This window comes from Achromobacter sp. K91 (assembly GCF_003576205.1).
Taxonomy (GTDB): domain Bacteria; phylum Pseudomonadota; class Gammaproteobacteria; order Burkholderiales; family Burkholderiaceae_B; genus Achromobacter; species Achromobacter aegrifaciens.
Genome location: NZ_QWFB01000037.1, coordinates 113,286 through 227,585, shown reverse-complemented (window position 1 = coordinate 227,585; position 114,300 = coordinate 113,286). Strand labels below are relative to the sequence as shown.

101 protein-coding genes (2 of these 101 running past the window's edge) are annotated in these 114,300 nt (G+C 66.1%); 62 read left to right on the top strand and 39 right to left on the bottom strand.

All coding sequences use genetic code 11. The features are described from left to right. The 4 genes in view from DXK93_RS20105 to DXK93_RS20090 are tightly spaced (at most 7 nt apart) and all read left to right on the top strand, a layout consistent with a single transcriptional unit that may run on beyond the window. On the top strand, positions 1-305 hold the end of the coding sequence (locus DXK93_RS20105) for an ABC transporter substrate-binding protein (protein WP_054450680.1). 1,267 nt of this gene lie to the left of the window's left edge; 305 of the gene's 1,572 nt are visible here — the last part of the coding sequence; the start codon falls outside the window, past its left edge; its stop codon occupies positions 303-305. 6 nt (positions 306-311) lie between these two features. Then, positions 312-1,256, top strand: a complete 945-nt coding sequence (locus DXK93_RS20100) for an ABC transporter permease (protein WP_013392266.1) — start codon at positions 312-314, stop codon at positions 1,254-1,256. A gap of 7 nt (positions 1,257-1,263) precedes the next feature. Then, positions 1,264-2,085: an ABC transporter permease gene (locus DXK93_RS20095; protein ID WP_054450682.1), complete on the top strand. Its 822-nt coding sequence runs from the start codon at positions 1,264-1,266 to the stop codon at positions 2,083-2,085. Next, on the top strand, positions 2,082-3,857 hold the full coding sequence (locus tag DXK93_RS20090) for an ABC transporter ATP-binding protein (protein WP_119450960.1): 1,776 nt from the start codon (positions 2,082-2,084) through the stop codon (positions 3,855-3,857). The genes DXK93_RS20095 and DXK93_RS20090 overlap by 4 nt, the downstream gene beginning before the upstream one ends. 10 nt (positions 3,858-3,867) lie before the next feature. Here the strand turns inward: DXK93_RS20090 and DXK93_RS20085 are convergent, their stop codons facing one another. The 4 genes from DXK93_RS20085 to DXK93_RS20070 form a co-directional block, all read right to left on the bottom strand. Then, positions 3,868-4,212: an antibiotic biosynthesis monooxygenase gene (locus DXK93_RS20085; protein WP_054450685.1), complete on the bottom strand. Its 345-nt coding sequence runs from the start codon at positions 4,210-4,212 to the stop codon at positions 3,868-3,870. Beyond that, a complete protein-coding gene (locus tag DXK93_RS20080; protein ID WP_119450959.1) occupies positions 4,209-5,312 on the bottom strand; it encodes a cytochrome in 1,104 nt (367 codons plus the stop codon). Before DXK93_RS20080 ends, DXK93_RS20085 begins: the two co-directional genes overlap by 4 nt. A 72-nt stretch (positions 5,313-5,384) precedes the next feature. Further along, complete coding sequence (locus tag DXK93_RS20075) at positions 5,385-6,245, bottom strand: NAD-dependent epimerase/dehydratase family protein (RefSeq protein ID WP_119450958.1); 861 nt, start codon at positions 6,243-6,245, stop codon at positions 5,385-5,387. 74 nt (positions 6,246-6,319) lie between these two features. After that, the gene (locus DXK93_RS20070; protein ID WP_054450691.1) at positions 6,320-7,966 is read right to left on the bottom strand and encodes an electron transfer flavoprotein-ubiquinone oxidoreductase; all 1,647 of its coding nucleotides are present in this window, start codon (positions 7,964-7,966) and stop codon (positions 6,320-6,322) included. Between the two features lie 112 nt (positions 7,967-8,078). On the opposite strand from DXK93_RS20070, the gene DXK93_RS20065 reads away from it, so the two are divergent. From DXK93_RS20065 to DXK93_RS20055, 3 genes are all read left to right on the top strand, one after another. Further along, on the top strand, positions 8,079-8,528 hold the full coding sequence (locus DXK93_RS20065; RefSeq protein ID WP_119450957.1) for a thioesterase family protein: 450 nt from the start codon (positions 8,079-8,081) through the stop codon (positions 8,526-8,528). A 185-nt stretch (positions 8,529-8,713) separates the two neighbouring features. Beyond that, positions 8,714-9,412, top strand: a complete 699-nt coding sequence (locus DXK93_RS20060; protein ID WP_025137174.1) for a CoA transferase subunit A — start codon at positions 8,714-8,716, stop codon at positions 9,410-9,412. A gap of 11 nt (positions 9,413-9,423) precedes the next feature. Continuing rightward, positions 9,424-10,077 carry a CoA transferase subunit B gene (locus tag DXK93_RS20055; RefSeq protein WP_054450695.1) on the top strand — a complete coding sequence of 218 codons (654 nt, stop codon included), beginning with the start codon at positions 9,424-9,426 and terminating at the stop codon, positions 10,075-10,077. A gap of 43 nt (positions 10,078-10,120) precedes the next feature. Here the strand turns inward: DXK93_RS20055 and DXK93_RS20050 are convergent, their stop codons facing one another. Further along, positions 10,121-10,579 (bottom strand): GNAT family N-acetyltransferase, encoded by a 459-nt coding sequence (locus tag DXK93_RS20050; RefSeq protein WP_054450697.1) that lies wholly within the window; start codon positions 10,577-10,579, stop codon positions 10,121-10,123. Between the two features lie 189 nt (positions 10,580-10,768). Between DXK93_RS20050 and DXK93_RS20045 the strand changes: the two genes are divergently transcribed. The 9 genes from DXK93_RS20045 (at position 10,769) to DXK93_RS20005 (ending at position 21,936) form a co-directional block, all read left to right on the top strand. Continuing rightward, entirely contained in the window at positions 10,769-11,644 is an 876-nt protein-coding gene (locus DXK93_RS20045; protein ID WP_054450699.1) for a MurR/RpiR family transcriptional regulator, read from the top strand. Then, a complete protein-coding gene (locus DXK93_RS20040) occupies positions 11,641-12,621 on the top strand; it encodes an isoaspartyl peptidase/L-asparaginase family protein (protein ID WP_054450701.1) in 981 nt (326 codons plus the stop codon). Before DXK93_RS20045 ends, DXK93_RS20040 begins: the two co-directional genes overlap by 4 nt. Before the next feature lie 44 nt (positions 12,622-12,665). Beyond that, a complete protein-coding gene (locus DXK93_RS20035) occupies positions 12,666-14,546 on the top strand; it encodes a dipeptide ABC transporter ATP-binding protein (protein WP_054450703.1) in 1,881 nt (626 codons plus the stop codon). 66 nt (positions 14,547-14,612) lie between these two features. Then, a complete protein-coding gene (gene gsiB / locus DXK93_RS20030) occupies positions 14,613-16,166 on the top strand; it encodes a glutathione ABC transporter substrate-binding protein GsiB (protein WP_119450956.1) in 1,554 nt (517 codons plus the stop codon). A gap of 89 nt (positions 16,167-16,255) precedes the next feature. Beyond that, entirely contained in the window at positions 16,256-17,176 is a 921-nt protein-coding gene (gene gsiC / locus DXK93_RS20025; protein WP_013392281.1) for a glutathione ABC transporter permease GsiC, read from the top strand. Between the two features lie 7 nt (positions 17,177-17,183). Next, entirely contained in the window at positions 17,184-18,083 is a 900-nt protein-coding gene (gene gsiD / locus DXK93_RS20020; protein ID WP_054450707.1) for a glutathione ABC transporter permease GsiD, read from the top strand. A gap of 108 nt (positions 18,084-18,191) precedes the next feature. Then, a complete protein-coding gene (locus tag DXK93_RS20015; protein ID WP_119450955.1) occupies positions 18,192-19,286 on the top strand; it encodes a P1 family peptidase in 1,095 nt (364 codons plus the stop codon). Positions 19,287-19,306: 20 nt separating this feature from the next. After that, positions 19,307-20,131 carry a M55 family metallopeptidase gene (locus DXK93_RS20010; protein WP_119450954.1) on the top strand — a complete coding sequence of 275 codons (825 nt, stop codon included), beginning with the start codon at positions 19,307-19,309 and terminating at the stop codon, positions 20,129-20,131. Positions 20,132-20,145: 14 nt separating this feature from the next. Then, positions 20,146-21,936: an aminopeptidase P family protein gene (locus DXK93_RS20005; RefSeq protein WP_119450953.1), complete on the top strand. Its 1,791-nt coding sequence runs from the start codon at positions 20,146-20,148 to the stop codon at positions 21,934-21,936. Positions 21,937-22,008: 72 nt separating this feature from the next. Here DXK93_RS20005 and DXK93_RS20000 read toward each other — a convergent pair whose 3' ends face one another. Then, positions 22,009-22,962 (bottom strand): hypothetical protein, encoded by a 954-nt coding sequence (locus DXK93_RS20000; protein WP_233564577.1) that lies wholly within the window; start codon positions 22,960-22,962, stop codon positions 22,009-22,011. A gap of 268 nt (positions 22,963-23,230) precedes the next feature. On the opposite strand from DXK93_RS20000, the gene DXK93_RS19995 reads away from it, so the two are divergent. From DXK93_RS19995 to ftsB, 4 genes are all read left to right on the top strand, one after another. Then, on the top strand, positions 23,231-24,883 hold the full coding sequence (locus DXK93_RS19995) for a CTP synthase (RefSeq protein WP_054450715.1): 1,653 nt from the start codon (positions 23,231-23,233) through the stop codon (positions 24,881-24,883). A gap of 203 nt (positions 24,884-25,086) precedes the next feature. After that, positions 25,087-25,371, top strand: coding sequence for a DUF1330 domain-containing protein (locus DXK93_RS19985; protein WP_013392289.1), 285 nt, complete (start codon positions 25,087-25,089; stop codon positions 25,369-25,371). A gap of 4 nt (positions 25,372-25,375) precedes the next feature. Beyond that, positions 25,376-26,662, top strand: a complete 1,287-nt coding sequence (gene eno / locus DXK93_RS19980; protein WP_054450719.1) for a phosphopyruvate hydratase — start codon at positions 25,376-25,378, stop codon at positions 26,660-26,662. 68 nt (positions 26,663-26,730) lie between these two features. Then, positions 26,731-27,144, top strand: a complete 414-nt coding sequence (gene ftsB, locus DXK93_RS19975) for a cell division protein FtsB (protein WP_119450951.1) — start codon at positions 26,731-26,733, stop codon at positions 27,142-27,144. A 36-nt stretch (positions 27,145-27,180) separates the two neighbouring features. On the opposite strand, the gene DXK93_RS19970 is transcribed toward ftsB, so the two are convergent. From DXK93_RS19970 to DXK93_RS19905, 14 genes are all read right to left on the bottom strand, one after another. Continuing rightward, positions 27,181-27,915 carry a pilus assembly protein gene (locus tag DXK93_RS19970; protein ID WP_233564576.1) on the bottom strand — a complete coding sequence of 245 codons (735 nt, stop codon included), beginning with the start codon at positions 27,913-27,915 and terminating at the stop codon, positions 27,181-27,183. Between the two features lie 91 nt (positions 27,916-28,006). Next, positions 28,007-28,936, bottom strand: coding sequence for an Hsp33 family molecular chaperone HslO (gene hslO, locus DXK93_RS19965; RefSeq protein WP_054450725.1), 930 nt, complete (start codon positions 28,934-28,936; stop codon positions 28,007-28,009). A gap of 73 nt (positions 28,937-29,009) precedes the next feature. Continuing rightward, positions 29,010-29,531 carry a gamma carbonic anhydrase family protein gene (locus tag DXK93_RS19960; RefSeq protein WP_054450727.1) on the bottom strand — a complete coding sequence of 174 codons (522 nt, stop codon included), beginning with the start codon at positions 29,529-29,531 and terminating at the stop codon, positions 29,010-29,012. A gap of 22 nt (positions 29,532-29,553) precedes the next feature. Then, on the bottom strand, positions 29,554-31,248 hold the full coding sequence (locus tag DXK93_RS19955; protein ID WP_119450949.1) for an acyl-CoA synthetase: 1,695 nt from the start codon (positions 31,246-31,248) through the stop codon (positions 29,554-29,556). A gap of 127 nt (positions 31,249-31,375) precedes the next feature. Then, positions 31,376-32,248 carry a UDP-2,3-diacylglucosamine diphosphatase gene (locus DXK93_RS19950; protein WP_119450948.1) on the bottom strand — a complete coding sequence of 291 codons (873 nt, stop codon included), beginning with the start codon at positions 32,246-32,248 and terminating at the stop codon, positions 31,376-31,378. Between the two features lie 145 nt (positions 32,249-32,393). Next, positions 32,394-33,302, bottom strand: coding sequence for a DUF2167 domain-containing protein (locus DXK93_RS19945; RefSeq protein WP_119450947.1), 909 nt, complete (start codon positions 33,300-33,302; stop codon positions 32,394-32,396). Positions 33,303-33,449: 147 nt separating this feature from the next. Next, entirely contained in the window at positions 33,450-33,968 is a 519-nt protein-coding gene (locus tag DXK93_RS19940) for an RDD family protein (RefSeq protein WP_054450734.1), read from the bottom strand. A gap of 129 nt (positions 33,969-34,097) precedes the next feature. After that, positions 34,098-34,286, bottom strand: a complete 189-nt coding sequence (locus DXK93_RS19935; RefSeq protein WP_006389355.1) for a hypothetical protein — start codon at positions 34,284-34,286, stop codon at positions 34,098-34,100. A 245-nt stretch (positions 34,287-34,531) separates the two neighbouring features. Then, positions 34,532-36,268, bottom strand: a complete 1,737-nt coding sequence (locus DXK93_RS19930; protein ID WP_119450946.1) for a class I SAM-dependent RNA methyltransferase — start codon at positions 36,266-36,268, stop codon at positions 34,532-34,534. Between the two features lie 33 nt (positions 36,269-36,301). After that, a complete protein-coding gene (locus tag DXK93_RS19925; protein WP_199728317.1) occupies positions 36,302-36,730 on the bottom strand; it encodes a CopD family protein in 429 nt (142 codons plus the stop codon). 99 nt (positions 36,731-36,829) lie between these two features. After that, positions 36,830-38,281: a bifunctional 2-methylcitrate dehydratase/aconitate hydratase gene (locus DXK93_RS19920; RefSeq protein ID WP_054450738.1), complete on the bottom strand. Its 1,452-nt coding sequence runs from the start codon at positions 38,279-38,281 to the stop codon at positions 36,830-36,832. Positions 38,282-38,351: 70 nt separating this feature from the next. Further along, positions 38,352-39,545 carry a 2-methylcitrate synthase gene (gene prpC, locus DXK93_RS19915; protein WP_042792448.1) on the bottom strand — a complete coding sequence of 398 codons (1,194 nt, stop codon included), beginning with the start codon at positions 39,543-39,545 and terminating at the stop codon, positions 38,352-38,354. A gap of 95 nt (positions 39,546-39,640) precedes the next feature. Continuing rightward, positions 39,641-40,531 carry a methylisocitrate lyase gene (gene prpB, locus DXK93_RS19910; protein WP_054450739.1) on the bottom strand — a complete coding sequence of 297 codons (891 nt, stop codon included), beginning with the start codon at positions 40,529-40,531 and terminating at the stop codon, positions 39,641-39,643. A gap of 252 nt (positions 40,532-40,783) precedes the next feature. Then, entirely contained in the window at positions 40,784-41,773 is a 990-nt protein-coding gene (locus DXK93_RS19905) for a malate dehydrogenase (protein ID WP_013392305.1), read from the bottom strand. 451 nt (positions 41,774-42,224) lie between these two features. Between DXK93_RS19905 and DXK93_RS19895 the strand changes: the two genes are divergently transcribed. The 8 genes from DXK93_RS19895 to DXK93_RS19855 all read left to right on the top strand — a co-directional run bounded on the left by DXK93_RS19895 (position 42,225) and on the right by DXK93_RS19855 (position 49,377). Next, complete coding sequence (locus DXK93_RS19895; protein WP_042792450.1) at positions 42,225-43,004, top strand: GntR family transcriptional regulator; 780 nt, start codon at positions 42,225-42,227, stop codon at positions 43,002-43,004. Between the two features lie 121 nt (positions 43,005-43,125). Continuing rightward, on the top strand, positions 43,126-43,539 hold the full coding sequence (gene sdhC, locus DXK93_RS19890) for a succinate dehydrogenase, cytochrome b556 subunit (protein WP_013392307.1): 414 nt from the start codon (positions 43,126-43,128) through the stop codon (positions 43,537-43,539). After that, complete coding sequence (gene sdhD / locus DXK93_RS19885) at positions 43,539-43,922, top strand: succinate dehydrogenase, hydrophobic membrane anchor protein (RefSeq protein ID WP_119450945.1); 384 nt, start codon at positions 43,539-43,541, stop codon at positions 43,920-43,922. Before sdhC ends, sdhD begins: the two co-directional genes overlap by 1 nt. A gap of 15 nt (positions 43,923-43,937) precedes the next feature. Then, entirely contained in the window at positions 43,938-45,704 is a 1,767-nt protein-coding gene (gene sdhA / locus DXK93_RS19880) for a succinate dehydrogenase flavoprotein subunit (RefSeq protein ID WP_225589297.1), read from the top strand. A gap of 18 nt (positions 45,705-45,722) precedes the next feature. Further along, entirely contained in the window at positions 45,723-46,439 is a 717-nt protein-coding gene (locus DXK93_RS19875) for a succinate dehydrogenase iron-sulfur subunit (protein WP_054450743.1), read from the top strand. Positions 46,440-46,572: 133 nt separating this feature from the next. Then, positions 46,573-46,833 (top strand): succinate dehydrogenase assembly factor 2, encoded by a 261-nt coding sequence (locus tag DXK93_RS19865; RefSeq protein WP_013392311.1) that lies wholly within the window; start codon positions 46,573-46,575, stop codon positions 46,831-46,833. Between the two features lie 19 nt (positions 46,834-46,852). After that, positions 46,853-48,163, top strand: a complete 1,311-nt coding sequence (locus DXK93_RS19860) for a citrate synthase (protein ID WP_013392312.1) — start codon at positions 46,853-46,855, stop codon at positions 48,161-48,163. A gap of 101 nt (positions 48,164-48,264) precedes the next feature. Further along, positions 48,265-49,377 (top strand): hypothetical protein, encoded by a 1,113-nt coding sequence (locus DXK93_RS19855; RefSeq protein ID WP_119450944.1) that lies wholly within the window; start codon positions 48,265-48,267, stop codon positions 49,375-49,377. Positions 49,378-49,401: 24 nt separating this feature from the next. Here DXK93_RS19855 and DXK93_RS19850 read toward each other — a convergent pair whose 3' ends face one another. Beyond that, a complete protein-coding gene (locus DXK93_RS19850) occupies positions 49,402-49,854 on the bottom strand; it encodes a DUF2214 family protein (RefSeq protein ID WP_119450943.1) in 453 nt (150 codons plus the stop codon). Between DXK93_RS19850 and DXK93_RS32500 the strand changes: the two genes are divergently transcribed. After that, positions 49,853-49,981, top strand: coding sequence for a hypothetical protein (locus tag DXK93_RS32500; protein ID WP_255423521.1), 129 nt, complete (start codon positions 49,853-49,855; stop codon positions 49,979-49,981). The genes DXK93_RS19850 and DXK93_RS32500 overlap by 2 nt on opposite strands. A gap of 6 nt (positions 49,982-49,987) precedes the next feature. On the opposite strand, the gene DXK93_RS19845 is transcribed toward DXK93_RS32500, so the two are convergent. Together DXK93_RS19845 and mdeB are read right to left on the bottom strand one after the other, a co-directional pair. Beyond that, a complete protein-coding gene (locus tag DXK93_RS19845; protein ID WP_054450748.1) occupies positions 49,988-52,285 on the bottom strand; it encodes an NADP-dependent malic enzyme in 2,298 nt (765 codons plus the stop codon). Positions 52,286-52,475: 190 nt separating this feature from the next. Beyond that, on the bottom strand, positions 52,476-55,157 hold the full coding sequence (gene mdeB, locus DXK93_RS19840; RefSeq protein ID WP_119450942.1) for an alpha-ketoglutarate dehydrogenase: 2,682 nt from the start codon (positions 55,155-55,157) through the stop codon (positions 52,476-52,478). Between the two features lie 224 nt (positions 55,158-55,381). Here mdeB and DXK93_RS19835 point away from each other — a divergent pair, with 224 nt between their 5' ends. Then, entirely contained in the window at positions 55,382-57,430 is a 2,049-nt protein-coding gene (locus DXK93_RS19835; protein ID WP_119450941.1) for an OPT family oligopeptide transporter, read from the top strand. A 31-nt stretch (positions 57,431-57,461) separates the two neighbouring features. On the opposite strand, the gene DXK93_RS19830 is transcribed toward DXK93_RS19835, so the two are convergent. From DXK93_RS19830 to DXK93_RS19815, 4 genes are all read right to left on the bottom strand, one after another. Then, on the bottom strand, positions 57,462-58,694 hold the full coding sequence (locus tag DXK93_RS19830) for a M20/M25/M40 family metallo-hydrolase (protein WP_119450940.1): 1,233 nt from the start codon (positions 58,692-58,694) through the stop codon (positions 57,462-57,464). A 6-nt stretch (positions 58,695-58,700) separates the two neighbouring features. Then, a complete protein-coding gene (gene uraD / locus DXK93_RS19825) occupies positions 58,701-60,464 on the bottom strand; it encodes a 2-oxo-4-hydroxy-4-carboxy-5-ureidoimidazoline decarboxylase (protein WP_119450939.1) in 1,764 nt (587 codons plus the stop codon). Positions 60,465-60,475: 11 nt separating this feature from the next. Next, positions 60,476-61,420, bottom strand: coding sequence for an allantoinase PuuE (gene puuE, locus DXK93_RS19820; protein WP_054450757.1), 945 nt, complete (start codon positions 61,418-61,420; stop codon positions 60,476-60,478). A gap of 303 nt (positions 61,421-61,723) precedes the next feature. After that, entirely contained in the window at positions 61,724-62,740 is a 1,017-nt protein-coding gene (locus DXK93_RS19815; protein WP_119450938.1) for a 1-aminocyclopropane-1-carboxylate deaminase, read from the bottom strand. 181 nt (positions 62,741-62,921) lie between these two features. On the opposite strand from DXK93_RS19815, the gene DXK93_RS19810 reads away from it, so the two are divergent. From DXK93_RS19810 to DXK93_RS19750, 13 genes are all read left to right on the top strand, one after another. Continuing rightward, positions 62,922-63,392, top strand: coding sequence for an Lrp/AsnC family transcriptional regulator (locus tag DXK93_RS19810; RefSeq protein ID WP_119450937.1), 471 nt, complete (start codon positions 62,922-62,924; stop codon positions 63,390-63,392). A gap of 328 nt (positions 63,393-63,720) precedes the next feature. After that, positions 63,721-66,588 carry a 2-oxoglutarate dehydrogenase E1 component gene (locus DXK93_RS19805; RefSeq protein WP_054450764.1) on the top strand — a complete coding sequence of 956 codons (2,868 nt, stop codon included), beginning with the start codon at positions 63,721-63,723 and terminating at the stop codon, positions 66,586-66,588. Between the two features lie 101 nt (positions 66,589-66,689). Beyond that, positions 66,690-67,919, top strand: a complete 1,230-nt coding sequence (odhB, locus tag DXK93_RS19800) for a 2-oxoglutarate dehydrogenase complex dihydrolipoyllysine-residue succinyltransferase (RefSeq protein WP_054450766.1) — start codon at positions 66,690-66,692, stop codon at positions 67,917-67,919. A 117-nt stretch (positions 67,920-68,036) separates the two neighbouring features. Continuing rightward, positions 68,037-69,464, top strand: a complete 1,428-nt coding sequence (gene lpdA / locus DXK93_RS19795) for a dihydrolipoyl dehydrogenase (protein WP_119450936.1) — start codon at positions 68,037-68,039, stop codon at positions 69,462-69,464. A 76-nt stretch (positions 69,465-69,540) separates the two neighbouring features. Continuing rightward, on the top strand, positions 69,541-70,632 hold the full coding sequence (gene zapE / locus DXK93_RS19790) for a cell division protein ZapE (RefSeq protein WP_054450771.1): 1,092 nt from the start codon (positions 69,541-69,543) through the stop codon (positions 70,630-70,632). Positions 70,633-70,742: 110 nt separating this feature from the next. Continuing rightward, the gene (locus tag DXK93_RS19785; protein ID WP_082400675.1) at positions 70,743-71,276 is read left to right on the top strand and encodes a sigma-70 family RNA polymerase sigma factor; all 534 of its coding nucleotides are present in this window, start codon (positions 70,743-70,745) and stop codon (positions 71,274-71,276) included. Further along, the gene (locus tag DXK93_RS19780; protein WP_119450935.1) at positions 71,269-72,228 is read left to right on the top strand and encodes a FecR domain-containing protein; all 960 of its coding nucleotides are present in this window, start codon (positions 71,269-71,271) and stop codon (positions 72,226-72,228) included. Before DXK93_RS19785 ends, DXK93_RS19780 begins: the two co-directional genes overlap by 8 nt. Positions 72,229-72,367: 139 nt before the next feature. Further along, positions 72,368-74,821 carry a TonB-dependent siderophore receptor gene (locus DXK93_RS19775; protein WP_370127222.1) on the top strand — a complete coding sequence of 818 codons (2,454 nt, stop codon included), beginning with the start codon at positions 72,368-72,370 and terminating at the stop codon, positions 74,819-74,821. A 104-nt stretch (positions 74,822-74,925) separates the two neighbouring features. Then, entirely contained in the window at positions 74,926-75,558 is a 633-nt protein-coding gene (locus DXK93_RS19770) for a DUF4198 domain-containing protein (protein WP_119450933.1), read from the top strand. Positions 75,559-75,581: 23 nt separating this feature from the next. Next, positions 75,582-75,863, top strand: coding sequence for a DUF3649 domain-containing protein (locus DXK93_RS19765; protein ID WP_054450781.1), 282 nt, complete (start codon positions 75,582-75,584; stop codon positions 75,861-75,863). Then, positions 75,860-77,488: a PepSY domain-containing protein gene (locus tag DXK93_RS19760; RefSeq protein ID WP_054450783.1), complete on the top strand. Its 1,629-nt coding sequence runs from the start codon at positions 75,860-75,862 to the stop codon at positions 77,486-77,488. Before DXK93_RS19765 ends, DXK93_RS19760 begins: the two co-directional genes overlap by 4 nt. Next, positions 77,485-77,808 carry a DUF3325 domain-containing protein gene (locus tag DXK93_RS19755; protein ID WP_054450784.1) on the top strand — a complete coding sequence of 108 codons (324 nt, stop codon included), beginning with the start codon at positions 77,485-77,487 and terminating at the stop codon, positions 77,806-77,808. Before DXK93_RS19760 ends, DXK93_RS19755 begins: the two co-directional genes overlap by 4 nt. A 56-nt stretch (positions 77,809-77,864) precedes the next feature. Further along, on the top strand, positions 77,865-79,217 hold the full coding sequence (locus tag DXK93_RS19750; RefSeq protein ID WP_054450785.1) for a tryptophan--tRNA ligase: 1,353 nt from the start codon (positions 77,865-77,867) through the stop codon (positions 79,215-79,217). 34 nt (positions 79,218-79,251) lie between these two features. Here the strand turns inward: DXK93_RS19750 and DXK93_RS19745 are convergent, their stop codons facing one another. Continuing rightward, a complete protein-coding gene (locus tag DXK93_RS19745) occupies positions 79,252-79,758 on the bottom strand; it encodes a hypothetical protein (protein WP_054450787.1) in 507 nt (168 codons plus the stop codon). Between the two features lie 278 nt (positions 79,759-80,036). Further along, on the bottom strand, positions 80,037-82,412 hold the full coding sequence (gene tex / locus DXK93_RS19740; protein ID WP_054450789.1) for an RNA-binding transcriptional accessory protein Tex: 2,376 nt from the start codon (positions 82,410-82,412) through the stop codon (positions 80,037-80,039). Positions 82,413-82,617: 205 nt separating this feature from the next. On the opposite strand from tex, the gene DXK93_RS19735 reads away from it, so the two are divergent. Further along, positions 82,618-84,714, top strand: a complete 2,097-nt coding sequence (locus tag DXK93_RS19735; RefSeq protein ID WP_119450932.1) for an ATP-dependent DNA helicase — start codon at positions 82,618-82,620, stop codon at positions 84,712-84,714. Between the two features lie 68 nt (positions 84,715-84,782). Here the strand turns inward: DXK93_RS19735 and DXK93_RS19730 are convergent, their stop codons facing one another. Beyond that, positions 84,783-85,994 carry an MFS transporter gene (locus DXK93_RS19730; RefSeq protein WP_119450931.1) on the bottom strand — a complete coding sequence of 404 codons (1,212 nt, stop codon included), beginning with the start codon at positions 85,992-85,994 and terminating at the stop codon, positions 84,783-84,785. 85 nt (positions 85,995-86,079) lie between these two features. Between DXK93_RS19730 and DXK93_RS19725 the strand changes: the two genes are divergently transcribed. Further along, complete coding sequence (locus DXK93_RS19725) at positions 86,080-87,021, top strand: GlxA family transcriptional regulator (protein WP_054450795.1); 942 nt, start codon at positions 86,080-86,082, stop codon at positions 87,019-87,021. Positions 87,022-87,069: 48 nt separating this feature from the next. On the opposite strand, the gene DXK93_RS19720 is transcribed toward DXK93_RS19725, so the two are convergent. Beyond that, positions 87,070-87,828, bottom strand: a complete 759-nt coding sequence (locus DXK93_RS19720) for an outer membrane protein assembly factor BamD (protein ID WP_233564578.1) — start codon at positions 87,826-87,828, stop codon at positions 87,070-87,072. Between the two features lie 137 nt (positions 87,829-87,965). On the opposite strand from DXK93_RS19720, the gene DXK93_RS19715 reads away from it, so the two are divergent. The 11 genes from DXK93_RS19715 (at position 87,966) to DXK93_RS19665 (ending at position 98,497) form a co-directional block, all read left to right on the top strand. Next, the gene (locus DXK93_RS19715; RefSeq protein ID WP_119450930.1) at positions 87,966-88,964 is read left to right on the top strand and encodes an RluA family pseudouridine synthase; all 999 of its coding nucleotides are present in this window, start codon (positions 87,966-87,968) and stop codon (positions 88,962-88,964) included. After that, entirely contained in the window at positions 88,952-89,716 is a 765-nt protein-coding gene (gene pgeF / locus DXK93_RS19710; protein WP_054450801.1) for a peptidoglycan editing factor PgeF, read from the top strand. Before DXK93_RS19715 ends, pgeF begins: the two co-directional genes overlap by 13 nt. A 124-nt stretch (positions 89,717-89,840) precedes the next feature. Further along, positions 89,841-91,475: a class I poly(R)-hydroxyalkanoic acid synthase gene (gene phaC, locus DXK93_RS19705; RefSeq protein ID WP_054450803.1), complete on the top strand. Its 1,635-nt coding sequence runs from the start codon at positions 89,841-89,843 to the stop codon at positions 91,473-91,475. A 77-nt stretch (positions 91,476-91,552) separates the two neighbouring features. Further along, positions 91,553-92,290: an acetoacetyl-CoA reductase gene (phbB, locus tag DXK93_RS19700; RefSeq protein WP_054450805.1), complete on the top strand. Its 738-nt coding sequence runs from the start codon at positions 91,553-91,555 to the stop codon at positions 92,288-92,290. A gap of 117 nt (positions 92,291-92,407) precedes the next feature. Further along, entirely contained in the window at positions 92,408-92,974 is a 567-nt protein-coding gene (gene phaR, locus DXK93_RS19695; RefSeq protein ID WP_042792481.1) for a polyhydroxyalkanoate synthesis repressor PhaR, read from the top strand. A gap of 201 nt (positions 92,975-93,175) precedes the next feature. Beyond that, entirely contained in the window at positions 93,176-94,186 is a 1,011-nt protein-coding gene (locus DXK93_RS19690) for a linear amide C-N hydrolase (protein WP_370127220.1), read from the top strand. A gap of 165 nt (positions 94,187-94,351) precedes the next feature. Then, the gene (locus DXK93_RS19685; RefSeq protein ID WP_013392347.1) at positions 94,352-94,888 is read left to right on the top strand and encodes an iron transporter; all 537 of its coding nucleotides are present in this window, start codon (positions 94,352-94,354) and stop codon (positions 94,886-94,888) included. A 2-nt stretch (positions 94,889-94,890) separates the two neighbouring features. Beyond that, positions 94,891-95,244 (top strand): cupredoxin domain-containing protein, encoded by a 354-nt coding sequence (locus tag DXK93_RS19680; protein ID WP_054450809.1) that lies wholly within the window; start codon positions 94,891-94,893, stop codon positions 95,242-95,244. A 13-nt stretch (positions 95,245-95,257) separates the two neighbouring features. Next, complete coding sequence (locus tag DXK93_RS19675; protein ID WP_054450811.1) at positions 95,258-96,109, top strand: FTR1 family protein; 852 nt, start codon at positions 95,258-95,260, stop codon at positions 96,107-96,109. A gap of 39 nt (positions 96,110-96,148) precedes the next feature. Beyond that, the gene (locus DXK93_RS19670) at positions 96,149-97,546 is read left to right on the top strand and encodes a 4Fe-4S binding protein (protein WP_119450928.1); all 1,398 of its coding nucleotides are present in this window, start codon (positions 96,149-96,151) and stop codon (positions 97,544-97,546) included. A 78-nt stretch (positions 97,547-97,624) separates the two neighbouring features. Then, the gene (locus DXK93_RS19665) at positions 97,625-98,497 is read left to right on the top strand and encodes a PhzF family phenazine biosynthesis protein (RefSeq protein ID WP_119450927.1); all 873 of its coding nucleotides are present in this window, start codon (positions 97,625-97,627) and stop codon (positions 98,495-98,497) included. Positions 98,498-98,601: 104 nt separating this feature from the next. Here the strand turns inward: DXK93_RS19665 and DXK93_RS19660 are convergent, their stop codons facing one another. The 5 genes from DXK93_RS19660 to cphA (DXK93_RS19640) all read right to left on the bottom strand — a co-directional run bounded on the left by DXK93_RS19660 (position 98,602) and on the right by cphA (DXK93_RS19640) (position 105,245). After that, complete coding sequence (locus DXK93_RS19660; RefSeq protein ID WP_013392352.1) at positions 98,602-98,940, bottom strand: BON domain-containing protein; 339 nt, start codon at positions 98,938-98,940, stop codon at positions 98,602-98,604. Positions 98,941-99,009: 69 nt separating this feature from the next. Next, the gene (locus tag DXK93_RS19655; protein ID WP_006389411.1) at positions 99,010-99,174 is read right to left on the bottom strand and encodes a DUF1328 domain-containing protein; all 165 of its coding nucleotides are present in this window, start codon (positions 99,172-99,174) and stop codon (positions 99,010-99,012) included. Between the two features lie 27 nt (positions 99,175-99,201). Then, positions 99,202-99,402: a CsbD family protein gene (locus DXK93_RS19650; protein WP_006389412.1), complete on the bottom strand. Its 201-nt coding sequence runs from the start codon at positions 99,400-99,402 to the stop codon at positions 99,202-99,204. 595 nt (positions 99,403-99,997) lie between these two features. Further along, on the bottom strand, positions 99,998-102,568 hold the full coding sequence (gene cphA / locus DXK93_RS19645; RefSeq protein ID WP_119450926.1) for a cyanophycin synthetase: 2,571 nt from the start codon (positions 102,566-102,568) through the stop codon (positions 99,998-100,000). A 61-nt stretch (positions 102,569-102,629) separates the two neighbouring features. Then, positions 102,630-105,245 (bottom strand): cyanophycin synthetase, encoded by a 2,616-nt coding sequence (gene cphA / locus DXK93_RS19640; protein ID WP_054450818.1) that lies wholly within the window; start codon positions 105,243-105,245, stop codon positions 102,630-102,632. Positions 105,246-105,507: 262 nt separating this feature from the next. Between cphA (DXK93_RS19640) and DXK93_RS19635 the strand changes: the two genes are divergently transcribed. Next, a complete protein-coding gene (locus DXK93_RS19635) occupies positions 105,508-107,793 on the top strand; it encodes an ABC transporter ATP-binding protein (protein ID WP_054450820.1) in 2,286 nt (761 codons plus the stop codon). A 21-nt stretch (positions 107,794-107,814) separates the two neighbouring features. Next, on the top strand, positions 107,815-108,285 hold the full coding sequence (locus DXK93_RS19630; RefSeq protein WP_054450822.1) for a DUF1854 domain-containing protein: 471 nt from the start codon (positions 107,815-107,817) through the stop codon (positions 108,283-108,285). 3 nt (positions 108,286-108,288) lie between these two features. On the opposite strand, the gene DXK93_RS19625 is transcribed toward DXK93_RS19630, so the two are convergent. Further along, the gene (locus DXK93_RS19625) at positions 108,289-109,425 is read right to left on the bottom strand and encodes a GNAT family N-acetyltransferase (protein ID WP_119450925.1); all 1,137 of its coding nucleotides are present in this window, start codon (positions 109,423-109,425) and stop codon (positions 108,289-108,291) included. Between the two features lie 99 nt (positions 109,426-109,524). Here DXK93_RS19625 and DXK93_RS19620 point away from each other — a divergent pair, with 99 nt between their 5' ends. The 4 genes from DXK93_RS19620 to DXK93_RS19605 all read left to right on the top strand — a co-directional run bounded on the left by DXK93_RS19620 (position 109,525) and on the right by DXK93_RS19605 (position 113,129). Beyond that, entirely contained in the window at positions 109,525-110,346 is an 822-nt protein-coding gene (locus tag DXK93_RS19620) for a ferritin-like domain-containing protein (protein ID WP_119450924.1), read from the top strand. A gap of 9 nt (positions 110,347-110,355) precedes the next feature. Next, positions 110,356-111,600, top strand: coding sequence for a lytic murein transglycosylase (locus DXK93_RS19615; protein WP_119450923.1), 1,245 nt, complete (start codon positions 110,356-110,358; stop codon positions 111,598-111,600). A gap of 81 nt (positions 111,601-111,681) precedes the next feature. Then, entirely contained in the window at positions 111,682-112,128 is a 447-nt protein-coding gene (locus tag DXK93_RS19610) for a YidB family protein (RefSeq protein WP_225589308.1), read from the top strand. Positions 112,129-112,148: 20 nt separating this feature from the next. Then, the gene (locus tag DXK93_RS19605) at positions 112,149-113,129 is read left to right on the top strand and encodes a DUF4434 domain-containing protein (RefSeq protein ID WP_119450922.1); all 981 of its coding nucleotides are present in this window, start codon (positions 112,149-112,151) and stop codon (positions 113,127-113,129) included. Positions 113,130-113,159: 30 nt separating this feature from the next. Here the strand turns inward: DXK93_RS19605 and DXK93_RS19600 are convergent, their stop codons facing one another. Together DXK93_RS19600 and DXK93_RS19595 are read right to left on the bottom strand one after the other, a co-directional pair. Next, a complete protein-coding gene (locus tag DXK93_RS19600; RefSeq protein ID WP_054450831.1) occupies positions 113,160-113,510 on the bottom strand; it encodes a hypothetical protein in 351 nt (116 codons plus the stop codon). A gap of 135 nt (positions 113,511-113,645) precedes the next feature. Continuing rightward, positions 113,646-114,300, bottom strand: the 3' portion of a protein-coding gene (locus DXK93_RS19595; protein WP_119450921.1) for a hypothetical protein. 1,676 nt of this gene lie beyond the right edge of the window; 655 of the gene's 2,331 nt are visible here — the last part of the coding sequence; its start codon lies beyond the right edge, outside the window; its stop codon occupies positions 113,646-113,648.

Genomic DNA, 114,300 nt, shown 5'->3' with positions numbered 1-114,300 from the left:
TCGCGTATTCCGCGCGCACGGAGCCGGCGCTGATGTTCCGCGACGTGATCGGCGATAAGTCCAAAACGCCCATGGCCCAGTGGGAAAGTCCGGAGGCCGCGGCCATCCTGGAAGGCATAGAAGCCGAATCCGATCCTGCCGTGCGTAAGCAGGCCTTCGACAAGCTGCATGCCCTGATGCTGCGCGACACGCCGCTGCTGATGTACTACAACAAGCCCGGCTATGTGGTCGTTTCCAGCAAGCTGCAGGGCTTTACCGGCTGGCCGCTGCGCAAGCCGCGTTTCTTCAACGTGACCAAGAACTGAGGCGCCGTGCTGGGCTATCTACTCAAGCGCATCGCGGCGTCGGTGCCCACCGTGATCGTCGTCACGGTGCTCGTGTTCGCGCTGATACGCGCGATCCCCGGGGATCCTGCGTCGCTGATGCTGGGCGATATCGACAACCCGGCGCTGCTGGCGGAAATGCGCCACGCGCTGGGACTGGACCGTCCTGTAGGCGAGCAGTTCCTGATCTGGGTGGGCAACGCGCTGCAGGGCGACCTGGGCATGTCCATCGCGCGGCGCGAACCCGTGATGCATCTGGTGCTGACGCATTTTGCGGTGACGGCCCAGGTGGTGCTGACCGCCACGCTGCTGGCCTGCCTGGTGGCGGTGCCCGCCGGCATGGTGGCCGCCTGGCGCCAGAACCGCCGCGCCGACACCGCCATCGTGTCGACCTCGATCCTGTTCGTGTCCATGCCCAGCTTCTGGGTCGGCATCCTGCTGATCTGGCTGTTTGGCGTGAAGCTGAACTGGCTGCCGGTGTATGGCTTCGAATCCATCGCCCAGGGCGGACTGGGCGCGGCGCGGTATCTGGTGCTGCCGGTCTGCGCCATCGTGCTGACGGAAATCGCGGCCATCACGCGCATGATGCGCGCCAGCACCATCGAGACGCTGCGGCTGGAATACGTGGCGCATGCGCGCGCCAAGGGCCTGCCGGAAAAGCGCGTCATGCTGCGCCATGTGCTGCCCAATTCGTTCGGCCCCACCTTGACGGTGATCGGCCTGATGCTGGGCCATCTGCTGTCGGGCGCCGCGGTGATCGAGACCGTGTTCACGCTGCCGGGCATCGGGCGGCTGCTGGTGGAAAGCATCTATGCGCGGGACTACCCCGTGGTGCAGGGCTGCCTGCTGTTCATCGCGCTCTTGTACGTGGCGGTCAACCTGGTGGTGGATCTGCTGTATCCGCTGTTCGACCCGCGCGTGAAGCTTCAATAGGATCATCATGGGCTTTAAACATACCAATGCCGTCCTGGGCGGCGCGCTGGTCGGGGGCGTCGTGCTGCTGGCCCTGGTCGGGCTGGTGTACACGCCGCACGATCCGCTGGAAGGCGATCTGCTGGCGCGCTTTTCGCCGCCGTCGGCGGAGTACTGGCTGGGCACCGATGAATTCGGCCGCGACGTGCTGTCGCGGCTGATGGCGGGCGCCGGGGTCAGCGTGGCGGTCAGCGTGTTTTCCGTGCTGCTGGCGCTGCTCTTGGGCACGACGATAGGCGTCACGGCCGGCTATGCGGGCGGCTGGGTCGATCGCGGCATCACCGTGCTGGTGGAATCGCTGATGGCGTTTCCGGGCCTCCTGCTCGCGCTCGGGATCATGACCGTGCTGGGGCCGTCCAAATGGGGCGTGGTGCTGGCGCTGGGCCTGGCGTATTCGCCGTCGGTGTCGCGCATCGCGCGCGGCGCGGCGCTGTCCCTGCGCCAGCGCGATTTCGTCATTGCCTCGCGCGCCACCGGCCATGGGGGCCTATGGACCGTGTTCCGCCACGTACTGCCCAACTGCCTGCCGCCGTTGCTGATCTTCGCGACCTCGATCTTCGGTTCCGCCCTGCTGGCGGAAAGCGCGCTGAGCTTCCTGGGCCTGGGCGTGCCGCCGCCGCTGGCCACCTGGGGCGGCATGCTGTCCGAAAGCCGCAACGCCATGGACCAGGCCATCTGGCTGGCGGTGTTTCCGGGCGCCATGATTTCGTTGAGCCTGCTGGGCATCAATCTGCTGGGCGATGCGGTGCGCGATCTGCTGGATCCGCGCATGCGGGGGGTGATGGCATGAGCGCTGCACAACCCTTGCTGTCCGTGCGCGACCTGGAGATCCGCTTTCCGGGCAAGCGCGACGCCGCGCCGGTGGTGAACCGGGTGTCATTCGATCTGCACGCAGGCGAATCGCTGTCCATCGTCGGTGAGTCCGGCAGCGGCAAGACGCTGATCGGCAAGACGCTGCTGGGCCTGTTGCCCGATTCGGCGCGCATCACCGGCGGACAGGCGCTGTTCGAAGGCCAGGACCTGTTGCAGCAGGCGCCGCGCGACTGGCTGGCGAAGCGCGGCACCGGCATCGGCATGGTGTTCCAGGAGCCGATGGTGTCGCTCAACCCGGCGTTCCGCGTGGGCGAACAACTGATCGAGGCGCTGGTTCTGCGCCGTGGCATGGCGCGCCGCGAGGCCTGGGACGAAGCCGTCCGGATGCTGGAGCGGGTGCGCGTGCGCGACGCGCAGGATTGCATGAAGCGCTATCCGCATGAATTCTCCGGCGGCATGCGCCAGCGCATTCTGCTGGCGGGCGTGATGCTGCTCAAGCCGCGCCTCCTGATCGCGGACGAACCCACCACCGCGCTGGACTGCGTGGTGCAGAAGGAAGTGCTGGACCTGATGTGCGAACTGACGCGCGAGCAGGGCACGGCGCTGATCTTCATCAGCCACAACCTGGCGCTGGTGGCCGCGTACACGCAGCGCGTGCTGGTGATGTGCCGCGGCCGGGCGGTCGAGACCGGGCCGGTGGCCGAGGTGCTGTCGCGGCCGGCGGATCCGTACACGCTCAGCCTGCTGGACGCGTTGCCCAAGCGCGGTCCGGCCCGGCCTGCCGTCGAAGCGGCGCCCATCCTGCAGGTGGACGGATTGGCGATCGACTACTCGGTCCGCGAGGGCTGGTTCCGCAAGCGCGCGGTGCGCGCCGTGCACCGCGCGACGTTCGCGGTGGCGCCGGGGGAAACGCTGGCCATCGTCGGCGAATCGGGCAGCGGCAAGACCACGGTCATGATGTCCATCCTGGGACTGGTGCCGCAGGCCCAGGGGCGCATCGAACTGGACGGCCAGGCCTTGCCCGCGGGCGGTTCGGGGCAGTCGTGGCAGGCGGCGCGCCGGCGGGTGCAGATGGTGTTCCAGGATCCCTATTCATCGCTGGATCCGCGCATGACCATCGGCGACCTGGTGGGGGAGGGCCTGCGGCTGGAAGCCGGCATGACGGCGGACATCCGCCGCAAGCGCGTGGCCGACGCGTTGCGGGACGTGGGCCTGGGCGAGGACTACGCCGAGCGCTATGCGCACGAGCTGTCCGGCGGCCAGCGCCAACGCGTGGCCATCGCGCGGGCGCTGGTGCTGCGGCCCGAGGTCATCATCGCGGACGAGCCAGTGTCGGCGCTGGACGTCACCGTGCAGAAGCAGGTGCTGGAGATTCTGATGTCGCTGCAGCGTTCACACGGCTTTGCCTGCCTGCTGATCTCGCATGACCTGGGCGTGGTCGAGCAGATCGCCGACCGCGTGGTGGTGATGCTGCGCGGCCATATCGTCGAAGAAGGCACGCGCGACGAAGTGTTCGACCGGCCCACGCATCCCTACACGCGCCGCCTGTTGCAGGCGGTGCCGGAACTGCGCGGCAACCGGACCGAGGGCTTTCGCGTGGAAGTGCGCGACCTGCCGGCGGGCCCGGGGCGCGACGAGGCCGATTACTTCGATCCCTCGTCCGCGCCGGGCCTGCCCGCAATGACGGCGGTACTCGAATCAGGCGCGACCCACCGGGTGGCGCTGGCGGCAGCCGCGGCCGGGGCCTGAGGCGGGGGCCTCAGCCGTGCCGCTCGCGACTGTCGACGGGCGCCGCGTCGCGCTGGTTCATGCCGTAGTCGCGCAGCACCTGTGCCACGCGCAGGCGGTAATTGGCGAAGACGCCGCCGCGCCCGGCTTCCTGGGCCCGGCGGTGCGACTCCAGCGTGCGCCAGCGCTGGACCGCCGCTTCATCGCGCCAGAACGACAGCGACAGCAGCTTGCCCGGATCGCTCAGGCTCTGGAAGCGTTCGACCGAGATGAAGCCATCAATGGCCTTCAGCTCGTCGATCAGGCTGGCGGCGATGTGCAGATAGGGATCGGGGTTGCCGTGGGCGGGTTCGACTTCGAATATCACTGCGATCATGGTGCTTGTTCCTCGGAAAAATCAAACTGCGGCACGCGCGCGTTGGGCAGCGGCCGGTAACGGAAACGGGCCGCCAGCGCGGCGGCATCCAGGCCTGCGCGCAGCAGGCGCGTGAGCGCGCCCGCCGCATGCAGGCGGGCCGGAAGGCGGCCCGGGCAGGCATGCCCGAAAGCGCCGAAAGTCCAGTGCGCCTCGGGTTGCACCGTGGCGGCCGCGGCCAGCACCAGCAGCACGGTCTGGCCGGCTTCGATGCGCAAGCCGCCGACGTCTATGCCCGCGGCGAGAAAGCGCCGCGTGTTGTGCAACGGCGGGTCGCTGCGTTCCACGTCGTCCACCAGGGCCAGCGCCGCAGCGTCCGTGAGATCCGCGCGCAGGCCGCGCCGTCCGGCCAGGACGATGGCGTTGCCCAGCAGGCCGGCGCCCGCCTCGCAGGACTGGAACAGCAGGCCGGCCAGGTTGGCGGCCAGCACCGCGGGCGCTATCTCCGCCCGCGCGCCGTCTTCGCGCAGCCGGCGCAGGGCCGGCGCGGCGTCTGGGGCTTGCAGATGCGATTCCAGGCGTGTCTGCAGGCGCTGCGCTGCGGCGTGTCCCGCTTCGATGCGATCCGCCGCTGCGGCGGCGGGCAGCGCGGACAGGAACGCCGCAATATCGGCGGCGCAATCCGCATACAGGTCAGGCGGCAGCCCCAGGAAGGCGGCTTGCGCATGCACTGGCGCGGCGCTCAGGTAACGGTCGACGGCGGCGGCGTCCAGGGGGCCGGGATCGGGCCACGCGGGCGTACAGGGCCGCGCCGATTGTTCGCGGAGGTAGGCGCTCAGCAGGGCCTTCACCTGCGTGTGCGTTGCGCTGTCGTTCATGCGCACGAAGCGGCCGAAGAGTTCGCCCGCCGGGCCTGGACACAGCGCCTTGGGCACGGGCTCCGCGGCCGGGCGCACGCGCGCGGCCGGATGCTGCATGATGGCCGCTATCGCGTCCGGATGGCTGGCCACCCACAGGTCCAGCGCCGCCTCGCGATACAGCGGCCGCTCGCGCGCCAGCGCGGCGTAGTACGGGTAGGGGTCGGGGTGAGTGACCGCCTGCAGAGGATGGGCAGGATGCATGGCGATGGCCGGTAATGGATACGGCCGCCAGTATCCGCCAGCCTTGACGGCCACGATTCGATGCGCGGCGAACTATGCCTGCGGCGCGTCCGGGTTGCCTGCCGCCGCCAGCAGCGCGGCATAGCCGAGCCGCGAGTCCGGCCATTGCAGGGTGAAGCCGCTGGCGCGCAGGCGGGCGTTGCTCAGCTTCTTGCTGCCGACGTTGGCCGGTGCCGGCGCCTCGCGCGGCGCGGGGGCGCCGATCAGCCTGGCAAGGTCGGCATAGAGCTCGTGCAGGGGCAGCGGCGTATCGTCGCAGCCTATGTAGACAGGCGCGACGTCGGGCAGCAGCGCCAGATGGACCACTGCCCCCGCCGCGTCGTCGATGTGGATGCGGTTGGCCCAGTGTTCGGGAGCGGTCGGCGCGCCTGCCGCGCCTTGGCGCAGGCGTTCGATCAAGTGCAGGCGTCCGGGGCCGTAGAGGCCCGCCAGGCGCAAGGCGGTCGAGGGCAGGCCGCGGGCCGCCAGCGCGGCTTCGGCCTCGAGCAGGATGCGGCCATTGACGCCCAGCGGCGCGGGCGGCGTGTCTTCGTCGACCCAGCCGCCTTCGTGTTCGCCGTAGACCGCGCTGGACGAGATGAACACGACGCGCTTGAGCTGTGTGGCGTCCAGCGCGTCTAGCACGTGTTTCAGGCCATCGACGAACACCGCGCGGTAGGCGGCGGCTTCGCGCGCGCCGGGCGCGGGCAGGTGGATGAGCCGCGTGACACCCGGGGGCAGGGCGGGCAGCCCGTCGGCGCGGGAGATGTCGCCCCGCAGCCAGCGGATGCCGTCCGCATCCCCGACCGGTGGATTGCGGCGCAGCGCGTAGACTTCGTCGCCGCGCGCCAGGAAACGCCGGGCCGCGCGCTGACCCAGGTCGCCGCAGCCGATAAGGAGTACGCGTTCGGTCATGGAGAGTTCTGCCTGTCGAAAAAAAAGCGCCCCGCGGGGCGCCTTCGGTGGCCGGGCGCGGGCGTCCGGTAGCGTTACATGCCGCTGTACACGGGCCCTTCGCCGCCTTGCGGGGCCACCCAGACGATGTTCTGGGTCGGGTCCTTGATGTCGCAGGTCTTGCAGTGCACGCAGTTCTGCGCGTTGATCTGCAGGCGGTCCTCGCCGTGGTCGTCCTTGACGAATTCGTACACGCCCGCCGGGCAGTAGCGCGATTCCGGGCCGCCATACTTGGCCAGGTTGACCTGCACTGGCACGGACGGATCCTTCAGCGTCAGGTGGACGGGTTCGTTCTCGTCATGGTTGGTGTTCGAGATGAACACCGAGCTGAGCTTGTCGAAGGTCAGTTTGCCGTCGGGCTTGGGGTAGTCGATGCGCGCGCATTGCGATGCGGGTTGCAGACAGGCGTGGTCGGGCTTGTTGTGGCGCAGGGTCCAGGGCATCTTGCCCTTGAGCAGCAGCTGTTCGACGCCGGTCATCACGGTGGCGATGGTGCGGCCCTTCTTGAACCACTGCTTGAAGTTGCGCGCCTTGTTCAGTTCCGCATGCAGCCAGGAAGACTCGAAGGCCGCGGGGTAGGCGGCCAACTCGTCCTGGCGGCGGTCAGCGACCAGCGCGTCGAACGCGGCTTCGGCGGCCAGCTTGCCGGACTTGATGGCGGCGTGGCTGCCCTTGATGCGCGAGGCGTTGAGGAAACCGGCTTCGCAGCCGACCAGCACGCCGCCCGGGAAAGTCAGCTTGGGCAGGGCCAGCAGGCCGCCCGCGGTGATGGCGCGCGCGCCGTAGGCGATGCGCTTGCCGCCTTCAAAGGTGCCGCGGATGGCGGGGTGCGTCTTGTAGCGCTGGAATTCGTCGAATGGCGACAACCAGGGGTTGGCGTAGTCCAGGCCCACGATCATGCCCACCGCCACCAGGTTGTTGTCCAGGTGATAGAGGAAGGAGCCGCCGTAGGTGTCGGCGTCCAGCGGCCAGCCGGCGGTGTGGATCACCAGGCCGGGCTTGGATTGGGCCGGATCGACTTCCCACATTTCCTTGATGCCGATGCCGTAGGACTGAGGATTGCGGCCGTCGTCCAGCTTATAGCGTTCGATCAGCTGGCGGCCCAACTGGCCGCGCGCGCCTTCGGCGAACACGGTGTAGCGGGCGTGCAGCTCCATGCCGGGCTGGTAATGGTCGGTGTGCGAACCGTCGCGGGCCACGCCCATGTCGCCGGTGGCCACGCCGCGGACCGCGCCGTTTTCGTCGTACAGCACTTCCACGGCTGCGAAGCCCGGGAAGATGTCCACGCCCAGGGCCTCGGCCTGCTCGCCCATCCACTTCACGACATCGCCCAGACGGACGATGTAGTTGCCTTCGTTGTGGAAACAGGGCGGCAGCAGCCAGTTGGGCGTGGTGCGCGCGCCGGTCTCGGACAGGAACATGAACTTGTCATGCGTGACGGGCACGTTCAGGGGCGCGCCTTTTTCCTTCCAGTCGGGGATGAGCTCGGTCAGCGCCAGCGGGTCCATGACGGCGCCGGACAGGATGTGTGCACCCAGTTCCGCGCCCTTTTCAAGTACGCAGACGCCGATTTCCTGATTCTTCTCAGCGGCCAACTGCTTAAGACGGATAGCAGTGGCCAGGCCGGCGGGTCCACCGCCAACCACGACCACGTCATATTCCATCGACTCGCGTTCAGACATTGCAAAGCTCCCCGTATGTATTCCATATATGGCTGGAAGTATTATCGGCGATTGTATTGCAGGCGGAGGCCATGGTTGCCTTCGTATTTCTTTTAGCCATCAGGAGTAATTGGTGAACGCGGACAAAACCTCAGCGCGGATCCTGGCCGTGGGAGATACCCATCAAGTCGAACTGCCTTTGCGGTGGGGCGACTCGGACGCTCTGAATCATCTGAACAATGCGATGTATTTCCGCCTCATGGAAGAGGCCCGGATACAGATACTTTATGGCGCGGGTTTCGCGCTCCCCGCAGATCAGGGGCTCATCCTGGCGCATGCGTCCTGCGATTTTCTGCGGCCGCTGACCTATCCCGCCAATGTGCTCGTGACGCACAAGCTCATGCGCATAGGCCGGTCCAGCGCCGAATTCGAATTGCTGCTGGAGAAGGCGGGCGACGAAGGCGGTCCGTATGCCCGCGCGCGCAACGTGCTAGTCTGGATGGACTATGTGGTCAATGCGTCCGCCCCGTGGCCGCAAGAGGTGCTGTCCAAGCTGGGCGCCATGTTCAAGCCCGGGGCTTGAATCGGCGCCGGCCAAAATAGCGCGTGCGTTGGCCGGCCATGCCGGTAAAATCAGCGCAAAATCAAAAAAGCAATAAGGGCGCGCCACCCTAGGCGCCAGCCGCACAGGACTCCGTACGGTGTTGCTGGGACCGGCGCCGGCAGCCGCGCCCTCTTCAAGTTCGACCTTAACTAGGAGTTGGAGCGATGGACAAGGTTTTTGCAAGCGCCCAGGAGGCGCTGGCAGGCATCGTCAAGGACGGCCAGATGATTGCCGTGGGCGGTTTCGGCCTTTGCGGCATTCCCGAGGCACTGATTGCCGCGCTGCGCGATTCGGGCGTGAAGGATCTCACTTGCATCAGCAATAACGCGGGCGTCGACGGCTTTGGCCTGGGCCAGCTGCTCAATACGCGCCAGGTCCGCAAGATGATTGCGTCCTACGTGGGCGAGAACAAGGAATTCGAGCGCCAGTACCTGTCCGGCGAACTCGAGCTGGAGTTCACTCCCCAGGGCACGCTGGCCGAGAAGCTGCGCGCCGGCGGCGCCGGCATCCCGGCCTTCTTCACCCGCACCGGCGTGGGCACCATCGTCGCCGACGGCAAGGAAATCCGCGAGTTCGACGGCCAGCAGTACGTGATGGAGCGTTCGCTGGTGCCGGACGTGTCGCTGGTCAAGGCGCACATCGCCGACCGCAGCGGCAACCTGGTGTTCCGCAAGACCGCCCGCAACTTCAATCCGAACGTCGCCATGGCGGGCAAGTTCACGGTGGTCGAAGTCGAGGAAATCGTTGACACCGGCAGCCTGGATCCCGATCAGATCCATCTGCCCGGCATCTATGTGCATCGGATCGTGCTGAATGCAACGCCCGAAAAGCGCATCGAACAACGCACCACTCGCCCGGCCTAAGGAGAACAGACATGGCATGGTCCCGCGATGAAATGGCGGCACGCGCCGCGCGCGAGCTGCAAGACGGCTTTTATGTGAACCTGGGCATCGGCTTGCCGACCCTGGTGGCCAACCACGTGCCCAAGGGCATGGAAGTGTGGCTGCAATCCGAGAACGGCCTGCTGGGCATCGGCCCGTTCCCCACCGACGATGAAGTCGACGCCGACCTCATCAACGCAGGCAAGCAGACGGTCACGACCTTGCCCGGCTCCTCGATCTTCTCGTCGGCGGATTCGTTCGCGATGATCCGCGGCGGCAAGATCAACCTGGCCATTCTTGGCGCCATGCAGGTGTCCGAAAAGGGCGACCTGGCCAACTGGATGATTCCGGGCAAGATGGTCAAGGGCATGGGCGGCGCCATGGATCTGGTGGCGGGCGTGGGCCGCGTCGTGGTCCTGATGGAGCACGTGGCCAAGAAAAAGGACGGCACCGAGGACATCAAGCTGCTGTCCGAATGCAACCTGCCGCTGACGGGCGTGGGGGTGGTCGACCTGATCATCACCGACCTGGGCGTGATGGAAGTCACCGAAAACGGCCTCAAGCTGCTGGAAACGGCGCCGGGCGTGACGGTGGACGAGATCAAGTCCAAGACCCAGGCCAAGCTGGACGTGTCGGCAGTCAAGTAATCCTTGCGCCGCACCCATGAAAACGCCCCTCCGGGGCGTTTTTTCATGCCGTTTCGTCGAGCCGCATCCCCACATGCGGGATGCCGTCCTCGATGTACTCCTCGGTGACCTGCACGAAGCCGTGGCCGCCGTAGTAGTTGCGCAGTCGGGCCTGCGCGCCCAGGTACATGGCGCGGCCGGGCCAGCGCAGGCGTACTTCCTGCATCGCGTGGCGGATCAGCTCGTGGCCCAGGCCCTGGCCGCGGGTCCAGGGGGCGGTGATGACGCGTCCGATCTCGATCTGGCCGTCCTTCAGCGACGGATCCAGGATGCGGCAATAGGCGGCGAGCTTGCCGTCCTGCCAGGCCATCAGGTGCGAGGTCTGCCCGATCAGATCCTTGCCATCCATGTCCTGGAAGATGCAATTCTGTTCAATGACAAAGACTTCCGTGCGCAACCGCAGGATCGCGTAGATCTCGGTCACGGTCAGTTCCTGGTGCGGCTTGCAGATCCAATCGGGCATAGCGTCAATCCGGTGTGGCGGGGTGGGGGCCATTAGGGCGGGCCTTAGCGTACCTCAAACCGACCCCGTTTTATTCGATGCACTGTTACATGTTTTCACGGGTATACCCTTAGTATGAAAATCTATTTTCTTCTCTAAAATTTGTTTGTAAACAGATTTACATAAACTCCCGCTACATCTCCCCCCTCGATGACCAAGGCCGCACTCACGATTGCTGACCGGATCGCCCGGGCCCAGCCCGCGCTGAGCCGTACTCAGCACAAGATGGCCGAGTACGTGCTGGCGCACCAGTTCCGCGCCGCCACCATGACCATCGATGAGTTCGCCGCGGCGGTGGGAGTGTCGGTGGCGACGGCCAACCGCTTCGCGCGCGCCCTGGACCTGCCGGGCTATCCGCAGTTCCGCGCCGAACTCGCGCGCGGCTTCGAGGCGGCGCTGGAGCCGGTGGAAAAGCTGCGCACAGAGCTGGCGCATTCCGCCAGCGCCGTGCAGATCTTCGCCGCCACGCTGGAAGAAGACATCCGCAATGCCCAGCGCAACCTGCAGTCGCTGGACGCCGCCGCCTGCGAGCAGGCAGTGGAGGCCATCCTGGCCGCCGACCGCGTTTTCATCATCGGTTTCGGCGCCAGCGGCTTCCTGGCCGGCCTCCTGCAGCGCGGCCTGTGCATGCATCTGCATTCCGTCGAATCGCTGGCCGGTCCCGGCGGCGTGTCGCACGCGGCGCGCCAGATGGCGCGCATGACGTCCAAGGACCTGGTGATCGCCATCGGCTTTCCCCGCTACCTGGCCGACACGGTGACGTTGGCCGGCGCCGCCAAGCAGGCCGGCGTGCCGGTGCTGGTGCTGACCGACAAGCCCACCTCGCCGCTGGCGCCCACGGCTTCCGTGTTGCTGTATGCGTATTCCGCGCGCCAGCTGATTCCCAATTCCGAAACCGCTGCGCTGGGGCTGATCGAAGCCCTGTCGGCCGCGGTGGCCTATCGGGCCAAGAATTCCGTCGCGGCCGCCGCTGGGGTGACCCAGTCCGTGATGCCGTGGCTCATCCATGGAGTAGGTAAACGATGATTCAACCCGTGATTGCGATTCACGGTGGCGCCGGCGCGATGTCCCGCGCGGCCATGTCGCCCGAGAAAGAACAGGAGTACCTGAGCGCGCTGGAATCCATCCTGACCGCCGGCCAGGCCGTGCTGGCCCGTGGCGGCAGCGCCCTGGACGCCGTGACCGAAGCCGTCCGCCTGCTGGAAGACTGTCCGCTGTTCAACGCCGGCCATGGCGCCGTGTTCACCAGCGCCGCCACCCACGAACTGGACGCCGCCATCATGGACGGCGCCACGCTGCGCTCGGGCGCGATCGCCGGCGTGCACCGCGTGCGCAACCCGATCTTCGCCGCGCGCAAGGTCATGGAAAACAGCAAGCACGTGTTCTTCGTGGGCGAGGGCGCCGAAGCCTTCGCCAAGGAAGAAGGCGTGGAACTGGTCGATCCCTCCTACTTCTCCACCGAAGCCCGCCGCGAACAGCTGCTGCGCGTGCAGCGCGAAACGCCGGAAGCGGCGGTGCTGGACCATGACGGCCAGGCGCTGGTCGCGCGCGGCCAGCCCGCACCGGCCGATCCGCTGGACTCGGACAAGAAGTTCGGCACCGTGGGCGCGGTGGCGGTGGACGCCCAGGGCAACCTGGCCGCGGCCACTTCGACCGGCGGCATCACCAACAAGCAGGTCGGCCGCGTGGGCGACGCGCCGCTGATCGGCGCCGGCACCTATGCCAGCAACAAGACCTGCGCGGTGTCCACCACGGGCACCGGCGAAATGTTCATCCGCATGGTCGCCGCCTATGACGTGGCGGCGCAGATGGAATATTGCGGCGCGTCGCTGGAAGCGGCCGCCGACCGCGTCGTGCATGAAAAGCTGCCCACCATCGATGGCAAGGGCGGCCTGGTGGCCGTCGACGCCCAGGGCAATGTGGCCTTGCCGTTCAACACGGAAGGCATGTATCGGGGTTACGCCCGCGTCGGCGAGAAGCCGGTCACCGCTATCTACCGATAAGCGGCGGTGGGTTCGTTTTTTCAGTATTTGGGGAATCAAAAGAGATGGTTGATCGCGCAAACAGCCTGGCGCTGCCGGAAAACCGCGTGGTCCAGGTCGACGACCTGACGGTGCGCTTCGTGGGATCGGAGCGCACGGTCGAAGCCGTGCGCAATCTGTCGTTCCATGTGGACCGGGGCGAGACCCTGGCCATCGTGGGCGAATCGGGTTCGGGCAAATCGGTGACGTCCCTGGCGCTCATGCGTCTGGTGGAGCACGGCGGGGGGCGCATCGCCCAGGGCAGCATGGCCCTGCGGCGGCGCAACGGTTCCGTGATCGACCTGGTCGGATCCAGCCAACGCGAAATGCGCAGTGTGCGCGGCGCGGACATGGCCATGATCTTCCAGGAGCCGATGACCTCCCTGAATCCGGTCTTCACCGCCGGCGACCAGATCGCCGAATCGATCCGCCAGCACCAGGGCAAGGACGCCGCGGCCGCGCGCGCCGAGGCGCTGCGCATGCTGGAGCAGGTCCGTATTCCGGAAGCCAAGTCGGTGCTGGACCGCTACCCGCACCAACTGTCGGGCGGCATGCGCCAGCGCGTGATGATCGCCATGGCGCTGGCCTGCAAGCCGGCGCTGCTGATCGCCGACGAACCCACCACCGCGCTGGACGTCACCATCCAGGCGCAGATCCTGCAACTGATCCGCCAGCTGCAGGAAGAAATGCACATGGGCGTGGTGTTCATCACCCACGACATGGGCGTGGTCGCGGAAGTGGCCGACCGCGTGCTGGTCATGTACCGCGGCGACAAGGTCGAGGAAGGCCCGTCCGAGCAGGTATTCGCCTCGCCGCAGCACCGCTACACCAAGGCGCTGCTGTCGGCCGTGCCGAAGCTGGGCGCCATGCAGGGCACGGACCTGCCCGCGCGTTTCCCGCTGCTGCAGGCCGAAGGCCAGGCTCAGCCCGAGGCCGCTCCGGTCAGCGCGCCCGCCGCGCCGGACGCCAAGCGCGAGCCTATCCTGAGCGTGCGCAAGCTAGTCACCCGCTTCGATCTGCGCGGCGGCATCATGAGCCGCGTGCAGCGCCGCGTGCATGCGGTGGAGCAGGTCAGCTTCGACCTGTTCCCCGGCGAAACGCTGTCGCTGGTGGGCGAGTCCGGTTGCGGCAAGTCCACCACCGGCCGCTCGCTGTTGCGCCTGGTCGACAGCCAGGGCGGCGAGATCCGCTTCGGCGGCCGCGACATCGTGCGCCTGAAGAACACCGAACTGCAATCCCTGCGCCGCGACATCCAGTTCGTGTTCCAGGACCCGTTCGCCTCGCTGGATCCGCGCGTGACGGTCGGCTTTTCCATCATGGAGCCGCTGCTGGTGCACGGCGTGGCCCGTGGCCGCGATGCCGAGCGCCGCGTGGCCGAACTGCTGGAACGCGTGGGCCTGCCGGCGGAAATGGCGCAGCGCTATCCGCACGAATTTTCGGGCGGCCAGCGCCAGCGCATCTGCATTGCGCGCGCCCTGGCTTTGAACCCCAAGGTCGTGATCGCGGACGAATCCGTGTCGGCGCTGGACGTGTCGATCCAGGCGCAGATCGTGAACCTGCTGATCGACCTGCAGCGCGACATGGGCATTTCCTTCCTGTTCATTTCGCATGACATGGCCGTGGTCGAGCGCGTCAGCCACCGCGTTGCCGTGATGTACCTGGGCCAGATCGTGGAGATCGGGCCGCGCCGCGCCATTTTCGAGAATCCGCAGCACCCTTACACCAAGAAGCTGATGTCCGCCGTGCCGATCGCCGATCCGGCCCGCCGCCACATGAAGCGCACGCTGTTGTCCGACGAAATCCCCAGCCCCATCCGCAAGCTCGGCGACGAGCCCGTGGTGCAGCCGCTGGTGCAGGTCGGAACGGATCACTTCGTCGCCCGGCATCCGGTCGGCGGAGCGTATTGAGTCAGTTGTCGTACTTGTTTTTCTTCCACCAAACCCCCTAATTCCTTTTTGGAACCAGGAGTTGCAATGATGAAAGTTCTGCGCCCCACCAAACTGATGGCCGCCGCTGCGCTGGCCTTCGGCGTGATCGCGTCGCCGCTGGCGCATGCCGCCAAGGACGTGACGTTCGCCGTCTCCATCGCGCTGGAAACGCTCGATCCGTACAACACCAACAGCACGCTGAACCAGGCGGCCGGCAAGGCCTACTATGAAGGCCTGTTCGAGTTCGACAAGGACCTGAAGGTCCAGAAGGTCCTGGCCACCGACTACACCGTCAGCGAAGACGGCCTGGTCTACACCTTCAAGCTGCGTCCCGGCGTGAAGTTCCATGACGGCACCGATTTCAACGCCGAAGCCGTCAAGATCAACTTCGACCGTCCGGCCAATCCGGACAACCGCCTGTCGCGCTACATCCAGTTCAGCGTCATCGACAAGACCGAAGTGGTCGACCCGATGACCATCAAGATCACGCTGAAGAAGCCGTTCTCGGCCTTCATCAACGCGCTGGCCCACCCGGCCGCCATGATGATCTCGCCCGCCGCGCTGGCCAAGTACGGCAAGGAAATCGGCTTCCACCCCGTGGGCACCGGTCCCTTCGAATTCGTCGAATGGAAGCCGGCCGAATACCTGAAGGTCAAGAAGTTCGACGGCTACTGGAAGAAGGGCTACCCCAAGGTCGACACCCTGACCTTCCGTACCGTGACGGACAACAACACCCGCGCCGCCGTGGTGCAGACGGGTGAAGCGCAGTTCGCCTTCCCGGTGCCGTTCGAGCAGGCCGCCGTGCTGAAGAAGAACGACAAGCTGGACGTGGTCGATCACCACAACTCGATCATGGCGCGCTACCTGTCGATGAACACGCAGCAAAAGCCGTTCGACAACGTCAAGGTGCGTGAAGCCATCAACTACGCCATCAACAAGGAAGCCCTGGCCAAGGTCGCTTTCTCGGGCTATGCCACCATCGTCGACGGCGTCGTGCCGCAAGGCGTGGACTACGCGCACAAGACCGGCCCGTGGCCGTACGACATCAAGAAGGCCAAGGCCCTGCTGGCCGAAGCCGGCTACCCCAACGGCTTCGAAAGCCAGCTGTGGTCCGCCTATAACGACGGCACCTCGGTGAAGGTGGTGCAGTTCCTGCAGCAGCAACTGGCGCAAGTCGGCATCAAGGTGTCGGTCGAAGTGCTGGAATCGGGCCAGCGTGTGCAGCGCGTCCAACAGGTGCAGAAGCCTGAAGACGCCAAGGTCCGCATGTACTACGCCGGCTGGTCGTCCTCGACCGGCGAAGCCGACTGGGGCCTGCGTCCGCTGCTGACCACCGCCGCGTTCCCGCCGGTGCTCAACAACGTGTCGTACTACTCGAACAAGTCGGTGGACGATGGCATCCAGCAAGCCCTGGCCACGACCGACCGCGCCAAGAAGACCGAAATCTACAAGAACGTTCAGGAAACCATCTGGAAGGACGCCCCGTGGGCCTTCCTGGTGACCCAGAACAACCTGTACGTGAAGTCGAAGAACCTGTCGGGCGTGTACGTTGAGCCGGACACCTCGTTCTGGTTCGGCGACATCGATCTGAAGCAGTAAATCTGGCAGTAACTCTCGGGGCCTAGTCGCCCCTGTAAGGCCACATACGGCGGGGGCGCGGTGTCCCCGCCGATGTTGCAGGAATTTCAATGCTGACCTACATCGTCAAACGTCTTTTGGGCATGATCCCCACGCTGCTGCTGGTAGCCGTGGTCGTGTTCCTGTTTGTGCACATGCTTCCGGGCGACCCGGCGCGACTGGCCGCGGGCCAGGAGGCCGACCAGCAGACCGTCGAGCTCGTGCGCAAGGAACTGGGACTGGATCTGCCGCTGCCGCAGCAGTTCGTGCGCTATTTCAGCCACATGCTGCAAGGCGACCTGGGTACCTCCTTGCGTACCAAGCGCCCCGTCTCGACCGAAATCGCCGACCGTTTCATGCCTACCCTGTGGCTCACGCTCGCCAGCATGGTGTGGTCAGTGACCTTCGGCATGATCATCGGGATCGTGTCGGCGGTATGGCGCAATCGCTGGCCCGACCGTCTCGGCATGACGCTGGCGGTGTCCGGCATCTCGTTCCCCGCGTTCGCGCTGGGCATGATGCTGATGCAGGTCTTCTCCGTGAATCTGGGTTGGCTGCCTACCGTGGGCGCCTCGACCTGGCAACACTACATACTTCCGTCCATCACGCTGGGCGCCGCCGTGGCGGCCGTGATGGCGCGCTTTACCCGGGCTTCCTTCGTGGAAGTCATCCAGGAAGACTTCGTGCGGACCGCCCGCGCCAAGGGCCTGACCGAGCGCCGCGTCGTGATCAAGCATGCGCTGCGCAATGCGCTGATTCCCGTCGTCACGATGATGGGCCTGCAGTTCGGCTTCCTGCTGGGCGGCTCCATCGTGGTCGAGACCGTGTTCAACTGGCCCGGCCTCGGCCGCCTGCTGGTGGACGCCGTGACCCAGCGCGACTATCCGGTGATCCAGGGCCTGGTGCTGCTGTTCTCGCTGGAATTCATCCTGATCAACCTGATTGTCGACGTGCTCTATGGCGTCATCAATCCCAGCATCCGTTACAAGTGAGGCGGCCATGAGCAATACGACACCCGCCACGACCATCGCCGCCGCTCCCAAGAACGACGTGCGCACCCCCGCCACCGAGTTCTGGCGCAAATTCAAGAAGCAGAAGCTCGCCGTCGGCGCGGGCATCTTCGTCCTGCTGCTCGTCGTCGTCGCGGTCTTCGCGCCGTGGATCGTGCCGTTCGACCCGGAGAACTTCTTCGACTACGACGCCCTGAACGCCGGACCTTCCACCACCCACTGGCTGGGCGTGGACTCGCTGGGCCGCGACATCTTCAGCCGCATCATCATGGGCGCGCGCATCTCCTTGGCCGCAGGCTTCCTGTCCGTCGCCATGGGCGCCGTCGTCGGCACTTTCATGGGCCTGATGGCGGGCTACTACGAAGGCTGGTGGGAACGCATCACGATGCGCATCTCCGACGTGCTGCTGGCGTTCCCCGGCATGCTGCTGGCCATCGGCGTGGTCGCCATCCTGGGTTCCAGCATGGTCAACGTGATCGTGGCCGTGGCCGTGTTCAGCGTGCCGGCGTTTGCCCGCCTGGTGCGCGGCAACACGCTGTCGATCAAGCAGATGACCTACGTCGAAGCGGTCAAGAGCGTGGGCGCGTCCGACTGGACCATCATCATGCGCCACATCCTGCCCGGCACGATCTCGCCGATCGTGGTCTACGGCACGATGCGCATCGGCACCTCGATCATCACCGCGGCCAGCCTGTCGTTCCTGGGCATGGGCGCTTCGCCCCCCACGCCGGAGTGGGGCGCGATGCTGAACGAAGCGCGCGCCGACATGGTGATCGCGCCGCACGTGGCAATCTTCCCGGCGCTGGCGATCTTCTTCACGGTGCTCGCGTTCAACCTGCTGGGCGACGGCCTGCGCGACGCGCTCGATCCCAAGATCGACCGCAAGTAATCCTGCCGCCGGCCCTCCCCGGAGGGCCGGCGTGGAGGGCGAATCTTTGCGCCGTCGCCCCAGGGCGGCGGCGTTTTACATTCAGGAGCGTGGCGACACGCAGCGAACATGGACAAACAAGCGCTGGACATCCCCCGCATCGGCGTACTGCCATCGGGACCGCTGGATTCGATCTGCGACGTGGGCGAGGTCGCCGTCGGCCACCGTACGCTGGCCGAAGGCCCGCTGCAGACCGGCGTAACCGTGGTGCGTCCGCATGCCGGCGATCCCTATCTGGATAAGGTGCCGGCTGCCGCCACCGTGCTGAACGGCTTCGGCAAGAGCACCGGCCTGGTTCAGGTGCAGGAGCTGGGCGTGCTGGAAACGCCCATTGCGCTGACCAATACGTTTGGCGTGGGTACGGTGGCCAATGCGCAGATCCGCGCCGCGGTCGCCGCGAACCCTGGCATTGGTCGCGGCATGGCAACCGTCAATCCGCTGGTCTTCGAATGCAACGATGGCTATCTGAACGATATCCAGGCGCTGGCGGTGCAGGAATCGCACTACGCCGAGGCGCTGGCCGCCGCGGGCAAGCCGTTCGAGCAGGGCGCCGTCGGCGCGGGCCGGGGCATGTCCTGCTTCTCGTTCAAGGGCGGCATCGGCTCGGCCTCGCGCCTGGCATCCATTCAGGCCGGACCGCAATACACGGTTGGCGCGTTGGTGCTGGCGAACTTCGGCCGCCTGCCCAACCTGACCGTGGCGGGCAGGCCCTTCGGCCGCCGGCTGGCGCAGCAACTGGACAGCAGCCTCGCCCAGGCGGGCGAGAACGCCGCCATCGTGCCCGAGAAGGGTTCCATCATCCTGCTGCTGGCGACCGATGCGCCGCTGGACTCGCGCCAGTTGCGCCGCCTGTCGCTGCGGGCCGGGGCGGGGCTGGCCCGCACCGGTTCGGTGTATGGCCATGGCAGCGGCGACATCGCGCTGGCGTTTTCCACCGCCTATACGGTGCCGCAACTACCCGAGCAGCCCATGCCGGCGGTGGCGATGCTGCACGAGGCCCGCATCGATCCCTTGTTCGAAGCCGCCGCCGAAGCCTGCGAACAGGCCATCATTTCCGCGCTATGGCATGCCGAAGGCGTGACGGGGCGCGACGGCAACCACCGCGCCGCGATCCGCGACGCGGCGCCGCAGTGGCGCCAGTGGCTGTCCGAAACCGAATTCTGAAATCCTCCGAGGCTGATCCCATGAAGATCCTGATTTCCACCGATATCGAAGGCGTCGCCGGCGTCTTTCATTCCGAACAAGTCCGCGCCGGCAACGGCGAATACGAGCGCGCCCGCGCCTGGATGACCGCCGAGGCCAACGCGGCCGTGCAAGGCGCGATCGCTGGCGGCGCCGAAGAGATCCTGGTCAACGATTCGCACGGCGGCTTTCGCAACCTGCTGCCTGACGGCCTGGACGAGCGCGCCCGCCTGGTGCTGGGCAAGCCGCGCTACCTCGGCATGATGGGCGGCCTGGAAGAGGGCTGCGACGCCGTCTTCATGATCGGCTACCACTCGCGTTCGCAGGGCCGCGGCATCCTGGCCCACACCATCAACAGCTTCGCCTTCGCCCGCGTGCTCATCAACGGCATGGAGCTGGGCGAGGCCGGCCTGTACGGCGCGCTGGCGGGCGAGTTGGGCGTGCCCGTCATCCTGGGCACCGGCGACGATGCCTTCATCGAGGAGACCCGCGATACCTTCCCGGGCGCCGAATGGGTGCAGACCAAGGTGGCCCATGGGCAGGGCAGCGGCGTGACCCTGTCGCCGGCCGCGTCGCGCCGCGCGATCGCCGCCGCTGCGGAAACCGCCGTGCGCAATCTGAAGAAAGGCGCGGCAGTTCCTTTCCGCATTCCCGCCCCTATAGAATGCCGGTTGCAGACGCAGAGCTCGGCCCTGGCCGACCTGTTCTGCATGTGGCCCACGCTGGAACGCGTGGACGGCGTGACCTTGCGATTCACCACGGATAGCATGCAGTCCGCCGTCCGCACGCTGAACAGCCTGGCCGCCATGTCTTTCATGTTGCGCTAAGGATCCCATCCCCCATGTCTAGCACCGACGCCCGTATTGCCCAATTGCGGCAGGCCATGAGCCGCCGCGGCCTGTCCGCCTATGTCGTTCCGTCCTCGGACCCGCACCTGTCCGAATACCTGCCCGCGCGCTGGCAGGGACGGCGCTGGTTGTCCGGCTTCACGGGCTCGGTCGGCACGCTGGTGGTCACGGCCGATTTCGCCGGCCTGTGGGTGGACAGCCGCTACTGGGTGCAGGCCGAAGCCCAGTTGGCCGGCACCTGCGTGCAGTTGATGAAGATCGCGCTGGCCACGACGCCGGGCCATGTGGACTGGCTGGCGGCCAATGCCAAGGCGGGCGAGGTCATCGGGGTGGACGGACAGGTGCTGGGCCTGGGCGCTTTCCGCGCCCTGTCGGCGGCTGCGGCCTCGGCCGGCGCCGTCCTGGAAATCCGCGAGGATCTGCTGGAAGACATTTGGCAGGAGCGCGCCGGGCTGCCTGGCGCCGCCATCTATGAACACGTGGCGCCTGAAGCCTGCGTGACCCGTGCCGACAAGCTGGCGCAGGTGCGCGCCGCCATGCGCACGCATGGCGCCGACGTGCATTTCATCAGCACGCTGGACGATATCGCCTGGCTCTTCAATCTGCGCGGCGCGGACGTGGACTACAACCCGGTGTTCGTCGGCCACGCGCTGATCGGACTGGACCATGCCACGTTGTTCGTGGCTGACGGCAAGATCGACGACGCCCTGCGCGCCGTGCTGGCGGCCGACGGCGTGGAAGTGGCCGCTTATGCCCAGGCCGCCGATGCGCTGGCCTCGCTGGAACTCGATCAGAAGCTGTTGATCGATCCGGCGCGCGTGACCTGCGGCGTGTTCCATGCGATGGACCCGGCCGTGCCGCGCATCGAAGCCATCAATCCGTCCACGCTGCTGAAGTCGCGCAAGACCGATGCCGAGCTGGCGAACGTGCGTCAGGCCATGGCGCAGGACGGCGCCGCGCTCTGTGAGTTCTTCGCCTGGTTCGAAGGCGCGCTGGGCCATGAAACCATCACCGAACTGACCATCGACGAGCAGATCACCGCTGCTCGTGCGCGCCGGCCGGCCTATGTCTGCCCCAGCTTTGCCACCATCGCCGGCTTCAACGCCAACGGCGCGATGCCGCACTACCGCGCCACCCCGGAATCGCACGCCACCATCGAAGGCGACGGCCTGCTGTTGATCGACTCCGGCGGCCAGTACTTGGGCGGCACGACCGACATCACCCGCGTGGTCGCAGTGGGCTCGCCCAGCGCCGACCAGAAGGTGGACTTCACGCTGGTGCTCAAAGGCATGATCGCGCTGTCGCGCGCCTCGTTCCCGCGCGGCACGCCTTCGCCCATGCTGGACGCCATTGCGCGCGCCCCTATCTGGGAAGGCGGCGCGGAATACGGCCATGGCACGGGCCACGGCGTGGGTTACTTCCTGAACGTGCATGAGGGCCCGCAGGTCATTTCCTACCGCGCCGTGCCGGGTCCGCACACGGCGATGGAGCCAGGCATGATCACCTCCAACGAGCCGGGCATCTACCGCCCGGGCCGCTGGGGCGTGCGCATCGAGAACCTGGTCGCCAACCGCGCCTGGCTGACCTCGGAACTCGGCGAATTCCTGTGCTTCGAAACGCTGACGCTGTGCCCGATCGACACGCGCTGCATCGAGCCGTCGCTGATGCGCGCCGACGAAATCGCCTGGCTCAACGACTATCACAAGACGGTGTACGAACGCCTGTCGCCGCTGGTCGAAGGCGAGGCGCTGGCCTGGCTGGAGCGCCGCACCGCCGCGATCTGAACCGCTGCGTGAGTGCATGAAAAAAGGCCGCGGGCGCAATGCCCGCGGCCTTTTGCTTCGCGCGAAGTCGGGTCAGCTTGCCGGCGTGGCCGTCTTGGCGCGGGGATACAGTGCGAGCCTGCCGATCAGGCAGCCCAAGGCCAGCAGCGCGCCATAGGCCAGCAGCGTCAGGCCGGCGGCCGCATGGGACTCCGCCGCGCGCATCAGTTGTCCCCAGGTCATCGCCCGGACGGCCAGGAATCCCAAACCTATGCCCAGCGCCTGCGCCAGCCAGAAGGCGATGGTGCCGTGGGCGACGGCCCGTCCGAACCGGGCCGCGCCGATCGGGCGCGGCAGGATGTTCAGGCAGACCAGGGTGCATAGCCCCAGCAGGGCCGCAGGCAGGACCAGGTAGCCCAGCGCGTACGCCGTCCAGCCAGCGCCCTGAGCCTGCATCTGCAGGAAACCGCCCAACCAGATCGAAACAGTCAGTTGCCAGACCAGCACGGTCAGCGCGGTAGTCCAGGCGGCATGGCGCCGTTCATAGGCGGGGCCGCCAGCCGGGCCCGCAGGCTGCACGGTCCAGGCGGCAATGCGCACGATGACGCAGATGCCGATGATCTCAAGCACGATGGCCACGAGCTTGGTGATGATGTTCAGGGCCAGAAACTGCCCGATCATGCCGAAGCCGAGCCGTTCCTGCAGCACGTCGCGGTGGTCCATGACGAAGCGCATCAGCGTGTTCTGCAGGAAGGCGATGCCTGCCGCCACGGCCAGGGTGTAAAGCAGAAACAGCGCGATGAAGGTGCCGAACAGCTTGCGGGGCTCGGTCACCGCCTGGGTGTCATGGCGCGCCAGCCAGCCTCGCATGGCTCCCCAGGCGGTCAATCCGGCGATCACCGCGCCCGCGACGATATGGACCAGCAGCGGCGCCAGGAATTGCGGCTGGGTGTACATCTCCTGCATTTGCTCGAACTGGGGCAGGGCCAGCAGGCTGTACGACTGGACCAGCGCCGAGTAAGCCAGCCGCAGGAAAACTGCGGTCAACGCAAGGCGCCAGGCGAGCGAGTAGGAGGATCGGGCGGGATCGGTCATCGGCGGAAGCGGGAGTGTTGAGAAAAAACAGCAAGCAAAAAAATAGGGATCGAACATAGCACGGCGCTGCGCCGCGCCACACAAGGCGATGCCCCTTTCGGCGATTCGAGTGCTGCCAAATGTTACGCCCCGGAGCTAGGGGAAAACCCAAATAAGCTCCGCCTCCCGGCTATAATCCAAATTTCCCGCACGCGCCCGCTCGTCCCGGGTGCTCATTACGATGACCAAATACGTATTTGTCACCGGCGGTGTGGTGTCTTCCCTGGGCAAAGGCATCGCCGCTGCGTCGCTCGCCGCCATCCTCGAGTCGCGTGGCCTGCAAGTCACCATGCTGAAGCTCGACCCGTACATCAACGTCGATCCGGGCACCATGAGCCCGTTCCAGCATGGCGAGGTGTTCGTCACGGAAGACGGCGCCGAAACCGACCTGGACCTTGGCCACTACGAGCGTTTCATTTCGGCTCGCATGCACAAGGTGAACAACTTCACCACCGGCCAGATCTACGAATCCGTGCTCCGCAAGGAGCGCCGCGGCGACTACCTGGGCAAGACCGTCCAGGTCATTCCGCACATCACCAACGAAATCCAGGACTTCATCGCCCGCGGCGCCGAAGCCGCCTGGAACGGCAACACGGACGTCGCGATCGTCGAGATCGGCGGCACCGTGGGTGACATCGAGTCCCTGCCGTTCCTGGAAGCCGCCCGCCAGATGAGCCTGCGCATGGGCCGCAACAACGCCGCCTTCGTGCACCTGACGCTGGTGCCCTTCATCGCGTCGGCCGGCGAACTCAAGACCAAGCCGACCCAGCACTCGGTGCAGAAGCTGCGCGAAATCGGCATCTACCCGAACGCGCTGCTGTGCCGCGCCGACCGCCGCATCCCGGACGACGAGCGCGCCAAGATCTCGATGTTCTCCAACGTGCCCCTGGACGCGGTCATCTCCGTCTGGGACGCCGATTCGATCTACAAGATCCCGGCGATGCTGCATGCGCAGGGCGTGGACAACATCGTCTGCGAAGCGCTGGGCCTGACCCCGCCGCCGGCCGACCTGTCCATGTGGGACAACCTGGTCGAGGCGCTGGAGCACCCGCAGCACCAGCTCACCATCGGCATGGTCGGCAAGTACGTCGACCTGACCGAGTCGTACAAGTCGCTGACGGAAGCCCTGGTCCACGCCGGCATCCACACGCGCTCGAAGATCAACATCGAGTACATCGACTCCGAAGACATCGAAACCCGCGGCACCGACCAGCTCAAGCACCTGGACGCCATCCTGGTTCCGGGCGGCTTCGGCAAGCGCGGCACCGAAGGCAAGATTGCCGCAATCCGCTACGCCCGTGAAAACGGCGTGCCGTACCTGGGCATCTGCCTGGGCATGCAGCTGGCCGTGATCGAGTTCGCGCGCCACGTCGCCGGCCTGGGCGGCGCCAACAGCACGGAATTCGATCCCTCGGCGCCGCACCCCGTGGTGGCCCTGATCACCGAATGGATGGACCGCGAAGGCAAGGTCGAAAAGCGCAACCAGTCGTCCGACCTGGGCGGCACCATGCGCAAGGGCGCGCAGCGCGTGCCGATCAAGCCGGGCACCCGCGCGCAGTCGATCTACGGCGACGAAGTGAACGAGCGTCACCGCCATCGCTACGAGGTCAACAACGTCTACGTGCCGCGCCTGGAAGAAGCCGGCATGGTGATCAGCGCCCGCACGCCGACCGAGAACCTGCCGGAAATGATGGAATTGCCCGACCACCCGTGGTTCGTGGGCGTGCAGTTCCACCCGGAGTTCACGTCGACCCCGCGTGACGGCCACCCGTTGTTCGCCAGCTATATCCGCGCCGCCATCGAGCAGAAGGCTCGCCGCGGTCAGGAGGCGTAATGCGCGTCTGCGGTCTGGAGTTCCGTAAGCGGATCTTCGGGACCGCGGGCCGCCGCCTCAGCGCCGCCCTATACGGCGGCGCTTCTTTCGGATACAACCAATTAGCATCGGATATGCGTCGCCCGGCCGCCTTGCGCGACACTGGCGGCGTCGCCGTATCCGGCGTCAGACCAAAACCAACGCAACTGCTCTGAAGGAATCCCATGAGTGCCTACCTCATCGCCGACGTCTCAGTGACCAAGCCCGCGCAGTACGAGGACTACAAGCGTCTGTCCACGCTCGCAATGCGCGCGTACGATGCGAAGATCCTGGTGCGCGGCGGCGATTCCAGGCACCTCGAGGGCCGTGAGCCTGGCCGTACCGTCGTCATGGAATTCCCCTCCATGACCGCGGCCCAGGCTTTCTACGACTCCTGGCAGTACCGCCGCGCCCGCAATGCCCGCGAAGGCGCGGCTGTCATGAATATGTTTATCGTTCAGGGAATGTAAAGTCATGAGTGCTATCGTCGATATCATCGGCCGCGAGATTCTGGATTCGCGCGGCAACCCCACCGTCGAATGCGATGTGCTGCTGGAGTCCGGCGCCATGGGCCGCGCGGCCGTGCCGTCGGGCGCGTCCACCGGCGCGCGCGAAGCCATCGAGCTGCGCGACGGCGACAAGAGCCGTTATCTGGGCAAGGGCGTGCTGCGCGCCGTCGAGAACCTGAATACGGAAATCTCGGAAGCCCTGATGGGCCTGGACGCCCAGGAACAGACCTTCGTCGATCGCACCCTGATCGAGCTGGACGGCACCGAATCCAAGGAACGCCTGGGCGCCAACGCGATCCTGGCCGCCTCCATGGCCGTGGCCCGCGCCGCCGCCGACGAATCGGGCCTGTCCCTGTACCGCTATTTCGGCGGCAGCGGCCCCATGAGCATGCCCGTGCCGATGATGAACGTCATCAACGGCGGCGCGCACGCCAACAACACGCTGGACCTGCAGGAACTGATGATTCTGCCGGTGGGCGCAGGCAGCTTCCGCGAAGCCCTGCGCTGGGGCGCCGAAGTCTTCCACATGCTCAAGAAGCTGATCCACGGCCAGGGCATGTCCACGGCAGTGGGCGACGAGGGCGGTTTCGCGCCCAACGTGGCCAGCCATGAAGCCGCCATCCAGCTGATCCTGAAGGCCATCACCGAAGCCGGCTACGAGCCGGGCACGCAGATCGCCCTGGGCCTGGATTGCGCCAGCTCCGAGTTCTACCGCGACGGCAAGTACACGCTGGCCGGCGAAGGCGGCATCTCGCTGTCCTCGCAGGAGTTCACCAATCTGCTGGCCACCTGGTGCGACAAGTACCCGATCATCTCGATCGAAGACGGCATGGCCGAAAACGACTGGGAAGGCTGGAAGCTCCTGACCGACCAGTTGGGCAAGAAGGTGCAGCTGGTGGGCGACGACCTGTTCGTCACCAACACCAAGATCCTGCGCGAAGGCATCCAGAAGGGCGTCGCCAACTCGATCCTCATCAAGATCAACCAGATCGGCACCCTGACCGAGACCTTCGCCGCCATCGAAATGGCCAAGCGAGCCGGCTACACCGCCGTCGTGTCGCACCGTTCGGGCGAAACCGAAGACTCCACCATCGCCGATATCGCCGTGGCGACCAACGCCATGCAGATCAAGACGGGTTCGCTGTCGCGTTCGGACCGCATGGCCAAGTACAACCAGCTCCTGCGCATCGAGGAAGAGCTGGCTGAAGTCGCGTCGTATCCCGGCTTGGAAGCTTTTTACAACCTGCGTTGATGAGAAGCGCGGCCCCAGGCGCAATCCCGGGGCCGCATCCACGCCACGACTGCTGAGGGTTCCCGCGTATGCGCCTGTTGTTCCTGGTGCTGTTCGTGCTGCTAGGCCTGATCCAATACCCGCTGTGGCTGGGTAAGGGCGGGTGGTTCAAGGTCTGGGATCTGCAACGCCAGGTGGCGGAGCAACGCGAGACCAACGAAGGCCTGCGCGCGCGCAATGCCGCATTGGAAGCGGAAGTGCGCGACCTCGAAGGCGGCTCCGGCGCCATCGAGGAACGCGCCCGCGGCGAACTGGGCATGATGCGCGACGGCGAGGTGTTCGTGCACATCCTGCCGCAGAACACCCCGGCCCCGGCTGGCGGCGCCTCTTTGGCTGCCGACGCCGCGGCCAAGCCGGCCACCCCCGCGCGCGCCAGCGCGCCGGCGGTCCGCCCTGCGGCTACGCCTCCCAAGCCCGCCAATCAGGCCAACGCCCGGCACTGAGCGCCGGCTGCCGTTCCTGTTCATTCCCCGTTCCGTTCAACCGCAGCGCACGCTGCGGCACTCTCCGTACACGATGCCGGCGGGTTGCGGCGTCCTGCGCGCCCAATCCACCGGGTGCGAATGCATCTCCGTTTCCAGTTCCATGCGCAGGGGCAACAGGCCCCGGGTCTGCGCGTTTCCGGCAAAGCTGCCGCGATCGGAGCCCAGCGCGGCCAGCAGCGCCCGCAAGGGTGGCAGCAACGGCTTGTGCAGATAGGTCAGCCGCAGCTTCAAGGTGTTGGCCTGGAATATGGTCTGGCCGCCCGGCTGCGGCGGCCGGCGCGCATGCTGCAGGTCCTGGTAGCCGTTGTCGATGGCGCGCAGGCCTGACGCCGCGGGCACCTTGAGATCCGGGCGGGCGTGTTCGCGGAACGATTGCTCGTCGGGCAGCAGGACTTCGATGCGCCAGGGGTGGGTACCCGAAATGGCAGCCAGCTCGGCTTGCTCGTCTTCCTGGCGGCGGCGTGCGCCGGCCTGGCCCTGCGCATCGGCGTACCGCGGCAGCAGGACCTGCAGAAAGGCCATGCGCATGCGCGCTGGATCGCCGTGCCCGGTGGCGCCGGCGCGTCCCGCCTCCATCAGCGCCAGATAGGCCATCTGGCGCACGCCCTGCCAGCGGGCCGTTTCGATCGCCAGCAGGCCCAGCAGCAGCACCACGGCGCCCGCCACCGCGAATTCGATGGCGGCGGCGCCGCGTTGCCGGCAGGAGGGAGCATGAAAAAAGGCGGTCATGGCTGCGCAGTCTGGCGCAGGCATGGCCGCCTGTCGATGAGGATAAGCCGGCGTGATCGAAACGTCCCGGCGGCCAGGCCGCCGGTGTGGATCAGTGCACCGTGGGAGGTTCGTCCGCGGCCGGAGCTGCGCCGGACGAGAACAAGGTGGCGCAGTCGACGGAGTCGAACTTATACGGTTTGCCGCAGAAGTCGCAGGCCACGTCGACCTGGCCGCGTTCGGCCAGGATGCTGTTGATCTCTTCCTGGCCCAGCGTGCGCAGCATACTGGCCACGCGTTCGCGGGTGCAGGGGCAGTGCCAGCGCACCGCCAGCGGATCGAACGCCACCAGGGTTTCTTCCCAGAACAGGCGATGGATCAGCGTGTCGATGTCGGTGGCCAGCAGTTCGTCGCGCTTGATGGTGCCGGCCAGGGCGCAGGCACGGTCCCAGGTTTCGGCGGCGTTCTGCTCGGTAAGAGCGGGCGCGTCCGAGCCACCGTGGTAGGGCAGGCGCTGGATCAGCATGCCCGTGGCATGGTCGGCGTCGGCCGCCAGCCACAGCCGGGTATCCAGCTGTTCGGAGGCTTTCATGTAGTGCTGCAGGGCTTCGGCCACGGTGTCGCCCTGCAGGGGCACGATACCCTGATAGGCCTGCTGGCCCGGCAGCTTGCGCTGCGGATCCAGCACCACGATGAAACGGCCGTTGCCGCCCGGGTTCAGCAGGCTTTGCATGTTGCCGTCGCTGGGCACGTCGTGGCCTTCGCGCATCTTGACGGTGGCGCGCAGGCTCAGGTCGTTGCGGCATTCCACCACCAGCAGCGCAATGGGGCCGTCGCCCTGGATCTGCAGCACCAGCGAGCCGTCGAACTTGATGTTGGCGGCCAGCAGCGTGGACGCCGCCACCAGTTCGCCCAGCAGGTGGGTGATGGCGGGAGGGTAGTCGTGATTGGCCTGCACGGCCTTCCAGGTCGCGTCCAGGCGCACGGCCTGGATGCGGACGCTGCGGTCTTCGGTAAGGTATTTCTTGAGCTGATCGGTCATGGAGGAATGTTAGCCGATCAGGCCCGTCTATTCCCCCTGCCGCCAGCAGGGTCGAAGCGCCGCCCCGGGGCGCTCAGCCGATCCGTTTCAGCGCGGTCTTGTAGTGTTGGCCGCGCGCCACGTAATGGGCGGTGTTCTTGTGCAGATTGGCGATTTCCTCGTCCGAGAGCTCGCGGACGATCTTGCCGATGCCGATGACCAGGGAGTTGTCGGGAATGATGCGGTCTTCCGGAATGATGGCGCCGGCGCCGATCAGGCAGTTGCGGCCGATGACGGCATTGTTCAGCACGATGGCCTGCATGCCCACGAGGGCGCCTTCATGGATGGTACAGCCGTGCAGCATGGCCTGATGGCCTACCGTGACGTTGGGGCCGATGGTCATGGGACAGCCGTCGTCCACGTGCAGCACGCTGCCTTCCTGGATATTGGTGCCGCTCTTGATCAGGATGGCGTCGTTGTCGCCGCGGATCGACACGTTGGACCAGATGCTGACGCCTGCCTCCAGCGTTACGTTGCCGATGATGTCGGCGCTGTCGGCCACATAGGCCGCCGGGTCGATGCGGGGAATCAGGTCGTCGAGCTGGTAAATGGGCATGCCTAGGTCTCCGGTTGCGGCGTCACGCCTTGGGGGCGTGCGGCGCGTCTGTAATGGCTGCGGTCATCCGCGAGCGCTCTTCTTCGCGCAGGCGCAGGATGCGGCGCTGGATTTTACCGGTGGTGGTCATGGGCAGCTCGTCGACGAATTCGATCTCCTTTGGGTACTCATACGGGGCCAGGCGCTCGCGCACATGTTCCTGCAGGTTCTCGATGATGTCGTTGCGGTCGCGCTGCGCGAACTCCGGCGTCAGCACCACGTAGGCCTTGACCAGGGCGCCGCGCTCGGCGTCCGGCTTGGGCACGACGGCGGCGTTGGCCACGGCCGGATGCCCGATCAGGCAGCTTTCGATTTCGCCCGGCCCGATGCGGTAGCCGGCGGACTTGAATACGTCGTCGGCGCGGCCTGCGTACCAGAGGTAGCCGTCGGCGTCGATCTTGGCCAGGTCGCCAGTCAGGCACCAGTCGCCCTTGAACTTGGCCTGGGTGGCGGTTTCATTGCGCCAGTAGCCCAGGAACATCACGGGATCCGGGTAGCCATGGATGTCGAGCCGGTTTACGGCGATCTCGCCGGTGGCGCCGGGCGCGACCGGCTTGCCGTCCTCGTCCAGCACCGCGACGTTATGGCCCGGGTAGGGGCGGCCCATGCTGCCTGGTTTGGCGGGCCAGCGCTTCTGGCTGTTGCCCACCACGTAGTTCATTTCCGTCTGGCCGAACATTTCGTTGGGCGTTACGCCCAGCGCCGATTGGCACCATTCGAAGACGGTCTCGCCCACGCTTTCGCCGGCGCTCATGATGGAACGCAGGGCCAGCTGGTAGCGGCCGCGCGGCTCCGGCACCGCTTTCATCATCATCTTGAGCGCGGTGGGGAAGAGGAAGGTGTTGGTGACCTGGTAGCGTTCCAGGAGCTCGAATGCGCGCTCGACCGAGAAGCGGCCGCGCGTGCCGACGATGGGGTGGCCGAAGTAAAGGGTGGGCAGAAGGGCGTCCATCATGCCGCCGGTCCAGGCCCAGTCGGCCGGCGACCAGAACACGTCGGCGGGCTTGGGGAACCAGTCCTGCGAGGCCACGAAGCCCGGCAGGTTGCCGATCAGCACGCTGTGCGGCAGCAGCGCGCCCTTGGGGGCGCCGGTGGTGCCGGAGGTATAGAGCAGGATGGCCGGATCCGAGGAACGGGTCTGGACCATCTTGAATTCGCTGGGTTGGCGCGCCAGCAGGCTGCGCCAGGGCAATACGCGTTCGTCGGCGAAGCCGATGCCGATGATCTGCTGCAGGTTGGGACAGTTGTCGCTTACGGCCAGCAGGTTGGCGCTGGAGGCGTAATCCACGATCGCGACCCGGGTTTCGGAGTCGCGCAGGCGGCTTTCCAGGGCCTCGGGGCCGAACAGGGCGGACAGCGGCAGCACTACCGCGCCGACGCTGTAGATGGCCATATGGGCCACCACGGTCTCGGGCCGTTGCCCCAGCACCACACCCACGCGGTCGCCGCGCCCAACGCCCATTTTCACCAGGCCGTTGGCCAGCTGATTGGCCGCTTCCGCCAGGCGGGCATAGGTCCAGACCTCGCGGTTGCCAGATTCATCTTCGTAGTAGATGGCAATGCGCCGCGCATCCGGACTGCTGGATGCCCAGCGGTGGCAGCACGCTTCCGCGATGTTGAACTGGGTGGGTACCAGCCAGCGGAATGTTTGGTAGAGCGCCTGATATTGGTCGTTCATGGCCCTATGTTGTGAGCATGTTGCAGCGTGAACGGGTCAAGTTGGCCCGTTGCCCCAGATGCAAGCATGACCTAGAGGGCCGTGAACTGCAACATCCCCGTTGCGTAACGGGGACGCATACGGGTTATCACGGGTGTTTGCCTTGGCGGCGCAGTGCGGAGGGCAGGGCCGGCAGCGTCAGCGAGCGGGGCGGCCGGGCGGCGGGATCGGCTTCGCGATCCGCCATGACAGTGGCCCAGTCCAGCAACTGGAGCTGGCCGTCGTGCGTCTCCGCCAGGGCGGACAGGCTCTCCACCCAGTCGCCGTCGTTGCAGTAGAGGATCTCGCCCACGTAGCGCAGTTCGGCCTTGTGGATATGGCCGCAGACCACGCCGTCCAGGCCCCGTCGCCGGGCTTCGCCCGCCAGCGCCTCTTCGAAGTCCGTGATGAAGGACACGGCGTTCTTGACCTTGTGCTTCAGGTATTGCGACAGGGACCAGTAATGCAGTCCCAGGCGGTGGCGCAGCCGGTTGAAATGATGGTTGATCCACAGCGCCAGTTGGTAGAGCCCGTCGCCCAGGTGGGCCAGCCAGCGGCTGTGCTGGATCACGCCGTCGAACTGGTCGCCATGCAGCACCAGCAGGCGCTGCCCCTTGGCGGTGGTGTGCACGTCCTCGTCCAGGATCTCGATGTCGCCGAAGGCATAGCCAGCGAACTCGCGCGCGAATTCGTCATGGTTGCCCGGGATGAATACGACCCGGGTGCCGTTGCGCGCCTTGCGCAGGATGCGCTGGATGACGTCGTTGTGCGCCCGGGGCCAGTGCCAGTGCTTGCGCAGCTGCCAGCCGTCGACGATGTCCCCCACCAGGTAGAGCGTGTCGGAATCGTTGTGGTCCAGGAAGTCGAGGAGGAATTCCGCCTTGCACCCGGCGGTGCCCAGGTGAATATCGGAAATCCAGAGGGCGCGCCAGTGCGCGGGGCGGATTTCGTTCACGGTCGCTTTCCCAGGGGCTGTGCTCATGCCTGGGAATGAAACCATCCGGCGATGACCGGAACGTGAACGCTGCGTGACGCTGTTGTGACGGCGGGCGAGGCTCTGCGATGCACGGCGGACCGCCGTGCATCGGGTTCATGGGTTCGGGGGGGGCCGCGACCGGAGTCGGCAGTCAGGGCTGCTGCGGGTTGGCCTTCTTGGCCCGCAGGCGCTTCCAGATGCCGCCGCCCAGCGCGGCCGCGGCCAGCAGGCCGACCTTGGCGAACTTGGCCAGGAAGGCGGCGATCACGGCGAACAGGCCCAGTTTCTTGGCCGCTACGCCAGCCACCAGGGCGGCCAGGCCGTACTCGGCCACCTTGTCGGTCGAGGAGTTGAAGTCGGCGTAGCGCTTGCCTTCGACGTAGTTCAGGTTGTCCAGCAGGGTCAGCACGGCCGTCTTATCCTTGGGCACCATGCTCTTCTGCGTGATCAGGTCCAGCGTGATGTAGCCGTCGCGGCCCAGCGCGTAGGTGTTGTAGTTGACGGTGGGGTTCTCGGTGGCGCTTTCGCCCTTGTGCTTGACCGCGACCGACCAGACCAGGCGCTGCGAGTTGCTGTCGTACTTCGGCGCCTCGACCCAGCCGTCCATGATCAGTTCGGGGAAGCCACGCTTCTTGCGCTCTTCGTTGGACTGCTCGGTGCCTTCGCGCAGGCTGTCCAGCAATTCGTTGACGTTCCAGTTCTTGGCGTCGTCGTCCTTGATGTAGCCGGCCTTGTCGAAATTGACGGTGATGACCCAATCGTCATCGTCGCTCTTGGGCATCACCACGCCCAGCAGGGAAGGATCCTTGCCGTTGCCGTAGGCCGCCATCAGCCGGTCCGCCTGCAGGCGCGGCACGAAGAACATGGATTCGGGCAGATGCACGACCGCCTGCTCGCCCAGTTTGACGTCGGCGGGCCCTTCCTGGGCAGCGGCGAAGGCGGCCTTGGTGGCCGCTTCGATTTCCTGTTGGGCGGCGGCGTTCTGCGCCAGGGCGTCGGCGGGCAGCAGGAACAGGGCGCTGGCGGCGGCCAGCGCAACACGGGAAAGGAAAGCGCGCATGATGGTTCTAGGGCGTCTGAAAAAAGGGGCCCCATTGTCTTTGCGGTCGACTTTCAACTTTCTGAAAGCAAAAGGCTAATTCGGCGCACGATGTTGCCGTTTGTCGCAGAATGTATACGGCGGGTCGGCTGACGCTGCCGGCGCAGGCTAGCGGGCCTTCTTGTGGCGCGGCGCGTTGCGCAGCCGCGTGCCCAGGATGCGATCGTGCAGGAACTGGCCGTCGGGATCGAACCAGGACCAGACGAAGATGGTGAAGGGCGCGGCGACGATGAACATGTCCATCGAAGGCCAGCCGGTGGCGCTGGCGGCCGCCCACACGACCGCCGCGCCGGCCAGCACCAGAGGCCAGACCAGGACGTAGCGCAACATCAGGCGGGTCGTGGACGGGGTGTTGCCGTCGCGGTCGACCAAGCGGATGTTCCAGGTTTTCATGGGCAGGGTCTGGCCGCGGCGTCGCCAGCACAGCACGAAATACGCTCCGATGGCGACGAACAGCCAGGCCTGCCGGGCGCCGCGCAATTCCAGCGCGTTCTTGCTCTGGGTCAGGGTATCCAGCAGGTAGCCAGCCAGGAACACCACGCCAAACAGCAGCACGGCTTCGTACATCATGCAGGCGAACCGGCGCAGCCGGTTGGGGGTCTGGTCGAGGAGGGCGTCGGTCGTCATGGGTCGCTATTATCCGACAAAGCCCAGGCCTTCCAAGGCAAAAAAAAACCCACCGGTAAGGGCGGGTCTTAAAAGGGGCTATGCAGCCCCCAAGGGGAAAACTGTTCAGGCCGTAAGCCTGGGCCTTGCTCAGGCGGCGGAGTGCGCGTTCTTGGCGCTCGTCTTGCCAGCCAGGGCACGGATGCCGTGGGCCAGCTTACGCAGGCCGGCGGCCAACGCCCGCATCGGGTGCGGGCGGAATTGTTCTTCGATAGCCTGGAGCATCAGTTGGCGCTCGAGTTCGTCGGTCAGGCGGATGGTGTTGTTCGGGTTGATCACAATAGCCTCCACGGGCTTGCACTGTTTGTTTAGCTACTAGGGATAACCCGAATTATAGGGGTTAACCCTGAACTTGTGCAAGTGCCTGGTGCATATTGGCAACACCTTGGTGCGATGATGCGCTCAAACGGTGCTGGGGAAAACCATAAGCAAAGATAAGCGCGCCATGTTGCGGCGCCTTTACAACGCGCTGTTCAAGGGGAAGGGGGCGCCGGGGGCCGAAACCTCCCGGGGTGCAGGGGCGCTCAGGCGTCGCGGTAACCGGCCGCGACCAGCTCGAAACCGAACAGGCGGCAGTCCAGCGAACCGTTGTGCAGCGGTACGCGGCGCTTGGGCTTCAAGCGCATCTGGTTGGGCAAGGTGAGGTCGCTGGTGATGACGTGCAGTTGCCAGCCCGCGAAATTGCGCTTCAGGCAGGTGGCCCAGTCGCGCCACAGATCCGCGTCCTGTTCCGTCCCCATGCGCTCGCCATAGGGCGGGTTGGTGACGATCCAGCCGTGGTCGGCGGGCGCCGTGACGTGGCGGGCATCGCCGACCTCGAAGCGGATCGAGTCTTCGGTCAGCCAGGCGCGTTCGGCGTTGTTGCGGGCGAATTCGATCGCGCGCGGGTCCAGGTCGTAGCCGACCAGCGGCGCGTCCAGTTGCGGCAGGATGCGCGCGCGGGCATCGTTCTTCAGGTCGCGCCAGCGGTAGGCGTCATGTCCGCGCAGGCGTTCGAAGCCGAACGGGCGCGAGATGCCCGGGGGCACGCCGAGGGCGATCCAGGCAGCCTCGATCAGGATGGTGCCCGATCCGCAGAACGGATCCAGCAGCGGGGCGGCCGGATCCCAGCCCGCCAGCGCCAGCATGCCTGCGGCCAGGTTCTCGCGCAGCGGCGCCTCGCCCTTGTCCAGGCGCCAGCCGCGCTTGAACAGCGACTCGCCCGAGGTGTCCAGGTATAGCGTCGCGGTATGCCCGGTCAGGAACAGGTGCACGCGGGCATCCGGACGCACGGTGTCGATGCTGGGGCGTTCGCCTTCCAGTTCGCGCAGGCGGTCGCAGATACCGTCCTTGGCGCGCAAATTGCAGTACTGCAGGCTTTGCACCGGGCTCTTGATGGCCGAGGTATCCACGCGCAGGGTCTGCTCCGCGCCGAACCAGCGTTCCCAGGGAGTGTCGCGGGCCAGGTCCAGGATGTCGTCTTCGTGCGAAATCTCGGCATGGGCGACCTGCACCAGGATACGGGTGGCCAGGCGCGAATACAGGTTGGCGCGCTGCACGCCGGCCCAATCGGCCGTGAACGAGCAGCCAGCGCGGCCGGCCTGGGCGTCTTCGAAGCCCAGCGCCTGCATTTCGGCCGTCAGCGCCTCTTCCAGTCCTTGGGGGCAGGGGGCAAAGATGGGAAATGTTTCCGCCTGGCGGGTTTCGCGCGGACGGCGGCTGCGGACCTCGACGGCGGGTTCGCGGTGGTCTTGGTCCCGGTTACGTGCTTCGACAAAATCCGATTCGTGCTCGGGTTCAGCCTGATATTCCGGCGCCGGACCGTCGTCCTCGAACGGGTCGTAGAAGCGTCCCGCCGGGGTGGCCGGCGCGATGTACTGATCGTCGCGCAGGCGCGGCGCGCGCTGCGGGGCGCGGCCGGAGCGGCCGCCGGATTCAGTTTCGCGGCGCGGGCTGTCGGCCCGTTTGCGGTCCGTAGCAGGTCGCCCCGATGCCGCCCGGTCCGAGGCGCCGCGTCCCGGCGCCGCCCGATCCGACGCGCCGCGCGCGGACTGGCCGCGGCCGGCGCCACGCGGGCCGCGGGCTTCCTCGTCCTTGCGCCGCTGATAGGCGGCGGGATCTTTCTGGCGTTCGATGCTTTCCTTGGTGCGCTCCTGTTGCGCGACCAGACGGGCGCGGGCGCCGCTGCGGGTGCGCTTGGGGGCGTCTTCGGCATAGGCGTCGCGCGCCGTTTTCTTGATCGTCAGCGTCTTGCGCGGGCGGTCCTGTTCATCAGAGGACATACGAATCCTGGCGAATGTGCAGAGGTAGGGGTATCAGAAGGGTTTGACGACGACCAGCGCCACCACCACCAAGAGCAGCAAGACGGGAACTTCGTTGAACCAGCGATAGAACTTGTGCGAACGGGTGTTTTTGCCCTGTTCGAATTTGCGCAGCATCAGGCCACAGGCGTGATGGTAGCCGATGACGAGCAGGACGAAAAAGAGCTTGGCGTGCATCCAGCCGTTGCCGGGGCCCACGCCGATGCGATAACCCAGATAGAGCCACATGCCGAATATCACCGCGACCACGGCCAGGATGGTGGTGAAACGGTACAGGCGGCGCGCCATGCCCAGCAGGGTGGTCTGGACCGCGGGGTCCGATTGCTGCGCCAGATTCACGAATATGCGCGGCAGGTAGAACAGGCCGGCGAACCAGGAAGCGATAAAGACAATATGAAAGGTCTTGACCCAAAGCATGGCCATGGCGCGATCCAGTCGAGGAAAGCCGCATTGTAAGCTGCGCCACTACGCGTTCAGGCCAAGAGGCAAAGCCCCGCGGACAGGGCTTTGCGGGGAGGCGGCTCAGATCACGTACAGGTCGACGTACTCGTGGACCGGCATGGCTTCCAGCCGCTTCTGGTCCAGCGAGGCCTGCAGGATGCGGTCTTGCTGGCGGGCTGGGAACATGCGCGCCAGATTGGTGCGGAACTTGGTTTCCAGCAGCGGTATGCCTTCGGCGCGGCGGCGCTTGTGGCCGATGGGGTACTCGCAGACGATCTCGTCCAGCCGCGTGCCGTCCTTGAATTCCACCGTCAGCGCATTGGCGATCGAACGCTTGTCGGGGTCGTGATAGTCGCGGGTGTAAGCCGGGTCTTCGACACACACAATCTTGTCGCGCAGCGCGTCGATGCGCGGATCCCGCGCCACCGCGTCCTCGTAGTCGGCCGCGGTCAGGCGGCCGAACAGCGTCGGTACCGCCACCATGTACTGGATGCAGTGGTCCCGGTCGGCCGGGTTGGCCAGCGGTCCCTTCTTGTCGATGATGCGGATGCAGGCTTCGTGCGTGCGGATTGTGATTTTCGCGATGTCGTCGGCGTTCTTGCCGGCGGCCTGCAGCCGAGCGTGGAGTTCCATTGCGCACTCGACGGCGGTCTGCGCATGGAATTCGGCTGGAAACGAAATCTTGAACAGCACGTTTTCCATCACGTAGCTGCCGTAGGGGCGCTGGAACCGGAACGGCTGGCCTTTGAACAGCACGTCGTAAAAGCCCCAGGTCTTGGCCGTCAGCACGGACGGATAGCCCATTTCGCCGGTCCGGGCGATCAGCGCCAGGCGCACGGCGCGGCTGGTGGCGTCGCCCGCGGCCCAGCTCTTGCGGCTGCCGGTATTGGGCGCGTGGCGATAGGTGCGCAGGCTCTGGCCATCGACCCAGGCCAGCGACACCGCATTGATCACTTCATCGCGGCTCAGGCCCAGCATCTGCGCCACCACGGCGGTGGAGGCAACTTTCACCAGCACGACGTGGTCCAGGCCGACCTTGTTGAAGGAGTTTTCCAGTGCGATGCAGCCCTGGATCTCGTGCGCCTTGATCATGCCGGTCAGCACGTCGCGCATCAGCAGGGGCGGTTTGCCGGCCGCGACCGCCGTGCGGGACAGCCAGTCGGCGGTGGCCAGGATGCCGCCCAGGTTGTCGGACGGGTGGCCCCATTCGGCGGCCAGCCAGGTGTCGTTGAAGTCCAGCCAGCGGATCATCGTGCCGATGTTGAAGGCGGCCTGCACGGGATCGAGCTGGAATTGCGTGCCCGGCACCTTGGCGCCGTGGGGCACTGTCGTGCCGGGGACGATGGGCCCCAGGAGTTTCCTGCACGCTGGGTACTCCAGCGCTTCCAGGCCGCAGCCCAGCGTGTCGATCAGGCAGTTGCGCGCCGTTTCGTACGCCAGGCCGCTCTGGATTTCATACTTCAGGACGTAGTCGGCGATATCGACCAGAACCAGGTCGGGATCGGGACGGACGTTGGAGATCGGGGCAGACATAGCGGTACCTCTCCATGGAATGAATACAGGTGGCCATGCCGTGCCCTCGTCCGCGCCCTGGTGTCGTGGCTTACTTGCGCTTTTCCAGCGGCACGAACTTCTGGTCTTCCGGGCCCACGTAATTGGCGGTGGGGCGGATGATCTTGTTGTCGATGCGCTGCTCGATGATGTGGGCCGACCAGCCCGCCGTGCGCGCGATGACGAACAGCGGCGTGAACATGGCGGTGGGGACTCCCATCATGTGATAGCTGACGGCCGAGAACCAGTCCAGGTTGGGGAACATCTTCTTGATGTCCCACATGACCGTTTCCAAGCGTTCGGCGATGTCGAACATCTTGGTGCTGCCGGCCTTCTTGGACAGCTTCTTGGCCACTTCCTTGATGACCTTGTTGCGTGGGTCGGACACGGTATAGACGGGGTGGCCAAAGCCGATGATAACTTCCTTGGCTTCGACGCGGCGGCGGATGTCGGCCTCGGCCTCGTCCGGGGTTTCATAGCGCTTCTGCACGTCGAAGGCCACTTCGTTGGCGCCGCCGTGCTTGGGGCCGCGCAGCGCGCCGATGGCGCCCGAGATGGCGGAGAACATGTCCGAGCCGGTGCCGGCGATGACGCGGGCCGTGAACGTGGACGCGTTGAACTCGTGTTCGGCGTACAGGTTCAGCGAGATGTGCATGGCCTTGACCCACTCGTCGCTGGGCTTTTCGCCGTGCAGCAGGTGCAGGAAGTGGCCGCCGATGCTGTCGTCGTCCGTCTGCACGTCGATGATGCGGCCGTTGTGGCTGTAGTGGTACCAGTACAGCAGCGCCGAGCCCAGGTTGGCCATCAGGCGGTCGGCGATGTCGCGCGCGCCCGGGGTGTTGTGGTCGTCTTTTTCAGGCAGCACGCAGCCCAGCACGGACACGGCGGTGCGCATCACGTCCATCGGGTGGCTGGCGGCGGGCAAGGCTTCCAGCGCGGCTTGCAGCTGGGCGGGCAGGCCGCGCAGGCTGCGCAGCTTTTCCTTGTAGGCCTTCAGTTCGGCCTTGTTCGGCAGCTTGCCGTGGACGAGCAAGTGGGCGATTTCCTCGAACTCGCTGGCGTCGGCGATGTCCAGGATGTCGTAGCCGCGGTAGTGCAGGTCGTTGCCGCTGCGGCCGACCGTGCACAGTGCGGTGTTGCCGGCGACGACGCCGGACAGCGCAACCGACTTCTTGGGCTTGAAGCCGGCTTTTTCTTCCGGCTGGGCGTCCGTCTTGGCCACTTGCTTCTTGGGAGCCGTGCTCATGTCTCTACTCCTTCCTTTCGCGATGGTCGTTGCTATTGGGGGTGGGCATGCAAGGCGCCGGGCGGCTGCCGCGACGCCGGAAACCGTGGGCTGGCTTAGGCCTTGCCCTTCTGGAACAGCGCGTCCAGCTTCGATTCGAATTCGTGGTAACCGATGCGGTCGTACAGTTCCTCGCGCGTCTGCATCAGGTCCACCACGTTCTTCTGGTGGCCATCGCGGCGGATGGCGGTGTAGACCGCTTCGGCTGCCTTGTTCATGGCGCGGAAGGCCGACAGCGGGTAGAGCACCATGCCCACGCCCACGCTCTTCAGTTCTTCCACCGAGAACAGCGGCGTCTTGCCGAATTCGGTGATGTTGGCCAGCACCGGCACCTTGACCGCCTTGACGAAGCGGTCGTAGGTAGGCAGGTCGTAGGCGGCTTCGGCGAAGATCGCGTCGGCGCCCGCTTCCACGCAGGCCAGCGCGCGCTCGATGGCGGCGTCCACGCCATGGGAGGCAATCGCGTCGGTGCGGGCGATCAGGTAGAAGTCCGTATCGGTGCGGGCGTCGGCCGCGGCCTTGACGCGGTCGGCCATTTCTTCGGTCGAGACGATTTCCTTGCCGGGGCGATGGCCGCAGCGCTTGGCGCCGACCTGGTCTTCGATGTGGCAGGCGGCGGCGCCGAACTTGATCAGGCTCTTGACGCTGCGGGCGATGTTGAACGCCGACGGGCCGAAGCCGGTATCGATGTCGACCACCAGGGGCACGTCGCAGACGTCGGTGATGCGGCGCACGTCCGTCAGGACGTCGTCCATGGTGTTGATGCCCAGGTCGGGCAGGCCCAGCGAACCAGCCGCGACGCCGCCGCCGGACAGGTAGATGGCGCGGTAGCCGGCGCGCTTGGCCAACAGCGCGTGATTGGCGTTGATGGCGCCGATGATCTGCAGGGGGCTTTCTTCGGCAAGCGCGCGGCGAAAGAGGGCGCCGGCGGATTCGGGTCTGGACATGGGTGGTCTCCGTAATTTGGACCGGGTGTTTTCGTGGGCCCCGGATGAAACGACTGGACTGCGGACTGGCGCGTTGCAGGCCAGGCCGGGATGCGTCCCGTCCTGGTTCCTGACCTTACCGCGGGCCCGGAAAATAAATCTGTCCCCTTCGCGACATTCCTTTGCGCAGGGGCAAAGGGACAGGTTTATGTTTCGGTCTTGCCTAGGAATTGGGCCCGCGCAAACGGGCCCAATTCTTTACTCATGCGCTGCTTACTTCAGCAGGTCCTTGACGCCGTCGCGCTCTTCGAGGAGCTCTTTCAGCGTGAAGTCCAGGCGCTCGCGCGAGAAGGCGTCGATTTCCAGGCCTTCGATGCGCTTGTATTCGCCGTTTTCGGTCGTGACCGGCACGCCGTAGATGATGCCTTCGGGGATGCCGTAGGAGCCGTCCGACGGGATGCCCATCGTGACCCACTTGCCGTTGCTGCCCAGGACCCAGTCACGGACGTGGTCGATGGCGGCGTTGGCAGCCGAAGCGGCCGAGGACAGGCCGCGGGCTTCGATGATGGCGGCGCCGCGCTTGCCCACGGTGGGGATGAACGTGTCGCGGTTCCAGGCGTCGTCGTTGATCAGCTTGGACAGCGATTCGCCGCCGACGGTGGCGAAGCGGTAGTCGGGGTACATCGTGGGCGAGTGGTTGCCCCACACGACCAGCTTTTCGATGTCGGCGACGGCCTTGCCGGACTTGGCAGCCAGTTGCGACAAGGCGCGGTTGTGGTCCAGGCGCAGCATGGCGGTGAAGTTCTTGGCGGGCAGGTCCGGCGCCGACTTCATGGCGATGTAGGCGTTGGTGTTGGCCGGGTTGCCGACGACCAGGACCTTGACGTTGCGGCTGGCGACGTCGTTCAGGGCCTTGCCCTGAGCCGTGAAGATCTGGGCATTGACCGACAGCAGGTCCTTGCGTTCCATGCCGGGGCCGCGCGGGCGGGCGCCAACCAGCAGGGCCACGTCGGCGTCCTTGAAGGCGGTGCGCGGGTCGCTGTGGGCGGTGACTTCTTGCAGCAGCGGGAAGGCGCAGTCATCCAGTTCCATGATGACGCCCTTCAGGGCCTTTTGCGCTTTCTCGTCGGGGATTTCCAGCAGTTGCAGGATGACGGGTTGATCTTTACCCAGCATTTCGCCGGAGGCGATGCGGAATAGCAGTGCGTAACCGATTTGGCCGGCGGCGCCGGTGACGGCGACACGCAAGGCAGGCTTGGACATGGACGTTCTCCGTAATGGTTTGGCGAGAAAAAATCTCACCAAGCAGTGTAATCGTTGGGCGTGAAAATCAACGCGTGTGCAACGGCGTGCGCAGCGGCAGGCGCAGCGGCAGGCGCAGCGGCAGGCGCAGCGGCAGGCGCAGCGGCAGGCGCAGCGGCAGGCGCAGCGGCAGGCGCAGCGGCAGGCGCGGGGCCCGGACAGCGTTGAATCCTAGATCGAATTTACGTGTCCGTCAATTGCTCTTCTATCTTATATAAGACATAAGACGTTGGACAGCCGCCCGGCCAATATGCCACAATAGAGCGTTTATTCGAATGCGCCGCAACCCGGTTTCGGTTGCGCGCCTGTATCAAGCCAGAACACTGGCGGCAGCAGCGCATTGCGGATGGGTTCGCTGCCTTGCGCCGCCCTCCCATTTCCCCGGATAAACATGACTCAATCAAAAAGATCCATGGCAGAGCCCCGGCCCGAAACCTCCTTACGCATTCGCGCCGCCCGCACGGCGGGCGAGGGGGCCGCTTTCAGTCCGCTCTACCGGCAAATCAAGGATCTGCTTGTCCAGAGCCTGGAACGCGGCGAATGGAAGCCCGGCGAACTCATCCCCAGCGAAATCGATCTGGCTGCCCGTTTCCAGGTAAGCCAGGGCACGGTGCGCAAGGCGGTCGATGAGCTGGCTGCCGAGCACATGCTGCTGCGCCGCCAGGGCAAGGGCACTTTCGTCGCCACCCACCACGAAGCGCGCGTGCGCTACCGCTTCCTGCGCCTGGCCGCCGATGACGAAGGCGAGGCCGGCCGGGCCGAAAGCCGCATCCTGGAATGCCGGCGCCTGCGGGCGCCCGCCGAGATCGCGCGCGCCCTGGACCTGCGTGCCGGCGAAACCGTCGTCATGATCCGCCGCCTGCTGTCCATGGGGCAGACGCCCACCGTCGTGGACGACATCTGGCTGCCCGGTTCCATTTTCCGTGGACTGACCCTGGAGCTGTTGACCGCCAACAAGGCGCCGCTCTACGGTCTGTTCGAATCCGAATTCGGCGTGAGCATGGTGCGCGCGGACGAAAAGCTGCGCGCGGTGATCGCGCCGGCCGAGGTCTGTCCGCTGCTTAATGTTCCCGCCGGGACGCCGTTGTTGCAGGTTGATAGGGTGTCTTATACGTATGGTGACCGCCCCATGGAAATCCGCCGGGGGTTGTACTTGACCGATCGATACCACTACCGCAATAGTCTGAATTGATGAGTTTTTTACCTACGATTTGATACCGACCCTATCTCTGGGCGAAAATACCGTGTTTGCCCGCAAGGGCTACGGCATTTCCGCCGTAACGATTCCCTAGTTCCGAAACACCGAGGCCGTCATGTCCGACACCGCTGCCAAGCCACGTCCGCAGTTTCGCAATATTGGTATTGCGCAACTCGCCAGCTACCGCCTGCCCCTGGCCGGCAAGCTGTCCATCCTGCACCGCGTCAGCGGTGCGCTGCTGTTCCTCTGTCTTCCCTTGGTCATTCTGCCGCTGTTCGCGGCCAGCGTGGCCGCACCGCAGACGTTCGCAGCCGTGGCCGCGTACGCCGGCAACCCGATCGTCAAGCTTGTCTTCCTGGTCCTGATCTGGGGCTATCTGCACCACTTCTGTGCCGGCATCCGCTACCTGCTGCTGGACCTGCACATCGGTATCGACAAGCTGTCGGCCAAGAAGAGCGCCGGCGTGGTTTTCGGGGTGAGCCTGGCGCTGACCCTGGTGTTCGCTCTCAAACTGTTCGGAGTGCTGTAATGGCCGACGTCAAAAACTACGGACCCAAGCGTCTGGTCGTGGGCGCCCATTACGGCGTCATGGATTTCATCATCCAGCGCATCACCGCCGTCATCATGGCCGTGTATACGCTGGTGCTGCTCATCGGCATCCTGATTATGCCGGCCTTCACGTACGAGCACTGGACCGCGCTGTTCAACTTCTACGTGGGCGTTCTTCCGGTTGGCCAGATCCTGGCCACCCTTGCATTCATTGCGCTGGCCTGGCATGCCTGGATTGGTGTGCGCGACATCTGGATGGACTACGTCAAGTCGGTGGGCGTGCGCCTGCTGCTGCAAGTGCTGACGATCCTCTGGCTGGTCGGTTCGGTCGTTTACTTCGCGCAAATCCTCTGGAGCATTTAAGCCGTGGTCTCTGTCATGAAATCCCTGCCGCGCCGCCAGTTTGATGTGGTGGTCGTTGGCGCCGGTGGAGCCGGCATGCGTTGTTCGCTGCAACTGTCCCAAGCGGGCCTGTCCGTTGCAGTGCTGTCCAAGGTGTTCCCCACGCGTTCGCACACGGTTGCCGCACAGGGCGGCGTGAGCGCCTCGCTGGGCAACATGAGCGAAGACAACTGGTACTGGCACATGTACGACACCGTCAAGGGTTCGGACTGGCTGGGCGACCAGGACGCCATCGAATTCATGTGCCGTGAAGCGCCGAACGCCGTGTACGAGCTCGAGCACTTCGGCATGCCGTTCGACCGCAACCCCGACGGCACCATCTACCAGCGTCCGTTCGGCGGCCACACCGCCAACTTCGGTGAAAAGCCGGTCCAGCGCGCCTGTGCCGCTGCCGACCGCACCGGCCACGCGCTGCTGCACACCCTCTACCAGCGCAACGTCGCCGCGCGCACCCAGTTCTTCGTCGAATGGATGGCGCTGGACCTGCTGCGCAACGAAGCGGGCGACGTCGTGGGCGTGACCGCCCTGGAAATGGAAACGGGCGAAATCTACATCCTGGAAGCCAAGACCACGGTGCTGGCCACCGGCGGCGCCGGCCGCATCTGGGCCGCTTCCACCAACGCCTTCATCAACACCGGTGACGGCCTGGGCATGGCCGCCCGCGCGGGCATTCCGCTGCAGGACATGGAATTCTGGCAATTCCACCCGACCGGCGTGGCCGGCGCCGGCGTGCTGATCACCGAAGGCGTGCGCGGCGAAGGCGGCATCCTGCTGAACAAGGATGGCGAACGCTTCATGGAGCGCTATGCGCCCACGCTGAAGGATCTGGCCCCGCGCGACTTCGTGTCCCGCTCGATGGACCAGGAAATCAAGGAAGGCCGCGGCTGCGGTCCGGACGGCAGCTACGTGGTCCTCAAGCTGGATCACCTGGGCGCCGACGTGATCAACAAGCGTCTGCCCTCGATCCGCGAAATCGCGATCAAGTTCGGCAACGTGGACCCGATCAAGGAACCGATCCCCGTCGTTCCGACCATCCACTACCAGATGGGCGGCATTCCGGCCAACTACCACGGCCAGGTGCTGACACGCGAAAACGGCGAGAACAAGATCGTCAACGGCCTGTACGCCATCGGCGAATGCGCCGCAGTGTCGGTGCACGGCGCCAACCGCCTGGGCACCAACTCGCTGCTGGACCTGATCGTGTTCGGTCGCGCCACCGGCAACCACATCGTCAATTCGCATCCGGAACGCCAGCACGCGCACCAGCCCGTGCCGCAGCAAGCCGTCGAATTCTCGCTGGACCGCATCAACAAGCTGGAATCGCGCACCTCGGGCGAGAAGACCCAGGACATCGGCAACGCCATCCGCTTCTCGATGCAGCGCCACTGCGGCGTGTTCCGCACGCTGGAACTGCTGAACGAAGGCGTGACCCAGATCGAAGATCTGGCCAAGCAAGCCGACAACATCTACTTCAAGGACAAGTCCAAGGTGTTCAACACCGCGCGCGTCGAGGCGCTGGAATTGGCGAACATGACCGAAGTGGCCCGCGCCACGATCAAGTCGGCCGCCAACCGCACCGAAAGCCGCGGCGCGCACGCGCTGGACGACCACCCGACGCGCGACGACGAGAACTGGCTGAAGCACACGCTGTGGTACTCCGAAGGCAGCCGCCTGGATTACAAGCCCGTGCAGATGAAGCCGCTGACGGTCGAGTCCTTCCCGCCCAAGGCGCGTACCTTCTAAGTCCGGATTGAGCCCACTATGAGCACCAAGAGAATCGTCAAGTTCGAAATCTACCGCTACGATCCGGACAAGGACGAGCGCCCGTACATGCAGAAGCTGGAAGTCGAACTCCAGCCGACCGACAAGATGCTGCTCGATGCGCTGGTGCGCATCAAGAACGACGTCGATGACAGCCTGGCCCTGCGCCGCTCGTGCCGTGAAGGCGTGTGCGGTTCGGACGCCATGAACATCAACGGCAAGAACGGTCTGGCGTGCACGACCAACCTGCGCGAACTGAAGGAACCCATCGTTCTGCGTCCGCTGCCGGGCCTGCCCGTCATCCGCGACCTGATCGTGGACATGACGCACTTCTTCAACCAGTACCACTCGATCCGCCCGTACCTCATCAACGACACGCCGCCGCCCGAAAAGGAACGTCTGCAGTCGCCCGAGGCCCGCGAAGAGCTGGATGGCCTGTACGAGTGCATTCTGTGCGCGTGCTGTTCCACTTCCTGCCCGTCGTTCTGGTGGAACCCGGACAAGTTCGTCGGCCCGGCCGGCCTGCTGCAAGCCTACCGCTTCATCGCCGACAGCCGCGACGAAGCCACGGGCAGCCGCCTCGACAATCTGGACGATCCGTACCGCCTGTTCCGTTGCCACACCATCATGAATTGCGTCGACGTCTGTCCCAAGGGACTGAACCCGACCAAGGCGATCGGCAAGATCAAGGAACTGATGGTTCGCCGTACGGTCTAGTTTTTATTAAGCGCATTTTGCCTCCGGCGGCATTTTTTGCCGCCGGGCCGTCCCAAGGCAAAAACGCCCCCAAGGGGGGCAGCAAGCCCGCGTAGCGGGTGCGGCGTGGGGGCTTTTAAAGGTGTAAAGAAGGATGAGCAAGCTAACTGAATTGGAGCGGGCGCGCTTGCGTTGGCGGGCGCGCCGCGGCTTGCTCGAAAACGACTTGATCATCACCCGGTATCTGGATGCCCACGAGGCTGAGCTTACCGATGATGACGTAGCCGCATTGACGCAGCTTTTCGAGATGGGAGACAACGACCTTCTCGACCTGCTGCTGGCCCGCAAAGAGCTTGAGGGCGCGCTGGACACGCCCAGGCTTCGGAGCATCATTGGCCAGATGCGCGCGCTCTGATTAATTGAGAGGAATGAACATGAACCTGTCTGACAAAAAAGCCACTCTATCCTTCTCGGATGGCAGCGCCCCCATTGAGTTCCCTGTTTACAAGGGTACGGTTGGTCCGGATGTGATCGACATCCGCAAGCTGTACGGCCAGACGGGCATGTTCACGTTTGACCCCGGCTTCATGTCCACCGCTGCCTGCGAATCGGGCATCACGTACATCGACGGCGACAAGGGCGAACTGCTGTACCGCGGCTACCCCATCGAGCAATTGGCCGTCAATTGCGACTTCATGGACATCTGCTACCTGATCCTGAACGGCGAACTGCCCAACAAGGACCAGAAGGCCGATTTCGATTCGCAAGTGACCCATCACACGATGGTCAACGAGCAGCTGCACTTCTTCCTGCGCGGCTTCCGTCGCGACGCGCACCCGATGGCCGTGCTGACCGGCCTGGTCGGCGCGCTGTCCGCGTTCTACCACGACTCCACCGACATCACGAACCCGCAGCATCGTCACATCTCGGCCATCCGCCTGATCGCCAAGATGCCGACGCTGGTCGCGATGGCCTATAAGTATTCGCAAGGCCAGCCCTTCATCTACCCGCAGAACGACCTGTCCTACACGGGCAACTTCCTGCGCATGATGTTCGCCACGCCGTGCGAAGACTACAAGGTGAACGAAGTCGTCGAGCGCGCGCTGGACCGCATCTTCATCCTGCACGCCGACCACGAGCAGAACGCTTCGACCTCGACCGTCCGCCTGTGCGGTTCGTCGGGCACCAACCCGTTCGCCGCCATCTCGGCCGGCGTGGCTTGCCTTTGGGGCCCGGCTCACGGCGGCGCCAACGAAGCTTGCCTGCAGATGCTGGAAGAGCTGCAAGCCAACGGCGGCATCGCCAAGGTCGGCGAGTTCATGGAGAAGGTCAAGGACAAGAACTCGGGCGTGCGCCTGATGGGCTTTGGCCACCGCGTCTACAAGAACTACGACCCGCGCGCCAAGCTGATGCAGGAAACCTGCAAGGAAGTGCTCTCGGCCCTGGGCCTGGAAAACGACCCGCTGTTCAAGCTGGCCATGGAACTGGAACGCATCGCCCTGTCGGATCCGTACTTCGTCCAGCGCAAGCTGTACCCGAACGTGGACTTCTACTCGGGTATCGTCCAGCGCGCCATCGGTATCCCGACCTCGCTGTTCACGGCCATCTTCGCGCTGGCCCGCACGGTGGGCTGGATCGCCCAGTGGAACGAAATGCTGTCGGATCCCGATTACAAGATCGGCCGTCCGCGCCAGCTGTTCACCGGTTCGGTCACGCGCGACGTGCCCCCGATGGACAAGCGTTGATACGCAGTCTGGCTTGAACAAGAAACCGCCTTCGGGCGGTTTTTTGTTGCCTGTACGCCGTGTGGCCGCGGCGCGATGGTTTGGCGTGTACCATCCTTGCCATGATTCCGATAGCGCTGCCTTCTGCTGGCTTCTACATTTTTGTTTCCCTGGGTTTTCTTGCCGGTCTGGCGCTGCTGGCCTGGGCCGTGGTCCTGGTCGCCAGCGGCGGCGCGCGCCGCACGGTGCGCAAGTACTGGAAGACTTCTTCCCTGGTGTTCGTCGTGCTGGCCGTGCCGTTCGCCTTCTATGCCTGGGTGCAGACGGTGATCTGGCAAATCGAACGAGAGGGCGCCCGTGCCGAGGCAGCCCGCAATGTCACGCTGCAGGAAGTCACGACCGTCGGCGGCATCGCCATGCCCGCGGGCACTCGACTGAAGCTGCAGGACGAAGGGCAGCTGGAGACCTATCTCGAAGCGGAATTTCCGCAGCCTGTGGCCATGTATGGCGTGCAGGCGTCGAGCGCGCGGCGCTATCTCAATTCGGACTATGACGACGAAACCTACGCCTTGCGGGGCCGCTATCCGCGCAACGTCATCCTGCGTGGCGCAGGCAGCCAGACCGTGCTGGGCTGGCAGTGCGACGCCACGCAGGATATCGAATTCGAGGTGGCGCGCGATGGCGCGATGAGGGCGCTGGACAAGTGCGTGCTGGGGCCGGGCAACCGCGCCGAAACCCTGGACCTTGCGCCGGGTTCCATCGTCTACGGCTCCGGCGGCACGGTCTACACCGATGGCTCGAGCGATCCGGACCGCTGGCGCATCGAGGTCAAGGATCCGATGGCGGTCCGGATATTCGGGCTGCCCTTGAGCGAGCCCCGGCTGTACCTGGACGAGGCGCGGCGCCTGCTGCGGGTCAGCGATGCGGAACTGGCCTGCCCGACGCGATTCGGCGGCGTGAGCTATGCCGCCGGCACCCAAGTCAAGTCGGTGCGCCGCGGCCGCGGCGATGCGCGCGAGCCGTTCCCGGGCGTGCTGGTGCTGAGCCCCTGGAATGGCCAGGCCGCCACACGCGACGGCCAGGCGGACGTGCCGGAAGGCATGTCGGTGATGCAGACCTTGGCTGGCGAGGTCGTGGACGTGGTCCGGAACGACACGGTGGGCGTCTTCCACTTCGCCACCTTCGTCGTGGGCGACGAGGAACCCGAGGCCCCCCGTCGCGCATCCTGCCCTTGAGCGCACGGCCCTCGCGGGCGGGTGTTACGCGCCGATGCCGCGCGCCATCAGCACGGCGAACAGCGGCAGGAAGATGAACAGGTGCGATTCGATCATGACCCAGCGCCGCGCCCGCTTGATGTCGGCGGCCGCAGGCAAGAAGCCCGGCTGCTGCCGCGACTGCTTGGCCCAGCGCAGGAAGGTCATCGTCGGTGCGATCGAACAGAGCCCGATGATGACGAAGAGCGTGATCTTGGCATGGAACCAGGGATTGCTGATGTAGAACGCGGCGCCCTTGATGCCCAGCGTCAGGCGCAGCACACCAGTGATGAGCACCACCACGGCGCTCAGCGCATAGAGGCGGTCATAGATGACCAGGCGCTTGAGGCCGGCGGCAGTGAGATCGGGCCGCAGCAGCACGGCTTCGGCGGTCAGGACCACCACCAGCAGGAAGATGGCCAGGTAGTGAAACCAGGCATACAAGGCGTCGGCCAGCATGTTGACTCCAGAAAACAAGGTTGAACTTGGTTTTTACCATCAGCCCGTGCCGGCGGGCTATCGCGGCGGCATGAGCCCGCGCAATGAAAATGGGCGCCCCGAGGGGCGCCCATTGCTCAGCGGCTGACTATCATCAACGGCGCTTCTTGGCGGCCTCGGCGGCTTCCTGCTGCGCGTCCACCACGGCCAGCGCCGTCATGTTGACGATGCGGCGCACGGTGGCGCTGGTGGTCAGGATGTGCACGGGGCGCGCCGCGCCCAGCAGGATCGGGCCCATCGCGACGCCATTGCTGCCAGTCATCTTCAGCATGTTGTACGTGATGTTGCCGGTGTCCAGCGTGGGCATGACGAGCAGGTTGGCGCGGCCCTTGAGCGTGCTGTCCGGGTAGGCCAGGACGCGGATCTTTTCCGACAGGGCGGCGTCGGCGTGCATTTCGCCGTCGACTTCCAGGTCGGGAGCGCGGTCCTGCACCATCTGGCGCGCGGCGGCCATCTTGCGCGAGGATTCCGTCACGCGGCTGCCGAAGTTGGAGTGCGACAGCAGGGCGATCTTCGGCACCACGCCAAAGCGCAGCATTTCGTCCGCGGCCTGGATGGTGATGCTGGCGACTTCCTCGGCCGTCGGGTTCTCATTGACGTGGGTGTCGGTGACGAACAGCGTCTGGTCGGGCAGCATCAGCACGTTCAGGGCGGCGTAGGTCTGGCCTTCCTTCTTGCCGATGATTTCGTCGATGTACTTGAGCTGGTTGTCGTACTTGCTGGCCACGCCGCACAGCAGGGCATCCGCGTCGCCGCGACGCAGCAGCATCGCGCCGATCAGCGTGTTGTGCTTGCGGATCATCGCCTTGGCGATGGCAGGCGTCACGCCTTCGCGGCCCTTCAGCTGGTAGTACGCGTTCCAGGTTTCGTTGAAGCGGCTGTCGTCTTCCGGATCCACTATCTCGAAGTCCTGGCCGGCCGCCAGGCGCAGGCCGAACTTCTTGATGCGCATTTCGATGACGGCAGGGCGGCCGATCAGGATCGGGAACGCCAGCTTCTCATCGGCCACGGTCTGTACCGCGCGCAGCACGCGCTCGTCTTCGCCGTCGGCGTAGATGACGCGCTTGGGCGCCTTCTTGGCCTGGGCGAACAGCGGACGCATCAGCTGGCCCGAGTGGTACACGAAGCCCATCAGCTTCTGGCGGTAGGCTTCGATGTCCTCGATGGGGCGGGCGGCCACGCCGGAGTCGGCGGCGGCCTGGGCCACGGCGGGGGCGATCTGGACGATCAGGCGCGGGTCGAAGGGCTTGGGGATGATGTAGTCCGGGCCGAACGACAGTTCCTGGCCGGCGTAGGCGCGGGCCACTTCGTCGTTCTGCTCGGCTTGCGCCAGTTCGGCGATGGCCTTCACGCAAGCCAGCTTCATCTCTTCCGTGATGCGCGACGCGCCGGCGTCCATGGCGCCGCGGAAGATGAAGGGGAAGCACAGCACGTTGTTGACCTGGTTCGGGTAGTCCGAACGGCCGGTGGCGATGATGCAGTCCGGGCGGGCGGCCTTGGCCACTTCAGGACGGATTTCCGGTTCCGGATTGGCCAGCGCCAGGATCAGCGGGCTGGCGGCCATGGTCTTGACCATGTCGGCGGTCAGCACGCCGGCGGTCGAGCAGCCCAGGAACACGTCGGCGCCGTTGACCACGTCGGCCAGCGTGCGTGCGTCGGTCTTCTGCGCGTAGCGCTTCTTGTTGGCTTCCATGTTTTCATCGCGGCCGTCCCAGATCACGCCGCGCGAATCCACCACGTAGATGTTCTCGCGCTTGACGCCCAGGTGGACCAGCAGGTCCAGGCAGGCGATGGCGGCGGCGCCGGCGCCGGAGCAGGCCAGCTTGACCTTGCCGATGTCCTTGTTCACGACCTTCAGGCCGTTCAGGATGGCGGCCGACGAAATGATGGCGGTGCCGTGCTGGTCGTCGTGGAAGACGGGGATCTTCATGCGCTCGCGCAGCTTCTTCTCGATGTAGAAGCACTCGGGCGCCTTGATGTCCTCGAGGTTGACGCCGCCCAGCGTGGGTTCCAGCGCGGCGATGATGTCGACCAGCTTGTCGGGGTCGTTCTCGGCCAGTTCGATGTCGAACACGTCGATGCCGGCGAACTTCTTGAACAGGCAGCCCTTGCCTTCCATCACGGGCTTGGCGGCCAGCGGGCCGATGTTGCCCAGGCCCAGCACGGCGGTGCCGTTGGTGATCACGCCCACCAGGTTGCCGCGCGAGGTGTACTTCGAGGCGGCGTCATCGCCCTGGTCGAAGATGGCCATGCAGGCGGCTGCCACGCCGGGGGAGTAGGCCAGGGACAGGTCGTCCTGGTTGGCCAGCGTCTTGGTCGGAGTGACCGAGATTTTGCCGGGGGTGGGGTAGGCGTGGTAGTCCAACGCCATTTTGGTGAGGGTTTCGTCCATGGGATACAGGCCTTGCGGGCGCTAAATGGAAAGGAAATGGGATTGCAAAAAGCGGGCTCGCGGCCCGCCGTATTTTCTGGGAAATGCTTGGGAACACCCGTATTTCAACAGAAAGCGCGGGTGCTTGGTTGTTGCGCTGCAGCGAATGGACGATTTTGCGCAAAACCTCGCTGCATCGCGGATTGCAATCCTATCTATCCCAAGGCGGCGTTTGCCGCGCGCCGGCATTCAGGCGCGCGCGCAACGCCTGGGCATCTTCCTGGCGGTCCAGGCTGTCCAGCGCGTACAGCACGATCCAATCCGCGCTGACCTCGAAGAAGTCGCGCAGCTGGGCGCGGGTGTCGCTGCGGCCGAAGCCGTCGGTGCCCAGCGTGCGGTAGGGCGCGGGCACCCAGGCGCGGATCTGTTCCGGCACGGCGCGCACGTAGTCGCTGGCGGCGACTACCGGGGCGTTGCTGGCGCCCAGGCAGCTGCGGACCCAGTCGGCGCCGGATGCAAGGCCGAGCACGCGGGCGCGTTCGGCTTCGCGGCCGTCGCGGGCCAGTTCGGAAAAGCTGGTGACGCTCCAGACTTCGGCGTCCACGCCGTAATCGGCCTGCAGGCGCTCCGCCGCGAGTTCGGCCTCGCGCAGCATCGGGCCCGCGCCCAGCAGGCGCACCTGCGCCTGCCCGCGCGCGGGCCGCAGGCGGTACATGCCGCGCAGGATGCCCTCGCGCACGTCGTTGCGTGCCGGCATGTCCGGCTGTGCCAGGTTCTCGTTGGTGACGGTCAGGTAGTAGAACTCGTCGCGCTGTTCGTCCAGCATGCGGCGCATGCCGTGCTCGACGATGATGGCGACCTCGTAGGCATAGGCCGGGTCATAGGCGCGGCAGTTCGGCACGGCGGCGGCCATGATGTGGCTGGAGCCGTCCTGGTGCTGCAGCCCCTCGCCGCCGAGTGTGGTGCGGCCGGAGGTGGCGCCGACAAGGAAGCCGCGCGTGCGCTGATCGGCGGCAGCCCAGATCAGGTCGCCGATGCGCTGGAAGCCGAACATCGAGTAATAGATATAGAAGGGCAGCATCGGCAGGCCGTTGACCGAATAGCTGGTGCCCGCGGCCGTCCACGAGGAAATCGCGCCGGCCTCGGTAATGCCTTCTTCCAGGATCTGGCCGTCGCGCGCCTCGCGGTAATACAGCACCGAGCCGATGTCTTCGGGTTCGTAGAGCTGGCCTTGCGCGGAATAGATGCCGATCTGTCGGAACAGGTTGGCCATGCCGAAGGTGCGCGCCTCGTCCGCCACGATGGGCACGATGCGCGGCCCCACGTTGGCGTCCTTGAGCAGGGCGGTGAGCATGCGCACGATGGCCATGGTGGACGACATTTCCTTGCCGTCGGCGGCCAGCGCGAAGCGCGCCCAGTGCTCCGCGTCCGGCGGCGCCAGGCGCGGCGCCTCGGTATTGCGGCGGGGAATGTGGCCGCCCAGCGCGGCGCGGCGCGCCTGCAGGTGGCGCAGTTCGGCGCTGTCCTCGGCCGGGCGGTAGAACTTCAGCGCCAGGCAATCGGCGTCCGAGATCGGCAGCGCGAAGCGGTCGCGGAAGGCCAGCAGCGCCTCGTCATCCAGCTTCTTCTGCTGGTGCGTGGTCATCTTGCCCTGGCCGGCCGAGCCCATGCCGAAACCCTTCTTGGTCTGCGCCAGGATCACCGTGGGCTGGCCGCGATGGCGCACGGCGCGGTGGTAGGCCGCGTGGATCTTCACCATGTCATGGCCGCCGCGGTGGAGGCGGTCGATGGCTTCGTCGCTCCAGTCGGCCACCAGGGCGGCCAGTTCGGGATTCTGGTTGAAGAAGTGGGCGCGGTTGAAGGCGCCGTCGTTGGCCGCGAAGGTCTGGAACTGTCCGTCCACGGTATTGGCGAAGGCGCGCGCCAGGGCGCCGTTGGTGTCGCGCCGCAGGAGCACGTCCCAGTCGCTGCCCCAGACCAGCTTGATGACGTTCCAGCCGGCGCCCGCGTACAGCGTTTCCAGTTCGTCGATGATGCGGCCGTTGCCGCGCACCGGGCCGTCCAGGCGCTGCAGGTTGCAATTGACCACGAACACCAGGTTGTCGAGCTTTTCGCGCGCGGCCAGCGTCAGCGCGGCGATGGATTCAGGTTCGTCCATTTCGCCATCGCCGAAGATGCCCCAGACCTTGCGGTCGCCGCCGGGCATCAGCGAACGGTGCTCCAGGTAGCGCATGAAGCGCGCCTGGTAGATGGCGTTGATGGGGCCGATGCCCATCGAGCCCGTGGGGAATTGCCAGAAATCCGGCATCAGCCACGGGTGCGGATACGACGACAGCCCGCGCAGGCCGCGCGCGCCAGCCGTGATCTCCTGGCGGAAATGCGCCAGGTCCTCTTCGCCCAGAAAGCCTTCCAGATAGGCGCGGGCATACACGCCGGGCGCCGAGTGCGGCTGCATGTAGACCAGGTCGCCGGGGCCGTCCGGGCTCTGCGCGCGAAAGAAATGGTTGAAGCCGACCTCGAACAGGTCGGCGGCCGAGGCGTAGCTGGCGATGTGGCCGCCCAGCTCTCCATGCGCCTGGTTGGCGCGCACCACCATGGCCAGCGCATTCCAGCGGTTGATGCGGGCGATCCGTTCCTCCACGGCGAGGTTGCCGGGGAAGGGCGGCTCCTGATCGGCGGGGATGGTGTTGAGGTAGGCGGTGCGGGTCTGGCTGTTGGCGCGCAGGCCCAGCGAGGCCGCATGACCCAGCAGATTGTCCAGCACGTAGCCCGCGCGCTCAGAACCTTCCGCCTGTACCAGCGATTCCAGCGCCTCACGCCATTCGGCGGTTTCGGCGGGGTCGGCGTCGTGCTGGATGTCTTGCCCGGGGCGGGCGGAACTGGCGTCGCGCATGGTCTTGTCGTCTCCTGGTTTGACGTCCATGCTAGACCCTAGCCCCTGGCATGGGTGATCAAAATTCTGGGGAAACTTCGGAAAATTCAGCATAATCTTTTGCAAGTTTTACCGCTTGCGGCAGCTTCTGCCGAGGATATGCTTGGTGGTCGTATCAGAGGGGTGACCGCCAGGTGGACGCGAAGGCGCTAGAATTCGCGCCTGGCAAGATAGGAATAACTGCAATGACCCAACCCATCAGCGTCCCGGCAGAGGTCACGTTGCCCGAACTTACGTTCCGCGGCATCCTCCTGGGCGCAATCATCACTGTCATCTTCACGGCTTCCAACGTCTTTCTCGGACTGAAGGTGGGCCTGACGTTCTCATCCGCCATTCCGGCGGCGGTGATCTCGATGTCCGTCCTGCGCCTGTTCAAGGACGCGAACATCCTCGAAAACAACATGGTGCAGACCCAGGCCTCCGCGGCCGGGACGCTGTCGTCCATCATCTTCATCCTGCCGGCCCTGGTCATGATGGGGCACTGGCAGGGCTTCCCGTTCTGGCAGACGCTGGGCATCTGCGCCGCCGGCGGCATGCTGGGCGTGATGTTCACCATTCCGCTGCGCCATGTGATGGTGGTGCAGAGCGACCTGCCGTATCCGGAAGGCGTGGCTGCCGCTGAAATCCTGCGGGTGGGCAGCGCCGAGCGCGCCCAGGACGAGGCCGCGGACAACGGACGCGCGCCAGCCAAGGCCGCGACCGGCATGGGCGACATCGTGGCCGGCGGCGTGGTCGCCGCCGCGGTCAGCTTCGCGGCCAGCGGCCTGCGGGTGCTGGGTGACAGCGTCAGCGGCTGGTTCGCGCTGGGCGGCGCGGTGTTCCGTCTGCCCATGGGCTTTTCGCTGGCGCTGCTGGGCGCGGGCTATCTGATCGGCATCGTCGCCGGTCTGGCCATGCTGACCGGGCTGATCATTTCGTGGGGCATTGCCGTACCCATCCTGACTGCCATGGGCGACATCCCCGCGGGCACGTCGCTGGCGAAGTACGCCACCGGCCTGTGGGCTTCGCAGGTGCGCTTCATCGGCGCCGGCGTGATCGGCGTGGGCGCCATCTGGACGCTGGCCACGCTGTTCATGCCGATGGCGCGCGGCGTCAAGGCTTCGTTCGCGGCGCTGACCAAGGCGGGCGCCGCCCGTGCCGGACGCGCGCCGCGCACCGAGCGCGACCTGTCTGCCGGCTGGATCTCGGCCGTGACGCTGGTGCTGGTGGCGGTCCTGGTGGTGACCTTCCAGGTGTTCCTGTCCGGCGCGCCGCTGTCGCCCGCCGGCATCTGGAAGCTGGTGGCCTACGCCGTGCTGTTTGCCTTCGTGTTCGGCTTCCTGGTGGCCGCCGCCTGCGGCTACATGGCCGGCCTGGTGGGCTCGTCGACCAGCCCGATCTCGGGCGTGGGCATCGTTGCCATCGTGCTGGTGTCGCTGCTGATGCTGGCGCTGGGCGGCGAATTGCTGGGCGCGCAGAACGGCGTGCAGATGGCGATTGCGCTGTCGATCTTCAGCACCTCGGCGGTGGTGGCGGTGGCCTCCATTTCCAACGACAACCTGCAGGACCTGAAGACCGGCTGGCTGGTGGGCGCGACGCCCTGGCGTCAGCAGGTGGCCCTGCTGATCGGCTGCGTCGCCGGCGCGGCAGTGATTTCGCCGGTGCTGGAACTGCTTTACAACGCCTACGGTTTTGCCGACGCCATGCCGCGCGAGGGCATGGACCCGGCGCAGGCCCTGTCCGCGCCGCAGGCGACGCTGATGCTGGCGATCGCGCGCGGCATCTTCACGCACCAGCTCAACTGGACCATGATCCTGATCGGCATGGCGGTCGGCGTGGGCCTGATCGTGGTGGACGAGATCATGAAGCGCACCTGCCGCGTGGCCCGGATTCCGGTGCTGGCCGTGGGTATCGGCATCTATCTGCCGCCCACCGTCGCCGCGCCCATCGTGGTCGGCGCGGTCCTGGCATGGCTGCTGGAACGCGCCCTGCGCCGCCGCGCGGCCGCCGCCGGCAAGCCCTACGAGCAGTTCGCCGACGCAGCCAATCGCCGCGGCGTGCTGATCGCCTCGGGCCTGATCGTGGGCGAAAGCCTGGTCGGCGTGCTGATGGCCGGCATCATCGGCGCGGCCGGCACCGAAGCGCCGCTGGCGATCGCCGGCGCGGGCTTCGAGCACACGGCCTCGTTCCTGGGGTTGGCCGTCTTCGTGGCGGTGGCGATCCTGTTCTGGCGCCGGGTGATGAAACTGGCGTGAAGCGCCTGGCCAGTCCTGCCGGGCGGCCGCCTCAGGCGGCGTCCAGCAGGTCGGCCAGCGTGCGGGCGATGACCTTGGTGGCGCGCCGCAGGTCTTCCAGCACTACCCGCTCATCGTTGCGCTTGGCGTGCGATTCCAGCACGGTGCGCGGTCCGGCGCCGTAGATCACGCCCGGAATGCCCGCTTCGGCGTACAGGCGCACGTCGGTGTAGAGCGGCGTGCCCATGGCGGCGATGGGCTCGCCGAACAATTCCTCTCCATGCTTCTGAATGGCCTGCACCAGCGGCTGGCTGCCGGGCAGCGGGCGCATGGAATTGGCCAGCAACAGGCGCTTGATGTCCACGCTGATGCCGGGCACGGCAGCAGCGGTTTCCCGGATGATGCGGCGGATGTCGGCCTCGACCTCGGCCGCGCTTTCTTCGGGGATCATGCGCCGGTCCAGCTTGAACGCCACCTTGCCCGGCACCACATTGGTGTTGGTGCCGCCTTCGATGCGGCCCACGTTCAGGTAGGGGTGGCTGATGCCCGGCACCTCGGAGCGGATTTCCCGGTACCGCGCGTTCTGCGCGTACAGCGCGTTCAGGATGGCAACCGCGCCTTGCAGCGCGTCCACGCCGCTGCTGGGGATGGCGGCATGCGCCATCTTGCCGTGGACCGTCACTTCCATTTGCAGGCAGCCGTTGTGGGCGGTTACGACCTCGTAGCTGAAACCCGCGGCGATCAGCAGATCGGGCTTGGTCAGTCCTTGGGACAGCAGCCAGCCGGGGCCGAGCAGGCCGCCGAATTCCTCGTCGTAGGTGAAGTGCAGTTCGACGGCGCCGCGGCTGGGGCGGGCGACGGCTTCCAGCGCGCGCAGGGCGAACGTGTAGCTGGCGAAATCGCTCTTGCTGACCGCGGCGGCGCGGCCGTACAGGCTGCCGTCGTCGATCTCGCCGCCGTAGGGGTCATGTTCCCAGCCTTCGCCCGGCGGCACCACGTCGCCGTGGGCATTGAGCGCCACGCGCGGGCCGCCCGCGCCGTATTCGCGGCGCACGATCAGGTTGGTGATCGATTGCAGGCCATAGTCCCGCACGGCCTCGGCGGGCACGGGATGGGCTTCCGCCTGCAGGCCGAAGCCTTGCAGCAGCTCGGCCGTGCGCTCGGCATGCGGTGCGTTGTTGCCGGGCGGCGTGTCGGTCGGCACGCGCACCAGCTCCTGCAGGAAGCGGACTTCCTCGTCAAAGTGGGTGTCAATCCAGACGTCGAGTCGGGCGTAGTCGGTCATGGTCGGCTATTGGGTGTCGTGGGCAAGGTCGTCGAGCAGGTTCAGGAACGCCAGCACGGCAAGCTGGATGTCGTCGCTGGAGGTGGATTCGCGCGGGTTGTGGCTGATGCCGGAATTCTGGCCGCGCACGAACAGCATGGCCTGGGGCATGACCTCGTGCAGCTTCATGGCGTCGTGGCCGGCGCCGCTGGGCATGCGGTGGACGGGCAGTCCCAGCGCGTCGACGGCGCGTTCCCAGCGCTGCTGCCAGGCGCGATCGCTGGGCGCGGCGGCGGCGCGCATGGTTTCTTCCAGCGTGTAGCGCAGGCCGCGGCGCTGGCAGATGGCTTCGAGTTCGGCCAGCACGTCATGCGCCAGCGCATCGCGCTGCGCGTCGCTGGGCGCGCGCAGGTCCAGGCTGAAGCGGCATTCTCCCGGCACCACGTTGATCGAACCGCCCGGGACTTCCAGCATGCCTATGGTGCCGACCGAGTCGCCGTCGCGGCCGGCGCGCTGCTCCACGTACAAGGCCAGCTCGGCCGTGGCGGTGGCGGCGTCGCGGCGGCGGTTCATGGGCGTGGTGCCGGCGTGGCAGGCCAGGCCGTGGATCCGCACCTGGTAGCGCACGCAGCCGTTGATGGACGTGACCACGGCCAGCGGCAGCCCCATTTCGTAGAGCACCGGCCCTTGTTCGATGTGGACTTCGACGAAGCCCAGATAGCGGGCAGGGTCGCGCTTGAGCTTGGGAATGTCTTCACTGCGCAGGCCGGCTTGCGCCATGGCGTCGCGCATGCTGACGCCGTCGGCGTCCTGCTGGTCCAGCCATTGCGGCTTGAAGTCGCCGATCAGCGCGCCCGAGCCCAGGAAGGTGGCGCGGTAGCGCTGGCCTTCCTCTTCCGCGAAGCCGATGACTTCCAGGTGGTAGGGCAGGCGCTTGCCCTGGCGGCGCAGTTCGCGCACGCAGGCCATCGGCACGAAGATGCCCAGCCGGCCGTCGTATTTGCCGGCGTTGCGCACGGTGTCGTAATGGCTGCCCGTCATGAGCGTGGGGGCGTCGGGGCTGGCGGCCTGGTAGCGACCGACCACGTTGCCGACCGCGTCGATGCCGACCTCGTCGAAGCCGCAGTCGCGCATCCATTGCGACAACAGTCCGGCGCAGGCGCGGTGGGCTTCGGTCAGGTAGGTGACGGTGAGCTGCCCTTTTTCGGCGTAGCCGGGATCGCTGTGGACGGCCAGTTGCTCGCCCCAGTCCCAGATGTCGTTGCCGATGGCGGGTTCGGCGCCGAAGCCATCGCGCAGGCGGATCTCGGCGATGCGGTGCAACTGCTGCTGGGCCTCATCGAACTCCAGGTCCGGCGGGTTGTCCAGGCGGCGGGTGAACTCGTCGATCACCTGCTGGCGCGTCATGCCGGCGCCGCGCGGGCCGCGCACGGCCAGCACGAAGGGAAAGCCGAACCTGGCGCGGTAGTCGGCGTTCAACGCTTGCAGGCGGGCAGATTCGGCGGGCGTGCACGCGGCCAATCCGGCCAGGTCCTGTTCGCGCGCCGAATCCGCGTCCTGGGGCGTCCCTGCTGCCAGCTCGGGATGGGCGCGCAGTAGCGCCGTCCGGGCATCGGCATCCGCGTCGTTCACGGCGCGGCGCAGGCGCTGCGCCAGGTCGGCCAGCGAGCGGAACGGCCGGTGGCCAAGCGCGCGTTCGGCGATCCAGGGCGCGCGGCCGTACAGGCCGTCGAGCATGGCGGCGGCGTCCGCGGGCGCTGCCGCATTGAGTTGGGCTAGGGTGTGGGCCATGGCCGTCCTGTTCAGGCGTTGGGGGTGTAGGGATGCGCCGCCTTCCAGTGGCGCGCGATGTCCAGGCGCCGGCAGACCCAGACGCGGTCATGGCTGGCAATGTGGTCCAGGAAGCGCTGCAGCGCAGTGATGCGGCCGGGCCGGCCCAGCAGGCGGCAATGCATGCCGATGCTCATCATCTTGGGGGCCTCGTCGCCTTCGGCATAGAGCGCGTCGAAGCTGTCCTTCAGGTACTGGAAGAAGGGATCGGCGTGCGAATAGCCCTGCGGCAGCGCGAAGCGCATGTCGTTGCAGTCCAGCGTGTAGGGCACGATCAGTTGCGGCACGACGCTGCCGTCCGTTTTCTGTACGCGCATCCAGAAGGGCAGGTCGTCGCCGTAGTAGTCGCTGTCGTACTCGAAGCCGCCGTAGTCGGCCACCAGACGCCGCGTGCGCGGACTGTCGCGTCCGGTGTACCAACCCAGCGGACGGCTGCCGGTCAATTGCGTGATCGCGTCCATGGCCAGGCGCATGTGTTCGCGCTCGGTGGCCTCGTCGATGTGCTGATAGTGGATCCAGCGCCAGCCGTGGCAGGCGATCTCGTGTCCCAGCTCGACGAAGGCGGCGGTCAGCTCGGGGTGGCGCTGCAAGGCCATGCCGACGCCGAACACCGTCAGCGGCAGGCCGCGCTTCTCGAATTCGCGCAGGATGCGCCAGACGCCGGCGCGCGAGCCGTACTCGTAGATGCCTTCCATGCTGAGGTGGCGCTCGGGATAGCTGGCGGGGTTGAACATTTCCGACAGGAACTGTTCGGACCCGGCGTCGCCATGCAGCACGCTGTTTTCGCCGCCTTCCTCGTAATTCAGCACGAACTGCACCGCGATGCGCGCCTGCCCCGGCCATCGGGCATGCGGCGGATTGCGGCCGTAGCCGGCCAGGTCGCGGGGGTAGGGGAGCGTGGAATCGTAGACGGTCATGGACAGGCGGGCGGAGTGCAACGGCGCGCGGCGGCCGGGCGTGGGTGGGCGGACGACTTCCTGATGATCAGCACCATAGCTGGAAATCCTAGTTTTGTATACAAACTATGTACATAATTTTGCGGAGGCGATGTGTCGGGAAGGTCCGGCCACGGAAAAAAGCCCAGCCGGCGGACACGCCGGCTGGGCTGCGCTTCCTGCGCTCATCATGGGCGCTGGCGGCCAGGGCTGGCAAGCCCTGGGGCAAGGCTGGACTTTCAGCGCAAGTCGCCGCAAGGCCAGCCGAAGGCGCCGTAGGCGCCCTTATCCGTTGCGGTAGAGAAAGCTGTAGGCGTTGATCGCCGGCACCCCTCCCAGGTGCGCATACAGAACCCGCGAACCGGCCGGAATCTCGCCGCGGCGGATGATGTCCATCATGCCCTGCATGGATTTTCCTTCGTAGACCGGGTCGGTCATCATGCCCTCGAGCCGGGCGCAGAGGCGGATGGCCTCGTTGGTCTCGGCCGAGGGCAGGCCGTAGGCCGGATAGGCATAGCGGGTGTCCAGCACCACGTCGCGCTCTTCGATGGCAGTCCCGAGTCCGACCATATCGGCCGTGCGCCGCGCGATGCGCAGGATCTGCGCGCGGGTTTGCTCGGGCGTGCCCGAAGCGTCGATACCAATGACGCGGTCCGCGCGGCCATCCGCCGCAAAGCCCACCACCATGCCGGCCTGCGTGCTGCCCGTGACGGCGCAGACGACGATGTAGTCGAACTTGAAGCCCAGCTCGGCTTCCTGGCGCCGCACTTCCTCGGCGAAGCCGACGTAGCCCAGGCCGCCAAGTTCATGGTCGGATGCGCCGGCCGGAATCGCGTAGGGCTTGCCGCCGCGCTTGCGGACGTCTTCCAGCGCCTCTTCCCAGCTGCGGCGAAAGCCGATGTCAAACCCCTGGTCCACAAGACGCACGTCGGCGCCCATCAGGCGGCTCATCATGATGTTGCCGACCCGGTCGTAGACCGCGTCTGAATAGTCCACCCAGTTTTCCTGTACCAGCACGCAGGCCAGGCCCAGCTTGGCGGCCACCGCAGCCACCATGCGGGTGTGGTTGGACTGGATGCCGCCGATGGTGACCAGCGTGTCGCAGCCCTGTTCCAGCGCCTGCGGGATCAGGTACTCCAGCTTGCGCAGCTTGTTGCCGCCGAACGCGAGGCCGCTGTTGCAGTCTTCGCGCTTGGCGTAGATCTCGACCTTGCCGCCCAGATGCGTGGACAGGCGCTCGAGCTTTTCGATGGGGGTGTCGCCGAAGGTCAGGCGATGGCGCGGAAATCGTTGCAGATCCATGGGACTCTCCTGGGCCGGGCCGGGTGGCGCGGATGGAAAAATCATAGGAATTTCAAGGATTTGCCGTCAATTGCGTATTTTTATTATTTAAATGGAAAATAATTAAATAAGCGTCCAGATTTATATTTAATATTTCCTGATTGGCTTTTTGATCGAAATTTAATTTTCAGGGACATATCAAATGCCGGCAAATTCTGAGCTGGACCGCATCGATCGCCACATCCTGCGCGTGCTGCAGCAGGACGCGCAGATCACCAACCTGGAGCTGAGCGCGCGCGTCCACCTGAGCCCGGCCGCCTGCCTGCGCCGCGTGGAAAAGCTCAAGAACGAGGGCGTCATCCGCAAGACGGTCGCCCTGCTGGAGCCGGCGGAAGTGGACATGGCCACCCTGGTCATCGTGGGCGTGGTGCTGGACCGCTCCACGCCGGAATCCTTCACCGATTTCGAAGCCGCGGCGCGCGGCATCAGCGGCTGCCTGGAATGCCACCTGGTGGCCGGCGAGTTCGACTACTTCCTGATGCTGCGCATCCGTGATCTGGAACGCTTCAACAAGCTGCATGCGGGCGAGATCATCAAGCTGCCCCGCGTACGCCAGATCCGCACCTTTTTCGTCCTGAAAGAGATCCTGTCGACCACCGAATTGCCCGTATGAACGAGGCTAATGCGCAACACTGCAATTTCTGCCAGTGAAAATGATGCGGCGCGGCATTTTGGGTTGCCGGAAATTGAATGCGAGTAGACGGCGCAATGGAAGGGGTTGCCTGGACATTCCAATGCTGCACGACGGCATTCCGAATGCGCTTTTGCGTCACGCAAACGCAAGAAGACGTCCTTAAACTCAAAGGGCTATACTCTTATCCCATACGGCTTTTAAGGCTTGTACGCGCCTTCTGCCCCTGCTATCCGCCTAACGGGAAGCCCGTGTCGCGGAAGGTTTTCCTGCATCGTGTCGAGTGAAGCACTCGTAAAGGTGAAGCGATATGTCTTCGGAAATAGAATCTCTATCCACGTCTTATCTCTTTGGGGGTAACGCCCCTTATGTTGAGGAGCTTTACGAAGCCTACCTCGACAATCCCGGTTCGGTACCTGACAACTGGCGCGAATACTTCGACCAGCTGCAACACGCTCCCGCTACCGACGGCCAGGAATCCACCCGCGACCAGGCCCACGCTCCCATCGTCGAATCGTTCGCCCAGCGCGCCAAGGCCAATGCCTTCGTGCAACGCGCGGCCGAACCCGACCTGACCGTGGCCAGCAAGCAGGTTTCGGTGCAGTCGCTGATCGCGGCCTACCGCTCCCTGGGTTCGCGCTGGGCCGACCTGGATCCGCTCAAGCGCCAGGAACGTCCCCCGATCCCCGAACTCGATCCGGCCTTCTACGGCCTGACCGAAGCCGATCTGGACCAGACCTACTCGGCCACCAACACCTACTTCACGACCGCCAGCACGATGACGCTGCGCGACATCCTGAAGGCGCTGCGCGACACGTACTGCCGCAGCATCGGTGCCGAATTCACGCACATCTCCGACCCCGCCGCCAAGCGCTGGATCCAGGAACGCCTGGAAGCCACCCTGGGCGCGCCCGCCTACTCGGCCGAAGAAAAGCGCCACATCCTGCAGCAGCTGACCGAGTCCGAAGGCCTCGAGCGCTTCCTGCACACCAAGTACGTCGGCCAGAAGCGCTTCTCGCTGGAAGGCGGCGAAAGCTTCATCGCCTCGATGGACGAAGTGGTGAACCACGCCGGTGAAAACGGCGTCCAGGAAATCGTGGTCGGCATGGCCCACCGCGGCCGCCTGAACCTGCTCGTGAACATCATGGGCAAGATGCCCGGCGACCTGTTCGCCGAGTTCGAAGGCAAGCACGCCGAAGGCCTGACCGACGGCGACGTGAAGTACCACAACGGCTTCTCCAGCGACCTGTCCACCCGTGGCGGCCCGGTCCACCTGTCGCTCGCGTTCAACCCGTCCCACCTGGAAATCGTCAACCCCGTGGTCGAAGGCAGCGCGCGCGCCCGCCAGGAACGCCGCGGCGACGCCGAAGGCAAGCAAGTGCTGCCGGTGCTGGTGCACGGCGACGCGGCCTTCGCCGGCCAGGGCGTGGTCATGGAAACCCTGAACCTGGCCCAGACCCGCGGCTACGGCACGGGCGGCACGCTGCACATCGTCATCAACAACCAGATCGGCTTCACCACGTCCGACCCCCGCGACTCGCGCTCGACGCTGTATTGCACCGACGTGGTCAAGATGATCGAAGCGCCGGTGTTCCACGTCAACGGCGACGATCCCGAAGCCGTCGTGTTCGTGACCAAGCTGGCGCTGGACTACCGTCTGCAGTTCCGCCACGACGTGGTCGTGGACATCGTCTGCTTCCGCAAGCTGGGCCACAACGAGCAAGACACCCCGTCGCTGACGCAGCCCCTGATGTACAAGCGCATCGGCCATCACCCCGGCACGCGCAAGCTGTACGCCGACAAGCTGACCACGCAAGGCGTGCTGGCCGACGGCGAAGCCGATCAGCTCGTCAAGGATTACCGCCAGCTGATGGAAGACGGCCAGCGCACCATCGAACCGGTGCTGACCGACTACAAGAGCAAGTACGCCATCGACTGGTCGCCGTTCCTGGGCGCCAAGTGGACCGACCAGGCCGACACCGCCGTGCCGCTGGCCGAACTCAAGCGCATCGGCGAACGCATCACCAGCGTGCCGGAAGGCTTCACGGTGCACCCGCTGGTCGCCAAGCTGCTGAACGACCGCCGCACCATGGCCAAGGGCGAAATGAACCTGGACTGGGGCATGGGCGAACACCTCGCCTTCGCGACCCTGGTGTCCTCGGGCTACGCCATCCGCATCACCGGCCAGGACTCGGGCCGCGGCACGTTCACGCACCGCCATGCCGTGCTGCACGACCAGAACCGCGAACGCTGGAACGACGGCACCTACATTCCGCTGCAGAACGTCTCGGAAGGCCAGGCTCCGTTCACCGTCATCGACTCCGTGCTGTCCGAAGAGGCTGTGCTGGGCTTTGAATACGGTTACTCCAGCGCCGAACCCAACACGCTGACCATCTGGGAAGGCCAGTTCGGCGACTTCGTCAACGGCGCCCAGGTCGTGATCGACCAGTTCATCAGCTCCGGCGAAGCCAAGTGGGGCCGCCAGTCGGGCCTGACCCTGATGCTGCCGCACGGCTACGAAGGCCAGGGTCCCGAGCACTCGTCGGGCCGCATCGAGCGCTTCCTGCAGCTGTGCGCCGACAACAACATGCAAGTGGTCCAGCCGACCTCCGCGTCGCAGATCTTCCACGTGCTGCGCCGTCAGATGATCCGTCCGTTCCGCAAGCCGCTGGTGCTGTTCACGCCCAAGTCGCTGCTGCGCAACAAGGACGCCGGTTCGCCCCTGACCGACCTGGCCGGCGGCAGCTTCCGCCCGGTCATCGGCGAGGTCGACGAGGCCATCGACGCCAGCAAGGTCAAGCGCGTGCTGGCTTGCTCGGGCAAGGTCTACTACGATCTGGTCAATGCCCGCCGCGAGCGTGGCGCCGACAACGTTGCGATCGTCCGCGTCGAACAGCTGTATCCGTTCGCGCACAAGTCGTTCGAAACGGAACTGCGCAAGTACCCGAAGGCAACCGAAGTGATCTGGGTTCAGGACGAACCGCAGAACCAGGGCGCCTGGTTCTACGTTCAGCATCACGTGTACGAGAACATGGTCGAAGGCCAGAAGCTGGGTTACGCCGGCCGCGCCGCGTCGGCATCGCCGGCCGTGGGCTACCTGGCCAAGCACCAGGAGCAGCAGAAGGCCCTGATCGAAACGGCTTTCGCGCCCAAGTTCAAGGTCATGTTGACGAAGTAACACTCGCTTGATGCACGCGCCGCGCGCGCAGGTTTCTGGAATTCCGATTCGAAGCTTGCCGCGCAGCGCGACCAGAACACAAACTTTACGGAACAAACAAAATGGCTATTACCGACGTCGTCGTCCCCCAACTCTCCGAATCCGTCTCCGAAGCGACGCTGCTGACCTGGAAGAAGCAGCCGGGCGCTGCCGTTGAAGCGGACGAAATCCTGATCGAAGTCGAAACCGACAAGGTCGTGCTGGAAGTGCCGGCTCCCGCTTCGGGCGTGCTGGCTGAAATCGTCAAGGGCGACGGCAGCACCGTCACCTCCGGCGAAGTGCTGGCTCGCATCGACACCGCCGGCAAGGCCGCCGTTGCCGCCGCCGCGCCCGCCGCCGAAGCGCCCAAGGCCGCCGAGCAAGCCGCTGCCGCTCCGGCCGCCGCTCCCGCTTCGTCGGCCGCCGCCGGCGTGGCTTCGCCCGCCGCTGCCAAGATCCTGGCCGAGAAGGGCGTTGACGCCGCTTCCGTGGCTGGCTCCGGCCGCGACGGCCGCGTGACCAAGGGCGATGCCCTGGCCGCCAGCGCTCCCGCCAAGGCCGCTCCGGCCAAGGCCGCCGCTCCGGTCGCGCCCCCGACGCTGTCGCTGGACGGCCGTCCGGAACAGCGCGTGCCGATGAGCCGCCTGCGCGCCCGCATCGCCGAGCGCCTGCTGCAATCGCAACAGGAAAACGCGATCCTGACCACGTTCAACGAAGTGAACATGCAGGCCGTCATCGACCTGCGCAACAAGTACAAGGACAAGTTCGAGAAAGAGCACGGCATCAAGCTGGGCTTCATGTCGTTCTTCGTCAAGGCCGCCGTTGCCGCGCTGAAGAAGTTCCCGCTGATCAACGCCTCGATCGACGGCAAGGACATCATCTACCACGGCTACTTCGACATCGGTATCGCTGTCGGCAGCCCGCGCGGCCTGGTTGTGCCGATCCTGCGCAACGCCGACCAGCTGTCGATCGCCGACATCGAAAAGACCATCGCCGACTTCGGCCGCCGCGCCGCTGACGGCAAGCTGGGCATTGAAGAAATGACCGGCGGCACGTTCTCGATCTCCAACGGCGGCGTGTTCGGCTCGATGCTGTCGACCCCGATCATCAACCCGCCGCAATCGGCCATCCTGGGCGTGCACGCCACCAAGGATCGCGCCGTGGTTGAAAACGGCCAGATCGTCATCCGCCCGATGAACTACCTGGCGCTGTCCTACGACCACCGCATCATCGACGGCCGCGAAGCCGTGCTGGGCCTGGTCGCCATGAAGGACGCCCTGGAAGATCCGCAGCGCCTGTTGCTGGACCTGTAATCTCGACGCCCCGGCCCGGCGCCCACCCGACCCCTGGGTCTTGCGGCGCCCTGGTCGGCTTATTGCCGGCCCGCAGGGCGGGGCGTGCTCCACTCAATACCTCATCGCGAGAACACTATGTCCAAACAATTTGACGTCGTCGTCATCGGCGCGGGCCCCGGCGGCTACATCGCCGCCATCCGCGCCGCGCAGCTCGGCATGTCGGTGGCTTGCATCGACGCCTGGCAGAACGGCCAAGGCGGCCCGGCTCCCGGCGGCACCTGCACCAACGTCGGCTGCATCCCGTCCAAGGCGCTGCTGCAATCGTCCGAGCACTACGAACAAGCCAATCACCACTTCGCCGAGCACGGCATCGAAGTCAAGGGCGTCAGCCTGAAGCTCGACACGCTGATCGGCCGCAAGAACACGGTGGTCAAGCAGAACAACGACGGCATCCTGTACCTGTTCAAGAAGAACAAGGTCACGTTCTTCCATGGCAAGGGCGCGTTCGCCGGCCAGGTTGAAGGCGGCTGGGCCATCAAGGTCACCGGCACCGCCGAGGAAGACCTGGTTGCCAAGCACGTGGTGGTCGCCACCGGTTCGTCGGCGCGCGAGCTGCCCGGCCTGCCGTTCGACGAAAAGGTCGTGCTGTCCAACGACGGCGCGCTGAACATCGGCGCCGTGCCGAAGACGCTGGGCGTGATCGGCGCCGGCGTGATCGGCCTGGAAATGGGCAGCGTGTGGCGCCGCCTGGGTTCCGAAGTCACCATCCTGGAAGCCATGCCGGAATTCCTGGCAGCCGCTGACGGCCAGGTGGCCAAGGAAGCCCTGAAGGCCTTCACCAAGCAAGGCCTGAACATCCAGATGGGCGTCAAGATCGGCGAGATCAAGGCGACCGCCAAGTCCGTCACCGTGCCCTACGTCGACGCCAAGGGCGCCGAGCAGAAGCTGGTGGTCGACAAGCTGATCGTCTCGATCGGCCGCGTGCCTTACACCGGCGGCCTGAACGCCGACGCCGTGGGCCTGAAGCTGGACGAGCGCGGCTTCATCGCCGTGGACGGCGACTGCAAGACCAACCTGCCGAACGTCTGGGCAGTCGGCGACGTGGTGCGCGGCCCGATGCTGGCGCACAAGGCCGAGGAAGAAGGCGTGGCGGTCGCCGAGCGCATCGCCGGCCAGCACGGCCACGTCAACTTCGACACCGTGCCGTGGGTTATCTACACCTCGCCGGAAATCGCCTGGGTCGGCAAGACCGAGCAGCAGCTCAAGGCCGAGGGCCGCGAGTACAAGGCTGGCAGCTTCCCCTTCCTGGCCAACGGCCGCGCCCGCGCGCTGGGCGACACCACCGGCTTTGCCAAGGTGATCGCCGATGCCAAGACCGACGAGGTCCTCGGCGTGCACATCGTGGGCCCGATGGCCTCGGAACTGATCTCGGAAGCCGTGACCATCATGGAATTCCGTGGCGCAGCCGAAGACATCGCCCGCATCTGCCACGCGCACCCGACGCTGTCGGAAGCCGTGAAGGAAGCCGCATTGGCCGTGGACAAGCGCGCATTGAACTTCTGATACGCGCATAGCCGATGCAAGACGGGGGCGGGTTCACGGATCCGCCCTTTTTTCATTCTGCTTTTCCTGCTCCCACATGAACGTCCGCGAATACTACGAACACGCCCTGGCCGAACGCGGCTACAAGCCCGACGAAGCCCAGAAAAAGGCGATCGACCGGCTGCAGCGCTATTTCGACGAATGGGTCAAGTTCAAGTCGATGCGCTCGAACGCGCTGAAGAAGCTGCTGAACCGCCCCGACGTGCCGCGCGGCGTGTACCTGTGGGGCGGAGTGGGGCGGGGCAAGAGCTTCCTGATGGACGCCTTCTACGCCACCGTGCCCGTGGTGCGCAAGACGCGCCTGCACTTCCACGAATTCATGCGCGGCGTGCACCGCGAACTCGAAGAAGTGAAGGGCATGCAGGATCCGCTGGACGAAGTGGCCAGGCGCGTGGCCAAACGCTACCGTCTGATCTGCTTCGACGAGTTCCACGTATCCGACGTGGCCGACGCGATGATCCTGCACCGGCTGCTGTTCAAGCTGTTCGAGTACGGCACGTCCTTCGTGATGACGTCCAACTACGAGCCCTCGACCCTGTATCCGGACGGCCTGCACCGCGACCGCATCCTGCCCGCGATCCAGCTGATCCAGGCGCGCATGGACATCATGAACGTGGACGCTGGCGTGGACTACCGCCGCCGCTCGCTGGAACAGGTGCAGTGCTATCACACGCCGCTGGACGAGCGCGCCCAGAAAGCATTGCAGGAAGCATTCGACAGCCTGGCCGACACGCCGCCCCAGGATCCGGTGCTGCATATCGAGCACCGCGAGATCCGCGCGCTGGCGCTGGGCGGATCGGTGGTGTGGTTCGATTTCGCCACGCTTTGCGGCGGGCCGCGTTCGCAGAACGATTATCTGGAGTTGGCCAACCGCTTCCATGCTGTGATCCTGTCGGGCGTGCCGCGCATGGGACCGCGCCAGGCTTCGGAGGCGCGCCGCTTCACCTGGCTGATCGACGTGTTCTATGACCACCGCGTCAAGCTCATCATGTCCGCCGAGTGCGAACCCGAGGAGATCTACACGGAAGGCGCGCTTGCCAATGAATTCCACCGCACGGTCTCGCGCATCCTGGAAATGCAGTCGCGCGAGTACCTGGAATCGGAACGTCGCCACACCGTGTCGTTGTAGTCGCGCCGCATCTGTCCGAATTTTCCGGGCAGATCGCGGTTGAAATTGGTAATACAAGTCATTATCAATTAAGATTTGGAGACTTCTGGTCCAGCACCGCAGTTTCCAACGTGTCTTCCACCCTCTTGTCCGCATCGGCCGCGCGCACCGACCCTTCCGCCGCGCCCGTCGATGGCCTGTACCGCGATCACCGCCCCTGGCTGTTCGGCTGGCTGCGCCGCAGGCTTGGCTGCGAGCACCGGGCCGAAGACCTGGCGCAAGACGTGTTTCTGCGCGTGATCCAGGGCCGCAAGGCGGTGCGCGCCGGCGAAGCCCGCGGACTGCTGACCACCATTGCCAAGGGCCTGGTGGTGGACCACCAGCGGCATGCGGCATTGGAACGGGCCTATCTCGCCTACCTGGCCGCCATACCCGAGGCTTATGCGCCGTCCCCCGAAGAGCAGACCGAGCAGCTGCAATCGCTGGCGCGGCTGGACCGTCTGCTGGACGGCTTGCCGCCCAAGGCGCGTTCCGCGTTCCTGCTGTCGCAGCTCGACGGGCTGACCTATCCCGAGATCGCCCAGCGGCTCGAAGTCTCCTTGAGTTCGGTGCAGCAATACATGGTGCGCGCCATGACCGCGTGCTACGCGGCCTTTGATGACTAGCGCCGCGGACCCCGTCGCTGACCAGGCGATCGCCTGGTGGGTGCGGCTGCAATCCGGCCTGGCCGGTGCGGCAGAGCGGCAGTCCTGCGAGGCATGGCTGGCGCAGGATCCCGCGCATCGCTGCGCGTGGGATCGCTTGCAGCGCATCAGTCAGGATGCGCGGCGCGTGCCGGCGGCGTTGGCGCATGACGCGCTGACGCGTTCTGCATCGTCCTCGCCCCGATCGGCCGGCCGTCGCACGGTATTGCGCGGATTGCTGGCTGTTGGCGGCACGGCTTTTACCGGTTGGGCGGGCTACCGGCATACGCCGTGGCAGCGACTGGCGGCGGACCTCAGCACCGGCACAGGCGAACGGCTGGCCGTTGCGGTGGCTGATGGATTGCACATCACCTTGAACAGCGACAGCGCGGTGCGCCTGCACTTGCAGGACGATGCCCGCGGCCTGGACCTGTTGCGCGGCGAAGTGCTGGTGCGGACCGAAATGCGGCCCGCCATGGCGGCTCTGCGCGTGGATACCGGGCATGGCGAACTGCGCGCCGAACGGGCGCGCTTTGACCTGCGGCGCACCGCCGCAGGCGCGCGCTTGGGCGTGTACGAAGGCAGCGTGACGCTACTGCGCGGCGGCGTGGCTACGCATGCGGAAGCCGGGGAGCGCCTGGAATTCTCCGAGCATGGCGAAGTCGGCCGTCTTGCCTCCGATCCCGACCGGCTGGCCTGGACCGACGGGCTGGTGGTGGCCAAGGACTGGCGCCTGGACTACTTCGCGCAATACCTGGCTCGCCAGCGCCTGGGCATGATCCGGGTGGATCCGGCGGTGGCCGGTCTGCGGCTGTCGGGCGTATTTCCGCTGGATGACGCCGAGCGTGCGCTCAAGGCACTGGAGCCCGCCTTGCCCATCCGCGTGACGCGGCATACGCAGTATTGGCTGCAGGTCGGTCCGCGCGAGGCCTGAGCGTTACAAATTTTTTTGCCTGCGGCTTGCAGGTTTTCCGATCCCGTACGGAAGGCAGGGATAGATACCACCGTACAGGGAGAGTTTTGTGTCCGCTTCATCTCACTCGCGCTTGCGCGCCCCCTTGTCTGCCGGCCGCATGGGCCTGCTGGCCGCCATGTGCGCGGGCGGGCTTGCCGCCGGCATGCCGCAGGCCTGGGCGCAGCCGGCGCCCGCTACCGCGAACGCGCCGCGCAGCTACCAGATCGCTGCCGGCTCCTTGGCCGATGCCCTGACGCAGTTCGCGCGCAGCGCTGGCGTGGTCCTGTCGTTCGATCCGGCGCTGGTGCGGGGACGCCGCTCGGACGGGTTGGACGGCGCCTACTCGGTGGGCGCGGGATTCGCCCGCATCCTGTCGGGCAGCGGTTTGCAGGCGCGTGCGCAGTCGGGCAATACCTGGACGCTGCTGCAGGTTGCCGCGCCCGCGGGCGACACGCCCACGCTGGCGCCGGTGACCGTGTCGGGCATGTCCGACAGCGCAATCACGACGGTGGGCTACGTGGCCACGGTGAGCGCCAGCGCCACCAAGACCGACACGCCGCTGATCGAAACGCCGCAGTCGGTATCGGTTGTCACGCGCGAGCAGATCACGGAGCAGGGCGCGCAGACACTGAACCAGGTGCTGCGCTACACCGCGGGCGTGGCCACCGAATCGCGCGGCGCCACCGCCACGCGCCTGGACCAGTTCAGCGTGCGCGGCTTTCAGGCTTCGTCCTACCTGGACGGCTTGCGAGTATTCGGCGGGCGCGACGCCTTGCCGCAGGTGGACACCTATCGCCTGGAGCGCGTGGACGTGCTGAAGGGACCAGCCTCCGTCATGTACGGGCAGGGCGGTCCGGGCGGCGTGGTCAACCAGGTCAGCAAGCGCCCGCTGGAAGAGACGCTGCGCGAGGTCGAGGTGCAGGTCGGCAACTATGACTATCGTCGCGCCAACTTCGATTTCGGCGGTCCGGTCGATGAAGACGGCAAGTTCCTGTACCGCCTGGTCGGTTCGGGCTACATGTCCGACGGCCAGGTCAAGGACACCAAGGAACGCCGCTACTTCGTGTCGCCGGCCTTTACCTGGAAGCCCAGCAGCGACACGACGCTGACGGTGCTGACCAACTTCCAGCGCGATCCCGACATGGGTTCCTATGGCAGCGTGCCGGCCATGCGCACGCTGCTTTCCGCGCCCGACGGCATCCGCCTGCCGGCCGATTACTACGACGGCGACGCCAATTTCGAAAAGAGCGACCGCAAGAGCTATTCGCTGGGCTATGTGTTGGAGCACCGCTTCAACGACAACATCAAGGCATCGCAAAGCCTGCGCTGGACGCGCGCGGAAGCGCAGTACCGCAGCATCTACGGCGCGATGACCAATAACTACGGCTATACCGACAAGACCTACCGCTACCAGCAGCGCGCGTCGATCGCGACTGATGTGGACGTGGGCGCGCTGGTGCTGGACAACAATGTGCAGGCGCGCTTCAACACCGGCCCCTTCGCCCACACCACGCTGCTGGGCTTTGACTATCAGCACGTCAAGACCGACACGCTGTCCGGCTTTGGCACCGCGCCCGCGCTGGATGTGCTGAACCCGAACAATCATCAGAACATCCCGGCGCCGGCGTTCTCGACGGATGCGACCAACAAGCAGTACCAGACCGGCCTGTACTTCCAGGACCAGATCAAGATCGATCGCCTCTCGGTGTTGCTGGGTGGCCGCTACGACTGGTCGCGCACGGTGGGCGAGACCACCACGATCGCCACCGGACGGGTCGCGCCGTCCTCGCTGAATGCGGAGAAGTTCACGGGCCGCCTGGGTGCGATCTACAACTTCGACAACGGCGTGGCGCCGTACTTCAGCTATTCGGAATCGTTCGAGCCGCAGTCCGGCACGGGCTGGCAGAACAAGCCGTTCAAGCCGATCGAAGGCAACCAGTACGAGGTCGGCATCAAGTACCAGCCGCCGGGCAGCGCCACGCTGCTGTCGTTTGCGGCGTTCGACATCCGCCGCGAGAACATGACCACCACCGATCCGGATCCGACCCACATCTGCGGCACGGCGGGCGGACGCTGCTCGATCCAGGCGGGCGAGCTGCGCACGCAGGGCATCGAGCTCGAAGCCAAGACCGAGCCCCTGCGCGGCCTGACGCTGGTGGCTGCTTACTCCTTGATGGACAACGAGTACTCCAAGGGCTATCCCAACGCCGCGGGCATGAACCTGAAGGGCAAGACGCCGGTGGGCGTGCCTTCGCAACAGGCGTCCGCCTGGGCCCGCTACCAGTTGCAGGACGGTCCGCTGGCGGGCGTGGGAGTGGGTGGCGGCGTGCGCTACATCGGTTCCTCGTATGCCAACGAGACCAACACCCTGAAGGTGCCGTCGGTCACGCTGTTCGACCTGATGCTGGACTACGACCTGGGCCGCGCGTCGCCGTCGCTCAAGGGCATGCAGGTGGCGCTGAACGTGCAGAACCTGTTCGACAAGGAATACATCGCGTCGTGCTCGGGCGATTCCTGGTGCTGGTACGGCTACCAGCGCTCCATCAAGGCCAGCCTGCGCTATCGCTGGTAAGTCTTGCTGCTAGTTCGAAGTGAGAATGGTTATAATTTAAAACCCTCCGAATCGGGCTTGGGCCGCGGGGCTGGTCCGATCCGGTCCTCTAAAGGAAATCAATAATGACATTCGCAAGAACCTTGGCCGCCATTGCCCTGTTGGGCACGGCGGGCGCCGCGCAGGCGCATTTCGTTTGGTTGGAACGCAGCGCCGAGGGACCGGCCAAGGCGTATTTCGGGGAATGGGCGGATGACGTGCGCGAAAAGCGTGACGGCCTGCTCGGCAAGATCATGGTCGCGCCCGTCGTTACGGGCGCCGATGGCAAGCCGCTGAAGGCCTCGGGCGAAGGCGCCGACTTCCTCGAATTCGCGGCGGCGGGCAAGGGCGACGTGCGCTTGCGCCAGGCCTACCAGTTCAAGGACACCCTGGTGCAGTACGGCGCCAAGGCCGGCCGCGCGGACACCGAGGGCAAGCTGGACCTGGAACTCGTGCCGGTCGCGGCGGGGACCAACGCCTTCGTGCTGCAGTTCAAGGGCAAGCCGCTGGCGAAGACGGAAGTCACCGTATTCGGCCCGCCCAAGTGGGAGAAGCGCTTCCACAGCGATGAGAACGGCCGCATCGAAATCACCACCCCGTGGCCCGGCCAGTACGTGCTCGAAGCCGCCCACGTCGAAGACAAGGCGGGCGAGGCCGACGGCAAGGCATACGCCAAGATCCGCTACGTTTCCACTACTACCTTCAACGTGTCCCAGTGAAAGCTCCCGCTGCCGGCGCAGGCATGATGCGCTACCGTCTGGCCGTCTTTTCCAGGGCGGCGGCCGCCATCCTGGGCGGCTATGTTCTGGCGTCGGCGGCAGCCGCCTGCCTGGCGATCTGGCTGCCCATGCGGCGGCCGGACGCCGTGGTCACGGCGCAGATGCTGTCCTTTGTGTTCTACGCCTGCGGCGTGATCTGGGTTTTTGCCACGCGCAATGCCTGGCGCGCCTGGGCCGGCGTGCTGGCGCCCGCCGCGCTCCTGGGCGGGCTGTTCGCGATCGGCCGCGCGATGGGGGCGGCATGAAGGCGAAAGTGGAAAAGGCGCCGGGCGAGGAAGGCCTGCGCCAATCCATGTCCTGGCTGCACACCTGGTCGGGACTGATCTTCGGCTGGGTGCTGTTCGCGATGTTCCTGACCGGCACGCTGGCGTTCTTCCGCCCCGAGATCACGGCCTGGATGCAGCCCGAGATCCAGACGCGGCCCGCGCCTGCGGCGCAGTCCGTGACTGCTGCACAGAACTACCTGGCGGAACATGCGCCCGACGCCACGCGCTGGTTCATCACGCCGCCGTCCGACCGCGAACCGCTCATCCAACTGCTCTACCAAGTGCCCAAGCCCAAGCCGGGCGAACGCGGTTTCGTGCGCGTGAAGCTGGACCCCGCCACCGGCCAGGCCCTGACCGCGCGCGAGACGCGTGGCGGCGACTTCTTCTACCGCTTCCATTTCGAACTGGAAACCGCGTTTCCCTGGGGGCGCTGGCTGGCCAGCATCGCCGGCATGTTCATGCTGGTGGCCATCATCAGCGGCATCATCACCCACAAGAAGATATTCACCGACTTCTTCACGTTCCGGCCCGGGAAAGGCGGGCAGCGCGCCTGGATGGACGGCCACAACGCCTTGTCCGTGCTGGGGCTGCCGTTCCACCTGATGATCACGTTCAGCGGGCTGGTGCTATTCATGGCCATGCTGATGCCGGCGGGCATACTGGCCGTCTACGAGAGCCCCAGGCAGTATTCCGACGAGGTCTTCAAGTCCTTCAGGATCACTCCCGCGCGCAACGAGCCCGCGCCGCTGACCGCGCTGGCGCCGCTGGTGGAGCAGGCGCAGCAGCACTGGCAAGGCGGCCGGGTGGGGCGCATCACCGTCAATCATCCCGGCGATGCCGGCGCGACCGTGACCCTGGTGCGCGACGCCGCGGATGGCGTGTCGTTCGGCAAGCTGGCGCCCTACATGCGTTTTGACGGCGTCACGGGCGCATTCCAGGAAGGCGAGGACGAGCTCGGCGCCACGGCGCGTACGGCGGGCGTCATCGTCGGCCTGCACCTGGGATTGTTTGCCGAACCGTTTTTGCGCTGGCTCTATTTCCTGGTCAGCATGGCGGGCACGGCGATGGTGGGCACGGGCCTGGTCCTGTGGATCGCCAAGCGGCGGCAGAAGGCGCGTCCGGGGGCGCGCGAAGCGTTTTCGTTGCGCCTGGTCGATGCGCTCAACGCCGGCACGGTCGCTGGCCTGTTCATCTCGATCGCCGCCTTTTTTTGGGCCAACCGCCTCCTGCCGATCGACCTGGCGGGCAGGCAGTTCTGGGAATCGCGCGCCTTCTTCGCCGTCTGGGGCTTGTCGCTGGTCTACGCCTTCCTGTTCCAGCGCAGCAAGTGGCGCGACCTGTTGGCCGCGGCCGCGGCCTCCCTGGCGCTGGTGCCGGTGGTCAACGCCCTGACGACCTCGCGCCATCTCGGGGTGTCGCTGCCTGCGGGCGATTGGGTCATGGCTGGTTTTGACCTGACCTGCCTGGCCGGGGCGCTGCTGCTGGCCTGGATGGCGCGCAAGGCGGCCCGCGCCAGCAAAGCGGGCGCCAAGGCGCCCGCCAAGGGCCGCGCCGCATCCAAGCCGTCCCAGCCCGCCTACGAACCTAGAGGTGATACGCCATGACGCTAGCTGCCTTCTGCCTGGCCTACGCGGGCTTTTCCGCCCTGTGCCTGGGCATGGACCGCCACTACGAAGACCTGTTCGACCGCGCGCTGCCGCGGCGTCACAGGTTGCCTTTGCGCCTGTTCGGCTGGGGGGCGCTGGCTTTGTCCTTGTGCGCCTCGGCGGCGGTCTGGGGCTGGAGCTACGGCACGGTGGAATGGATCGGCATTCTGAGCATCGCCGGGCTGCTCCTGATCTGGTTCCTGACGTTCCGGCCGCGCGCCGCGCTGACCGCGGGCGGGCTGTGCGCGCTGGCGGCGCCAGTGTTGGCCGTCCTGTAGCCGCGCGCCCGGCAAGTTACACTGGGCGTTTCCCCCAGCAAACGCCTCTTCGCCTCATGAATACCCGCGTCCTCACCGGCATCACCACCTCTGGAACTCCCCACCTCGGCAACTACGCGGGCGCGATCCGTCCCGCCGTTCAGGCCAGCGCGCAGCCCGGCGTGGACGCATTCTTCTTCATGGCGGATTACCACGCCCTCATCAAGTGCGACGACCCTGCCCGCGTGGCGCGCTCGCGCCTTGAAATCGCCGCGACCTGGCTGGCGGTGGGCCTGGACCACGAGCGCGTGACCTTCTACCGCCAGTCGGACATCCCCGAGATCCCCGAGCTGACCTGGCTGTTGAACTGCGTCACGGCCAAGGGCCTGATGAACCGGGCGCACGCCTATAAGGCGTCGGTGGACCAGAACACGGAAAAGGGTCTGGAACCGGACGATGGCGTGACCATGGGCCTGTTCTCGTACCCGGTGCTGATGGCCGCTGACATCGTCATGTTCAACGCCAACAAGGTGCCGGTGGGCCGTGACCAGATCCAGCATCTGGAAATGGCGCGCGACATCGCCCAGCGCTTCAACCACCTGTACGGCCGCGACTATTTCACGCTGCCGGAAGTGGTGATCGAAGAAGACGTGGCGACCTTGCCGGGCCTGGACGGCCGCAAGATGTCCAAGAGCTACAACAACACCATTCCGCTGTTCGAGGGCGGCGCCAGCGCGCTGCGCGCGGCGGTGATGCGCATCGTGACCGATTCGCGCGCGCCGGGCGAACCCAAGGACGCCGAGAACTCGCACCTGTACACCATCTACCGCGCCTTCGCCACGCACGAACAGGCTGCCGCACTGCGCAAGCAGCTCGAAGAAGGCATGGGCTGGGGCGAAGCCAAGCAGGCGCTGTACGACCACCTGGAAAACCTGCTGGCGCCCATGCGCGAGAAGTATTTCGACCTGATGGCCAACCCCGGCCGCATCGAAGACATCCTGCAGGCCGGCGCCGCCAAGGCGCGCAAGCTGGCCACGCCTTTCATGCAGGAACTGCGCCAGGCCGTGGGCCTGCGCAACTTGGAAGCCGGCTCGGGCGCCAAGGCCGCGCAGCCCAAGAAGGAAAAGGGCAAGGGCGCGCGCTTCGTCAGCTTCCGCGACGAGGACGGCAGCTTCCGTTTCCGCCTGCTGGCAGCGGATGGCGAGGAACTGCTGTTGTCGCAGCGTTTCGCCGATCCGAAGGAAGCCGGCGCGTTGATGCGCCGTCTGCAAGCGGAACCGGCCGATGCGGTGCTGAAGGCCGACGGGCAAGGCTATGCCGCGATGATCGACGGCGTGGCCGTGGCCACCGCGCCGGCTGGCGCGCAAGACGAATCCGGCGCCTTGCTGGAACGCGCGCGCGCCGCGCTGTCGTCTTTGTCGCAGGAATAAACCCAAGGGGCCGGCGCGCAGCCGGCCCGGCGGTTCAGGCCGCGCGGGCGCTGGCTACGATGCGCCCGTCGCGCACCTGGAAGCGCTGGGCGCTGCCCTGTCCGGCGATTTCCAGCATGTCGCCTTCCGTGTAGCCCGTGACATTCGGGCAGTCCAGCCATTCGGGGTTGATGAACGGGAAGTACTTGAGCGTGCCGCTGCCCTGGCTGGCAAAATCGAAGGTGGTGTTGGCGACCACTTCCGGATCCCATTGGCTGGCATCGAAAGTCAGCGCGCAACCCGCGCCGATACGGTAGGTGATGCTGGCGCCCATGCTGGCGAATCCCAGTGCGCCGACGTGCAACTGCGCCCCATTGCTCAATTCGATGATGCGGCTGCCCAGCCGCTCCAGCGTGATGTGCTTGAAACTGACTTCGGCGCCATCGACAAGCAGGTGCGAATACTGGCCCAGGGTGATTTCGCTGTAGACGCCGCTGGCGTTGGCTTCCTCAGCGGTGAGGGTTGCCGTTTCATTGGCGGCAAGCGTGATGGTATGGGACATGGCTGGGCGGATCTCCGGTCGTTCGGGGCAGGGCGCTGTTGTTCTTGTGCTGCTCCCCGGCAGGCGCTATGCGCCTTGGCTCGCCTGCTCGCGGGGGGCTTGTGCCGCCTTGCGGCCTGGCGCCGCCGGGTTTTATTATTTGGACACAATTAGATATTTTCTATCATTTTTGATAGGTTTGGCTTGAGAGAAAACAAGTAACCCGCCTCTTTACGGGTAAGCCCTAGGTAAAAAAAACCGGCGCATCAGGCGCCGGTTTTCCGTGGGGCGGGTCTCGCTCAACGCTTGAGCTTGGCGAACGCGTCCGCCATGGCGCTGTTCATGCCGGCGCCGGCCCCGGCGCCGCCGCGGCTGCCGTCGCCCTGCGGACGGCGGTTGCGGTCGCCGCCCTTGGGGGCGTCGCCGCTGCGGCGGGCGGGAGCTGCGGTGTCGTTCAGGCGCATGGTCAACGCGACGCGCTTGCGCGCCACGTCCACTTCCAGCACCTTCACGCTGACCGTCTGGCCCACCCGCACGACGTCGCGCGGATCCTTCACGAACTTTTCGGCAAGGGCCGAGATGTGGACCAGGCCGTCCTGGTGCACGCCGATGTCCACGAACGCGCCGAAGTTCGCCACGTTGGTCACAACGCCTTCCAGCACCATGCCCGGGTACAGGTCGTTCAGGGTTTCGACGCCTTCCTTGAACTGCGCCGTCTTGAACTCCGGACGCGGATCGCGGCCGGGCTTTTCCAGTTCGGCGAAGATGTCGCGCACCGTCGGCAGACCGAAGCGCTCGTCGGTGAAGTCGGACGGCGACACGCCCTTGAGCGCTTCGCGCTGGCCGATGATCTGCTTCACCTCGGCCTTGATCTTGGCGACGATGCGTTCGACCACCGGATAGGCTTCGGGGTGAACCGACGAGGCGTCCAGCGGGTTGTCGCCGTTGGGAATGCGCAGGAAGCCCGCGGCTTGTTCGAATGCCTTGTCGCCAAAGCGCGGCACCTTGCGCAGGATCTCGCGGGTCGGGAAGGCGCCGTTCTCGTCGCGCCAGGCGACGATGTTCTTGGCCAGCAGCGAATTCAGGCCGGACACGCGGGCCAGCAGGGCGGCCGACGCGGTGTTCACGTCCACGCCCACGGCGTTCACGCAATCCTCGACCACGGCGTCCAGCGAACGCGCCAGCTCGCGCTGGTTGACGTCGTGCTGGTACTGGCCCACGCCGATGGCCTTGGGATCGATCTTGACCAGTTCGGCCAGCGGATCCTGCAGGCGGCGGGCGATGGACACCGCGCCGCGCAACGTCACGTCCAGGTCGGGGAATTCCTGGGCCGCGGTTTCAGACGCCGAATAGACGGAAGCGCCGGCCTCGGAGACCACCACGCGGGTGACCTTCAGGTCCGGGAAGCGTTCCATCATGTCGCCCACCAGCTTCTCGCTTTCGCGCGAGGCGGTGCCGTTGCCGATGGCGATCAGGTCGACCTTGTGGCGCGCCACCAGGGCGGCCAGCGTGTTGATGGTGCCGTCGCGGTCGCGGCGCGGTTCGAACGGGTAGACGGTGGTGGTGTCCACGACCTTGCCGGTCTGGTCGATCACGGCGACCTTGCAACCGGTGCGGATGCCGGGGTCCAGGCCCAGCACGGCCTTGGGGCCGGCGGGCGCGGCCAGCAGCAGGTCCTTCAGGTTGGCGGCGAACACCCGGATGGCTTCGGCTTCGCCGCTTTCGCGCAGGCGGCCGATCAGCTCGCTTTCGAACGCCGTCAGCAGCTTCACGCGCCAGGTCCAGCGGCAGACTTCGCCCAGCCAGCGCGCGCGCGGCGTGGCGTCCAGCGCGAACAGGCCGTTGCCCAGCTTCAGGAAGCCGGCGATGCGGGCCACGCAGGGATGCGGCGTCTGCGCTTCCAGTTCGGCTTCCAGGCCCAGGCGCAGTTCCAGCACGCCTTGCTGGCGGCCGCGCAGCAGCGCCAGGATACGGTGCGAGGGCAGGGTGCGCAGCGGTTCGTTGAAGTCGAACCAGTCGCGGAAATTGGCGCCCTCGGTTTCCTTGCCGTCGACCACCTTGGAATGGATCAGGCCGGTGGACCACAGGTGCTCGCGCATGTCGGCCAGCAGATCCGCGTTTTCCGCGTAGCGCTCGGCCAGGATGTCGCGCGCGCCGTCGAGCGCGGCCTTGGCGTCGTTGATGGACGCTTCGGGATTCAGGTATTGCGCGGCGAGCGCGGCGGGGTCGCAGGCGGGATCGGCGAGGATGCCGTCGGCCAGCGGCTCCAGGCCCGCTTCGCGGGCGATCTGGGCGCGGGTGCGGCGCTTGGGCTTGTACGGCGCGTACAAGTCTTCCAGGCGCTGCTTGGTGTCGGCCGTGGCGATTTCCTGCTGCAGCGCTTGCGTGAGCTTGCCCTGTTGCGAGATGGATTCAAGAATGGAGCCGCGGCGCTCTTCGAGTTCGCGCAGATAGCCCAGGCGCACTTCGAGATTGCGCAGCACGGTATCGTCCAGGCCGCCCGTGGCTTCCTTGCGATAGCGGGCGATGAAGGGCACGGTGGCGCCATCGTCCAGGAGTTCCACCGCCGAAGCGATCTGGGAGGCGCGCGTGCCCAGCTCGGTGGCGAGCTGCGCGACGATGCGGGCGTTGTCGACGCCGGCGGCGACGTACGTGATAGCGGAAGTTTCAGACATCTCGATACGACGACAAAAAGGAAAAACAAGGGGCGGATTGTGCCATAAGCCGCTGTTACAAAACGTGCCAGGGTGGACGGATATGTCCCCCTCGCGACGGCCTGGCGGCCAATCCACGGCCCGGCAGCGGGTATCATTTGGTCCTTTCCCACCCAAGTGTCTGGCGCCCGAACCGCAACCGGCACCGGTTCACCGTTGACTCGCTATGCTGGACCTGGATATCTCCGAATTCTTCGACGCCGACGGGCCTTTGGCCACGGCTTTGCCCGGCTACAAGCCCCGGCCTTCACAGGTCGAACTCTCGCAGGCCATAGGGCAGGCCATCCAGGACCGCGCCACCTTGGTGGCGGAGGCAGGCACCGGCATCGGCAAAACCTGGGCCTATCTTGTACCCGCCTTCATCCAGGGCGGCAAGGTGCTGATTTCCACGGGTACGCGCACCCTGCAGGACCAGCTTTTCGCCCGTGACCTGCCGCGCGTACGCGCGGCGTTGGCCGCGCCGGTGACGGCCGCGCTGCTCAAGGGCCGCGGCAACTACGTCTGTCATTACCACCTGGACCGCCTGCAGGGCGACGAGCGCGCGCTGAAGTCGCGCACCGAAATCCAGCAGTTGCGCCAGATCCAGGTGTTCGCGGGCATTTCCAAGACGGGCGACCGCGGCGACCTGGCGCAGGTACCCGAAGACGCCGACATCTGGCAGCGCGTGACCTCCACGCGCGAGAACTGCCTGGGCCAGGAATGCCCGCGCATCCGCGACTGCTTCGTGGTGAAGGCGCGCCGCCAGGCGCAGGAAGCCGACGTGGTAGTCGTCAACCATGCCCTGTTCATGGCCGACCTGGTGCTGCGCGAAGAGGGCGTGACCGACCTGCTGCCCGAAGCGGACACCGTGATCTTCGACGAAGCGCACCAGTTGCCGGACACGGCCACCCGCTTTCTGGGCAGCAGCGTGTCCACGCACCAGTTGCTGGATTTCGGCCGCGCGCTGGAAGCGGCCGGCCTGGCCTACGCGCGCGAAGCCGCCAAATGGAGCGACGTCAGCCGCCATGTGGAAACGGCGGCGCGCGAGCTGCGCCTGGTCTGTGCGCCGCTGGACCGTATGCCCGGCCGCAAGGCGACTTTCGAGGCCATCCCCAATCCCGAGGAATTCGACGAAGCGCTGTTGGCGCTGCGCGAGGCCGTGGACGGCGCGGCCAAGGCGCTGGGCGCGGTGGCCGAAAAGCACCCGGACCTGATGGCGGCCGCGCGCAGCGGCGCCGAGATTTCGGTGCGGCTGAAGCGCTGGGCCACGCCGGGACGGGCGGGCGCAGACCATTCCGACGAAGGCTGGGGCCGCGACGACCAGGCGTCCGAACCCGTCGTGCAATCGGCGCTGGGCGACGGACTGCCCACGCCTGCCGCCATCCTGGAGGGCGCGGCCGCCGCGGAACAATGGACCGGCCCGGCGGTGCGCTGGGTCGAACACGGGCAGCACCACGTGCGCCTGCATTCGGCGCCGCTGTCGGTGGCCCAGGCGTTTTCCAAGTACCGCAAGCCTGGCCAGGCCTGGATCATGACCTCGGCCACGCTGTCCGTGAACGGCGAGTTCACGCACTTCACCAGCCAGCTGGGGCTGGAGAAGGCGCGCACGGGCAAATGGGAATCGCCCTTCGACTATCCCGAACAGGCCTTGCTGTTCGTGCCGCGCGGCATGCCCGAACCGCAATCGCCGCAGTTCCTCGACCGCTTCGTGCAGACCCTGCTGCCGCTGCTGGAGGCCAGCCCCGGCGGCACGCTGGTGCTGTGCACGACGCTGCGCGCGGTGGACAAGGTCGCCAACCTGCTGGCCGACGCCTTCGACGATGCCGGCCATGAATGGCCATTGCTCAAGCAGGGCGAGGGCACGCGCCGTGATCTGCTGGACCGCTTCTGCAAACTGGAGCATCCGGTGCTGGTGGGCAGCGCCAGTTTCTGGGAAGGCATAGACCTGCCCGGCGACGTGCTGACCCTGGTGGCGATCGACAAGCTGCCGTTCGCGCCGCCCGACGATCCGGTCATCGAGGCGCGCCTGCGCGCCTGCCGTGCGCATGGCGGCAATCCCTTTGCGGAATACCAACTGCCCGAAGCCGCGATCTCGCTCAAGCAGGGCGCGGGCCGTCTGATCCGTACGGAATCGGACTGGGGCGTGCTCATGGTGGGCGACGCGCGCCTGGTCGAAAAGCCTTATGGCAAGCGCCTGTGGCGCGGTCTGCCGCCGTTCGCGCGGACGCGCGAACTGGAAGAAGTACTGGCGTTCTACCGGCGCAAGCAGGATCCGCAGGACTAGCGGCCGTTCACGCCACAATCAGCCAGCCCTGGGGCTGCCCGCGCCAGCGGGCGCCCCTGCCAGCCGCCTCAGGCCGCGACCCGTTCCGTCCGCCGCGACATCGCCCACCACCCGGTCATGACCGCGGCCAGGCCCACGATGGGCAGCATGGCGGCGTTCAACGTTTCCCAGCCCATGCGCACGAGCGCCGGACCCGCGGCCAGCGTGGCCAGGGCGGTGGTGGCGTAGCGCAGCATTTCGGCGGCTCCTTGTACGCGCGCCCGTTCGGCGGGACGGTAGGACTGCGCCAGCAGCGTGGTGCCGCCGACGAACATGAAGTTCCAGCCCACGCCCAGGCAGAACAATGCCGCGTGGAAGGCCGTGAGCGAAGTCGATTGCATCGCGATCAGCGAGCAGGCCGCGTTCAACGCCATGCCCATGCCAAGCACGCGGGGCAGCCCCAGCCGGTTGATCAGCGCGCCGGCGAAGAAGGCCGGGGCGTACATGCCGATCAGGTGCCACTGCATGATGCTGGCGCCATCGGCGATGCTGTGCTGGCAGGCGACCGCGGCCAGCGGCGCGGCCGTCATGACAAACATCATCGACACCGAACCCACGACATTGTTGGCCAGGGCCGCCACGAAAATCGGCTGCCGCATGACCTCGCCCAAAGGACGGGCCGGCAGGCCTGCGGCCTGCGTGTCGGCGGGCTGGCCGCCTTCGCCTTCCTGATCGCGGTAGGCGATGAGCAGCAGCGCGCTGGCGGCTCCCAGCAGCGCCACCATCAGATAGGCGCCGGAAAAGATCGCGGCGGGGAAGATGTCCTTGGCCCAGGCCGCCAGCGCCGGCCCCGCGATGGCGGCGATGACGCCGCCCGTCAGGACCACGGATATGGCGCGGCTCTTGGCCTCGGCGGGTACCGCGTCGGCGGCGGCCAGGCGGTAGTACTGCGCAAACGCCTGGAACACGCCGACCAGCGCCGTGCCCAGGCAGAAGAGCCAGAAGTCGCTGGCGAACACCGCGGCCACGGAAATCAGCCCGCCGGCCGCGCCCGCCAGCGATCCCAGCATGAAGCCCGCACGGCGGCCGATGCGCTGCATGAGCAGCGATGCATACCAGGTGACCGCGGCGCCCGCCACGGTGATCAGCGCGAACGGCAGCGTGGCCAGGGCCGGATGCGGCGCCAGCATCTGGCCGGTCAGCGCCGTCAGGGTCAGGTCGATGGAGATCGCCGCGATGTACAGGCCCTGGCAGACGGCGAGGATGCGGGCATTGCGCAGGCCGCGCGTGGAGGAGGTCATGGCTGTGGGAGTCCGGAGGATTGACAGGCCCCACTCTAGCGCCGGAAACTATGGCAAGAATGACTATTTTCCCTCATTTCATGCCATGACCCATCGCGTTTGCATCCTGCCCGTACCCAACTTCCAGCTGCTCGACATGGCAGGCCCGCTGTCGGTCTTCCAGATCGCTGCCGAACTGGTGCCGGGCGCCTACGAAGTGGCCGTGGCGTCGGCCGAAGGCGGCCTGGTCCGCTGTTCGGCCGGCGTGCCCGTGCTGACGCGGCCCTGGCGCGGTCTGCGCGCCGACACCGTGCTGGTGCCGGGTGGCCAGGGCGCGCGCGAACCCCAGGCGGCCCCGGCTATGCTGGCCTATCTGCGCGCCGCGCATGCGCGCGGCCGGCGCGTGGCCAGCGTCTGCACCGGCGCGTTCGTGCTGGCGCAGGCCGGCATCCTGCAAGGGCGCCGCGTGACCACCCACTGGCGTCATGCCGCCGAACTGCAGCAGCGCCATCCTGCGCTTGCGGTGGAAGCGGACCGCATCTACGTCGAGGACCGCGCGGTCTGGACCTCGGCGGGCATCACGGCCGGCATCGACCTGGCGCTGGCCATGGTGCAGGCGGACCACGGCGAGGCGGTCGCCCGCGCCACCGCCCGCGAGATGGTGGTCTATCACCGGCGCACGGGAGGGCAGTCGCAGTTCTCTGCATTGCAGGACCTGGCGCCAGCCAGCGGACGCATGCGCGAGGTGCTGGCCCATGTGGGCCAGCACCTGGACGAAGTCCTGGACATCGAGCGCCTGGCCGGCGTGGCCTGCCTGAGTCCGCGCCAGTTCTGCCGCCAGTTCAAGCTGGAAACCGGGCAGACCCCGGCCAAGGCCGTGGAGCGCGTGCGCGCCGAGGCTGCGCGTGAACTGGTCGAGGAAGGCGAGGCCGGCATGGATGCCATCGCGCGCCGGGTGGGCTTCGGCGATACGGAGCGCATGCGCCGCGCCTTCATCCGCATCTACGGGCAGCCGCCGCAAGCGCTGCGGCGCGGCGCGCCGGCATGAAAAAGCCCCTGCGTGGCAGGGGCTTTGCTTGGTGCGGCGGGCGTTACGTCAGTTGAACGGGTTCCACCAGCTCTTGTCGGCCTTCAGGCCCTTGGTCTTGAATTCGCTGTTGGGGAAGTTCTTGTCGTACACGCGCTGCGAGTCGTTCTTCAGTTCGGTCAGGCCGAGCTTGTCGTAGGACTCGACCATCAGATAGAGCGCTTCCTCGGTGGCGGGGGCGCCTTCGAAGTCGGTGATGACGGTCTGCGCACGGTTGGCCGCGGCCACGTAGGCGCCGCGCTCGTAGTAGTAGCGGGCGACGTGCACTTCGTTCATGGCGATGGTGTTGACCAGCCAGGCGACGCGCTTCTCGGCATCCACCGTGTACTTGCTGTCCGGGTAGCGCTTGATCAGCTCGTTGAACGCGTCGTAGGACGCGCGCAGGCCCTTGGGATCGCGCTCGGCGGGATCCTGGCCGGTGATGCTGCTCATGAAGGCGCTGGCCGGGGTGAAGTTGATCAGGCCCTTCAGGTAAAGGGCGTAGTCGGTGCCGGGGTGATTGGGGTAGAGCTGCTGGAAGCGGTCGATGGCGGCCAGGGCCTGCTCGTTTTCGCCGTCCTTCCAGTTGACGTAGGCAAGCTCAAGCAGGGCTTGCTGGGCGTAGACGCCGAAGGGGTAGCGGCTTTCGATCGCGGTCAGCCGTTCGCGCGCTTCTTTCCAGCCGCCCGAGGCCATTTCCGCCTTGGCGTCTGCGTAGAGCTGTTCGGCGCTCCAGTTGGTGGTCTTGTCGTACTTGCTGTTGCTCGAGCCGCAACCGGCGATGACCATCACGGCGAGCAGCGCGATAACCACGCGCAAGACCGGCCCGCTTCGGGAGGCGGGATTCGAGGGAGCTGCGGAGTGGTGAATCACGAGAATCGTATCCTTGGTGTTAGCATGCAAGGCTGATTATATGATTTGTCTCCATGTCTGATACAGCCTCCGGCGCGGATCTCGTTTCCGACGACGAACTCCTGGGTATTTCCGAAGAAAACCCGCAGGGGGAACCGCAATTTGTAACAGTGCCTTCCGGCACGCGCGCCGACCGGTTGGACAAGGTGCTCGCGGGGCTGATGCCCGAGCATTCCCGCAGCCGGCTGCAGGGCTGGATCGAGGCCGGCAACGTCCACGTGAACGGCAAGCCCGGCAAGATCCGCCAGACGGTCGGACCCGACGACGAACTCACCGTCTGGCCCCAGCCCGCGCCCGAAACCCTGGCCTTCGCGCCCGAACCCGTGGAGTTCGCGGTCGTGGCCGAAAGCCCCGACTGGATCGTGGTGAACAAGCCCGCCGGCCTGGTGACGCATCCTGGCGCTGGCAACTGGAGCGGCACGCTGCTCAACGGCCTGCTGTACCGCTATCCCGAACTGGCGCAGGTGGCGCGCGCCGGCATCGTGCACCGCCTGGACAAGGACACCTCCGGCCTGATGGTCGTGGCGCGCAACGAAACCGCCCAGACCCACCTGGTGCGCCAATTGCAGGCGCGCAGCATGGGCCGCGAGTACGTGGCGCTGGTCCACGGCTGGCTGGCCGCGGCCGGCAAGGTCGATCGTCCCATCGGCCGCGATGCGCGCGTGCCGGTCCGCATGAGCGTGGAGCGCCCGGTGGCGCCCAAGCCCGCCATCACCCATTACATGCCCGCCCGCCGCGGCGAGGCGGAACCCGGCGGCCGCGTCACCGAAGTGGTGTGCCGCCTGGAAACCGGCCGCACCCATCAGATCCGCGTGCACATGGCCAGCCTGGGGCATCCGCTGCTGGCCGATACCATCTACGGCGGCAAGAACATTGCGGGCGCGCAGCGGCAGATGCTGCATGCGCGCGCGCTGCATTTCGAAGATCCGGGCGGTCGCGGCGAAGTCGACTTCACCGCGGCCGTGCCTCCCGACATGAGCTTGGTCCAGGAAGAGATTGCATGGAACGCGTAGTGGCAGGCTTGCCGGTGGTGACGGGCCCGCAATGGCCGGGCGTGAACTACTTCTGCACGACCCGGGCAGGGGGCGTGGGCGTCGCGCCGCACGACACCTTGAATCTGGGCCGCCGCGCCGGGGACGATCCGGACACGGTGACTGAGAACCGGCGCCGCGTGCGCGCTGCGCTGCCGGCCGAACCCCTGTGGCTGCGTCAGGTCCATGGCAGCGTAGTGGTGGATGCCGATCAGGCCGACCTGCCGGACGAGCCGGCGGTCGACGCCAGCGTCACGGCGCAACCCGGCCGCGTGCTGGCCGTGATGGTTGCCGATTGCCTGCCCGTGGTCATCGCCGATGCGCAAGGCACGGTGCTGGGCGCGGCGCATGCCGGCTGGCGCGGCCTGTCGGGCGGCGTGCTGGAGAACACGCTCGCGGCCATGCGCGCCAAGGCGCCGCAGGCCTCGGGCTGGCGCGCCTGGGTCGGCCCCGGCATCGGCCCGCAGGCGTTCGAGGTCGGGCAGGACGTACTGGACGCGTTCACCAAGGACGATCCGGCAACCCTGCGCTACTTCACGCCGCGGCCGGGCATTTCCGGAAAATGGCTGGCCGACCTCGCCGGATTGGCTGATTTCCGCCTGCGCCGCGCCGGAGTACAAGAAGTGTCCTTGAGCGGGATGTGCACGGTGGCCGGGGCGGACCGGTTCTTCTCGTACCGCCGCGACGGCGAAACCGGACGCATGGCTTTGCTGGCCTGGCTAGGCCCGGTTTGATCTGGCGCAAGGCCCGCAGCCGGCCTTGCGTCATACCCTGTCAGGCCTCCTTGTATACCCGCATTGACAGTCCCGGACCCGGAATGCAACATCAATCGCGTAGTTTCGATAACAAGGTGTCGAAGTGAATGCCAATCTCTCCGCAGGGCCCATTCCGGTGAGCGTGGCACCGGAAGTCCTGGCCGACATTCAGGCCGAATTCTCCCGCGAGTGGCAGCGCCTTTGCGATGACGCCCGCCGTGGCGCGCTTGCGCCGCCGCCAGACCGCCGTTTTTCGGGCGATGCCTGGGCCTCCAATCATTCGCACCTGCTGCTGGCGCATACCTATCTGCTGTCGGCCCGCGCCATGTCGCGCATGGTCGACGCGGCCCAGGTCAGCGAGCCCATGCGCGATCGCCTGCGCTTTTCCATCATGCAATGGGTCGACGCGCTGTCGCCGTCGAACTTCCTGGCGTTGAACCCGGATGCCCAGCAATCCATCGTCGAAAGCGCCGGACGCGCGCTCAACGAAGGGCTGGCCAATCTGCTGGGGGACGTCAAGAAAGGCCGCATCACGCAGACCGACGAATCGCAGTTCGAGATCGGCCGCAACGTCGCCGTGACGCCGGGCGAAGTGGTGTTTGAAAACCGGTTGTTCCAGCTCATCCAGTACGCGCCGTCGACCGCCACCGTGCACGAACGGCCGCTGGTCATCGTGCCGCCGAACATCAACAAGTTCTACATCCTGGACCTGCAGCCCGAAAATTCCTTCGTGCGGCACGCGGTGGACCAGGGCTATACGGTATTCCTGATTTCCTGGCGCAATCCGGTGTCCAGCGACACCGATGGCGTGGACCGCGCGACTTGGTCCGATTATCTGGACGACGCGGTGCTGCAGGCGCTGCGCGTGGCCAGCGACATCACCAAACAGCCGCAGGTCAATGCGCTGGGCTTCTGCGTGGGCGGCACGATGCTGGCTTCCGCGCTGGCCCTGGCCGAGGCGCGCGGCGAGCATCCGGTCGCGTCGCTGACCCTGTTGACCTCGCTGCTGGATTTCCACGATACCGGCATCCTCAACGTCTTCGTCGACGAAGCGCACGCGCTGCTGCGCGACCACCAGTTGGGGCAGGGCGGGCTGATGCCCGGGCGCGATCTCGCCACCACGTTCTCGTTCCTGCGGCCCAACGAGCTGGTCTGGAACTATGTGGTCGGCAACTACCTGAAAGGCCAGAAGCCGCCCGCGTTCGACCTGCTGTTCTGGAATGGCGACAGCACCAATCTGCCCGGCCCGTTCTTCTCCTGGTATTTCCGCAATACCTATCTGGAGAACAACCTCAAGGTGCCGGGCCGCGCGCAGGCCGCGGGCCTGCCGCTGGACCTGACGCGCCTGGAAATGCCTGCGTACATCTTCGGGTCACGCGAGGACCATATCGTGCCCTGGGTTTCGGCGTATGCGTCGACCCAGGTGCTGCGCGGACCGCAGCGCTTCGTGCTGGGGGCGTCCGGCCACATCGCCGGCGTGGTGAACCCTCCGGCGAAGAAGCGCCGCAGCTACTGGGCGGCTGACAAGCTTGAACAGTCAGGCCATCATCTGCCTGGCGACCCGAACACCTGGTTCGCGCAAGCGGTCGAGACGCCGGGCAGCTGGTGGCCCGATTGGGCCGGCTGGCTGTCGGGCCATTCCGGCAAGCAGGTCAAGGCGCGTGAAAAATTGGGCAATGCCAAGTACCGGCCGATAGAGCCGGCGCCTGGCAGATATGTGAAAGTCCGGGCAGCCTGAAGCCGCGACCAGCGGTTAGGCCCAGACGAGAAGAAGGTTAATCAACGAGGCGTCCGTCGCACACAGGAGGAAGTCCAATGAGCGGAAAACTGGCTTACGTTACAGGCGGGATGGGCGGTATCGGCACCTCTATTTGCCAGCGCTTGGCCAAGGATGGCTTTCGCGTGGTGGCAGGTTGCGGCCCCAGCCGCAACTACCAGCAGTGGCTGGATGAGCAGGCAGCGCAGGGCTACACGTTCTACGCGTCCGTGGGCAACGTGTCCGATTGGGACTCCACGGTAGAAGCCTTCGAACGGGTCACGAAGGAGCTGGGCCCGGTCGACGTGCTGGTCAACAACGCGGGCATCACCCGCGATGGCCTGTTCCGCAAGATGAGCGCGGACGATTGGCGCGCGGTCATCGACACCAACCTGAACAGCTTGTTCAATGTGACCAAACAGGTGATCGACGGCATGGTCGAACGCCAGTGGGGGCGCATCATCAACATCAGCTCGGTGAACGGGCAGAAAGGCCAGTTCGGCCAGACGAACTATTCGACCGCCAAGGCCGGCATCCATGGCTTCACCATGGCGTTGGCCCAGGAAGTCGCCAGCAAGGGCGTCACCGTCAACACGATTTCGCCCGGCTACATCGGCACCGACATGGTCCGCGCCATCCGTCCCGACGTGCTGGAAAAGATCGTCGCCACCATCCCGGTGCGCCGCCTTGGCACGCCGGAAGAAATCGCGTCCATGACGTCGTGGTTGGCCTCGGACGAGTCCGGCTTTTCGACGGGCGCGGACTTCTCGCTCAATGGCGGCCTGCACATGGGCTGACCCATCGCGGGCCGCCAGCGGGCGGCCCGTCGGCGCCGGAGGGCCTCGGGGAGAGGGCCCTCCGGATTACACTAACCCTATCCGAAGCCTTAGAGATCGCCCGATCCGGGGACAACCATGACGCAAGCACAAACCGGCGCCAGCCTGCGCCTGATTAAAAAGTACCCCAACCGTCGCCTGTACGACACCCGGACCAGCACCTACATCACCCTGGCAGATGTCAAGCAACTGGTCCTGGCAAACGAAGAATTCCAGGTCGTCGATGCCAAGAGCAGCGAAGACCTGACGCGCAGCATCCTGCTGCAGATCATCCTTGAAGAGGAAAGCGGCGGCATGCCCATGTTCTCCTCGAACATGCTGTCGCAGATCATCCGTTTCTATGGCCATGCCATGCAGGGCATCATGGGTTCCTACCTGGAAAAGAACATCCAGGCCTTCATGGAAATCCAGCAACGCATGGCGGAGCAATCCAAGGGCCTGTACGGCAGCCAGTTCGGCCCCGAGGCCTGGGCCCAGTTCATGAACGTGCAGACGCCCATGCTGCAGAACATGATGAACAACTACATCGACCAGAGCAAGAATCTGTTCGTGCAGATGCAGGACCAGATGCAGGATCAGACCCGCGCCATGTTCTCGACCTTCCCGTTCACGCCTGGCGGCACGCAAGGTCCCGGCCGCAAGTAATGGCGGGGCCGTGCCTGGCGCGGCCTCATCGATCAGCACCCCAAAAGCCGGACAGAGATCTGGTTCTTGGGGTGTTTTTTCATCACCGCGTGCAGGTTTTGTTCGCGCGGCAAGCAAGAACAGATACCCCGGAGAGCAAGCATGAGACTGAACAAGGCGTTTTCCCGCCTGGCCTGCGCGGCGCTGGCAGGCTTGACGGCCATGTCCGCGTCGCCCGTCGCTTGGGCTTGCACGCGCGTGGTCTTCCATGGCGCCAACCAGCAGGTGGTTACCGCACGCTCCATGGACTGGAAGAACGACATCACCAGCAACCTGTGGGTATTGCCGCGCGGCATGGCGCGCAGCGGCGAGGCCGGCCCGAACTCCCTGCGCTGGACTTCGCGCTACGGCAGCGTGGTCACGTCCGGCTATGACGTCTCCACCACCGATGGCGTGAACGAGGCGGGCCTGAGCGCCAATCTGCTGTGGCTGGCCGAATCGCAGTACCCGCAATTCGATGCGAAGAGCAAGCCCGGCCTGACCATCGCGGCGTGGGCGCAATACGTGCTGGACAACTACGCCACCGTCAAGGAGGCCGTGGCGGCGCTGGAGCAGGAACCCTACACCATCGTCTCGGACAACGTGCCGGGCGAGGACCGCCTGACGACGCTGCACCTGTCGATCTCGGACGCCAGCGGCGACAGCGCCATCATCGAATACATCGGCGGACGCCAGGTGATCCACCATAGCCGCGACTACCAGGTGATGACCAACTCGCCTCAGTTCGAGCAGCAGCTTGCGCTCGATGCCTACTGGCAGCAGATCGGCGGCACCACCATGCTGCCGGGCACCAACCGCGCAGCCGACCGTTTCGTGCGCGCATCGTTCTACATCAACGCCATCCCCAAGGATCCCGATCCCAACAAGGCGCTGGCCAGCGTCTTCAGCGTGATACGCAACGTCTCCGTACCCTATGGCATCAGCACGCCCGGACAGCCCAATATCTCGTCCACCCGCTGGCGCACAGTCTTCGACCACCAGCGCAAGCTGTACTTCTTCGAATCGGCCCTGACGCCCAACACGTTCTGGGTGGACCTGAAGGCCCTGGACTTCAGTCCGGAAACCGGCAAGGTGCTGAAGCTGGACCTGGGGCCGGATCAGCGCCACACGTTTGCGGGCGACGCCACGCGCGACTTCCAGCCCGCGGCGCCGTTCAAGTTTCTCGGGCTCTGAAAAAAGGTCAGGGCCTTTTTCGCCGCTTGATCAAACGCAATGATCCGCAGATTTTCCTGATCCGAGGTTCAGGGTTCTGTCAGTTGATTTGGTTACATTAATGAAAACGGTTCTTGTTTGTATTTTAGGAGCCGTCGTCTCATTTGTGTCTCAAGGATTATGCACATGATCAAGAAAGCCTTGGCCCTGGCCATTGTCGCCCTGAGCGTTTCCGCCGCGAACGCGGCCGAATACCCCATCGGCAAACCGGTGGAAAAGGGCGGCATGGAAATCGGCGCGGTGTATCTGCAGCCGATCGAAATGGACCCCCCGGGCATGATGCGCCCGGCCAAGGATTCGGATGTGCACCTTGAGGCCGACATTCACGCCACCGCCGGCAACAAGACGGGCTTCCCCGAAGGCGAGTGGGTGCCTTACCTGGTCGTGAAGTACGAAATCCAGAAGGTCGGCAGCCAGAACGTGCAGAAGGGCACCTTCATGCCGATGGTCGCCAACGACGGTCCGCACTACGGCGAGAACGTCAAGCTGGAAGGTCCGGGCAAGTACAAGCTGAAGTACTCCATCCTGCCGCCGACCGCGGACAAGATGAGTCACTTCGGCCGTCACGTCGACAAGGAAACCGGCGTGGGGCCGTGGTTCGAGCCCTTCGACCTCGAATATGAATTCGTCTACGCCGGCACCGGCAAGAAGGGCGGTTACTGATCGTGCGCAGCCTGCTTCGCGTTGCCGCCGCATTGCTGATCGGCCTGGCCGGCCTGGCCGGCGGGGCGCCCGCGCAGGCTGACGAACTACCCACGTTCACGCTGACCTTCAAGCCGAACGGTACGTTCGAGCCCGCCACGCTGGAAGTGCCGGCGGGCCGCTTCAAGATCGAGCTCATCAACGAGAGCAACGAGCCGGTGGAATTCGAAAGCATTCCGCTGCGCAAGGAAAAAGTCCTGGGGCCGGGTGTGAAGTCTTTCGTGGTGATCACCATTTCCCGCCCCGGCGAGTATCCATTTTTTGATGACTTTCACCAGAGCGTGAAAGGCACCTTGGTCGTCAAACCCAAGGAATAAGCGGTAGCAATATATGGAACAGGTCCTCTTTATCGTCTGGCGTGAAAGCGTCGAAGCCATGCTGGTGGTGGGCATACTCTACACCTGGCTGCGCTCCACGCCGGAGGGCAAGCGCGGCCTGAACTACCTATGGGGTGGCGTCGCGGCAGGCCTGGCGCTGGCCGTGGCCCTGGCGCTGGTGCTGCTGGGCGTCTCCTCCTGGCTCAGCGACGAAGGCCAGGAATGGTTCCAGGCCATCATGTCGCTGGCCGCGTGCGCGCTGGTGGTGCAGATGGTCGTGTGGATGAAGAAGCACGGCCGCACGCTCAAGGGCGAACTCGAAGGCGGAGCCCGCGCTTCCGTCGCCAGCGACAACTGGTGGGGCCTGTTCGTGCTGGTGGCCATTGCCGTGGCGCGCGAAGGCAGCGAAACCGTGGTGTTCCTGTACGGCACCGTGTCGGCGGGCGAGGGCGGCAGCGACATGCTGATGCTGGCGCTGGCTGGCGTGGCCGGTTTTGTGGTGGCGTTGCTGACGTTCTGGCTGTTGCAATTGGGCGGCAAGCTCATCACCTGGCGCCGCTTCTTCCGCGTGACCGAAATCCTGTTGCTGCTGTTGGCCGGCTCGCTGCTGGTGGGCGGCCTGGATCACCTGATTTCGCTGGACGTGCTGCCGACCATCGTGGATCCGGTCTGGGACAGCTCGTGGCTCTTGAGCGACAGCACCGGCGTGGGCAAGGTCCTGGCCGACTTCGCCGGCTACCGCGCGCTGCCTGCGTTGATCTCGGTGCTGTTGTGGGTGGCTTACTGGATCATTGTGTGGGCGCTGCTGCGCTGGGTGGGGAGCAAGCCGGCAGGCGCTGCCACCGCCGCCCGCAGCGCCACCTGAACCCGACTGTTGCCGGACTGAATATTTGAAGGTTTGACCATGGCAGCTGCACTCGGGAGGGCGACCTCCCGTATCGCCGACTTTCTCCGTGACCATGCCCCGCTGTTGCGCAAGCTGCAGTGGGGCATTGTTGCGATATACGCGTTCCTTTTGATCGTGCCCGCGATCCTGCCCTTGCCGAACAACGCGGCCTCGGTCTTCAACAATCTGACCATCGTCGCTCAGTTCGCGTTCTGGGGCGTGTGGTGGCCGTTCGTGCTGATTTCCATGCCCATCCTGGGCCGGGCCTGGTGCGGCTGGCTCTGTCCGGAGGGCATGCTGACCGAATGGGCCAGCGAGCGCGGCCAGGGCCATGCGATTCCGAAATGGATGCGTTGGGGCGGCTGGCCTTTCGTCGCGTTCGCGTTGACGACCGTCTACGGTCAACTGGTCAGCGTCTACCAATATCCGCTGGCGGTGCTGGCGGTGTTGGGCGGGTCCACGGTGGCGGCCATGATCGTCGGCTGGCGCTACGGCCGCAGTAAGCGCGTGTGGTGCAAGTACCTGTGCCCGGTCAACGGCGTCTTCAACCTGTTGGCCAAGCTGGCTCCCTGGCACTTCAAGGTCGACGAAGAGAAGTGGCGTCATCCTGTCATCCGCATCGAGCCCATCAACTGTGCGCCGTTGGTACCGCTGCGCCACATGAAGGGCGCGGGCGACTGCCATGTCTGCGGACGCTGCAGCGGCTATCGCGGTGCGATCGAGCTGACGCCGCGTTCGCCCGAAGAAGAAATCGTGCATGTCACCCATGGCGATCCATGGCAGACGGCGCTGCTGTGCTTCGGCCTGATGGGCATCGCGATCGGCGCCTTCCTCTGGAGCGCCAGCCCCTGGTACGTGACCGCCAAGCAGTGGGCCGCGACCTGGCTGGTCGAACACGACATCATGTGGCCGCTGCTGGACAACGCGCCCTGGTTCATCCTGACGCATTACCCGGAAGTGAACGACAGCTTCTCGTGGCTGGACGGCGCCGGCATCCTGATGTTCGTCGTCGGCGCCACGATCTGTGTCGGCGGCGCTTCCTTCCTGTCGTTGTGGATCGCCGACCGCCTGGCGCCCGCCGCGCGGGTGGAAGGCGAACCCGCGACGCGCTGGGGCCGTCCTGGCCTGCACAAACTGGCGCAGGCCCTGATTCCTTCCGCCGGCATCGGCGTGTTCCTGGGCCTGTCGGCCACCACCGTAAATCTGCTCAAGCACGAAGGGATGCAGGCCGCCTGGGCCGCGCCGGTGCGGTTCACGCTGCTAAGCCTGGCGGTGCTGTGGACGCTGCGCCTGTATGCGCGCCTGCTCAAGCCGCGCGCGGCAAGCGGTTGGCGCAAGGGGCTGGCCTGGCTGGTGCTGGCAGCCGGCCTGGCGCCGTTCTGCCTGGCATGGGTGTTGTTCTTCGCGGTCTGGTAGTCCGGGCCCGAGGCTTGCGATAAAGTAGGGAACGCGCCGGCTCAAGCCGGCGCAATGTTTTCAACTATCGCTACCGCCATGGCCACCTACGCTTTCCGCCTGCTCAACGTTTTCGCTTCCTCCACCTTCAGCGGCAACCAGCTCTGCGTGTTCGAAGACGCGCGCGGCATGGACGACGCCACCATGCTGAATCTGGCGGCGCAATTCAATCTGTCCGAAACGACCTTCATCCTGCCCTCCGACAAGGCGGCAGCGCGCGTGCGCATCTTCACGCCGGGCTTCGAGATGAAGTTCGCGGGCCATCCCACCATAGGCACCTCGCAGGTCGTGCGTGACTTGCGGCAGACGGGCGATGCATTGACCCTGGAGTTCGCTGCCGGCGTGGTGCCGGTGACGGCGCGCGGCGATGCCTGGACCTTTACCGCGCCGTGCCCGGATGGCGTGCGCACCGCCGCGCCCGCGCTGGAGCGAGGCGAAATCGCCAGCCTGCTGGGTCTGGATGCGAGCGATCTGCTGGACGATCCGATCTGGCTGGACACCGGCGCCGATCAACTGCTGGTGCCGCTGGCCAGCGTGGACGCGGTACGCCGCGTTGCGCCCGATGCCTCGCGGCTGGACCGTTGGCAGGCCAACAGCCTGGGCCGCAAGGTCATGTATGCCTACGCTTTCGACGACAGCCGCCAGCAGGATGGGCGCCAGGTGGTGGTGGCGCGCTATTTCTACGCCAAGGCGGGCGGCGGCGTGAACGAAGACGCCGGCACGGGTTCGGCCTGCGCCAATCTGGGCGGCTGGCTTTTGCATCAAAAGCGACCCTTGCCCGCCAGCATCCTGGTGGAGCAGGGCGACCAGATGGGCAGGCCCTGCCGGTTGTTGCTGGACGTCCAGGCCGATGGCCGGATCCAGGTGGGCGGACGCGCCCTGGAGATAGGCCGGGGCGTAGTGGACGTCTGATCAGGACCGCCGTGCGGGACGCGGCGCAAAAGCAAGGCGGCGCCTGTGTCGGACACAGGCGCCGCCTTGTTTTCAAGACCGGGCCGAAGCCGGCCCGGTCGGGCTTACTTCTTGTTCTTGGCCGGGTCGACCTTGATGTTGTTCATCACCTGCTTGACGCCTTCGACGCCGCGCGCCACGGTGGCGGCATGATCGGCTTCGGCCGCGGTGCCGACGGTACCCGTCAGCTTGGTGACGCCCGCATTGGTCTCCACGGCGATGTCCAGCGCGCTCAGCTGCTTGTCGGCCACGATGGCAGCCTTGACCTTGGTGGTCACGGTGGCGTCGGACGCGTACTCACCCACGGACTGTTTCGGCTTGCCGTCATCGGCGGCAAAAGCCATGGAAGTGAAGACGGCGCCCGTGCCCAGTGCAGCGGCGGCGATCAGCTTGCGGAATTCCATAGTCATGCTCCTTGTTAGTGGTTCAGCGCGTCGGGACGCGAGGATTGTGTGGTGTCTTGGGTCCGATTTCTATTTTTTGCGGAAAGCGCCGCCGAGGATGGACAGCAGCGCCAGTACCAGGAAGACGAAAAACAGGATCTTGGCGATGCCGGCAGCGCCGGCGGCGATGCCGCCGAAGCCCAGGACAGCCGCGATGATGGCGATGACGAAGAAAACTACGGCGTAGTGCAACATGTCAGCTTCTCCTGGTGGTTTATCGGATCAAGGATTGCGGTCGAAGAAGTCGCGGACTTCTTTTTCAGCTTGTTCCTTGGTCTTGCCATAACGCTCCTGGATCAGGCCCGCCAGACGTTCGGCGTTGCCTTCGGTGCGGGTCAGCTCGTCGTCGGTGAGCTCACCCCAGGCGGCCTTGGCCTTGCCCGTCAGTTGCTTCCATTTGCCAGCGATGATGTCGTTGTTCATGGTGACCTCTCCTGTTGCTAGCGGCATCCGGTTTGCGGCCTGTAAACCGGGTTGTCGCGGTTGAGTGGGACACTGATCAGCTAGGGCCTGCCGGTTCAAGAAGTTGCCGTGCAGGCCATGTACTTACCGTACGAGCCTGCGGCATGGCCGTCAAACCTGGCTGTGGGCAAATGTAACGGCCTGGCGGCGGCAAAATGGCCTGGTTTCCGGCGGGAGGAGATTGCAGGCGTACTAGGTGCCGCAGTTACATTCCGGCAATGTCTTGTCCCCTTTTGAGGGAGGCTGGTAACTGGATCTGCAAGGCTGGACGCGTGCATGCGCGCTTGGCTTGCCGACGCGCGCGCCGGTATAGTGTCCGCGGAACCCGCAAGCAGGTTCGGCCACAGAATATGGAAAGAGGAACTCGCATGACGCAACGACTTTGCCGCGCTATCTTGCTGACGCTGACCGCGATGGCCGCGCTCGGATGCACGCACGTGACGGACCGTTATCAGGCCGCTGCGCCTGTGGTGTCGTCCAGCAGTTGATCGGTGCGCGCCGAAGCAAACGGGGCGCCCTTGGGCGCCCCGTTTGCACTTCAGGAACCGCGTACGGCTCAGGCTTGCGCGATGCGGCGCGCGATGTGATCCAGCGCCTCTTCGACCTGGTCGATCAGGATCAGGCACAGGTCGCCTGCGCCCAGGCGCGCCAGCGCCGTGTCGATGGCGAGAAACTCGCCGTGGATCTCTTCGACGTGCTTGCTGCGCGTGGCGTTGGCCAGGCCTTGTTGCAGCAGGGCCAACACTTCGCCGTCGGCGCGGCCGCGCTGGCATTGGTCCTGGTAAAGCAGCACGTCGTCGAAGGCTTCGCCGAGGATCTCGGTTTGCATCCGGATGTCTTCGTCGCGCCGGTCGCCCGCGCCGCTGATGACCACGGAACGGCGCTTGGCCGGCATGGCGTCCACCGCGCGCACCAGGGCCAGGATGGCATCGGGATTGTGGCCGTAGTCGGCGATCACCGTGGCGCCGCGGTAGTCAAACACGTTGAAGCGTCCGGGCGCTGTCTGGGCGTCGTTGACGAAGCTGGCCAGGCCGCGGCGAATGATGTCCGTGTCCAGACCCAGCGCCCAGGCCGCGGCGATTGACGCCATGGCGTTTTCCACCTGGAAGGTGATCGTGCCGTTGCGCGTGAGCGGAATGGCGGCCAGCGGGTAGCGGGTTTCTTCGCCGCCCTGCGCGGTGACGATGGAGTCGCCGTCGCGGTACACGCAGCGCAGGCCTTGCGCGCGATGCGTGGCCAGCACGGGATGATTGCGGTCTTCGGCGAAGTAGGTGATGGAACCCGGGCAGCTCGCCGCCATTTCAGCCACGATGGGATCGGCCGCGTTCAGCACCGCGGTGCCGCTGGGGTGCACGTGCTGCACGATCACGCGCTTGACCACGGCCAGGTCCTCGACCGTGCTGATGTAGCCCAGGCCCAGGTGGTCGCCCATGCCGATGTTGGTGACGATGGCCACATTGCAGCGGTCGAAGGCCAGGCCTTCGCGCAGGATGCCGCCGCGCGCGGTTTCGAACACGGCCGCGTCGACGTCCGGGTGCATGAGCACGCTGCGGGCGCTGCGCGGGCCGCTGCAATCGCCGGTGTCGATGCGCAGGTTGTCGACGTAGACGCCGTCGGAATTCGTCATGCCGACGCGGTTGCCGGCGACGCCCAGGATGTGGGCGGTCAGGCGCACGGTGGTGGTCTTGCCGTTGGTGCCGGCCACGGCCACGACCGGGATGCGGCCGTCGTCGCCGTCCGCGTACATGTTGGCGATGATGGCCTCGCCCACGGCGCGGCCCTTGCCGAAGGACGGATTCAAGTGCATGCGCAGGCCGGGGGCGGCGTTCACTTCCACCACGCCGCCGTTCTGGTCTTCAAGCGGGTAGAGCACGCTTTCGGCGACCACGTCCACACCGCAGATGTCCAGCCCGATCATGCGGGCCGCCGACACCGCGCGCGCGGCCATTTCCGGATGCACTTCGTCGGTCACGTCGGTGGCCGAGCCGCCGGTGCTCAGGTTGGCGTTGTTGCGCAGGAAGATCAGGGTGCCGGACGGCGGCACGGAGTCGGCCTCGAAACCCTGCTTCTTGAGAGTCGCCAGGGCAATGTCGTCGAAGCGGATCTTGGTCAGCGAGGTCGCGTGGCCGTCGCCGCGCAGCGGGTCGGCGTTGACCTGGTCCACCAGTTGGCGGATGGTCTGCACCCCGTCGCCCGTGACCTGCGGCGGGTCGCGGCGCGAGGCCGCGACCAGTGCGCCGCCGACCACCAGCAGGCGGAAGTCGTGGCCGGGGATGTAGCGCTCGACGATGACCTCGGAGCTGATTTCCTCGGCCACTTCAAAGGCCTGGATCACGCGCTCGCGGGATTCGATGTTGACGGCGACGCCGCGGCCCTGGCTGCCGTCGCGCGGCTTGACCACGACCGGGCCGCCCAGTTCCTCGGCGGCGGCCCAGGCTTCCTCGGCGGTGGTCACCGAACGGCCCATGGGCACCGGCACGCCGGCGGCGTCCAGCAGCATCTTGGTCAGGTCCTTGTCCTGCGCGATTGACTCGGAGATGGCGCTGGTCAGGTCGGTTTCGGCGGCCTGGATGCGGCGCTGCTTGCTGCCCCAGCCGAACTGCACCATGCTGCCCTGGGTCAGGCGGCGGTACGGGATGTTGCGGGCGGTGGCGGCATTGACGATGGAGGCGGTGCTGGGCCCCAGGCGCACGTCTTCGTCCAGTTCGCGCAGGCGCTTCAAGGCGTCGGCGAGATCGAAGGGGGTGTCGTCCAGCGCGGCGCGCACCAGCACTTGCGCCAGTTCCATCGCCAGCTTGCCGACTTCTTCTTCGCTGTACTCGACCACCACCTGGAACACGCCAGGCTCGATGGTGGAGGCGGTGCGGCCGAACGTGACGGGGCAGCCGGCATGCGCCTGCATCGTCAGGGCCACGATCTGCAGCACGTGCGCGATGGAGACCGCGCCCTGATGGCCTTCCGGACGCAGCAGCCCGGTCTGCGGCAGGCGCGCGCGCAGGCGCGCTTCGAAATCAGGCAGGTTGTCGATGGAGCATTCGGCGTCGGCGCAGGAAACGATGGCCTCGATCGCGGTGTTCTTGCTCCACAGATTGGGGCCGCGCAGTGCTCGGATACGGGAAACTTCCATGGCAGGTATTCCTGTCTAGCTCACGCGCGCCCCGCTAGTGCGAGGGCGCGCGCAGATATTGTCAGTATTGCTGAATCCAACGGCGGACCAGGTCGATGGTGGGACCGGAGAAGGCTTCGTCGGACTGCAGCAGGACGAAGTCGCCTGCGGCGATGGCGTCGAGCTGGCTCTGGATGGCCTTGCCGTGGTCGGGTTCGTCCTGGATGTCCTTGACGCGGGAGCCTTGCGCCAGGCCCTGGCGCAACAGCGCGCGCGCCTCGCCTTCGGGACGCTTGCTGCGCACGGTCAGGTCGTCGTAGAGCACCACGCGGTCGAAGGCGTCGCCCAGCAGCTTGCCCTGTTCGATCAGGTCCGCGTCGCGGCGGTCGGCGCCGGCCGAGTAGACGGCGGCGCGCGTGGTCGACGGGAACTGGTCGATGGCGGCGATCAGGGGGCGCAACGCCGAGGCGTTGTGCACGTCGTCGACCACCACGGTGCTGCCGTTGCGTTCGAACAGCGTGAACTGCCAGGGAGCGTCGGCCTGGTCGATGTCGAAGGTCTCGATGCCGGCGCGGATCAGCTCCACGGGTATGTCCAGCGCCCAGGCCGCGCCCACCGCGGCCAGCACGTTCTCGACCTGGAAGGCCACGCGGCCGCCATGGGTCAGCGGGATCGAGGCCACCGTGGCCAGGCGCTCCTCGCGGGTGCCATGCGCCAGCACGATGCCGCCGTCGCGCACGAACACGGCGCGGCCGTCTTGTTGCAGGTGAGCGACGATGGCGGGCAGGGCGGGATCGATGCCGAAGAAGATCACGGCGCCGTCGGAGAGCTCGGCCATTTCCACCACGCGCGGATCGCGCGCGTTCAGCACGGTGGAGCCGCCGGGCAGCACCACGTCCACCTGCGTGCGGAACACGTTGAACATGCGCTCCGTTTCATTGATGTCGAAGTCGCCCAGGTGGTCGGCGTCGTCGATGTTGGTGACCACGCCAACCTGGCAGCGGTCGTAGGCCAGGCCTTGGCCCAGGATCACGCCGCTGTCGTTCTCGATGACGGCGGCATCCACGTTGCGGTTCATCAGCAGGCGCGTACCGGAAGCGAAATCGGCGCGGTCGCCCTTTTGCACCAGGCGGCGGTCCAGGTACAGGCCTTCACTGCAGGCCAGGCCGGTGCGCTTGCCGGACAGGCTCAGCAGGCGGGCCACCAGGCGCGCCACCACGGTTTTGCCGTTGGTGCCGGTAACGCCGACGATGGGGATGCGGCCCGCATCGCCTTCAGGGAACAGGTGGTCGACGATGGCGCGGCCGACCGGACGGGGCGTGCCGTCGGCAGGCTTCAGATGCATCAGCAGGCCGGGGCCGGCGTTGACTTCGACGATGGCGCCGCGCTGTTCTTCCAGCGGGCGCGAGATGTCCTCGGCCACCAGGTCCACACCGGCGATGTCCAGGCCGACGATGCGCGCGGCCAGGGTCACGGTGGCGGCGATGCTGGGATGCACACGGTCGGTGACGTCGAAGGCGACGTTGCCGCTGCGTTGCACCAGCACGCGCTGGCCTTCGGGCGGAACGCTGTCTTCCGACAGGCCCTGGCGGGCGATTTCCAGCCGCGCGGCGGAATCGAGGCGCACCGGGTTCAGCGGGTGGTTCTCGGTGCGGCCGCGGCGCGGGTCGGTATTGATCTGGCTGTCGATGAGTTCGGTGATGGTGGACTTGCCGTCGCCCGTCACCCAGGCCGGTTCGCCGGCGGCGGCGGCCACCATGCGGTCCCCCACGACCAGCAGGCGGTGTTCGTTGCCCAGCACGAAGCGTTCGACGATGACGCCGCTGCCTTCGTCCACGGCCACGCGGTAGGCCGACACCACTTCCTCGCGCGTCGTCAGATTGGTGAACACGCCGCGGCCGTGGTTGCCGTCATAGGGCTTCACGACCACCGGCAGGCCGATGTCCTCGGCAGCTTCCCAGGCGTCGTCCTCGCTGCGTACGAGGCGGCCTTCGGGCACGGGCACGCCGCAGGTCGACAGCAGTTCCTTGGTCAGGTCCTTGTCGCGCGAAATGCCTTCGGCGATGGCGCTGGTGCGGTCGGTCTCGGCAGTCCAGATGCGGCGCTGGGCCGAGCCGTAGCCGAACTGCACGAGGTTGCCCTCGAACAGGCGGATGTAGGGAATGTCGCGGTCGTCGGCGGCATCCACAATGCAGGCGGTGCTGGGGCCGAGACAGTGCTTGTCGATCAGGCTGCGCAGCTTGGCGATGGCGGCGGGCACGTCGAAGGGGCGGTCTTCGATGCCGGCCATGACCAGGTCGCGGGCTTCGTTCAGGGCGGTGCGGGTGACCTGTTCCTGCCAGGCGCGCACGACGACCTTGTAGACGCCGCGGGTGGAGGTTTCCCGGGCCTTGCCGAAACCGCCGCGCAAGCCGGCCAGGTTCTGCAGTTCCAGGGTGACATGTTCAAGTATGTGGCCGGGCCAGGTGCCTTCTTTCAGGCGCGACAGGAAACCGCCCCGGACTCCCGGACTGCAGCGGTGCTCGATCAGCGTCGGCAGCCATTCCGTCAGGCGTTCGTAAAAGCCGGGAATGGTGTTGGAGGGATAATCCTCCAGTTCACCGATATCCACCCACGCTTCGAGTACCGGACGGTACGTCCAAATGTTCGGGCCGCGCAAAGCCACGACATCGAGAAATTCAATGTCTTTCTTTTTCATGTTTTAATTTACGAGAGAAGCAGGTTGGCACGCGCGGACGCCCCTATGCAAGACCGCGAATTTATTGGGGTTGCGCCTTTAGAATAATGCCAACGAGTGGGGGATCCCAGATATTCCTAATTAGAAAAATCGGCTGCTACTATACGACGCCTTCAAGGCGTGAAATCGTTATGTTGTAAGGAAGGGACACGTTTGCCGCCAGTCCTGGTTGCGAACCGGTTGCCGCCTAGTAGGGCAGAGTCCTGGCCCGGCATGCGTACCAATGAAAAAACCAAACCTGCTTTCCGGCCTTGCCGAAGCCTTTCCTGCCCGCTGGCGCGATGAAATCAGCGCCGAACTGGCGGACGGCGAAACCTTGTTGGCCTGGGTTGAAATAGACCTGGATCAGCGCCTGAAGTTCCGTCCGGGGCTTATCGCCGCCACCGACCGCCGGCTGTTGGCGCGCCATCCCGACGAACCGCGCTGGGAATCCTGGGCATATGGCCCCCAATTAAAACTAAGCCTCACCGACCACGCCGGCGCCGCGCTGCTGGAATTGCACGACGACGGCTCCCGCCTGGGCGCGTGGCGTTTCACGCTGGCGCGCAATCCGGCCGCGTTGCGGCTGCTGGCGCAGTTCGAAACGCAGCAGGCCATCCGTTTGTCCGGCCATCAGGACGAGGATCTGGCGGAGCGTACCTGCACCGTCTGTAATAACGTCATCCCGGCGGGCGAGGAAGAATGCCCGACCTGCAACCAGGAACAGGCAGCGCCATCCACCACTTGGGCGCTGCTGCGCCTGTGGCGTTTCGCCCGCCCTTACCGCGGGCCGCTGCTGGCGGGTTTCGTGCTGACCCTGCTGGGCACCGCCGCCACCCTGGTGCCGCCGTACCTGACCATGCCGCTGATGGACGACGTGCTGATTCCGTTCCAGAACGGCGCGCCCATCGATTACGACAAGGTCCGCCTCTATCTGGGCGGGCTGCTGGCCTCGGCTTTCCTGGCCTGGGGGCTGGGCTGGGCACGGACCTATATCCTGGCCTGGGTCAGCGAGCGCATCGGCGCGGACCTGCGCACCACCACCTATGAGCACCTGCAGCAGTTGTCGCTGGAGTATTTCGGCGGCAAGCGCACCGGGGATCTGATTTCCCGCATCGGCAGCGAAACCGACCGCATCTGCGTGTTCCTGTCGCTGCACTTGCTGGACTTCGCCAACGACATCCTGATGATCTGCATGACCGCGGTCATCCTGGTGTCCATCAACCCGTGGCTGGCGCTGGTCACGCTGGTGCCGCTGCCGTTCATCATCTGGATGATCCACGCGGTGCGCGACCGCCTGCGCCATGGCTTCGAAAAGGTCGATCGCATCTGGTCAGAGATCACGAACGTCCTGGCCGACACCATTCCGGGCATCCGCGTGGTCAAGGCTTTCGCGCAGGAAAAGCGCGAAGTCGCGCGCTTTCGTGAAGCCAACAACCGCAACCTGGAAGTCAACGACCGCGTGAACACCACCTGGTCGCTGTTCTCGCCCACTGTCACGCTGCTGACCGAAGTGGGCCTGCTGGTGGTGTGGATCTTCGGCATCTGGCAGGTGTCGCAGAAGCAGATCACCGTTGGCGTGCTGGCCGCCTTCCTGGCCTATATCGGGCGCTTCTACATGCGTCTGGATTCGATGAGCCGCATCGTCTCGGTCACGCAGAAAGCGGCGGCTGGCGCCAAGCGCATCTTCGACATCCTGGACCATGTCTCCAGCGTGCCGGAACCGCAGAATCCCGCCAAGCTGCCGCACATCAACGGCCGCATCGAGTTGCGCGACGTGGGCTTCCGCTACGGCAACCGCCAGGTCATCCGCGGCTTGAACCTGAACATCGCGCCGGGCGAGATGATCGGCCTGGTGGGCCACAGCGGCTCGGGCAAGAGCACGCTGATCAACCTGATCTGCCGCTTCTACGACGTATCCGAAGGGGCGGTGCTGGTGGACGGCGCCGATATCCGTTCGGTGCGCGTGGCGGACTACCGCCGCAACATCGGGTTGGTGCTGCAGGAGCCGTTCCTGTTCTTCGGCACCATCGCCGAGAACATTGCCTACGGCAAGCCGGACGCCACCCGTGACGAAATCGTGGCTGCGGCGCGCGCCGCGCATGCGCATGAATTCATCCTGCGGCTGCCGCACGGCTACGACTCGCTGGTCGGCGAACGTGGCCAGGCCTTGTCCGGCGGCGAACGCCAGCGCATCTCGATCGCCCGCGCGCTGCTGATCGATCCGCGCATCCTGATTCTGGACGAAGCCACCTCGTCGGTGGACACCACCACCGAAAAGGAAATCCAGAAGGCGCTGGACAACCTGGTGCGTGGCCGCACCACGATCGCCATCGCCCACCGTCTGAGCACGTTGCGCAAGGCGGACCGCCTGGTGGTGCTGGACCGCGGCCAGATCGTGGAGCAGGGCCCGCACGAAGAACTGATGGCCCGCGAGGGCGCCTACTACCGCCTGTACCAGGCGCAGGCGCGCCAGGCCGAGGCCGACGCGCAGGCGTCGGGCAGCGAAGACATGGCCGCCGTGGCCTGACGCGGAACCGGAATTATCGTCATGACCTTGCCGTCTTTTCAGCTGCGCCGCAATGCCTTCGGGCGCCTGGAGTTCCAGTCCGCCGATGGCCAGAACCACGAGGGCGTGCTGCCCGTGCGCGCCTTTCCCATCAGCGAACCGGGCCGCGGCCTGTCGCTCGTGACAGTGGACGGGCGCGAACTGCTCTGGATCGAGCACCTGTCCGATGTGCCGGCTCCGCAGCGCGAGTTGATCGAGGAAGAACTGGCAAGCCGGGAATTCATGCCCGAGATCCGCAAGCTGGCCAGCGTCTCCACTTTCGCCACTCCCAGCACCTGGCAGGTCGATACCGACCGCGGCCCCACCTCGTTCACGCTGCGCGGCGAAGAGGACATCCGCCGCCTGAGTCCGCAGACCCTGTTGATCGCCGACAGCCACGGCATCTTCTATCTGGTGCGCGACATCCAGTCGCTGGACAAGCACAGCCGCAAGCTGCTGGACCGCTTCCTCTAACCCTCAGCCTTCCCGCGGCCGCTTGAACGGGGAGTGCGTTTCCAGCTCTCCCAGATAGTTCGCCACCGCGGCGGTTTCCTCGTCCAGGAAGTTCTGGATCGCGTCCGCGAAACCGGGGTGCGCGACCCAGTGCGCCGACCAGGTGGGCGTGGGCAGCAGCCCGCGCGCCATCTTGTGTTCGCCTTGCGCGCCGCCCTCGAAGCGCGCGATACCGTGGGCAATGCAATAGGCGATGGACTGCATGTAGCAGGTCTCGAAGTGCAGCCCCGGCACGTATTCGGTCGCGCCCCAGTAGCGCCCATACAGCGCGTCGCCGCCCGCCAGGTTGAGCGCGGCCGCCACCGGCTGGCCGTCGCGCTCTGCCAGGATCAGCACGAAGGCACCGGCCTGTTCGCGATACGCGCGGCGGAAGAATTCGTGGCTCAGGTAGGGTGGATTGCCATGGTTGAAGTAGGTGCGGCAATAGCATTCGTAGAAGAAGTCCAGCTCGACCGCGCCGATCTCGGCCCCGCGCAGCCAGCTGTACGACAGCCCGGCGGCCGCGACCTTCTTGCGGTCCTGGCGGATCTTCTTGCGCTTGTCGTGGCTCATCGTGGCCAGAAAGGCGTCGAAGTCCGCGTAACCCGGATTGGTCCAGTGGAACTGCACGCTTTCGCGGATCATGAAGCCGGCCTCGCGCAGCGCGCGCATGTCGGCCTCGGCGGGGAACAGCAGGTGCAGCGAAGACACCTTGATCTCTTCGGCGAAGGCGACCAGCCCGCGCACCAGCGTGGCGCGATCCTCATCGTTGCCGGCCAGCAACCTGGGGCCGGTGACCGGCGTGAAGGGAATGGCCGACAGCAGCTTGGGGTAGTATCGCAGCCCGTGGCGCTGGAAGGCGTCGGCCCAGGCGTAGTCGAATACATATTCGCCGCGCGAATGGGATTTCAGGTAGAGCGGCGCAGCAGCCGCCAGCGCATCGTCGCGCCACAGCGCCAGGTAATGCGGCGCCCATCCGGTCTGGGGCGCGGCGCAGCCGGTCTCGTGCAGCGCGCGCAGGAATGCATGGCGCAGAAAGGGCTGGTCGCCCGCCAGCGCGTCCCATTGCTGGGCGTCGATGCGGGACAGGTCGGTCTCTATGGTCAGGCGCAGGGGATCCATGGGTGAATGATAAAGTCTCCGTGTATGCGCGAGGCCTGCGGCCACGGCGCTTTCAAGGGATTTCGGGCGGGCGCGAGGCCGCCCGGCACAGAGAAGCATATGGATAGCAACACGACGCCCGACGCGGCCGGGCATCGCCAGGATTGCCTGCGTGGGCAGGCGCTGGCGGCCCTGGCCGCCACGGCCTGGCAGGACAAGCTGGCGGCAGTGCGCGCCATGTCGGATGAGACGGTGCTGGACTGCGAGCAGGCCTACACGCCCACGGCGGAACTGCCGGGCCGCCCGGCGCGGCCTGAGCTGGTGGTCCCCGCCCAGGTCAAGCAGCGTTCCATGGCCACCGAGGAAGGGCGCGCGGCGCTGCTGCACGCGCTGGCGCACATCGAATTCAATGCCATCAACCTGGCTCTGGATATCATGTGGCGCTTTGCCGGCATGCCGCCAGCCTTCTACCGCGACTGGCTGCGCGTGGCGCGCGAAGAGGCCTATCACTTCGATCTGCTCAGGCAGCGTCTGGCCGCCATGGGATACGCCTATGGCGACTTCCCCGCCCACAACGGGCTGTGGGACATGGCGCAGCGCACGCAAGAGGATCTGCTGGCCCGCCTGGCGCTGGTGCCGCGCACGCTGGAGGCGCGCGGCCTGGATGCTTCCCCCGCGATCCGTGCCAAGCTGGCGGGAGCGGGCGATGCGGAAAGCGCTGCCATCGTCGACATCATCCTGGCCGACGAGATCGGCCACGTGGCCATCGGTAATCATTGGTACAAGCAGCTGTGCGCGCAGGCGGGCAAGGATCCCGTGTCCTGTTATGCCGAACTGGCGCAGCGCTATGACGCGCCCCGGCTGCGCGGTCCCTTCAACCTGGAGGCGCGCCGCGCCGCCGGCTTCGACGACGCCGAGCTTGCCGCGCTGCAGGCCGGCTGACTGGACGACATGAACAACCATAACTTCTTCAAGACGCTGCGGGCCCGCCCGCTGCGCGCGCTGGCCTGCGCCCTGGCCGGCGGCGCCCTCATTTCGCTGGCGCCCGCGGCGTCGGCCGCCGACGCGTTCGCGGCCTGCCTCGCGCAATTGCGCGGCGCGGCGCTCAAGGCCGGCGTGTCCGGCGCCACGTTCGACACCCAGACCGCCGGGCTTGCACCGGACATGACAGTGCTGGATCTGCTGGACGCCCAACCGGAATTCAAGACGCCTATCTGGGACTACATGGCGGCCCTGGTCGACGACGAGCGCGTGGCCGACGGCCGGGCCGGCATGGCGCGCTGGCAGTCTGACCTGGACCGCGCCGCGTCGCGCTACGGTGTGGACGCAGCCACCATCGCCGCGGTGTGGGGCGTGGAAAGCAACTACGGCCGCACTCTGGGCGGCCGGCCCCTGCTGACGTCGCTGTCCACGCTGTCCTGCTTCGGCCGGCGTCAGGCATATTTCCGCGGCGAATTCTTTGCCACGCTGAAGATCATCCAGGACGAGCACATCGCGCCCGAACGCCTGACGGGCTCCTGGGCGGGCGCTTTCGGCCAGACCCAGTTCATGCCCTCGACGTACTTGCGGCTGGCGGTGGACTTCGACGGCGACGGCCGCCGCGACCTGGTCGACAGCGTGCCGGACGCGCTGGCATCGACAGCCAATTTCCTCAAGCGCGCGGGTTGGAACAGCGCGCTGCAATGGGGCTATGAAGTCCGCTTGCCGGCGGGTCTGGACACTTCAGGCGCGGGCCGCAAGAACAAGCGCGCGATGTCGTACTGGGCGGGGCGCGGCGTGACGCGCGCCGACGGCCAGCCGCTGCCCGCGGGCGACACGCCGGCGGGGCTGCTGCTGCCGGCGGGCAGCAAAGGTCCTGCCTTCCTGGTCACGCGCAATTTCGATGCCCTGTATTCCTACAACGCAGCCGAAAGCTACGCGCTGGCCATCGCCCACCTGTCCGACAGGCTGCGCGGCGGCGGCCCGCTGGTGCAAGCCTGGCCAACCGACGATCCAGGCCTGTCGCGGGCGCAGCGGCGGGAATTGCAACGGCTGTTGATTGCCCGCGGCTATGAGATCGGCGAACCCGATGGCATGATTGGCGCCCGCACCCGGCAGGCCTTGCAGACGGTGCAGCGCGAACTGGGCCTGCGGCCGGACGGCCGCGCCGGCCTGAAGTCGCTGCAGGCCTTGCAGGCGGGAAAGGCCGTCGACTGACGGGATGCAATCGACAAGCTTTGTAAAGATGCCGGGTGTCATCCATCGGATGACAGGCGGGGCGGCAGGCATGGGCCTATACTGGATCTCCGTTTTTTCAGGAGCACGATGATGAGCCTATTGGATACCTTGGCCTCGATGGCCGGCGGCGGTCAGCAAGGGGGCTCGGCTTCGCTGCTGCCCGCGTTGATCGAGCAACTGAACAAGTACCCGGGCGGCCTGACCGGCCTGATCGCCAGCTTCCAGAAGGGCGGCTTGAGCGAGATCGTGGCCTCGTGGGTGGGCACCGGCCAGAACATGCCGGTCAGCGCCGATCAGCTCGGTTCCGTGCTGGATCCCGGCGTCGTCAACGAACTGGCCGCCAAGACCGGTCAGGACACGGACTCCGTGCTGGGTTCGCTGTCCTCGCTGCTGCCGCAGCTGGTGGACAAGGCCACGCCCAACGGCGAGGTCCAGGGCGAACAGCAATTCAACCCTGCCGACCTGCTGGCGTCCCTGTCGGGCATCTTCGGCAACCGCGCCGGGTAAATCCTATCGCCAGGCAGCCCATGCAGGCGTCTGCGCCTGCTTCCACCGGCCGGCGACGCCTGTTGCAGGGCCTGGGCGTGGCGGCGCTGGCCGCCAGCCTGCCCGCCTGCGCGCCGGCCTGGTCGGTGCAAAGCACCTTCTGGCAGCTTTGGCCCAGCCACCTGGAATTGAGCCCGCAGGCGTGGCGCGAACGCATCGCCGCCATGCACGCGTTGGGATTCCGCGAGATCATCATTCAGTGGGTGGGCGCCAGCGGCGGGGCGCAGCCCTGGCAACTGCCCGCGTCCACGCTGGCGCTGATCTTCGACGAGGCCGAGCGCCTGGGCATGGGGCTGCAGTTGGGCCTGCCCTACGACGAGCGCTGGTGGCGACAGTTGGGCAATCCGGATGACGCCGCGCTGGCCGCATTCCTGCAGGCCGCGCAGGCGCTGGCGCTGGCTTATGCGCAAGCGTCGAACGCAACCCGGCTTGCCGCTTTCCGCGGCTGGTACATCCCTTACGAGATCGAGCAGCACAGCTGGGCCGCGCCCGGCCGCCAGGCGCTGCTGGCGCAATGGCTGCGCGAGCTGTCCGATCCGCTCGTGCAACAGACGGGACGCGTGCCCGCCATCTCCACGTATCACAGCAAATTGCCGGGAGCGCTGAGCCTGGCCGACCTGTGGAACGGATTGTTGGATGTGGTCAGGCTGAGGCCCATGCTCCAGGACGGAGTGGGCGTGTCCGGCATGGCGGCGTATGAGGCGTTGGAGCCCTTGCATCGCATGCTGCTGGCGCGTCGTGCGCCGTTCGACCTGATCGTCGAACTATTCGAGGAACTGCCGTCCGAACGCCAGGACGGCACCACCTTCAATGCCCGCTCCGCCGACGCGGCGCGCGTGCGCCGGCAGTTGCGCATCGCGCGGCGCTACCGCGCGCAACGCGTGGTCGCCTTTGCGGCTGATCCCTGGCTGATAGGGCCTACGCCCGAGGCCGAGCGCCTGAAGCGGGAATGGCCGCTCTAGGCGGCCGATCAGCGGTCTGACGCGGAATGGTTAGCGCGGTTGCGCCGCGGCCATGGCCTTGAGCTGCGCGCAGGTCTTTTCCTTGTCGGCCGCGCTCAACGTGCCCAGTTGCACCTTGGCTTGGCTGTAGGACTTCGAAAAAGCGGCGTCGAAGTCCGCCGCCGACATGCCCTGGGCGCTGGTCGCAGTCTTCTGTTGTTGCTTCATCTGCTCGAGCTGCGCTGCCGTGTAGGCGCCGCAGTACTCGGCGGCGGCATGCATCTGGCCACTCACGGCCGCCAGGTTGGGCATCTGGCCCTGCATGGTCTGCTGGGCAAGGGCGGCGCCGCTGGCCAGGGTCAGGGCGGCGGCGGCCAGGGCGATACGGGCTTGTTTGAACATCGGCAATTCAATCTCCAACGCGGTGAGGGATGAGGTTTGCACGCCTGGCGATCGCTCAGCCTGCGTGGCGCGGAGCACTATGCCCGATTCATTGTTATAGGCTTATGAACCGATGTAATCGTGTGTATCAGCGGCTCAGTACGACAGCGTCATGTTCATGAACCAACCCTTGGCGCGGTCGCTCTCGCCCCCGCCCAGGCTGGTACGGTACTGGACGCCGAAGTCCAGGTAAGAGCGCGGCGCGTTGTAGTGGTCTTCGCGGAACCAGTAGCGCACGTTGAAGCCCGGCCCCACGCCCAGCGACCAAGAAGTGCCGTGGTCGGACAGGACCACCGACTGGCTGCCGTAGCCGGGCAGGTCGTCCAGCTTGGCCACGCTCTTCTGCCACAGCCAGTCCGCGCCGACCACCGCGTACGGAAACAGCACCAGCTTGTCGCTGATGCTGGTGGCGCGGAAGCTGCGGCCCACGCGCAGTTCGCCGGACAGGAAGGCCTGGTCGCGCTTGAGGCGGCCCGAGGAACTGCCCAGATCCTGCTGACGCTGGCCCTTGGAGTCCACCGAATAGGCGGTATAGCGGGCGCTGTTGTCGTCCCAGGCGTAGCCGGCCTGCGCATAGCCTTCGATCGTCAGCCAGCTGGGTACGTCCACGCGCAATTCGCGGCCTTGGTAATAGCCGTAGGTGACGTAGGACATCCAGCCCCCGGCATTGCCGTTGAGTTTGTAGCGCGCCACGGCGCTCTGGTCCTGCAGATTGGGATAGGCGTTGTGGAAGGCCTGCTGCGCCGCGCAC

Excerpts from the sequence above, each read along its gene's own strand:
- cphA (WP_054450818.1), bottom strand. The coding sequence starts at position 105,245 with ATGAAAAAGAAAGACATTGAATTTCTCGATGTCGTGGCTTTGCGCGGC.
- DXK93_RS32500 (WP_255423521.1), top strand. The coding sequence starts at position 49,853 with ATGTTGACTCCAGAAAACAAGGTTGAACTTGGTTTTTACCATCAGCCC.
- DXK93_RS19670 (WP_119450928.1), top strand. The coding sequence starts at position 96,149 with ATGGCAGCTGCACTCGGGAGGGCGACCTCCCGTATCGCCGACTTTCTC.
- DXK93_RS19925 (WP_199728317.1), bottom strand. The coding sequence starts at position 36,730 with ATGGCCATGCTTTGGGTCAAGACCTTTCATATTGTCTTTATCGCTTCC.
- phbB (WP_054450805.1), top strand. The coding sequence starts at position 91,553 with ATGAGCGGAAAACTGGCTTACGTTACAGGCGGGATGGGCGGTATCGGC.
- DXK93_RS19830 (WP_119450940.1), bottom strand. The coding sequence starts at position 58,694 with ATGACCGACTACGCCCGACTCGACGTCTGGATTGACACCCACTTTGAC.
- gsiB (WP_119450956.1), top strand. The coding sequence starts at position 14,613 with ATGATGAAAGTTCTGCGCCCCACCAAACTGATGGCCGCCGCTGCGCTG.
- DXK93_RS19905 (WP_013392305.1), bottom strand. The coding sequence starts at position 41,773 with ATGTCCAAGCCTGCCTTGCGTGTCGCCGTCACCGGCGCCGCCGGCCAA.
- sdhD (WP_119450945.1), top strand. The coding sequence starts at position 43,539 with ATGGCCGACGTCAAAAACTACGGACCCAAGCGTCTGGTCGTGGGCGCC.
- DXK93_RS20090 (WP_119450960.1), top strand. The coding sequence starts at position 2,082 with ATGAGCGCTGCACAACCCTTGCTGTCCGTGCGCGACCTGGAGATCCGC.
- DXK93_RS20045 (WP_054450699.1), top strand. The coding sequence starts at position 10,769 with ATGACCAAGGCCGCACTCACGATTGCTGACCGGATCGCCCGGGCCCAG.
- DXK93_RS19945 (WP_119450947.1), bottom strand. The coding sequence starts at position 33,302 with ATGCGCGCTTTCCTTTCCCGTGTTGCGCTGGCCGCCGCCAGCGCCCTG.
- DXK93_RS19605 (WP_119450922.1), top strand. The coding sequence starts at position 112,149 with ATGCAGGCGTCTGCGCCTGCTTCCACCGGCCGGCGACGCCTGTTGCAG.
- DXK93_RS20010 (WP_119450954.1), top strand. The coding sequence starts at position 19,307 with ATGAAGATCCTGATTTCCACCGATATCGAAGGCGTCGCCGGCGTCTTT.
- DXK93_RS19850 (WP_119450943.1), bottom strand. The coding sequence starts at position 49,854 with ATGCTGGCCGACGCCTTGTATGCCTGGTTTCACTACCTGGCCATCTTC.
- DXK93_RS19760 (WP_054450783.1), top strand. The coding sequence starts at position 75,860 with ATGAAGGCGAAAGTGGAAAAGGCGCCGGGCGAGGAAGGCCTGCGCCAA.
- DXK93_RS19685 (WP_013392347.1), top strand. The coding sequence starts at position 94,352 with ATGATCAAGAAAGCCTTGGCCCTGGCCATTGTCGCCCTGAGCGTTTCC.
- DXK93_RS19770 (WP_119450933.1), top strand. The coding sequence starts at position 74,926 with ATGACATTCGCAAGAACCTTGGCCGCCATTGCCCTGTTGGGCACGGCG.
- zapE (WP_054450771.1), top strand. The coding sequence starts at position 69,541 with ATGAACGTCCGCGAATACTACGAACACGCCCTGGCCGAACGCGGCTAC.
- sdhC (WP_013392307.1), top strand. The coding sequence starts at position 43,126 with ATGTCCGACACCGCTGCCAAGCCACGTCCGCAGTTTCGCAATATTGGT.
- DXK93_RS19755 (WP_054450784.1), top strand. The coding sequence starts at position 77,485 with ATGACGCTAGCTGCCTTCTGCCTGGCCTACGCGGGCTTTTCCGCCCTG.
- DXK93_RS19630 (WP_054450822.1), top strand. The coding sequence starts at position 107,815 with ATGACCTTGCCGTCTTTTCAGCTGCGCCGCAATGCCTTCGGGCGCCTG.
- DXK93_RS19765 (WP_054450781.1), top strand. The coding sequence starts at position 75,582 with ATGATGCGCTACCGTCTGGCCGTCTTTTCCAGGGCGGCGGCCGCCATC.
- DXK93_RS19665 (WP_119450927.1), top strand. The coding sequence starts at position 97,625 with ATGGCCACCTACGCTTTCCGCCTGCTCAACGTTTTCGCTTCCTCCACC.
- DXK93_RS19930 (WP_119450946.1), bottom strand. The coding sequence starts at position 36,268 with ATGTCCTCTGATGAACAGGACCGCCCGCGCAAGACGCTGACGATCAAG.
- DXK93_RS20085 (WP_054450685.1), bottom strand. The coding sequence starts at position 4,212 with ATGATCGCAGTGATATTCGAAGTCGAACCCGCCCACGGCAACCCCGAT.
- tex (WP_054450789.1), bottom strand. The coding sequence starts at position 82,412 with ATGTCTGAAACTTCCGCTATCACGTACGTCGCCGCCGGCGTCGACAAC.
- DXK93_RS19690 (WP_370127220.1), top strand. The coding sequence starts at position 93,176 with ATGTCCGCGTCGCCCGTCGCTTGGGCTTGCACGCGCGTGGTCTTCCAT.
- DXK93_RS19745 (WP_054450787.1), bottom strand. The coding sequence starts at position 79,758 with ATGTCCCATACCATCACGCTTGCCGCCAATGAAACGGCAACCCTCACC.
- mdeB (WP_119450942.1), bottom strand. The coding sequence starts at position 55,157 with ATGCGCGACGCCAGTTCCGCCCGCCCCGGGCAAGACATCCAGCACGAC.
- DXK93_RS20005 (WP_119450953.1), top strand. The coding sequence starts at position 20,146 with ATGTCTAGCACCGACGCCCGTATTGCCCAATTGCGGCAGGCCATGAGC.
- DXK93_RS19615 (WP_119450923.1), top strand. The coding sequence starts at position 110,356 with ATGAACAACCATAACTTCTTCAAGACGCTGCGGGCCCGCCCGCTGCGC.
- DXK93_RS20070 (WP_054450691.1), bottom strand. The coding sequence starts at position 7,966 with ATGTCTGAACGCGAGTCGATGGAATATGACGTGGTCGTGGTTGGCGGT.
- DXK93_RS19650 (WP_006389412.1), bottom strand. The coding sequence starts at position 99,402 with ATGAACAACGACATCATCGCTGGCAAATGGAAGCAACTGACGGGCAAG.
- sdhA (WP_225589297.1), top strand. The coding sequence starts at position 43,938 with ATGAAATCCCTGCCGCGCCGCCAGTTTGATGTGGTGGTCGTTGGCGCC.
- DXK93_RS19835 (WP_119450941.1), top strand. The coding sequence starts at position 55,382 with ATGACCCAACCCATCAGCGTCCCGGCAGAGGTCACGTTGCCCGAACTT.
- ftsB (WP_119450951.1), top strand. The coding sequence starts at position 26,731 with ATGCGCCTGTTGTTCCTGGTGCTGTTCGTGCTGCTAGGCCTGATCCAA.
- DXK93_RS19860 (WP_013392312.1), top strand. The coding sequence starts at position 46,853 with ATGAACCTGTCTGACAAAAAAGCCACTCTATCCTTCTCGGATGGCAGC.
- DXK93_RS20080 (WP_119450959.1), bottom strand. The coding sequence starts at position 5,312 with ATGCATCCTGCCCATCCTCTGCAGGCGGTCACTCACCCCGACCCCTAC.
- odhB (WP_054450766.1), top strand. The coding sequence starts at position 66,690 with ATGGCTATTACCGACGTCGTCGTCCCCCAACTCTCCGAATCCGTCTCC.
- DXK93_RS19730 (WP_119450931.1), bottom strand. The coding sequence starts at position 85,994 with ATGACCTCCTCCACGCGCGGCCTGCGCAATGCCCGCATCCTCGCCGTC.
- DXK93_RS19805 (WP_054450764.1), top strand. The coding sequence starts at position 63,721 with ATGTCTTCGGAAATAGAATCTCTATCCACGTCTTATCTCTTTGGGGGT.
- DXK93_RS20075 (WP_119450958.1), bottom strand. The coding sequence starts at position 6,245 with ATGACCGAACGCGTACTCCTTATCGGCTGCGGCGACCTGGGTCAGCGC.
- cphA (WP_119450926.1), bottom strand. The coding sequence starts at position 102,568 with ATGGAAGTTTCCCGTATCCGAGCACTGCGCGGCCCCAATCTGTGGAGC.
- DXK93_RS19950 (WP_119450948.1), bottom strand. The coding sequence starts at position 32,248 with ATGAGCACAGCCCCTGGGAAAGCGACCGTGAACGAAATCCGCCCCGCG.
- DXK93_RS20050 (WP_054450697.1), bottom strand. The coding sequence starts at position 10,579 with ATGCCCGATTGGATCTGCAAGCCGCACCAGGAACTGACCGTGACCGAG.
- lpdA (WP_119450936.1), top strand. The coding sequence starts at position 68,037 with ATGTCCAAACAATTTGACGTCGTCGTCATCGGCGCGGGCCCCGGCGGC.
- DXK93_RS19970 (WP_233564576.1), bottom strand. The coding sequence starts at position 27,915 with ATGACCGCCTTTTTTCATGCTCCCTCCTGCCGGCAACGCGGCGCCGCC.
- DXK93_RS20055 (WP_054450695.1), top strand. The coding sequence starts at position 9,424 with ATGGCATGGTCCCGCGATGAAATGGCGGCACGCGCCGCGCGCGAGCTG.
- DXK93_RS19810 (WP_119450937.1), top strand. The coding sequence starts at position 62,922 with ATGCCGGCAAATTCTGAGCTGGACCGCATCGATCGCCACATCCTGCGC.
- DXK93_RS19995 (WP_054450715.1), top strand. The coding sequence starts at position 23,231 with ATGACCAAATACGTATTTGTCACCGGCGGTGTGGTGTCTTCCCTGGGC.
- DXK93_RS19735 (WP_119450932.1), top strand. The coding sequence starts at position 82,618 with ATGCTGGACCTGGATATCTCCGAATTCTTCGACGCCGACGGGCCTTTG.
- gsiC (WP_013392281.1), top strand. The coding sequence starts at position 16,256 with ATGCTGACCTACATCGTCAAACGTCTTTTGGGCATGATCCCCACGCTG.
- DXK93_RS19625 (WP_119450925.1), bottom strand. The coding sequence starts at position 109,425 with ATGGATCCCCTGCGCCTGACCATAGAGACCGACCTGTCCCGCATCGAC.
- DXK93_RS19920 (WP_054450738.1), bottom strand. The coding sequence starts at position 38,281 with ATGTCTGCCCCGATCTCCAACGTCCGTCCCGATCCCGACCTGGTTCTG.
- DXK93_RS19600 (WP_054450831.1), bottom strand. The coding sequence starts at position 113,510 with ATGTTCAAACAAGCCCGTATCGCCCTGGCCGCCGCCGCCCTGACCCTG.
- DXK93_RS19750 (WP_054450785.1), top strand. The coding sequence starts at position 77,865 with ATGAATACCCGCGTCCTCACCGGCATCACCACCTCTGGAACTCCCCAC.
- DXK93_RS19675 (WP_054450811.1), top strand. The coding sequence starts at position 95,258 with ATGGAACAGGTCCTCTTTATCGTCTGGCGTGAAAGCGTCGAAGCCATG.
- DXK93_RS19775 (WP_370127222.1), top strand. The coding sequence starts at position 72,368 with ATGGGCCTGCTGGCCGCCATGTGCGCGGGCGGGCTTGCCGCCGGCATG.
- uraD (WP_119450939.1), bottom strand. The coding sequence starts at position 60,464 with ATGGCCCACACCCTAGCCCAACTCAATGCGGCAGCGCCCGCGGACGCC.
- DXK93_RS19620 (WP_119450924.1), top strand. The coding sequence starts at position 109,525 with ATGGATAGCAACACGACGCCCGACGCGGCCGGGCATCGCCAGGATTGC.
- DXK93_RS19955 (WP_119450949.1), bottom strand. The coding sequence starts at position 31,248 with ATGAACGACCAATATCAGGCGCTCTACCAAACATTCCGCTGGCTGGTA.
- pgeF (WP_054450801.1), top strand. The coding sequence starts at position 88,952 with ATGGAACGCGTAGTGGCAGGCTTGCCGGTGGTGACGGGCCCGCAATGG.
- DXK93_RS19780 (WP_119450935.1), top strand. The coding sequence starts at position 71,269 with ATGACTAGCGCCGCGGACCCCGTCGCTGACCAGGCGATCGCCTGGTGG.
- DXK93_RS19940 (WP_054450734.1), bottom strand. The coding sequence starts at position 33,968 with ATGACGACCGACGCCCTCCTCGACCAGACCCCCAACCGGCTGCGCCGG.
- DXK93_RS19635 (WP_054450820.1), top strand. The coding sequence starts at position 105,508 with ATGAAAAAACCAAACCTGCTTTCCGGCCTTGCCGAAGCCTTTCCTGCC.
- DXK93_RS19985 (WP_013392289.1), top strand. The coding sequence starts at position 25,087 with ATGAGTGCCTACCTCATCGCCGACGTCTCAGTGACCAAGCCCGCGCAG.
- DXK93_RS19895 (WP_042792450.1), top strand. The coding sequence starts at position 42,225 with ATGGCAGAGCCCCGGCCCGAAACCTCCTTACGCATTCGCGCCGCCCGC.
- DXK93_RS20035 (WP_054450703.1), top strand. The coding sequence starts at position 12,666 with ATGGTTGATCGCGCAAACAGCCTGGCGCTGCCGGAAAACCGCGTGGTC.
- DXK93_RS20095 (WP_054450682.1), top strand. The coding sequence starts at position 1,264 with ATGGGCTTTAAACATACCAATGCCGTCCTGGGCGGCGCGCTGGTCGGG.
- hslO (WP_054450725.1), bottom strand. The coding sequence starts at position 28,936 with ATGACCGATCAGCTCAAGAAATACCTTACCGAAGACCGCAGCGTCCGC.
- DXK93_RS19815 (WP_119450938.1), bottom strand. The coding sequence starts at position 62,740 with ATGGATCTGCAACGATTTCCGCGCCATCGCCTGACCTTCGGCGACACC.
- DXK93_RS20015 (WP_119450955.1), top strand. The coding sequence starts at position 18,192 with ATGGACAAACAAGCGCTGGACATCCCCCGCATCGGCGTACTGCCATCG.
- phaR (WP_042792481.1), top strand. The coding sequence starts at position 92,408 with ATGACGCAAGCACAAACCGGCGCCAGCCTGCGCCTGATTAAAAAGTAC.
- DXK93_RS19725 (WP_054450795.1), top strand. The coding sequence starts at position 86,080 with ATGACCCATCGCGTTTGCATCCTGCCCGTACCCAACTTCCAGCTGCTC.
- DXK93_RS19660 (WP_013392352.1), bottom strand. The coding sequence starts at position 98,940 with ATGGAATTCCGCAAGCTGATCGCCGCCGCTGCACTGGGCACGGGCGCC.
- DXK93_RS19655 (WP_006389411.1), bottom strand. The coding sequence starts at position 99,174 with ATGTTGCACTACGCCGTAGTTTTCTTCGTCATCGCCATCATCGCGGCT.
- DXK93_RS19875 (WP_054450743.1), top strand. The coding sequence starts at position 45,723 with ATGAGCACCAAGAGAATCGTCAAGTTCGAAATCTACCGCTACGATCCG.
- DXK93_RS19865 (WP_013392311.1), top strand. The coding sequence starts at position 46,573 with ATGAGCAAGCTAACTGAATTGGAGCGGGCGCGCTTGCGTTGGCGGGCG.
- prpB (WP_054450739.1), bottom strand. The coding sequence starts at position 40,531 with ATGTCCAGACCCGAATCCGCCGGCGCCCTCTTTCGCCGCGCGCTTGCC.
- puuE (WP_054450757.1), bottom strand. The coding sequence starts at position 61,420 with ATGACCGTCTACGATTCCACGCTCCCCTACCCCCGCGACCTGGCCGGC.
- DXK93_RS20060 (WP_025137174.1), top strand. The coding sequence starts at position 8,714 with ATGGACAAGGTTTTTGCAAGCGCCCAGGAGGCGCTGGCAGGCATCGTC.
- prpC (WP_042792448.1), bottom strand. The coding sequence starts at position 39,545 with ATGAGCACGGCTCCCAAGAAGCAAGTGGCCAAGACGGACGCCCAGCCG.
- DXK93_RS19845 (WP_054450748.1), bottom strand. The coding sequence starts at position 52,285 with ATGGACGAAACCCTCACCAAAATGGCGTTGGACTACCACGCCTACCCC.
- DXK93_RS19855 (WP_119450944.1), top strand. The coding sequence starts at position 48,265 with ATGATTCCGATAGCGCTGCCTTCTGCTGGCTTCTACATTTTTGTTTCC.
- DXK93_RS19720 (WP_233564578.1), bottom strand. The coding sequence starts at position 87,828 with ATGGTCATCGCCGGTTGCGGCTCGAGCAACAGCAAGTACGACAAGACC.
- DXK93_RS19715 (WP_119450930.1), top strand. The coding sequence starts at position 87,966 with ATGTCTGATACAGCCTCCGGCGCGGATCTCGTTTCCGACGACGAACTC.
- DXK93_RS20040 (WP_054450701.1), top strand. The coding sequence starts at position 11,641 with ATGATTCAACCCGTGATTGCGATTCACGGTGGCGCCGGCGCGATGTCC.
- DXK93_RS19960 (WP_054450727.1), bottom strand. The coding sequence starts at position 29,531 with ATGCCCATTTACCAGCTCGACGACCTGATTCCCCGCATCGACCCGGCG.
- eno (WP_054450719.1), top strand. The coding sequence starts at position 25,376 with ATGAGTGCTATCGTCGATATCATCGGCCGCGAGATTCTGGATTCGCGC.
- gsiD (WP_054450707.1), top strand. The coding sequence starts at position 17,184 with ATGAGCAATACGACACCCGCCACGACCATCGCCGCCGCTCCCAAGAAC.